Source organism: Pseudoclavibacter sp. AY1H1 (assembly GCF_002931055.1).
In the GTDB taxonomy this organism is placed as follows: Bacteria; Actinomycetota; Actinomycetes; order Actinomycetales; family Microbacteriaceae; genus Pseudoclavibacter.
In genome coordinates this window covers 56,761-153,057 of sequence record NZ_PSXX01000012.1, presented here as the reverse complement: position 1 = coordinate 153,057, position 96,297 = coordinate 56,761, and the positions used below count along the sequence as shown (strand labels likewise).

General features: G+C 68.6%; 82 protein-coding genes (1 of these 82 only partly in view). 22 read left to right on the top strand and 60 right to left on the bottom strand.

The window, feature by feature from the left end:
• Positions 1–170 precede the first annotated feature (170 nt).
• The 8 genes from tyrS to argC form a co-directional block, all read right to left on the bottom strand.
• Entirely contained in the window at positions 171–1,475 is a 1,305-nt protein-coding gene (tyrS, locus tag C5E05_RS16505; protein WP_104306376.1) for a tyrosine--tRNA ligase, read from the bottom strand.
• A 28-nt stretch (positions 1,476–1,503) separates the two neighbouring features.
• Positions 1,504–2,145: a DNA-3-methyladenine glycosylase gene (locus tag C5E05_RS16500; protein WP_104342528.1), complete on the bottom strand. Its 642-nt coding sequence runs from the start codon at positions 2,143–2,145 to the stop codon at positions 1,504–1,506.
• An 8-nt stretch (positions 2,146–2,153) separates the two neighbouring features.
• Positions 2,154–3,587 carry an argininosuccinate lyase gene (gene argH / locus C5E05_RS16495; RefSeq protein WP_104240907.1) on the bottom strand — a complete coding sequence of 478 codons (1,434 nt, stop codon included), beginning with the start codon at positions 3,585–3,587 and terminating at the stop codon, positions 2,154–2,156.
• Between the two features lie 2 nt (positions 3,588–3,589).
• On the bottom strand, positions 3,590–4,789 hold the full coding sequence (locus C5E05_RS16490) for an argininosuccinate synthase (RefSeq protein ID WP_104240906.1): 1,200 nt from the start codon (positions 4,787–4,789) through the stop codon (positions 3,590–3,592).
• Between the two features lie 55 nt (positions 4,790–4,844).
• The gene (argF, locus tag C5E05_RS16485; protein ID WP_104240905.1) at positions 4,845–5,774 is read right to left on the bottom strand and encodes an ornithine carbamoyltransferase; all 930 of its coding nucleotides are present in this window, start codon (positions 5,772–5,774) and stop codon (positions 4,845–4,847) included.
• 70 nt (positions 5,775–5,844) lie between these two features.
• Entirely contained in the window at positions 5,845–6,735 is an 891-nt protein-coding gene (gene argB / locus C5E05_RS16480; protein WP_104240904.1) for an acetylglutamate kinase, read from the bottom strand.
• Positions 6,736–6,822: 87 nt separating this feature from the next.
• Positions 6,823–7,986: a bifunctional glutamate N-acetyltransferase/amino-acid acetyltransferase ArgJ gene (argJ, locus tag C5E05_RS16475; protein WP_104342527.1), complete on the bottom strand. Its 1,164-nt coding sequence runs from the start codon at positions 7,984–7,986 to the stop codon at positions 6,823–6,825.
• Complete coding sequence (gene argC, locus C5E05_RS16470) at positions 7,983–9,032, bottom strand: N-acetyl-gamma-glutamyl-phosphate reductase (RefSeq protein ID WP_104240902.1); 1,050 nt, start codon at positions 9,030–9,032, stop codon at positions 7,983–7,985. The genes argJ and argC overlap by 4 nt, the downstream gene beginning before the upstream one ends.
• Positions 9,033–9,277: 245 nt before the next feature.
• Here argC and C5E05_RS16465 point away from each other — a divergent pair, with 245 nt between their 5' ends.
• Both C5E05_RS16465 and sufU read left to right on the top strand, forming a co-directional pair.
• Complete coding sequence (locus C5E05_RS16465; RefSeq protein WP_104342534.1) at positions 9,278–10,549, top strand: SufS family cysteine desulfurase; 1,272 nt, start codon at positions 9,278–9,280, stop codon at positions 10,547–10,549.
• Positions 10,546–11,001: a Fe-S cluster assembly sulfur transfer protein SufU gene (gene sufU, locus C5E05_RS16460; protein WP_104342526.1), complete on the top strand. Its 456-nt coding sequence runs from the start codon at positions 10,546–10,548 to the stop codon at positions 10,999–11,001. The genes C5E05_RS16465 and sufU overlap by 4 nt, the downstream gene beginning before the upstream one ends.
• Positions 11,002–11,100: 99 nt before the next feature.
• Here sufU and pheT read toward each other — a convergent pair whose 3' ends face one another.
• The gene (pheT, locus tag C5E05_RS16455; protein WP_104342525.1) at positions 11,101–13,668 is read right to left on the bottom strand and encodes a phenylalanine--tRNA ligase subunit beta; all 2,568 of its coding nucleotides are present in this window, start codon (positions 13,666–13,668) and stop codon (positions 11,101–11,103) included.
• A gap of 43 nt (positions 13,669–13,711) precedes the next feature.
• Entirely contained in the window at positions 13,712–14,758 is a 1,047-nt protein-coding gene (gene pheS / locus C5E05_RS16450) for a phenylalanine--tRNA ligase subunit alpha (protein WP_104240899.1), read from the bottom strand.
• A 274-nt stretch (positions 14,759–15,032) separates the two neighbouring features.
• On the opposite strand from pheS, the gene C5E05_RS16445 reads away from it, so the two are divergent.
• From C5E05_RS16445 to C5E05_RS16420, 6 genes are all read left to right on the top strand, one after another.
• Complete coding sequence (locus tag C5E05_RS16445; protein WP_104240898.1) at positions 15,033–15,782, top strand: amino acid ABC transporter ATP-binding protein; 750 nt, start codon at positions 15,033–15,035, stop codon at positions 15,780–15,782.
• 67 nt (positions 15,783–15,849) lie between these two features.
• Entirely contained in the window at positions 15,850–16,758 is a 909-nt protein-coding gene (locus tag C5E05_RS16440; RefSeq protein WP_104240897.1) for a glutamate ABC transporter substrate-binding protein, read from the top strand.
• 91 nt (positions 16,759–16,849) lie between these two features.
• Positions 16,850–17,503 (top strand): amino acid ABC transporter permease, encoded by a 654-nt coding sequence (locus C5E05_RS16435; protein ID WP_104240896.1) that lies wholly within the window; start codon positions 16,850–16,852, stop codon positions 17,501–17,503.
• A complete protein-coding gene (locus C5E05_RS16430) occupies positions 17,500–18,501 on the top strand; it encodes an amino acid ABC transporter permease (RefSeq protein WP_104342524.1) in 1,002 nt (333 codons plus the stop codon). The genes C5E05_RS16435 and C5E05_RS16430 overlap by 4 nt, the downstream gene beginning before the upstream one ends.
• Positions 18,502–18,664: 163 nt before the next feature.
• Positions 18,665–20,425 (top strand): ABC transporter ATP-binding protein, encoded by a 1,761-nt coding sequence (locus tag C5E05_RS16425; RefSeq protein ID WP_104342523.1) that lies wholly within the window; start codon positions 18,665–18,667, stop codon positions 20,423–20,425.
• On the top strand, positions 20,422–22,284 hold the full coding sequence (locus C5E05_RS16420; RefSeq protein ID WP_258064901.1) for an ABC transporter ATP-binding protein: 1,863 nt from the start codon (positions 20,422–20,424) through the stop codon (positions 22,282–22,284). The genes C5E05_RS16425 and C5E05_RS16420 overlap by 4 nt, the downstream gene beginning before the upstream one ends.
• A 198-nt stretch (positions 22,285–22,482) precedes the next feature.
• On the opposite strand, the gene C5E05_RS16415 is transcribed toward C5E05_RS16420, so the two are convergent.
• From C5E05_RS16415 to infC, 4 genes are all read right to left on the bottom strand, one after another.
• Positions 22,483–23,283 (bottom strand): RNA methyltransferase, encoded by an 801-nt coding sequence (locus tag C5E05_RS16415; RefSeq protein WP_104240893.1) that lies wholly within the window; start codon positions 23,281–23,283, stop codon positions 22,483–22,485.
• 176 nt (positions 23,284–23,459) lie between these two features.
• Entirely contained in the window at positions 23,460–23,846 is a 387-nt protein-coding gene (gene rplT, locus C5E05_RS16410; RefSeq protein ID WP_068481110.1) for a 50S ribosomal protein L20, read from the bottom strand.
• Between the two features lie 39 nt (positions 23,847–23,885).
• Positions 23,886–24,080 (bottom strand): 50S ribosomal protein L35, encoded by a 195-nt coding sequence (gene rpmI / locus C5E05_RS16405; RefSeq protein WP_104240892.1) that lies wholly within the window; start codon positions 24,078–24,080, stop codon positions 23,886–23,888.
• The gene (infC, locus tag C5E05_RS16400; protein WP_104342522.1) at positions 24,080–24,751 is read right to left on the bottom strand and encodes a translation initiation factor IF-3; all 672 of its coding nucleotides are present in this window, start codon (positions 24,749–24,751) and stop codon (positions 24,080–24,082) included. Before infC ends, rpmI begins: the two co-directional genes overlap by 1 nt.
• Positions 24,752–25,042: 291 nt before the next feature.
• On the opposite strand from infC, the gene C5E05_RS16395 reads away from it, so the two are divergent.
• The gene (locus tag C5E05_RS16395) at positions 25,043–25,417 is read left to right on the top strand and encodes a DUF1844 domain-containing protein (protein WP_104240890.1); all 375 of its coding nucleotides are present in this window, start codon (positions 25,043–25,045) and stop codon (positions 25,415–25,417) included.
• Positions 25,418–25,503: 86 nt separating this feature from the next.
• Here the strand turns inward: C5E05_RS16395 and C5E05_RS16390 are convergent, their stop codons facing one another.
• From C5E05_RS16390 to C5E05_RS16335, 12 genes are all read right to left on the bottom strand, one after another.
• Positions 25,504–27,030 (bottom strand): NAD(P)/FAD-dependent oxidoreductase, encoded by a 1,527-nt coding sequence (locus tag C5E05_RS16390; RefSeq protein ID WP_104342521.1) that lies wholly within the window; start codon positions 27,028–27,030, stop codon positions 25,504–25,506.
• The gene (locus C5E05_RS16385; protein WP_104240888.1) at positions 27,027–27,866 is read right to left on the bottom strand and encodes a carotenoid biosynthesis protein; all 840 of its coding nucleotides are present in this window, start codon (positions 27,864–27,866) and stop codon (positions 27,027–27,029) included. The genes C5E05_RS16390 and C5E05_RS16385 overlap by 4 nt, the downstream gene beginning before the upstream one ends.
• A gap of 85 nt (positions 27,867–27,951) precedes the next feature.
• Entirely contained in the window at positions 27,952–28,644 is a 693-nt protein-coding gene (locus C5E05_RS16380; protein ID WP_104342520.1) for a monooxygenase, read from the bottom strand.
• Positions 28,641–30,209 carry a phytoene desaturase family protein gene (gene crtI / locus C5E05_RS16375; RefSeq protein ID WP_104342519.1) on the bottom strand — a complete coding sequence of 523 codons (1,569 nt, stop codon included), beginning with the start codon at positions 30,207–30,209 and terminating at the stop codon, positions 28,641–28,643. Before crtI ends, C5E05_RS16380 begins: the two co-directional genes overlap by 4 nt.
• Complete coding sequence (locus tag C5E05_RS16370; RefSeq protein ID WP_104240885.1) at positions 30,206–31,075, bottom strand: squalene/phytoene synthase family protein; 870 nt, start codon at positions 31,073–31,075, stop codon at positions 30,206–30,208. The genes crtI and C5E05_RS16370 overlap by 4 nt, the downstream gene beginning before the upstream one ends.
• A complete protein-coding gene (locus C5E05_RS16365; RefSeq protein ID WP_104342518.1) occupies positions 31,072–32,193 on the bottom strand; it encodes a polyprenyl synthetase family protein in 1,122 nt (373 codons plus the stop codon). Before C5E05_RS16365 ends, C5E05_RS16370 begins: the two co-directional genes overlap by 4 nt.
• Before the next feature lie 108 nt (positions 32,194–32,301).
• Positions 32,302–33,147: an SseB family protein gene (locus C5E05_RS16360; protein ID WP_104342517.1), complete on the bottom strand. Its 846-nt coding sequence runs from the start codon at positions 33,145–33,147 to the stop codon at positions 32,302–32,304.
• 17 nt (positions 33,148–33,164) lie between these two features.
• Entirely contained in the window at positions 33,165–33,908 is a 744-nt protein-coding gene (priA, locus tag C5E05_RS16355) for a bifunctional 1-(5-phosphoribosyl)-5-((5-phosphoribosylamino)methylideneamino)imidazole-4-carboxamide isomerase/phosphoribosylanthranilate isomerase PriA (RefSeq protein WP_104298968.1), read from the bottom strand.
• A 121-nt stretch (positions 33,909–34,029) separates the two neighbouring features.
• The gene (hisH, locus tag C5E05_RS16350) at positions 34,030–34,683 is read right to left on the bottom strand and encodes an imidazole glycerol phosphate synthase subunit HisH (RefSeq protein WP_104298967.1); all 654 of its coding nucleotides are present in this window, start codon (positions 34,681–34,683) and stop codon (positions 34,030–34,032) included.
• Entirely contained in the window at positions 34,680–35,288 is a 609-nt protein-coding gene (gene hisB, locus C5E05_RS16345; protein WP_104342516.1) for an imidazoleglycerol-phosphate dehydratase HisB, read from the bottom strand. The genes hisH and hisB overlap by 4 nt, the downstream gene beginning before the upstream one ends.
• A 9-nt stretch (positions 35,289–35,297) precedes the next feature.
• A complete protein-coding gene (locus tag C5E05_RS16340; RefSeq protein WP_104342515.1) occupies positions 35,298–36,386 on the bottom strand; it encodes a histidinol-phosphate transaminase in 1,089 nt (362 codons plus the stop codon).
• 45 nt (positions 36,387–36,431) lie between these two features.
• Positions 36,432–36,749, bottom strand: a complete 318-nt coding sequence (locus tag C5E05_RS16335; protein WP_104240878.1) for a LysM peptidoglycan-binding domain-containing protein — start codon at positions 36,747–36,749, stop codon at positions 36,432–36,434.
• A gap of 225 nt (positions 36,750–36,974) precedes the next feature.
• Between C5E05_RS16335 and lexA the strand changes: the two genes are divergently transcribed.
• Entirely contained in the window at positions 36,975–37,628 is a 654-nt protein-coding gene (gene lexA, locus C5E05_RS16330) for a transcriptional repressor LexA (RefSeq protein ID WP_104240877.1), read from the top strand.
• Positions 37,629–37,741: 113 nt separating this feature from the next.
• On the opposite strand, the gene hflX is transcribed toward lexA, so the two are convergent.
• The gene (gene hflX / locus C5E05_RS16325) at positions 37,742–39,268 is read right to left on the bottom strand and encodes a GTPase HflX (protein WP_104240876.1); all 1,527 of its coding nucleotides are present in this window, start codon (positions 39,266–39,268) and stop codon (positions 37,742–37,744) included.
• A gap of 36 nt (positions 39,269–39,304) precedes the next feature.
• On the opposite strand from hflX, the gene C5E05_RS16320 reads away from it, so the two are divergent.
• Complete coding sequence (locus C5E05_RS16320; protein WP_104240875.1) at positions 39,305–39,916, top strand: class I SAM-dependent methyltransferase; 612 nt, start codon at positions 39,305–39,307, stop codon at positions 39,914–39,916.
• Here the strand turns inward: C5E05_RS16320 and dapF are convergent.
• Genes dapF through miaB form a run of 3 tightly spaced genes read right to left on the bottom strand, consistent with a single transcriptional unit; the run spans position 39,885 to position 43,289 of the window.
• Positions 39,885–40,796, bottom strand: a complete 912-nt coding sequence (gene dapF / locus C5E05_RS16315; protein WP_104298962.1) for a diaminopimelate epimerase — start codon at positions 40,794–40,796, stop codon at positions 39,885–39,887. The two genes, C5E05_RS16320 and dapF, sit on opposite strands and share 32 nt — an antisense overlap.
• Before the next feature lie 55 nt (positions 40,797–40,851).
• On the bottom strand, positions 40,852–41,763 hold the full coding sequence (gene miaA, locus C5E05_RS16310) for a tRNA (adenosine(37)-N6)-dimethylallyltransferase MiaA (protein WP_258063801.1): 912 nt from the start codon (positions 41,761–41,763) through the stop codon (positions 40,852–40,854).
• 2 nt (positions 41,764–41,765) lie between these two features.
• Positions 41,766–43,289, bottom strand: a complete 1,524-nt coding sequence (miaB, locus tag C5E05_RS16305) for a tRNA (N6-isopentenyl adenosine(37)-C2)-methylthiotransferase MiaB (RefSeq protein WP_104342514.1) — start codon at positions 43,287–43,289, stop codon at positions 41,766–41,768.
• A gap of 67 nt (positions 43,290–43,356) precedes the next feature.
• Between miaB and C5E05_RS16300 the strand changes: the two genes are divergently transcribed.
• Positions 43,357–44,298 (top strand): hypothetical protein, encoded by a 942-nt coding sequence (locus C5E05_RS16300; RefSeq protein ID WP_146081154.1) that lies wholly within the window; start codon positions 43,357–43,359, stop codon positions 44,296–44,298.
• On the opposite strand, the gene C5E05_RS16295 is transcribed toward C5E05_RS16300, so the two are convergent.
• The 10 genes from C5E05_RS16295 to lepA all read right to left on the bottom strand — a co-directional run bounded on the left by C5E05_RS16295 (position 44,260) and on the right by lepA (position 55,941).
• Positions 44,260–44,880 (bottom strand): regulatory protein RecX, encoded by a 621-nt coding sequence (locus C5E05_RS16295; RefSeq protein ID WP_181059691.1) that lies wholly within the window; start codon positions 44,878–44,880, stop codon positions 44,260–44,262. The genes C5E05_RS16300 and C5E05_RS16295 overlap by 39 nt on opposite strands.
• A gap of 218 nt (positions 44,881–45,098) precedes the next feature.
• Entirely contained in the window at positions 45,099–46,178 is a 1,080-nt protein-coding gene (gene recA / locus C5E05_RS16290) for a recombinase RecA (protein ID WP_104240869.1), read from the bottom strand.
• A gap of 258 nt (positions 46,179–46,436) precedes the next feature.
• Complete coding sequence (locus C5E05_RS16285) at positions 46,437–46,667, bottom strand: DUF3046 domain-containing protein (RefSeq protein ID WP_104240868.1); 231 nt, start codon at positions 46,665–46,667, stop codon at positions 46,437–46,439.
• Between the two features lie 72 nt (positions 46,668–46,739).
• Positions 46,740–47,051 carry a helix-turn-helix domain-containing protein gene (locus tag C5E05_RS16280; RefSeq protein WP_104240867.1) on the bottom strand — a complete coding sequence of 104 codons (312 nt, stop codon included), beginning with the start codon at positions 47,049–47,051 and terminating at the stop codon, positions 46,740–46,742.
• Positions 47,052–47,220: 169 nt separating this feature from the next.
• Entirely contained in the window at positions 47,221–47,760 is a 540-nt protein-coding gene (locus tag C5E05_RS16275) for a CinA family protein (protein WP_104240866.1), read from the bottom strand.
• Positions 47,757–48,389, bottom strand: coding sequence for a CDP-diacylglycerol--glycerol-3-phosphate 3-phosphatidyltransferase (pgsA, locus tag C5E05_RS16270; protein ID WP_104240865.1), 633 nt, complete (start codon positions 48,387–48,389; stop codon positions 47,757–47,759). Before pgsA ends, C5E05_RS16275 begins: the two co-directional genes overlap by 4 nt.
• Before the next feature lie 14 nt (positions 48,390–48,403).
• On the bottom strand, positions 48,404–51,259 hold the full coding sequence (locus C5E05_RS16265; RefSeq protein WP_104306362.1) for a DNA translocase FtsK: 2,856 nt from the start codon (positions 51,257–51,259) through the stop codon (positions 48,404–48,406).
• An 85-nt stretch (positions 51,260–51,344) separates the two neighbouring features.
• Complete coding sequence (locus C5E05_RS16260) at positions 51,345–53,018, bottom strand: ribonuclease J (protein WP_104240863.1); 1,674 nt, start codon at positions 53,016–53,018, stop codon at positions 51,345–51,347.
• A gap of 48 nt (positions 53,019–53,066) precedes the next feature.
• Positions 53,067–54,041 carry a 4-hydroxy-tetrahydrodipicolinate synthase gene (gene dapA / locus C5E05_RS16255; protein WP_104240862.1) on the bottom strand — a complete coding sequence of 325 codons (975 nt, stop codon included), beginning with the start codon at positions 54,039–54,041 and terminating at the stop codon, positions 53,067–53,069.
• A gap of 55 nt (positions 54,042–54,096) precedes the next feature.
• Positions 54,097–55,941: a translation elongation factor 4 gene (lepA, locus tag C5E05_RS16250; protein ID WP_104240861.1), complete on the bottom strand. Its 1,845-nt coding sequence runs from the start codon at positions 55,939–55,941 to the stop codon at positions 54,097–54,099.
• 109 nt (positions 55,942–56,050) lie between these two features.
• Between lepA and C5E05_RS16245 the strand changes: the two genes are divergently transcribed.
• The 3 genes from C5E05_RS16245 (at position 56,051) to C5E05_RS16235 (ending at position 58,640) form a co-directional block, all read left to right on the top strand.
• Entirely contained in the window at positions 56,051–57,664 is a 1,614-nt protein-coding gene (locus C5E05_RS16245) for an ABC-F family ATP-binding cassette domain-containing protein (protein ID WP_104306361.1), read from the top strand.
• Between the two features lie 114 nt (positions 57,665–57,778).
• Positions 57,779–58,039 (top strand): 30S ribosomal protein S20, encoded by a 261-nt coding sequence (gene rpsT / locus C5E05_RS16240; RefSeq protein WP_068493103.1) that lies wholly within the window; start codon positions 57,779–57,781, stop codon positions 58,037–58,039.
• Between the two features lie 10 nt (positions 58,040–58,049).
• A complete protein-coding gene (locus tag C5E05_RS16235; protein WP_104306360.1) occupies positions 58,050–58,640 on the top strand; it encodes a DUF1697 domain-containing protein in 591 nt (196 codons plus the stop codon).
• 287 nt (positions 58,641–58,927) lie between these two features.
• Here C5E05_RS16235 and holA read toward each other — a convergent pair whose 3' ends face one another.
• From holA to C5E05_RS16195, 8 genes are all read right to left on the bottom strand, one after another.
• Positions 58,928–59,941 (bottom strand): DNA polymerase III subunit delta, encoded by a 1,014-nt coding sequence (holA, locus tag C5E05_RS16230; protein ID WP_104298950.1) that lies wholly within the window; start codon positions 59,939–59,941, stop codon positions 58,928–58,930.
• A 3-nt stretch (positions 59,942–59,944) separates the two neighbouring features.
• Positions 59,945–62,509 carry a ComEC/Rec2 family competence protein gene (locus tag C5E05_RS16225; RefSeq protein WP_104342512.1) on the bottom strand — a complete coding sequence of 855 codons (2,565 nt, stop codon included), beginning with the start codon at positions 62,507–62,509 and terminating at the stop codon, positions 59,945–59,947.
• Between the two features lie 26 nt (positions 62,510–62,535).
• Complete coding sequence (locus C5E05_RS16220) at positions 62,536–63,207, bottom strand: ComEA family DNA-binding protein (protein ID WP_258064900.1); 672 nt, start codon at positions 63,205–63,207, stop codon at positions 62,536–62,538.
• A gap of 429 nt (positions 63,208–63,636) precedes the next feature.
• Complete coding sequence (leuS, locus tag C5E05_RS16215; protein WP_104298948.1) at positions 63,637–66,186, bottom strand: leucine--tRNA ligase; 2,550 nt, start codon at positions 66,184–66,186, stop codon at positions 63,637–63,639.
• A gap of 111 nt (positions 66,187–66,297) precedes the next feature.
• Positions 66,298–67,977 (bottom strand): thiol reductant ABC exporter subunit CydC, encoded by a 1,680-nt coding sequence (gene cydC / locus C5E05_RS16210; protein WP_104342511.1) that lies wholly within the window; start codon positions 67,975–67,977, stop codon positions 66,298–66,300.
• Positions 67,974–69,644: a thiol reductant ABC exporter subunit CydD gene (gene cydD, locus C5E05_RS16205; RefSeq protein ID WP_104240854.1), complete on the bottom strand. Its 1,671-nt coding sequence runs from the start codon at positions 69,642–69,644 to the stop codon at positions 67,974–67,976. The genes cydC and cydD overlap by 4 nt, the downstream gene beginning before the upstream one ends.
• 3 nt (positions 69,645–69,647) lie before the next feature.
• On the bottom strand, positions 69,648–70,676 hold the full coding sequence (gene cydB, locus C5E05_RS16200; protein ID WP_104240853.1) for a cytochrome d ubiquinol oxidase subunit II: 1,029 nt from the start codon (positions 70,674–70,676) through the stop codon (positions 69,648–69,650).
• Complete coding sequence (locus tag C5E05_RS16195) at positions 70,676–72,103, bottom strand: cytochrome ubiquinol oxidase subunit I (RefSeq protein ID WP_104240852.1); 1,428 nt, start codon at positions 72,101–72,103, stop codon at positions 70,676–70,678. Before C5E05_RS16195 ends, cydB begins: the two co-directional genes overlap by 1 nt.
• 249 nt (positions 72,104–72,352) lie before the next feature.
• Here C5E05_RS16195 and C5E05_RS16190 point away from each other — a divergent pair, with 249 nt between their 5' ends.
• The gene (locus tag C5E05_RS16190; RefSeq protein ID WP_104342510.1) at positions 72,353–73,090 is read left to right on the top strand and encodes a DedA family protein; all 738 of its coding nucleotides are present in this window, start codon (positions 72,353–72,355) and stop codon (positions 73,088–73,090) included.
• Positions 73,091–73,094: 4 nt separating this feature from the next.
• Positions 73,095–74,243, top strand: coding sequence for a phosphatase domain-containing protein (locus C5E05_RS16185; protein ID WP_308471580.1), 1,149 nt, complete (start codon positions 73,095–73,097; stop codon positions 74,241–74,243).
• On the opposite strand, the gene C5E05_RS16180 is transcribed toward C5E05_RS16185, so the two are convergent.
• Positions 74,240–74,746 carry an HtaA domain-containing protein gene (locus C5E05_RS16180; RefSeq protein ID WP_104240850.1) on the bottom strand — a complete coding sequence of 169 codons (507 nt, stop codon included), beginning with the start codon at positions 74,744–74,746 and terminating at the stop codon, positions 74,240–74,242. The two genes, C5E05_RS16185 and C5E05_RS16180, sit on opposite strands and share 4 nt — an antisense overlap.
• Before the next feature lie 53 nt (positions 74,747–74,799).
• A complete protein-coding gene (locus C5E05_RS16175) occupies positions 74,800–75,729 on the bottom strand; it encodes an AEC family transporter (RefSeq protein WP_104240849.1) in 930 nt (309 codons plus the stop codon).
• Between the two features lie 262 nt (positions 75,730–75,991).
• Between C5E05_RS16175 and C5E05_RS16170 the strand changes: the two genes are divergently transcribed.
• Positions 75,992–76,336: an Lsr2 family protein gene (locus C5E05_RS16170; RefSeq protein WP_104240848.1), complete on the top strand. Its 345-nt coding sequence runs from the start codon at positions 75,992–75,994 to the stop codon at positions 76,334–76,336.
• Between the two features lie 160 nt (positions 76,337–76,496).
• Here the strand turns inward: C5E05_RS16170 and C5E05_RS16165 are convergent, their stop codons facing one another.
• The 8 genes from C5E05_RS16165 to C5E05_RS16130 all read right to left on the bottom strand — a co-directional run bounded on the left by C5E05_RS16165 (position 76,497) and on the right by C5E05_RS16130 (position 84,263).
• Positions 76,497–77,339, bottom strand: a complete 843-nt coding sequence (locus C5E05_RS16165) for a universal stress protein (RefSeq protein ID WP_104342509.1) — start codon at positions 77,337–77,339, stop codon at positions 76,497–76,499.
• A gap of 31 nt (positions 77,340–77,370) precedes the next feature.
• Positions 77,371–78,543 carry a hydroxymethylglutaryl-CoA synthase gene (locus C5E05_RS16160; protein ID WP_104240846.1) on the bottom strand — a complete coding sequence of 391 codons (1,173 nt, stop codon included), beginning with the start codon at positions 78,541–78,543 and terminating at the stop codon, positions 77,371–77,373.
• Between the two features lie 26 nt (positions 78,544–78,569).
• Entirely contained in the window at positions 78,570–79,616 is a 1,047-nt protein-coding gene (locus tag C5E05_RS16155; protein WP_104240845.1) for a hydroxymethylglutaryl-CoA reductase, read from the bottom strand.
• On the bottom strand, positions 79,613–80,698 hold the full coding sequence (gene fni / locus C5E05_RS16150; RefSeq protein WP_104240844.1) for a type 2 isopentenyl-diphosphate Delta-isomerase: 1,086 nt from the start codon (positions 80,696–80,698) through the stop codon (positions 79,613–79,615). The genes C5E05_RS16155 and fni overlap by 4 nt, the downstream gene beginning before the upstream one ends.
• Positions 80,691–81,779 (bottom strand): phosphomevalonate kinase, encoded by a 1,089-nt coding sequence (locus C5E05_RS16145; RefSeq protein WP_181059690.1) that lies wholly within the window; start codon positions 81,777–81,779, stop codon positions 80,691–80,693. Before C5E05_RS16145 ends, fni begins: the two co-directional genes overlap by 8 nt.
• Positions 81,776–82,783, bottom strand: coding sequence for a diphosphomevalonate decarboxylase (mvaD, locus tag C5E05_RS16140; protein ID WP_219819561.1), 1,008 nt, complete (start codon positions 82,781–82,783; stop codon positions 81,776–81,778). Before mvaD ends, C5E05_RS16145 begins: the two co-directional genes overlap by 4 nt.
• Positions 82,780–83,727, bottom strand: coding sequence for a mevalonate kinase (gene mvk / locus C5E05_RS16135; RefSeq protein ID WP_104306381.1), 948 nt, complete (start codon positions 83,725–83,727; stop codon positions 82,780–82,782). The genes mvaD and mvk overlap by 4 nt, the downstream gene beginning before the upstream one ends.
• A 125-nt stretch (positions 83,728–83,852) precedes the next feature.
• Positions 83,853–84,263 carry a VOC family protein gene (locus tag C5E05_RS16130; RefSeq protein WP_104240842.1) on the bottom strand — a complete coding sequence of 137 codons (411 nt, stop codon included), beginning with the start codon at positions 84,261–84,263 and terminating at the stop codon, positions 83,853–83,855.
• A 113-nt stretch (positions 84,264–84,376) separates the two neighbouring features.
• Between C5E05_RS16130 and C5E05_RS16125 the strand changes: the two genes are divergently transcribed.
• Complete coding sequence (locus tag C5E05_RS16125) at positions 84,377–84,805, top strand: YdeI/OmpD-associated family protein (RefSeq protein ID WP_104342507.1); 429 nt, start codon at positions 84,377–84,379, stop codon at positions 84,803–84,805.
• 33 nt (positions 84,806–84,838) lie between these two features.
• Here C5E05_RS16125 and C5E05_RS16120 read toward each other — a convergent pair whose 3' ends face one another.
• Positions 84,839–85,411: a TetR/AcrR family transcriptional regulator gene (locus tag C5E05_RS16120; protein ID WP_104342506.1), complete on the bottom strand. Its 573-nt coding sequence runs from the start codon at positions 85,409–85,411 to the stop codon at positions 84,839–84,841.
• A gap of 70 nt (positions 85,412–85,481) precedes the next feature.
• Between C5E05_RS16120 and C5E05_RS16115 the strand changes: the two genes are divergently transcribed.
• Positions 85,482–86,075 (top strand): NAD(P)H-dependent oxidoreductase, encoded by a 594-nt coding sequence (locus C5E05_RS16115; RefSeq protein ID WP_104298937.1) that lies wholly within the window; start codon positions 85,482–85,484, stop codon positions 86,073–86,075.
• Here C5E05_RS16115 and C5E05_RS16110 read toward each other — a convergent pair.
• On the bottom strand, positions 86,039–88,807 hold the full coding sequence (locus tag C5E05_RS16110) for a rhomboid family intramembrane serine protease (protein ID WP_104342505.1): 2,769 nt from the start codon (positions 88,805–88,807) through the stop codon (positions 86,039–86,041). The genes C5E05_RS16115 and C5E05_RS16110 overlap by 37 nt on opposite strands.
• Positions 88,808–88,925: 118 nt before the next feature.
• Between C5E05_RS16110 and C5E05_RS16105 the strand changes: the two genes are divergently transcribed.
• Together C5E05_RS16105 and C5E05_RS16100 are read left to right on the top strand one after the other, a co-directional pair.
• Positions 88,926–89,162, top strand: coding sequence for a hypothetical protein (locus C5E05_RS16105; protein ID WP_104240838.1), 237 nt, complete (start codon positions 88,926–88,928; stop codon positions 89,160–89,162).
• Positions 89,163–89,267: 105 nt separating this feature from the next.
• Positions 89,268–96,297, top strand: partial view of a non-ribosomal peptide synthetase gene (locus C5E05_RS16100; RefSeq protein WP_104342504.1) — the 5' portion only. The gene runs 3,404 nt beyond the window's last position; the window shows 7,030 of its 10,434 coding nt (coding positions 1–7,030); it begins with the start codon at positions 89,268–89,270; the stop codon falls past the right edge of the window.

Sequence of the window (96,297 nt, the reverse complement as noted above, 5' to 3'; positions counted from 1 at the left end):
CTTGCAAGAACAAGTGGCAGATGCTGATCTTTCTTTCGGACTGTCCGGCCCGTGCGACCCGCTCTCGCGTTTCGCTCCGTTGGCCTGACGAGTGATTACTTTACGCAGGGCAGGGTCGGCGCACAACTCAGGGCGCATCCCGGGCGTGTCGATGCACGCCCGTTCCCCCGTCAGGCCCGGAAAACCAGGCCAGCGAGAGTCTTCTTGCCCCGGCGCAGGACTGCGACGCCGCCGGCCAGCGCTGCTGATGCGCTCACGATCGAAGCCTCGTCGGCAACCCGCTCGTTGTTGAGCGAGACGCCGCCCTGGGAGATCCCGCGACGCGCGTCGCCGAGACTCTTCGCGAGCCCGGTGTCGACAAGAGCCTGAGCGACCAGCGTTCCATCGGCAACCTCCGCGTTCGGGAGCTCGAGAATCGCAGAGCGAAGCGTGTCTCCATCGAGCGCGGTGAGCTCCCCCTGCCCGAAGAGGGCGGCCGAGGCCGCGATGACTGCGTCGGTCGCCTCCTGTCCATGCACCAGCGACGTCACCTTCGAGGCAAGCGTCTTCTGGGCGACGCGCTTGAACGGCTCGTCTGCGACGAGCTTCTCGAGCTCCGCGATCTCGGCGCGCGTCAGGAACGTGAAGATCTTGATCCGCGCGATGACATCGGCGTCGTCCGTGTTGAGCCAGAACTGGTAGAAGGCGTACGGGCTCGTGAGGTCGGCATCGATCCAGATCGCGTTGCCCTCGCTCTTGCCGAACTTCGTCCCATCCGAGTTCGTGATGAGCGGTGTTCCGAGCGCGTGGACGCTCGCACCCTCGGTACGCCGAATGAGATCGACGCCGGAGGTCAGGTTCCCCCACTGATCGCTGCCACCCGTCTGCAGCACGCAGCCGTAGTTCCGGTGCAGCTCCAGGAAGTCGATCGCCTGCAGGATCTGGTAGCTGAACTCCGTGTACGAGATGCCGGCCTCGGAGTTCAGTCGCGCAGAGACGGCATCCTTCTTGAGCATGGAGCCGACGCGGAAGTGCTTGCCGATCTCCCGCAGGAAGTCGATCGCCGAGAGCGGCGCCGTCCAGTCGAGGTTGTTCACCATGCGCGCCGCGTTGTCGCCCTCGAACGACAGGTAGCCGTCGATCTGTCCGCGCAGCCCCTCGACCCATTCCGCGACGGTCTCTCGCGAGTTGAGCGTGCGCTCGGCCGTGGGACGGGGGTCGCCGATGAGTCCCGTCGACCCGCCGACGAGGCCGAGCGGCTTGTGGCCCGCGAGCTGCAGTCGACGGAGGAGGATCAGCTGCACGAGGTGCCCGAGGTGGAGACTCGGGGCGGTCGGATCGAAACCGCAGTAGTACGTGATCGGCCCCTCGTCCATCCGCGCCTTCAGCTCGGCCAGATCCGTCGAGACGTGGATGAACCCGCGCCACTCGAGTTCGTCGATGACATGCTCGAAGGTGGTGTCGTTCTGCTGGGTCGTCAGATCACGCGTAGTCACCGGGCAACCGTATCAAGCACCTGCCGCCTCAGCGCCGCCCCGCGCGGAGCGACTTGTGCGCGATATAGCGCGAAACGGACGGGTCTCCGTCGATCCAGAAGCGCCAGTCGAACGGCAGAGCACCACCGGGAGCGCCCACGCCGACGCGGAGCCCGCGCACCACCGCCCCTCTGCTGGAGCGTTCGCCCGGAACAAGCGCGAACGGCGCCTCATCGAGCCGGGCACCGTCATCGCCGAAGGTCGCGCCGAGGGCCCTGACCAGGTTCCCGGGCCCACGAGCCAGCTCGTGGTCGCGCACGGGTGTCCCGGAACGGCGCCCCGCACCGCGGCGGGCTCTCGCGAGTTCGACGCCGTCGACCACTTCGCCTGCCCTCAGGAGCACTGCGGATGAGGTGCCGGACTCCCCCGCCACGACATTGATGCACGTGTGGAGCCCGTAGATGCGATACGCGTAGACGTGACCTGCCGGCCCGAACATCGTGGCGTTCCTCGCCGTCCGACCCCGGAAGCCATGCGACCCGGGATCCCCGGAGCCGGCATACGCCTCCACCTCGGTGAGGCGCACCGAGACCGTGCCGTCCGGGGCCGAACGCGAAAGGACCGCCCCCAGCAGCGCGTCTGCTGCCGAGAGCGGTCCCTCGAGAAGGGCCGCGCGGAAATCGTCATCCACGCGGACACCTAGGATGTGAGCTTTGCCAGCCGCTCGCGGAGCTCGACGATCTGCTCAGCGACGCGGACAGGTGCCGTACCGCCCCTGCCATCGCGAGTTGCCACGGACCCGTCGACCGAGAGCACCTCGCGCACCTCCGGCGACAGGTGCTCGGACACGGCCGAGATCTCCTCGTCGGTCAAGCCATCGAGGTCGACGCCCTTGGACTCCGCTGCCTGCACCATGGAGCCGGACACCTCGTGCGCGATGCGGAAGGGGACCTGCCGCTTCACCAGCCACTCGGCGACATCCGTCGCGAGCGAGAAGCCCTGCGGTGCGAGTTCGCGCATGCGCTCACCGTGGAAGGTGAGCGTCGCGACCATGCCGGTGAAGGCGGGGAGCACCAGCTCGAGCGTCTCGACGGAGTCGAAGATCGGCTCCTTGTCCTCCTGCAGGTCCCGGTTGTACGCAAGCGGGAGTGCCTTGAGCGTCGCGAGGAGGCCAGCCAGGTTGCCGATGAGGCGACCTGCCTTGCCGCGCGCGAGCTCCGCGATGTCGGGGTTCTTCTTCTGCGGCATGATGCTGGACCCGGTCGAGTACGCGTCGTGCAACGTGACGAAGCCGAACTCCTTCGTGTTCCAGAGGATGATCTCCTCCGAGAAGCGCGACAGGTCGATGCCGATCTGCGCCGCGATGAACGCGAACTCCGCGACCAGGTCACGACTCGCCGTCGCGTCGATCGAGTTCGGGGATGAGGATGCGAAGCCCAGCTCGCGTGCGACGCGGACCGCATCGAGACCGAGGGTGGAGCCCGCGAGGGCCCCTCCGCCGTAGGGCGACTCGTCCAGCCGGCGATCGAAGTCGCGCAGGCGGTCCAGGTCTCGAAGGAGCGGCCAGGCGTGAGCGAGCAGGTGGTGCGAGAGCAGCACCGGCTGCGCGTGCTGCAGGTGCGTGCGCCCCGGCATGATGACCTGGATGTTCTGCTCCGCCTGCTGGGCGAGGACCTCGACGAGCGTCTCGACCTGCTCCGCGATGATCGCGCTGTGATCGCGAAGGTACATGCGCACGAACGTCGCGATCTGGTCGTTGCGGCTGCGACCAGCTCGCAGCTTGCCGCCCAGCTCCGGACCCGCGATCTCGATCAGACCGCGCTCCAGGGCGCCGTGCACGTCCTCGTCGTCGTCGGCCGCCACGAACTCGGCGGACACGACGCGACGTTCGAGCTCGGTCAGCGCGTCCAGCATGCCCGAGAGCTCGGCGTCATCGAGGTATCCCGCCGCCGCGAGCGCACCAGCGTGCGCTCGCGAGCCGGCGATGTCGTACTTCGCGAGCTGCCAGTCGAAGTGCGTCGACTTGGACAGCCGCGCGAGCTCCGGGGACGGCCCGTCGCTGAAGCGACCGCCCCAGAGAGCTCCCGGCGTGGTCACTCCCCCGGACTTCGAGGCGCCCTCGGATGCAGCCATGCTCAGAGTTCCGGCTTGTCGCGGCGAGCCGAGATCTTCGACGGAAGGCTCCACAGCTCGATGAATCCCTTGGCGTGCGACTGGTCGAACGTGTCGCCGGTGTCGTAGGTCGCGAGGCTGTAGTCGTAGAGCGACTCATCCGAACGGCGGCCGGTGACGACCGCGCGACCGCCGTGCAGCGTCATGCGTACCTCGCCGGAGACGTGCTCCTGCGTGTGGTTGATGAACGCGTCCAGCGACCGCTTGAGACCGGAGAACCAGAGACCGTCGTAGACCAGGTTCGACCACTCGGCCTCGATCCCGCGCTTGAAACGGGCGACGTCGCGCTCGATCGTCAGGTCCTCGAGGTGCTCGTGCGCCTCGATGAGGGCCAGCCCGGCCGGGGACTCGTAGATCTCACGGCTCTTGATGCCGACGAGGCGGTCCTCGACGACGTCGATGCGGCCGACGCCCTGGTCGCCAGCGAGCTTGTTCATGAGCTCGACGACCTGGATGGGCGTCAGCGATTCCCCGTTGATCTTCACCGGGACGCCCTGCTCGAACGTCACCGTGACCTCGGTGGGCTCACGCGTCAGGTCAGGATCCTGCGTATACGTGTAGAGGTCCTCGATCGGCGGGTTCCACGGGTCCTCGAGGAACCCGGTCTCGACGGCGCGACCCCAGACGTTCTGGTCGATCGAGTACGGGCTCTTCTTCGACTGCTCGATGGGCAGGTTGTGCTCCTGCGCGTACACGATGGCCTTGTCGCGAGTGAGCGCGAGGTCACGCACGGGTGCGATCGAGGTGAGCTCCGGTGCGACAGCCGCGACCGCCGCTTCGAAGCGGACCTGGTCGTTGCCCTTGCCGGTGCAGCCGTGCGCGATCGAGTCTGCGCCGAGCTCGCGAGCGGTCTTCGCGAGGTGCTTCGCGATGAGCGGGCGGGACAGCGCGGAGACGAGCGGGTAGCGCTTCTGGTAGAGGGCGTTCGCCTTGAGCGCCGGGACGATGTAGTCGCTCGCGAACTCCTCGCGCGCGTCGACGACAACCGATTCTACAGCGCCGCAGTCGAGCGCTCGCTGTCGCACCTGCTCCATGTCCTCACCGGCCTGGCCGACGTCGATCGCGAGAGCGACCACGTCCTTGCCGGTGGCATCCTTCAGCCATCCGATGCCGACGGAGGTATCGAGACCTCCGGAGTATGCGAGAACGACGCGTTCCGTCATCAATGCTCCTAGCGTTTGAGTCGTGTGTTCAGTCTATGTGGAGTGGATGCGCGGGTCAGGCCGCGGCCTTGGCGAGCAGCCAGACGAGCAGCGCCTTCTGGGCGTGGAGGCGGTTCTCCGCCTCATCCCAGATGACCGACTGCGGGCCGTCGATGACGGCTCCGTCGACCTCGTACCCGCGGTCTGCCGGCAGGCAGTGCAGGAAGATCGCGCCGGTGGCGGCGTTCGCCATCGTGGCCTCGGTGACTCGGTAGGCGCTGAGCGCGTCGATGCGGGACTGCTTCTCGTCCTCGCGGCCCATCGAGACCCAGGTGTCGGTCACGACGACGTCTGCCCCCGCGACCAGCGTGTCGATGTCGTCGCCGACCACCACGGAGCCACCCGTCTCGGCGGCGATGCGCTCGGCATCGGCGACGACGTCGGGGCGCGGCTGGAAGCCGACGGGGGCGGCGATGCGAACGTGCATGCCCGCCGTGGCGCAGGCGAGCAGGTAGGAATGCCCCATGTTGCTCTCGCCGTCGCCGAGGAACACCAGCGTGCGGCCGGCTGGGTCGCCGAGGTGCTCGTTGACGGTGAGCAGGTCGGCGAGCAGCTGGCACGGGTGGAAGTCGTCGCTCAGCGCGTTCACGACCGGCACGAGCGCTCCGTTGGCCATCTCCTCCAGGCCGCTCTGCGCATAGGTCCGCCAGACGATGGCTGCGACCTGGCGCTCGAGGACTCTGGCGGTGTCGGACGCCGTCTCCTTGCCGCCGAGCTGACTGGAGGCGGTCGAGATGATGAGCGGCGAGCCACCGAGCTCGGAGATGCCGACGTGGAACGAGACACGCGTGCGCGTCGAGGTCTTGTCGAAGATCACTGCCACGCTGCGCGGGCCCTCGAGCGGACGTGCTGAGAAGCGGTCGCGCTTGAGCACTGCAGCGAGCTCGAGCACCTCGCGCTGCTCGGCGGGGGTCAGGTCGTCGTCGCGGAGGAAGTGGCGAATCACGGTTTGGCCTTTCGGTGGGTGGAGCGGCGAAGTCGAATCATCGGGCGCTGAGCGGGCAGGTGCACGTGCCTCACGCGGAGACCTTGGTGCCGAAGCCCTCGGTGGTGAAGATCTCCAGCAGCATCGAATGCGGGACACGGCCATCGATGATGGCGGCCTGGTCGACGCCACCCTCGACCGCCTCGATGCAGGCCTGCACCTTCGGGATCATGCCAGCAGAGAGCGTCGGCAGCAGGGCGCGCAGCTCGTCGAGCTTGATCTCCGAGATGAGCGAGTCGAGGTCGGGCCAGTCGCCGTAGAGTCCCGCGACGTCGGTCAGCATGATGAGCTTCGCCGCGCCGAGCGCCTGCGCGAGGGCGGAGGCGGCCCGGTCTGCGTTGATGTTGAGCGCCTTGCGGGGCGAGTCGATGTCGCTCGCGATCGAGGAGATGACGGGGATGCGACCGGCCGCGATATCCGCCTTCACGACCGTGGGGTCGACCGTCTCGATCTCGCCTACGAAGCCGAGGTCGACGGTCTCGCCGTCGATGAGGAGCTTCTTTCGCCGCGCCTGGAAGAGGCCGGCGTCTTCGCCGCTCGTCGCGACGGCGATCGGGGCCCGCTCGTTGATCGCGGCTACGAGCTCCCTGGCGACCTGCCCGCCGAGCACCATGCGGACGATATCCATGGCCTCCTCGCTCGTGACGCGGTAGCCGCCCCTGAACTCGCTCTCGATGCGCAGCTTGCCGAGCATCCGCGAGATGTGAGGTCCGCCGCCGTGCACGATGACCGGCTTGATGCCGGCGTAGCGGAGGAAGGCGATATCCGACGCGAACGCCTCGAAGAGCTCGGCGTCGACCATGGCGTTGCCGCCGAACTTGATGACGAGAACCCGCCCGGCGAACTCCTGCATCCAGGGAAGGGCCTCGATGAGGGTCTCGACCTTGGAGGTCGCCTTCTCGTACAGGTCAGAAGTGGTCATGCTGCCCCTTTCGGGCCGGTCAGAAACCGTCGGGCTGGTCGGGCAGACGCTCGGCGGCTGCCCCGCCTCGCGGGAGTCGCTCGCTCGTCAGGACGAGTAGGCGCTGTTCTCATGCACGTAGTCGTGCGTCAGATCGTTGGTCAGGATGGTCGCTTCGCTTACGCCGGCGTGCAGATCGATGAGCACGCTCGTGTCCCGAGGCGTCAGGTCGACCAGGTCCGCGGACTCGTGGGGCGTCCCCGCCCGGCAGACCATGACCCCGTTGATCGTGACATCGAGCGCCTGGGGGTCGAACTCGGCGTCGGTCGTGCCGACGGCGGCCAGGACGCGTCCCCAGTTCGGGTCGTTGCCGAAGATGGCGGCCTTGAAGAGATTCGAGCGGGCGACCGCCCGGGACGCGTCGAGCGCATCCTGCTCCGTCGCGGCCCCGATCGTCGTGATCGTCACGTCGTGGCTGGCGCCTTCCGCGTCCTGCTGCAGCTGACGGGCGAGGTCAGCGCAGACCTCGGTGAGCACTGTCGTGAAGGCCGCCTCGTCCGGGGTGACGCCGCTCGCCCCAGAAGCCATGAGCGTCACCTGGTCGTTGGTGGACATGCAGCCGTCGGAGTCGACGCGGTCGAAGGTGACCCGGGTCGCGGCGCGGAGTGCCCGGTCCAGCGCCCCGGACTCGAGGTCGGCGTCGGTCGTGATGACGACGAGCATCGTCGCGAGTCCTGGAGCGAGCATGCCAGCCCCCTTGGCCATCGCGCCGATGACGTAGCCGTTACCGTCGCGGACCGAGCGCTTCGGCTTCGAGTCGGTCGTCATGATGGCCAGCGAGGCCTCATCCCCCGCCTCGACCGTCGCTGCCAGCGAATCGGCCGTGAGCTCGACCCCGCGCAGCACGCCGTCGCGGAAGCTCTGGTCGCCCACCCCGATGAGGCCGGTCGAGCAGACGAGCACGTCTCCCGCGCCGATGCCGAGCTTCGCGGCGACGGCCTCGGCCGTCTGGTGCGTGGTCTGGAACCCGAAGGACCCCGTGTAGCAGTTCGCGCCGCCCGAGTTCAGGACGATGGCCGAGATCGAGCCGCCCCTGATGGCCTCCTGGGACCAGAGAATCGGGTTCGCCTTGCAGCGGTTGCTCGTGAAGACCGCGGCGCAGGCCGCGCTCGGCCCGTCGTTGACGACAAGCGCGACGTCTCGACGCCCTTCTGACTTGATGCCTGCCGCGGCTCCTGCCGCGCGGAAACCTGCTGCTGCGGTCACACTCACGGTGCCACTCCGTCCAAGGGAAGACCGAGGGCCTCTTCGAGACCCAGGGCGATGTTCGCTGACTGCACCGCGGCGCCCGCGGTGCCCTTGCCGAGGTTGTCGATCGCCGCGACCGCCACGAAGCGGCCTGCGCGCTCGTCGATGCCGATGCCGATCGAGGCCCGGTTGGAGCCGGTCACGTCGCCCGTGCGCGGCCATTCGCCGTCGGGCAGGAGCTGCACGAACCGCTCAGCCCCGTAGGACTCCTCGTAGGCGGCGCGGAGCTGCGCCGCGTCGACGCCCGCTTCGAGGCGCGCCGTCGTGGTCGCCAGGATGCCGCGCGCCATCGGCACCAGCACGGGCGTGAACGCGAGGCTGACCTCGGCGCCGGCTGCGCGGCGGAGGTTCTGACGCACCTCGGGGTTGTGCCGGTGCTCCCCGGTCACTGCGTAGGGGTTCGCCGAGCCGATGAGCTCGGAGCCGAGCAGCGAGACGGCCGCCTTCTTGCCGGCACCGGACGGGCCGACGGCGAGAACCGCCGTGAGGTCGAGGGGATGCACGAGCCCGCGGTGCATGGCGGGTGCGAGTGCGAGCGTGATCGCCGTGACATTGCAGCCGGGAACAGCGACCCGCGAAGCGCCTCGGAGGTTCGAGCGCTGCTTGTCGGGCGCTCCAGCGAGCTCGAGCTCCGGGAGCCCGTACGCCCAGGTGCCGAAGAAGTCGCCACCGTAGTACTCGGCCCAGTCTTCCTCGCGCTCCAGACGGTGGTCGGCGCCGCAGTCGATGACCAGCGTGTCGTCGCCGAGTTCGGCGGAGATCGCGCCGGACGCGCCGTGCGGCAGCGCCAGGAACACGACGTCGTGGCCGGACAGCACGTCGGCGGTCGTTGGCTCGAGGACCAGGTCCGCGTAGCTCGCAAGGTGAGGGTGCACGCGCAGCAGCCGCTCACCCGCATTCGCGTGCGCGGTGACGGTGCGGACCTCGAGTTCGGGGTGCGAGGCGAGAATGCGCAGGAGTTCCCCACCCGCGTACCCGCTCGCCCCAGCTACTGCAACGGAGAAAGCCATGCCGTTCATCCTAGGCCGTGCCACCCTCGCGCGAGTCCGGCCGGCGCGGGCAGACCAGCCCTCGAGCGACGCAGACGGGAATGCGGCGGGCAGCGAGCTCGTTGCACTCGTAGGCTTGACAGGCTGAGACCGTCGACACTCGAGCGTCTGCGGTGCGAGGCCAACGAGAGGACGATGTGACACTGAACACCGAAGACGCAGCTTCATCACTCCAGAGCAGCGCAGCACCCGAGGGCGTCCACGCCCTGAGCGACGCCAGGGTGCTCGAGCTCCGACAGGATTTCCCGATCCTGGATCAAGAGGTGAACGGCACCCCCCTCGTCTACCTCGACTCCGGTGCGACCTCGCAGCGGCCGACTCAGGTCCTCGACGCTGAGCGCCGCTTCCTCGAGACCGAGAACGCCGCCGTGCACCGTGGAGCGCACACGCTCGCCGCGCTCTCGACCGTCGCGTTCGAGGACGCCCGTGAGACCGTCGCGGGCTTCGTCGGCGCGGCACCCGAGCAGATCTCCTGGACCCTCAACGCCACCGACGCGATCAACCTCGTGACGGGTGGCATCCGCATCGCCAGCGCGGGCAGAGGCGGCCCCCGAGCAGAGCGGCTCGCGATCGGCGAGGGCGACGAGATCCTCATCACGGCGGCAGAGCACCACGCCAACCTCGTGCCGTGGCAGCAGCTCGCCCTGGACACGGGAGCGACGCTCGTCTACGTCCCGGTGAACGACCGGGGCACGTGGAGCGTCGACGATGCCGCAGCTCTCATCTCGAAGCGAACCAAGGTCTTCGCCTTCGCGCACGTCTCCAATGTGACCGGGCTCATCGCCGACGCGAAGCGCCTCACCGAGCTCGCGCACGAGGCCGGCGCCATCGTGGTCCTCGACGCCTGCCAGTCGGTGCCGCACCTGCCGGTCAGCTTCCCGGCGCTCGGCGTCGACTTCGCGGCGTTCTCTGGCCACAAGATGCTCGGCCCCAACGGCGTCGGAGTGCTGTACGGCCGCGCCGAGATGCTGGATGCCCTGCCGCCTGCGCGCACGGGCGGATCGATGATCACCACCGTCACGATGGAGGCCAGCGACTTCATGGCTCCTCCGACGCGCTTCGAAGCCGGCACGCAACCCGTCTCGCAGGTCGTCGCCCTCGCCGAAGCCGTCCGCTACCTCGAAGGGGTCGGCATGGAGGCGGTGGCCGCCCATGAGGCCGAGATGGGCCAGCTCCTCCTCGCGGGCCTCGCAGGCATCCCCGGGATCCGCACGATCGGGGACGAGGTGGGCACCCCGCGCGCCGGGCTCGTGAGCTTCGAGGTGGAGGGGGTCCATTCGCACGACGTGACCCAGTTCCTCGACTCTAAGGGCATCGCGGTCCGCGGCGGGCACCACTGCGCGCAGCCGCTGCACCGCCGACTCGGGCTCACCGCGTCGACCCGCGCGAGCAGCTACCTGTACACGACGCGAGAGGACGTCGACCGACTGCTCTTCGCGGTCGGCCAGGTCCGCGCCTGGTTCGGGGTCGACGCATGAGCGCCCTCGACGGCCTCTACCAGCAGCTCATCCTCGAGCATTCCAAGAAGCGAACGGGCGATGGTCCGCTGCTAGACGCCGACGCCGAGCACTTCGAGCGCAACCCGAGCTGCGGCGACGAGATCACGGTCCGGGTCAAGCTGGATGCTGATGGAACAGGGCTCTCCGAGCTCGCGTGGCAGGGCGATGGCTGCAGCATCTCGATGGCCTCCGCGTCCGTGCTCAGCGAGCTCGCCGTCGGCAAGTCGACGGCGCAGATCGACGAGCTCATCGCCGCATTCCGTCTGATGCTCCGAACTCGCGACGGCTCCGAGCCGGACGAGGATCTGCTCGAGGACGCCGTCGCCTTCCAGGGCGTCTCCAAGTTCGTGATGCGGGTCAAGTGCGCCATGCTCGCGTGGGTCGCCCTCGAGGCGAGCCTCAAGGAGGCTTCGGTCTCCCGCGAGGACTGACCCCGGTCGGGGATCGGGCCGCAGCCGCGGTGCAGCCGAGCCGCAGGACACAGAATCGCCCGGCCCCATTGGGGCCGGGCGATTCGCGTCAGGGTGAGCTCAGGCGCGCATGGTGGCGCCGAAGCGCTCGGACGCCAACGCCGCGCCGGCTTCCTTGGCCTCGCTCGCCTCGGAGGCCGTCAGCGTGCGGTCCGTCGCCCGGAACCGGAGCGCGAACGTCAGGCTCTTCTGCCCGTCCTCGAGCCCGGTCCCCCGGTAGTCGTCGACGATCGTCAGCTGCTCGAGCAGCGCACCAGCACCCTCGGTGACGGCGGCAGAGACCTCAGCGGCCGGGACCGCCTCGGCCACGACGAGGCTCAGATCCTGCGTAGCTGCGGGGAAGGTCGAGATGGGCGCTGGAAGCACCTCTCTGCGAGCGAGCTCGATGACCGCGTCGAGGTCGACCTCGAACGCAGCGACCACGCGAGGCAGGTCGGCGGCCTCGGCGATGTCCGGGTGCACCTCGCCGGCGTAGCCGACAACCACCTCGGCAGCCCCGTGGCTCAGGTACAGTTCAGCGCATCGGCCAGGGTGGAAGGCCCTGTGCGCACCCTGTCGCACCTGGATCTCCGCACCGGTCGCCAAGCCGAGCTGGGCGACGAGCTCGAGCGCGTCCTCCCACGACGCCGCAGTCGGCGCGTGCCCCGGGCGCTTCGGCTCGCGGTGACCGAGCACGATGCCGGCGGCGTGCCGCGGCTGCGGCGGGAGCCCAGCCTCCAGCTCCGCGATGCGCTCAGCCGTCGGCCGCACTGCGACCGCGGGAACCTCGTCCACGCCGTAGACCACGCCGGACTCTGGCTTGAAGACCGTTCCCGTCTCGAAGATCGCGAGGTCGGTGAGACCACGCGAGACGTTGCGGTGCGCGATCGTGAGCAGACCGGGCAGCAGACTCGTGCGGAGCCACGCGGCGCGCGGGTCCAGTGGGTTGGCGAGCTTCACAGCAGCCACCTCGCCCGCATCCGCCCGACCGAACGTGACCGTGTCCGTCTCCGCGACGAACGGGTAGCTCTGCACCTCGACAGCCCCGGACGCGGCCAGCACGTCGGCAGCCGCGCGGCGAAGGCGCTGCTCGCGGGTGAGCCCCCGACCCGGAGGCGCGACGGGAAGCCGCGACGGGATGCGCTCGAAGTCGCACAGGCGCCCGATCTCCTCGACGAGGGTGACCGGCTCGGTGAGATCCCCGCGCCAGCTCGGCACCGTCACGCCGAGGAGCCCGTCGGCCTCCTCCCAGACCTCGCAGCCGACGGCACGCAGCGCGCCGATCGTCTCGTCGAGCGTGTAGTCGACGCCCATGATCTTCGAGGCGGCATCGACGGGCAGCGTCAGCGACTCCGGGGCCGGGATCTGCTCGTGCACGCTGCCGGCACGCACCACGCGACCGCCTGCATGCTCGATGAGCAGCTCCGCGACACGAGCGGCTGCCGGCTGAGCGACGCGAGGGTCGACACGGCGCTCGAAGCGACGCGAGGCCTCGCTCGGCAGCTTGTGGCGGCGCGCGGTGCGCGCGATCGAGATGGGCGAGAACGACGCCGCCTCGATGTAGACGTTCTTCGTCTCGCTGCTGAGCTCGGTCTCCGCTCCCCCCATGACACCAGCGAGCCCGATCGGGCCGCGGTCGTCGGTGATGAGGATGTCCTCGGCGCTGAGCGTGCGCTCCTTGCCGTCGAGGGTCGTGAGCTGCTCGCCCTCGCGCGCACGGCGCACGTGGATGGCGCCGCGCAGCTTGTCGAGGTCGTAGCCGTGGATCGGCTGACCGAGCTCGAGCATGACGTAGTTCGTGATGTCGATCGCGATGCCGAGCGGGCGGATGCCCGCGAGCCGGAGCCGCTGGGACATCCACGTCGGGGTCGCCGCCGTCGCGTCGATGCCCTCGACCACGAGGCCGATGAAGACCGGTGCCATGGGCTGGTCCCGCACGGACGCGTCGTCGTCGATCGTGACCTTGACGCGGACGTGCTGAGCATCCGCGGCGATGCCCTCGCCGAGGAGAGCCTCGAGCTGGGGCCGGAGCGCGGGGTCGGTGAAGGCCACGCCCGTCGCGTTCGAGTACTCGCGGACGAGCCCGCGGATGGACATCGCGTATCCGCGATCGGGGGTGACATTGACCTCGACCGCCTGCTCGGTGAGGCCGAGCAGCTCGATGGCGTCGGTGCCGGGGGCCGCGCTCACGCCGAGCCGCGAGAGCACGATGATGCCGTCATGGTCATCGCCCATCCCGAGTTCAGACTGGGAGGCAATCATGCCGTCGGAGACGTGACCGTAGGTCTTCCGCGCCGCGATCGCGAAGTCTCCGGGAAGGACCGCTCCCGGGAGCGTGACGACGACCGAGTCGCCGACACCGAAGTTGTGTGCGCCGCAGACGATGCCACGCACGTCCGCGCCGCCGTCTGCGGCGAGCTGTCCTTCTGGCGCGACGCGCACCTGGCACCAGTTGATGGTCTTGCCGTTCGACTGCGGCTCCGGCTCGGCCGAGAGCACCTCGCCGACCACGATCGGACCCTGCAGCTGGGTGCCGTGCACGGCTTCGTCTTCGAGCCCGACGCGCACGAAGGCGTCGAGCACCGACGCGGGAGAGGCCGAGGCCGGGATCTCCGCGTACTCACGGAGCCAAGAGAGTGGAGCGCGCATCAGATGTGACTTTCGTTGAGAGGAGCAGAGGGAGCACGCACGGCTAGATCACCATTCCGAACTGGGTGCTGAAGCGGACGTCGCCCTCGACCATGTCGCGCATGTCGGTCAGCGCGTTGCGGAACATGAGGGTGCGCTCGACGCCCATGCCGAAGGCGAAGCCCTGATACTCCTCAGGGTCGACGCCGGCGGCGAGCAGCACGTTGGGGTGCACCATGCCGCAGCCGCCCCACTCGATCCACCGCGGGCCGCCCTTAGCGCCGGGATGCCAGATGTCCATCTCGGCACTCGGCTCCGTGAAGGGGAAGTAGTTGTTGCGCAGGCGGATGCGAGCCTCGTCGCCGAACATCGAGGTCGCGAAGTGCTCCAGCGTGCCGCGGAGGTGCGCCATCGTGAGCCCCTTGTCGATCGCGATGCCCTCGAACTGCGTGAAGACGGGCGTGTGCGTCGCGTCCAGCTCGTCGGTGCGGTACGTGCGGCCAGGGGCCAGCACGTAGAGGGGGACGCCGCGCTCGACGAGCGAGCGCATCTGCACGGGAGACGTGTGCGTGCGCAGGACGAGGTGGCGGTCTGCCGGCTCGACGAAGAACGTGTCCTGCATGGCGCGGGCGGGATGGTCCGCGTCGAAGTTGAGCGAGTCGAAGTTGAACCATTCGCTCTCGAGCTCCGGGCCTTCCGCGATCTCCCACCCCATGCCGACGAAGATGTCGCTCACGCGGTCCTGCAGCACGGTGAGCGGATGCCTCGCTCCGGTCGCGCGTGCCGGCCGTGCGACGGTGACGTCGACGGCTTCTGCAGCGAGACGCTCGGAGGCCTCCGCCGCTGCCAGCTCGCTCTCGCGCTCGGCGAAGGCGGCGTTGACGCGGGTGCGGGCCTGCCCGATGAGCTGGCCCGCTTCCTTCTTGCTCTCCTTCGGCACGGCCCGCATGGCGGCGTTCAGCGATGCGATCGCAGAGCCCTCCGCCAGATGCTCGGCGCGCACGCGCTTGAGTGCTGTCAGGTCGGGCGCCGCGTCGATGGCGGCGAGCGCCGCTTCGACCGCGGAGCCGACGGCTTCCTGCGTGATGGGGTTCGATGAGGCGTCAGACACAAGTGTCGAGTTTAGCGAACCGCGTGCGCAACGGCTCCAGCATGTGGAAACACGCTTTCTCACCCCGTGAGAGAGGCCGCCTCGACGACTCGGCGGGAATCTGCGTTCCTCTCGCGCGACGCCAGAGATCCGCGAGAATCCGGCGATCTTCCAGGCTCGCGGTGTATCCATGAGCACCGAAATCCTGGCAGGGAAGCACCGATCAGGTAACCATCTCGTTTCGAAAGCGAGAAATAGGCGACGACGGAGTCTGACGCTGTGGTGGAATCGCACCATGCAAAATCAGAGCGAGCACCTCGTCGTCGTAGACCACGTCGAGAAGCACTACGGTGAATTCCACGCCCTGAAGGACATCAACCTCAGCGTCGAGCGCGGTCAGGTCGTCGTCGTCATCGGACCGTCCGGTTCCGGCAAGTCGACCCTCTGCCGCACCATCAATCGACTCGAGACGATCACCTCGGGAGAGATCCGCATCGACGGGAAGGTGCTTCCCAAGGAAGGGAAGGCACTCGCCGCGCTGCGGGCCGACGTCGGGATGGTCTTCCAGTCCTTCAACCTCTTCGCCCACAAGACCATCCTCGAGAACGTCGCTCTCGGTCCCATCAAGGTCCGCAAGCTCTCGAGGGCTGACGCAGAGAAAGAGGCAAAGGCGCTTCTCGATCGAGTCGGCATCGGTCACCAGGCCGCGAAGTTCCCCGCGCAGCTGTCCGGTGGGCAGCAGCAGCGTGTCGCCATCGCGCGCGCCCTCGCGATGAAGCCGAAGGTCATGCTCTTCGACGAGCCCACGAGCGCGCTCGACCCCGAGATGATCAACGAGGTCCTGGACGTCATGGTCGATCTCGCCAAGGAGGGCATGACGATGATCGTCGTGACCCACGAGATGGGCTTCGCCCGCAAGGCGGCCGACCGGGTCGTCTTCATGGCCGACGGCCAGATCCTGGAAGACCAGTCGCCGGAGGACTTCTTCACGCATCCGAAGACCGACCGCGCCAAGGACTTCCTCTCCAAGCTCATCACCCACTGATCGTCGGCGCAGACCCCGCATCGACGCTCACGCAAGACGCAACAGACTTCCAACAGAAGGAGAAGAAATGCGAAAGACCAAGCTCAGCGCCATTCTCGGCGCAGGCATCCTGGCCTCGCTCGTACTGACCGGCTGCGCCGAGGGCGCTCCGCCCGCTGCAGGCGGCGGCGAAGGCACCACGACCGGTGAAGCACCCGTCTTCGAGGTCGCGACGGACGTCACGATCGAGGGATCGCCCACGTTCGACGCCATCAAGGCACGCGGCGACAAGGTCGTCGTCGGTGTCAAGGAAGACCAGCCGAACCTCGGCTACCTCGACGCCGTCACCGGTGAGCGCACCGGCTTCGACGTCGACGTCGCACGCTGGATCGCCGCATCGCTCGGTGTCACCGAAGAGAACATCGAGTTCAAGCCGATCGCCTCCGCCAACCGCGAGCAGGCGATCTCCAACGGCGACATCGACTACTACGTCGGCACGTACTCGATCACCGACAAGCGCAAGGACCAGATCGACTTCGCCGGTCCGTACTTCGAGACCGGCCAGGGCCTGCTCGTCGGCGCGGACTCCGACATCACCGGAGTCGACTCGCTCGTCGCCGGCGTCACGGTCTGCTCTGCGACGGGTTCGACCCCGATCCAGAACATCAAGGACAACTACCCGGAGGTCACGACCACCGAGTTCGACACGTACTCGCAGTGCGTCGACCAGCTGATCAACGGCCAGGTCGATGCGGTCACGACTGACGAGGCCATCCTGATCGGCTACGCCGCCCAGGACCCCGACAACCTCAAGGTCGTCGGCGAGCCCTTCAGCGAGGAGCTCTACGGCATCGGACTCGCCAAGGGCGATGACGCCCTCCGCGACCACATCAACACCACCCTCGAAGAGGGCGGCGACGTGTGGCAGGCGATCTTCGACTACAACCTCGGATCGTCCGGAACGACGGTCACGCAGCCAGCGGTCGACCGCTACTAATCCCACAGGCGAGCGGCGGCGAGACACACTCTCGCCGCCGCTCGTTCGCACCTAGGGCGCCTTGCGCCCTGTCTCAGAAAGGAAGGCGAGCGTGTTCGATATCTTCACGAACCACCTCGACCTGTGGAGTGAGGCCCTTCTGGGGACGCTCATCCTCTTCTTCGGGGGCGCGCTCCTCGCGCTCGTCCTCGGCTTCATCGTGGGTGCCATGCGAGTCTCGCCGGTCCCGATCGCGCGGGCGGTCGGCGCCGCCTACGTCAACCTCGTGCGCAACACCCCGCTCACCCTCGTGTTCTTCATCTTCGTCTTCGCGGTGCCCGTCCTCTTCCCCATGGGCCGCACCGACTATCTGCTGCTCGGCGTTCTCGCGCTGGGCGTCTACACCGCCACGTATGTCGCCGAGGTGCTCCGAAGCGGCATCAACACCGTCCCTGTCGGCCAGGCAGAGGCCGCGCGAGCCATCGGCCTCCCCTTCGGGCAGGTCATGACCCTCATCGTGCTCCCCCAGGCAGCACGCGCCGTCGTCCCGCCCATGATGAGCGTCCTCATCGCACTGCTGAAGAACACCACCGTCGCTGCTGGGTTCTCCGCCGTCAACCTGGGCATCATCCGCGCCAACATGAGCGAGCGAGGTGAGAACGCGATGGAGGTGCTCATCTGGGTCGCCATCGTCTTCATCGTCCTCGTGCTGCTGCTCTCGTGGGTGCAGAACGCGCTCGAACGCCACTGGAAGGTTGCCCGATGAGCCAGACCTCTGTTCTCTACGATGTCCCAGGCCCCCGCGCGCTCGCTCGCAACAAGCTGCTCGGGATCGCGACGGTCGTCGTCATCGTCGCCCTCGTCGCCTTCCTCGTCTACCGCCTCAGCGCAACGGGCAACCTGAGCGCCGACAAGTGGCAGATCTTCGGCTACGCGGCTATCTGGACGCAGATCGCGGAGGCGCTCTGGGCCACGCTCAGCGCCTTCCTGGTCGCAGCCGTTGGTGCGTTGGCGCTCGGATTCGTCCTCGCCATCGGCCGCCTGTCGGACCACGCGTGGGTCCGCATCCCGTTCACGGTCGTGGTCGAGGGTCTCCGTGCGATCCCCGTCCTCATCCTCATGATGCTCATGTACTACGGCCTGCCGGCCATCGGCATCAAGATGGAGCCGTTCTGGGCCGTCGTCATCGCGCTCATCGCCTACAACGGCTCGGTGCTCTCCGAGGTCATCCGAAGCGGCGTGCAGTCGCTCCCGAGCGGTCAGGCTGAAGCCGGATACGCCATCGGCCTCCGCAAGAGCGGCGTCATGCAGATCATCCTGCTCCCGCAGGCGATCCGCGCGATGCTGCCCGTCATCATCGCGCAGCTGGTCGTGACCCTGAAGGACACCGCTCTCGGCTCGATCATCACGTACAACGAGCTGCTCTACATGGCGAAGCTCATCGGCGGCCAGGCGGATTACGGTCGCCCGTACATTCCGGTCACGATCGTCATCGGCGCCGTCTACATCGCCACCTGCGTGCTGCTGTCCTGGCTCGCGACCGTGGTGCAGAAGCGCATCTCGCAGAACCCGAAGGTCATCGCGGGCGCCGCCCCAGAGCCCGTCACCAATGCGGGCAATGTGACCGACACGGAGCTGATCCTCGTGCAGCAGTCCGACGTGCTCGAGCTCGAAGAGGAAGCTCGCCAGAAGACGAAGCACGATCAGGCGGAAGCGCAGCGCCAGATCGATCTGCGCAAGCAGGGCGACGGAGACCGCATCTAGGCGCGCGCTCCGCAGGGAAGCTCCCCGCGGGCCGGCACCGAGAGTCTCTCGGCACCAGCCCGCGGGGAGTTCTCCGTTTCTCGAGAGGTTCCCCGTCTCCTGGGAAGTCAGCGCCCTCCCCCGACGCGCCGCTGCACCGACAGAGGCGACTAGCCTGTATCGGATGCGCGCTGAGCCCGGACTTCGAGAACTGCTGCGACTCTGGGAGTTCGTGCGGCCGGTCAGATGGAGCCTCTTGGCCGGCTTCGCCTCGGCCCTGACCGCAGCCGGGCTGAGCCTCGTCGGACCGCAGATCATCCGCCTCATCGTCGATGGCCCCGTCTCCTCCGGCGAGCGGGCGGCCGTCATCTGGGGCTCGCTCGCGCTCCTCGCCGTCGGCTGCTTCGAGGCGCTCCTCTGGTACCTGCGCCGAATCTTCGTGCTCACGCCCATGGTCGGCGTCGAACGACGCGTGCGGGATCAGCTCTTCGCCCGGCTGCAGGATCTGCCGGCGGCCTTCCACGACGAGTGGGAGGCAGGCCAGCTCCTGTCGAGATCATCCGTCGACCTCAACCGGATACGCCGGTGGCTCGCGTTCGGCCTCATCATGCTGAGCGTCAACCTGCTCACGGTCATCGCCGGCATCGGCGTGCTCCTCTGGCTCGATCCGGTGCTCGGCTGCCTCTACGCGGTGTTCAGCATCCGAACTGCCCTCATCACCCTTCGCTTCCAGCGCGTCTACGGACACCTCTCCCGGCGCAGCCAGGACCAGGCCGGGGCGCTCGCGACGACGGTCGGCGAGGCGGCGAAGGGGATCCGGGTCATCAAGGCCTTCGGCCGTGGCGGAGAGTTCCTCGAGTCGTTCCGCGAGGAGGCGCAGGCGCTGCGTGAGACCGAGCTCGAGAAGGCCCGCCGCCAGGCCGACATGCGCTCGTGGCTCATCCTGCTCCCCCAGCTCGCCGTCGCCACCTCGCTCGCCCTCGGTGTGATCGCCGTCGCCGACGGCAGGCTCACGATCGGCGCGCTCTCCGCGTTCCTCTTCACGGCGCTCATGCTCGCCTGGCCGGTCCGCTCCCTCGGCTTCCTCTTCGCCGACACCCTCGACGCGGCGGCGTCGACGACCCGTGTCTTCGAGGTCCTCGACACTGCGACTGCAGTCTCCGACCCGGAGCACCCGCTCCCCGTTCCGGACGGGCCTGGGGTCCTCGAGTTCCGGGATGTGCGCTTCGCCTTCCCGGATGCGCCGGACGGAGACGAGGTGCTGCGAGGCATCGACCTCACCCTCGTGCCCGGCGAGACCCTTGCGCTCGTGGGCGCGACCGGGAGCGGCAAGAGCCTGCTGAGCGAGCTCGCCGTGCGCCTCCACGATCCGACAGCTGGCGAGGTGCGGCTCGACGGCACCGACATCCGCCGTCTCCGCCGAGACGACCTCAGGGGCCACGTGGCCATCGCCTTCGAGCAGCCTCTGCTCTTCTCGGCCAGCGTCAGAGACAACGTCGCGCTCGGCCGACCGGACGCGAGCGATGACGAGGTGCGGGACGCCCTGACCGTCGCGCAGGCTGGCTTCGCGCTCGAGCTCCCGGAAGGCCTCGAGACCCTCATCGGAGAAGAGGGGCACAGCCTCTCGGGAGGCCAACGGCAGCGCCTTGCGCTCGCCCGCGCCATCCTCGCGCGCCCCCGCGTCCTCGTCCTGGACGACCCACTCTCGGCCGTTGACGTGCGCACCGAGACCCTCGCGACCGAGGCCCTCCGGTCGGCCCTCTCCGGTGTGACGACCCTCGTGGTCGCGCACCGGTCATCCACCGTCGCCCTCGCCGACCGGGTCGCCGTCCTCGTCGACGGTCGCATCACGGCCCTGGGCGAGCACCGCGAGCTGCTCGCAGCCGACCCCGTGTACCGGGGTCTGCTCTGGCAGGGCGACCACGTCGATGAGGTGGTCGCGTGACCGAGCCCAGCGCTGCTGCACCCCTCGGGGTGCGGGTCGAGCACCTCACGAGCGTCGACCGCGACACTGCCAGACTGCTCCGACGGCGCTCGCTTCGGCTCATGGGCCAGCTCCTCGCCCCGCACAAGGCACGCCTCGTGTGGTTGGGGGTGCTCGTCCTCATCAGCCAGGCGGCGTCGGCTGCCGGGCCTCTGCTGCTCTCGCAGGCCATCGACACTGGGCTTCCCACGCTGCTCGACGGCGACGCGGCCCCGTTCCTGGTCATCGTCGTCGCTCTGGTCCTCGCGACGACCACCGATGCCGTGCTCTCCAACCTCTTCACCCGGAATGCCGCAGCGCTCAGCCAGCGTGTGCTCCTGCGAGTCCGGACCCTGCTCTTCGAGCACACGGGGCGTCTCGGCCTCGACTTCCACCAGCGCTACACGTCCGGGCGAGTCATCAGCCGGCAGACGAACGACGTCGATGCGGTCGCCGAACTCCTCGAGTCCGGCTTCGGCGACCTGGTCAACGCCGTCGCGCGGATGGCATTCATCGCGGCGGCCCTGCTCATCCTCGACCCGTTGTCGGCCCTCGTGGCGTTCGCGGTCTTCGTGCCGGTCGTGCTGGTCACCCGACGGTTCCAGGTCGTCTCCTCACGCCTCTACCGCGAGTCGAGCGAACGCTCCGCGCGCCTCATCGTGCGCTTCGTCGAGACCATCACGGGCATCCGCGCCATGCAGGCCTTCCGCGCCGAATCGCGAAACGCGGACGTGTACGGCGGACTCAACGGCGCCTACACCGACACCGGTCGGCGAACCGCGATGGCGTTCGGCAATCTCTTCACCGGCATCGAGCTCATCAGCAGCATCGGCCTCGCGGTACTGGTGCTCGTCAATGGCCTCCGCACGCTCGAGGGCAGCATCGGCGTCGGCGTCCTCGTCGCAGCCGCGCTGTACCTCGTGCAGCTCTTCCAGCCGATGGAGGCCGTCGGCATGTTCGCGAACACCTTCCAGTCCGCAGTCGCGGCCCTGGAGAAGATCTCGGGCGTGCTCGAGGAAGAGCCAAGCGTCGCGGCACCCGCCCGAGATGCCAAGCAGGATCCGGCCCGACGGACGGCGGACCACCGCGGTGTCACCGAGCCCGGTGACATCGCCCTCCGTGGCACCGCGTTCTCCTACGGAGACGGACCACTTGTGCTGCAGCGTGTCGACCTGCACATCCCCGCCGGGCAGACCGTTGCGATCGTCGGCCCGACCGGGGCGGGGAAGACCACGCTGGCGAGCATCATCGCCCGATTCGCGGACCCGACGCAGGGGCAAGCGCTCCTCGATGGCGTCGACCTCCGCGACATCCCGGACAGCCAGCTTCGACGACGCGTCATCACGGTCACGCAGGACCCGTTCCTGTTCCAGGGCACCGTCGCCTCCAACATCGGACTCGGGCGGCCGGGCGCGAGCCGCCAGGAGATCGAGGACGCCGCGAAGCTCATCGGCGCCGACCCGTTCATCCGACGCATGCCGAACGGCTACGACACCGACCTGAGCCACCGCGGAGTGAAGCTCTCGGCCGGGCAGCGCCAGCTCATCTCCTTCGCCCGCGCCTTCGTGGCCGATCCGGAGGTGCTCATCCTCGACGAGGCCACGAGCTCCCTCGATATCCCGAGCGAGCGAGCCGTCCAGAAGGCGCTCGGCACCCTCCTGCACGACCGCACGGCCGTCATCATCGCCCACCGCCTGTCGACCGTCAACGACGCCGACCGCGTGCTGGTCCTCGATGGCGGAGCGATCGTGGAGGACGGCTCCCCCGCAGAGCTCGTGGCGCGTGGGGGTCGCTACGCCGAGCTGCACAGCGCCTGGCTGTCATCGCTCGACAGCGACTGACGCGAACGCCCCGCCGCTCCCGCGACGCGAGCAGGATGCCCCGAACCCGACTGACGACCGCGGAAGACGAGGCGAGATTCACCGCCAGCCAGCCAGCCGGCCAGACATCCGGATCACCAGACGCGCGGAGAGACAGAGACGCCCGGGCCGCTCGACGCGAGTATCGCGAAGAGGCCCGGGCGTCCAGGTGCGCTGCGGTCAGGCGCGCTGCGCGAACGCGCTCTCGTACAGGCAGACGGAAGCCGCGGTCGCGAGGTTCATCGATTCCGCTCGCCCGTAGATCGGCACGCTCATGGTCGCGTCTGCATACGCGAGCTGCTCGGCGTCGAGGCCGCGAGCCTCGTTCCCGAAGAGCCAGGCCGTCGGCTGCGCCAGCTCGCCGGCGTCACGAGCCGACAGCAGGTCCGAGCCGTCGATGTCGGCGGCGACGATACGGAGACCAGCGTCTCGAGCGCGCGAGGTGGCCACGTCCAGGGTCACCTCGACGGCGATCGGCAGGTGGAAGATGGAGCCGGTGCTCGAACGCACGACCTTCGAGTTGTAGAGGTCCACGGTCCGGCCCGTGAGGATGACCGCGTCGGCGCCCGCAGCGTCGGCAGCACGGATGATCGTGCCCAGGTTGCCCGGGTCGCGCACCTCCTCGAGGATCGCGACGAGCTTCGGCGAACCGCTCAGCGCATCGCGAATGGAAGCGGGGAACTGACGGCACACGGCGATGACGCCCTGCGGGGTGCGCGTGTCCGCCATCGCGTCGATGGCCTCCTCGCTCGCGAAGTCGACCTCGAGCTGCGCCTCCTCGGCAAGGCCACGCAGCTCGGAGTGACGCTCGAGCGCCGTGGGCGTGACGAACAGCTCCTCGATGAGCTCTGGGCGCGAGACCAGTGCCTCGCGGACCGCCTGGGGGCCCTCGATGACGAAGAGGCCAGTCTCCTGACGCTCCGACTTCTGCGCGAGCTTCCTGACGTCCTTGACGCGCGCGTTGCGCGGGCTCTCGATCATGGTGTCGACTTCTTCCTGCGCGCGAGGCGCTGCGTTGCTTGAGTGGATGCTCATCGAGCCAGGTGCGGATGCAGAGTGCAGGCCCTAAGAAAAGAACATGCGGCCGAGAGCTGGACTCTCGACCGCATGTTCATACGGCCGGCACACTCAGAGAGCGAATCGGGCCGCGGTGGTGACTAGGCCGCTGCGCGCGGAGCCGACGTGTCGGCCGGGAGCGCCTGCTTGGCTGCCTCGACGAGACCGGCGAACGTCGCGGGCTCGTTCACGGCGAGCTCAGCGAGGATACGGCGGTCGACCTCGATGCCAGCAAGGCCGAGGCCCTGGATGAAGCGGTTGTACGTGAGGCCGTTCGCGCGGGATCCGGCGTTGATGCGCTGGATCCAGAGGCGACGGAACTCGCCCTTCTTGGCGCGACGGTCACGGTAGGAGTAGACCATCGAGTGGATGACCTGCTCCTTGGCCTTGCGGTACAGGCGCGAGCGCTGTCCACGGTAGCCGGATGCGCGCTCAAGGATGACGCGACGCTTCTTATGGGCGTTTACTGCCCGCTTTACACGTGCCATGTGTGTTGATTCTCCTCAGTAAGTGTGGGTGCGGGCGGCTTAGTGGCCGAGCAGCTTCTTGGCGACCTTGGCGTCTGCCTTGGAGAGCAGCTGGTCCTGGTTCAGTCGAGCCTTGCGACCCGGCGACTTGACCTCGAGGTTGTGGCGAAGGCCGGCCTGCTGCTTCATGAGCTTGCCGCTTCCCGTGACCTTGAAGCGCTTCTTGGCGCCCGAGTGGGTCTTCTGCTTCGGCATTAGTTCTCCTCTGTGGTTGCAGACTCTGGTACAGACTCTGTTGCAGCTTCATCTGCAGATTCATTCGCAGCTTCGCCAGTTGACGGCTGCCCGTGCTTGGCCGCTCGAGACGCCTCGCGGGCCGCATTCCGCTTCGCGGAAGCGTCAGCCTTGACGTCGGACTTGTTTCGGAACGGGCCGATGATCATGACCATGTTGCGGCCATCGATCATGGGGTTTGACTCGACAGTGCCGTACTCCGAGACTTCATCGGCGAAACGCTGGAGGAGGCGCACACCCATCTCCGGGCGCGACTGCTCGCGGCCGCGGAACTGGATCATGGCCTTCACCTTGTCACCGTCTTCGAGGAAGCCGATGGCGCGCTTGCGCTTGGTCTCGTAGTCGTGGGCGTCGATCTTCAGACGGAAACGGACCTCTTTGAGGACGGTGTTCGCCTGGTTGCGACGCGCTTCCTTCGCCTTCTGGGCGGCCTCGTACTTGAACTTCCCGTAATCCATGATCTTGGCGACGGGGGGCTTCGAGTTGGGGGCGACCTCGACGAGGTCGAGCTCAGACTCCTGCGCGAGGCGCAGCGCCATCTCGAGCTTGACTACTCCGACCTGCTCACCGCCCGGGCCGACAAGGCGGACTTCACTGGCACGGATGCGGTCATTGGTACGTGGTTCGCTGATGGAAGGCTCCTGACTTCACTGAATGTGGAAAGGAGGCGTCACACCAACCACGCTGCGCTCGCAGCGTGTTTCCACCCATCGCCACCGAGCCTGCGCATCCTGCAGCGAGTGCAGTTCGTGCGAACTCTGTGACCTCTTCCTGCACAGCCGCGAGGCCGGGCAAGGAAGGGAGTGGAGCAACCCGGTAACCTACGTAGAGCGGTTTGCGCGGGTGGGACGAATCCTCTTTCGTGGCCTCTGCACAGCAGAAACCGCTCGCCACATTACCAGAACTCCGGACAAAGGACCAGCGTGACCGACGCCTCACTCGAAAACCCCTCCGCAGCCGAGCCAGAGTACGGTGATCTGCGTCGCGACATCGGCGAAGTCCCGGCCGTCGAGCTCATCACGACAACCGCCGTCCACCTCATGAGCGCCGCCGCAGTCGCGTGCGGCCTGGACGAGGACAGCGGCGACGACGAGCTCGACCTCGACGAGGCCCGCAAGCTCATCTCGGCGCTCGCAGGCCTGCTCACCGCGAGCCTCCCCTACCTGGGCGACCACCACGCGCGCCCCCTGCGCGACGGCCTGCGCTCGCTGCAGCTCGCGTTCCGTGAGGCATCCGAGCACCCGGACCCCGTCGGCAAGGGACCAGGCGAGGACCTCACCGGCCCTGTCTACGGCTGAGTTCGGACCACGCGACCACGGCCCGCTTGCCGAGCCTTCGGGCCGTCGAGCGGGCTTCGTCGATTCGTGGGTCGGCCTCCGGGCGTTCAGCGGTCTTCGGCGGGCCCGACCAGTTCCGCGACGATAGCCGCCGAGAGGGTCACGAGCGGAAGTCCCCCGCCCGGGTGCGAGGAACCGCCAACGAGGTACAGCCCATCGACGGGCTGACGGTTGGCCGGCCGCAGGAAGGACGCCTTCGCGCCGTTCGACGCCGTCCCGTAGATCGAGCCTCCGGGAGAGAGCGTGTCGCGCTCGATGTCAGCCGGGGTGCGGATGCGCATCCACCTCACGTGCGGCCGCACGTCGAGGCCTCGTTCGGCCATGAGCTCCAGCAGCGACTCCGCGTAGCGGTCGGCGAGCCCCGGCTCGTCCCAGTCGACACCGTGCTCCGGGTCATGCCTTGGGGCATTGACGAGGACGAACCAGGCGCCGCTGTGCGGCCCCGGAACGGTCGCCGGATCCTGCGGCGCCGAGACGTAGATCGTGGGGCGCTCGACCGGCCTCGGCCCGGACCCCGCGTGCGCCCCGACGCCGAAGACCGCATCGAACTCGGCGTCGTAGTCCTCGGCGAAGAGCACCCTGTGGTGCGTCGCCTCGTCGTGCGCGAAGCTCGCACGCTCGAGGTCGTCGAGGGCGAGGAGCATGACGAAGCCCGAGAGCGAGGGGTCGAGCTTCTCGTGGCTCCTGGCGGCGCGCCTGGCCCCCTCGCTGTGCAGCAGCTCCCCGTAGACGGACTGGGCGTCGGCGTTCGCGACGACGACATCCGCGGCGAGACGCTCCCCCTCGCTCGTCTCGACCCCGGAGACCCTGGCGCCTTCCTGGAGGATGCGGGCGACCCTGACCCCGGTGCGAATGCGCGCCCCGCACTCCACGGCACGTTCGGCGATGGCCTCCCCGAGCCGCCAGAGGCCACCTGGCACGTACCAGGAGCCGTAGGCCTGCTCGGCATACGGCACCGTCGCGAGCGCAGACGGCACCCGCCTCGGGTCCGACCCCGTGTACGTCGCGTAGCGATCCAGGAGTGCGCGCAGGCGAGGGTCCGAGAGGTCGCGCTCGCCGAACCCGCGCAGACTGCGCCACGGGGCCACCCGTGCGAGCGACAGCGGATTCACGGCGAGCGACGCGATCCCAGCCGCATCGATGGGCGATTCCAGGAAAGGACCCCTGGCGATGCCCCAGACGCGCTCCGAGCGCTCGAGGAAGCGCGCCCACTGCTGCCCGGTCCCCGCACCGAGCGCGGCGTCGAGCGCAGCGGGGATCTCCTCGATCCGTCCGGGCATGTCGAGCTCGCTGCCGTCGGCGAACCGGTACCGGCAGGCGACCTCGAGTCGGCGGAGCTCGACGACCGACTCGATCGGCGCCCCCGTCTCCGCGAACAGCTCTGCGAAGACGTACGGCATGGTCACGAGCGACGGACCGGTGTCGAAGAGGAAGCCGTCATGCTCGAGGGTGCCGAGCTTGCCCCCGACCTTCTCGGCCTGCTCGAGCACCGTGACGTCGTGGCCCAGCGCGGAGAGGCGGGCTGCCACGGCGAGCCCGCCGACCCCCGCCCCGATCACCGCGACCGTGCTCATCGCGGGGAGTCCCCCGTGTGCGCCCCGGAAGCCACGAGGGAGCGCTCGGCTCTCCTCGCCCGCCAGTCGCGCAGCAGCACGGCGACAAGCGGGATCGCGATAGCACCCATGATCAGGCCGCCGACGAGAGCCACGCTCGGTCGCTCGAAGAACGTGAGGTTGCCGACGACGCACGTCGCGTACGTCCACAGGTAGACCGTGAAGGGTGCCGCGTCGCTCGGTGCGCCGTCGACCTTCTGCGAGCGAGCGGCGACGGCGTCGATGAGCCCGCAGATGATGAGCGAGACCAGGTACCAGCCGAGGAAGTTCGTGAGCGGGATGCCGTCGACGCCGGGGATCCCCGGGTCAGGGTGCTTCCAGCCCCAGTGCCCCGAATCGACCATCTGGGGGTCGAGGAAGACATCCCAGGCGGTGAGCGCCCACGCGGCCACGGCGACGCGCACGATACGCCGCAGCGCGCCAGGCGCCGTGCCGATGAGTCTCCGCGCGATGATGACCGCGGGGTAGGCGATCGTCACCCAGGCGAGGGGCACGATGAGCGGCACCTCGAAGAGCGAGAAGCCGAGCGACGGCGTGTAGATGTACTGTCCGAACGGGAAGCTCGTGGCCACACCGACGACTTCCGCGAAGAAGCCGATCGCGGCGGCGGCGAGCAGCACGGAGGCGAACCGCGGCCCGCGGGTCGCCCAGGCGTGGAGCACCCCGGTGGCGGCGAGCAGGGCGACGCTCGCGATGGTCAGCGGCACGGTGCCGCCGCCGGTGAAGGCGAACAGGCTCTGGACGAACATGCCTGCTGCGAGTGTCACCCACATGAGTCGTCGTGTGATGGCGGTCATCTTGAGTCCGTTCCTCTCGGTCGTGGCTCTGGATCTGCGTCGTCTGACGTTCTGGCGGATGGTGGCCCGCTCTTCGCGGGAGAGGTCATGCAGTTGTGGCCGACCAGCCCTCGACAGCATCGACCGCGAAACGCGCGAACAGCTCCTCAGCGAACCATCCGCCCGCTCGGCTGTCGGCCATGGCGGCTCTGTGCGATGGTGCGCCGCTGATGAAGGCGCGAAGCGCCGGCTCGGACTCCCAGAGGGTGAAGGTGCCGAGGAGGCCTGCTGGCAGCTCGCCCATCCCGAACGCGAGACCGAGACCGCGCGACTTCGCGCGGAGGAGTTCGGCAGCGATAGGTGGCACGGTCCCCGTGAAGCGCGGCACCGACGAGGCCCGGATCCGCGCCCGCGTGATGACGGCCACCCGCTGCCCCTCCTCGGCCTCCGCGACGGCGGGCCCGAACGGCTCGCGACCTCCCCAGAGGCCGACCGAGCGAATGGCGCGCATCCGCACTCTGAGTCGCTCCCGCGAGCGTGCGTCCCACGCACCCACGAGGGCCCCTCGATCGAACGCGTCCGCAGCCTCGAGCGACTCCCAGGCGGCGACCAGCGCCCAATGCCCGAGGTCGGCGTCGCGCGAGGAGAAGCTCGTCGCCCGCGCCGTGCCCATGACACGCGCGAATCGCAGACCCTCCGGACGTCGACGGCCCAGGAGGTGCAGCGTGGTCTTCGCGGTCAGCGAGAGGCCGGCGCTCGCGCTGCCGGTTCCCCAGAGGTGGACGGTGGTGACCGTCACCGGCGGTCGACCTCGAGGGGGCCAGCGCTCCGGTCGCCCCGCACGTGCTTGAGCACCAGCTCGGCGCTGATCAGGCACATCGGGACGCCCACGCCGGGGTTGACGGTCGCGCCCGCGTAGTAGAGCCCCTTGACCTTCGGGGACGCGTTGCCGGCACGCAGCATGGCCGACTGGGCGAGCTCATGCGACGGGCCGAGGATGCCGCCACGCCAGGAGTTGTAGTCGTGCACGAAATCGGCGGGGCCGAGCGTCCGGCGAACCACGATGCGGCGCTCCAGGTCGGAGACTCCCGTCCATTCGGCGAGCTGGGAGATCGCGAGATCGGCGATCCGCTCGACCTCTGCATCTCCCGCCCCATCTGCTCCTCCCCCACCGATGCTCTCCTCGCCCTTGACCGGGATGAGCAGGAACAGGTTCTCGTGCCCGTCCGGCGCAACTGCCGAATCCGTGGCGCTCGGCTTGCAGACATAGACGGAGACCGGGTCAGGCAGGGCGACGCCCTCGCCGAAGATGGCGTCGAAGTTCTCCCCCCACTCCTTCGTGAGCAGCAGCGAGTGGTGCGGCAGGGCGGGCAGCTCGCCCTCGACGCCGAGCATCACCAGCACGGCGCCCGGACCCGACGAGGTGCGCTTCCACACGCGCTCCGGGTAGCTGCGGTACCGCTCTGGCAGCAGCCGCGTCTCCGTGTGATGCAGGTCAGCGGCGGAGACGACGACCTCCACGTCCTCGAAGTGCCGCTGCCCGTCAGCGTCGCGCCAGTGCACGCCACGGCTCCAGCCATGCGCCACGGCGATGTCCGTGACCTCGGCCTCGAGCCGGAACTCGACGCCGGCGTCCACGGCGAGCCGGTGCAGCGCATCCACCACGGCGGTGAAGCCGCCCATGGGGTACTGCACGCCCTCGACGAGATCCATGCGACTCATGAGGTGATAGATCGCCGGAGCGCGGCGCGGGTCGGTTCCGAGGAACACCGCCTGGTAGGCGAGGATCTGCCTGAGCAGCGGATGCGTGAACGACTCCTCCACGAACTTCTCGAGCGGGACCGTGAGCCACGTCAGCAGCTCGGGGAGCTCGCGGCGAACGGGGGCGCCGAGCAGCGTGGCCGGGTTCTTGAACGTGTTATAGAGGAACGATTCCTCCGCCATGTCCATGGCGCGTCTCGCGGTCTCGAGGTAGTCGTCGAAAGCGCCGAGCGCCTCGGGCTCGAGCTCAGCGACGAGTTCGCGCACGGCGTCCTGGCCGTAGGGGATGGAGAGGGGCTCGCTTGCGCCCCCCGCATGCTCCGGCTCGGGGAAGACGCGGTAGCCGGGGTCGAGCATGCGCAGATCCAGCTGCTCCTCGGTGCTCGTGCCGGCAAGCGCGAAGTAGTGGTCGAAGACGCTCGGCATCAGGTACCAGCTCGGGCCGGTATCGAAGCGGAAGCCGTCGACCTCGAGGAGGCCAGCACGGCCGCCGACCCTGTCGTTCTTCTCGAGGACCGTCACGGCGAAGCCGTCCCGCGCGAGCAGGATCGATGTGGCGAGGCCGGCCATTCCGGCGCCGATGACTACTGCTCGGGTGCTCATGATCGTGTCTCCAGAAGGACTCGTGCTGCGATGCGCGCCTTCTCGGCGCCGGGAACTCTCACGCGTGTGGTGCGCAGCTGGTCTGCCGGCGTCTCCGCGATGCGGTCGGCGAGCGCAGCGAAGAGCGCGCTCGCGAGGGCCACGCCCCGTCGGCAATCCCTCGGAAGCAGCGGGATGCCCGCTTCCGCTGTCGCAAGATCGGCGCGGATGCGGTCGAGCCAGATGAGCTTGCGCCGCTCGTCGAGCGGCGCCGATTCCAGACCCTCCACCGGCAGGTAGTCCCTGCCGAGCCGGTCGGCGTCATCGCCCACGTCGCGGAGGAAGTTCACGTTCTGGAACGCGGCGCCGAGCGCGCAGGCCGCCGCGTCGATGCGCTCCCGCTGCTCCGGGGTGCGAGAGACACCGGTGAGGAATACCCGCACGCACATCAGCCCCACCACCTCCGCGGAACCGTAGACGTAGCGCCGCTGCTCCTCCACGTCGAGCGAGCGAGGTTCGAGATCCATGCGCATCGAAGCGAAGAAGGGCACGACCAGCTCGGCCCCGAACCCGCAGCGTCGCGCCGTCACCGCGAACGCGTGGACGACCAGATTCGTGCTGAAGCCCGACTCGATGGCCTCGAGCGTCTGCGCCTCGAGCCCGTCGAGCGCCGCGTGCTGCTGCTCGAGGGAGAGGCCGGCGAGCGCGCCGACACCGTCCACGATCTCGTCCGCCACGCGGACCAGCGCGTAGATGCTGCGCACCGGCTTGACCGTCCGGCGCCCGAGGAAGCGCGAGGCCGCCCCGAAGGAACTCGAGTAGGCGAAGATGACCTCGGCCGCGGACTTCTCCGCGGTGCGCGTGTACTGCTCGAGTGGCGACATCATGACGTTCGCCTCTCCAGCAGCATCAGCAGACGCTCCAGCATCTCGGCCAGGTTCCGCTCCCCCTCGCGGCCCGACGCGCCCACGGCCCTCGCGGCGGCTCGTGCCCTCGAGAACTGGGCCGCGAGCTCCTGCTCGACAGCGGCGCGCGAGCCCGACGCGTCGATGAGGTCGCGCGCCTTCGCGCCATCCGCCTCGCTGAGCATCGGGTCGCCGAGCAGCGACTCGAGCTCACCCCAGACCGGGGTCCCGCAGGCCAGGGCGATGAGCGCCGTGAACTTGCCCTCCCGGATATCCGAGTACGGCGCCTTCCCGAGCTTGTGCTGGTCCCCGAAGACACCGAACAGATCGTCCTGGAGCTGGAAGGCGAGCCCGGCGGCGTCCGAGAACTGGGCGATGAGACGCGCATCCACCGAACTTTCGGCACCCGCCGCGATCAGACCGAGCTCGAGCGGCAGCAGCACGGTGTACGCGGAGGTCTTGTTCGAGCTCATCGACAGGACCTCGGCCAATGCCGGATGGTCACTTCGAACCGACAGGCTCACGTCGCTGAACTCACCGGCAACCGAGACCGCGAGGGCACGCTCGATGGCATCGAGCACGCGCAGACGAACGGCGTGGGGCTGATCGATGCGCGCAACCCTCAGGTGCGCTTCGGAGAGCAGGAGGTCGCCGACCAGGATCGCGGCGGCCTGCCCCAGGCGGTTGCCGCGCTCATCGTCGAACTCCGGTCCTCCCACGATCTCCTCGACGCTGCCGAGGAGATTCAGCTCCCCCCTGCGCATGGTGTCGTTGTCGATCACGTCGTCGTGGGTCAGGAACGCGAGGTGGAGCAGCTCGGTCGCGGTCGCCAGTTCCATGACCGACTCAGGCACCTCTGCTGCACCCGTGTAGGACAGGTAGGCCTGCATGACCAGCGCGGGGCGGAAGAGCTTCCCCCCTTCGGCGCTGCGCGCCGTGATGCGCCACAGCGTCGCGAGGCCCTCGTCGATCGCGGCCGCGGCAGCGACTCGTCCGGCCAGGAACTCCTCGATTCGCCTTCTCACCTCGAGCAGCTGCTGCGCTGCGAGGTCGAAGTCCGAACCCTGGCCACGGGGGCTCGCCAGAGGCTCACGGATCACTCGGCACCACTCCCTTTAGCTCGGTTGGCTAGCAATAAGAGTATCTAATTACTTCTGCTCGAGCGTACAGGCAAGCCTTCCCCGAGTTGCCGCGCCTGGTCAATCCCCTCAGCGCCTCCACCACAAGCGCTTAGAATCTCGCTGCCGCTTCTCCGCGTCGCTCGAAGCAGCAGTGCTGGCCCGCGCGAACGAGATGCCGAGCGAGTCGACCTCTGTGCGGAACGCCTCGCTCCCCTGCAGCAGCTCGCTGGCTCGGCGGGACAGATCCGCGAGCTCCTCGCGGCCAGCGTCACCACCGACGTGGAGCACCACACGCAGCTCGGGCCCAGCCAGGCGAGCCTCCGGATCGCCGGGCACGAGATCCATGCCAAGCACCTCGTCGAGCTCTGCCATCACCCTCGACAGCTCAGCCGTGACAACCGGGTTCACCCACGGGGCCGCCCAGCCCTGCTCCTGCGCGATCGCCCACACGGCCGGACGGCGGACGACGAACTCCGTCTCGCTCGTCGGATCAACCACGATGAGGTCGCTGCCCTCGGCAGCCGCCGAGATGGCCGCCCGCTGCATGAGCGCAGGCACCGGCCGAGCCTTGGGATTCCAGACCCTCATCGCCTCCGCCGAGGTGAACACGGGCAGGACGGTGCGACCGTCTGGGCCGGCGACCGTCACGATGGAGAGATCAGCGCTCTTGTCGACGGTCACACCCTGCGTGTTGACATCGGCTTCGCCCAGCTTCGCCACGAGCGGGATCAGCACGCGAGCCTGACGCAATGCGTCGACCACCGCGTCGGGACCCACCTCCCGAGCCCGGAAGCGCCGGATCGCCGCGACGAACTGCGCCGGCGCCGTGCCGTCGTCGTCGCGGAACGGGTTGTCGCCGAAGCTCCGCCCAGACCAGCTCTGGCCAGCAGAGTCGGCCTTGCTGGGCTGGAAATGCTCTGGCAGCGACGGCATGGGTCAAACCTCTCGAGTCAGGATGCGACGTCGAGCGCTTCGACGAGCGTGAAGGCCCCCGAGTAGAGCGCCTTGCCGATGATCGCGCCCTCGAGGCCCTGCGGCACGAGGCCACGCAGCGCCGCGATGTCGTCGAGACTCGAAACGCCGCCAGAGGCGACGACGGGACGGTCGGTCCGGTCGAGGATGTCGCTGAGGAGCTGGAGGTTCGGGCCCTGGAGGGTGCCGTCCTTCGTCACGTCGGTCACGACGTAACGTGCGCAACCGGCCTCCTCGAGCCGTTCGAGTACCGACCAGAGGTCACCAGCATCGCGCGTCCAGCCGCGAGCCGCGAGCGTGGTGCCACGCACGTCGAGGCCGACGGCGATGAGCTCGCCGTAGCGAGCGATGACGTTCGCCGCCCACTCCGGATTCTCGAGCGCGGCGGTGCCGAGGTTGATGCGGCGCGCACCGGCGTCCACCGCACGCTCGAGGGACTCGTCGTCACGGATCCCGCCGGACAGCTCCACATTGACGTGCTTGGCCGCCCGGATGACGCGCTTGATGACACTGCGGTTCTCCCCGCGCCCGAAGGCCGCGTCGAGGTCCACGAGGTGGATCCACTCCGCACCCTGCTCGATCCAGTCCTCCGCCGCATCCACAGGATCGCCGTAGTTCGTGGCGGAGTCGGCCTCGCCCTGAACCAGACGAACCGCCTTGCCGCCGGCGAGGTCGATTGCGGGGAAGAGCACGAGCTCCGGTGACGTGTTGAATTCGCTCACGCGCGTAGGTTCCTTGTTCTCGTTCTGAGGCGCCGGGGCATCGACGCCGAAAGGGGATGCCCTGGCAGTCCGGGCAATAGCGTATCGGCAGGCGGCGGTGCAGCGCGCCGATGCAGCAGCACTAGGCGCGCTTCGGCAGCGTCTCGATCCAGTTCCGAAGCAGGCGCACGCCAGCCTCGCCGGACTTCTCCGGGTGGAACTGCGTCGCCGACAACGGGCCGTTCTCGACTGCCGCGATGAAGCGCTCGCCGTGCTCGGCATGGGTCACGAGCACCGGGCGGGCCTTCGGATGCGGGTCGAGCGGGAGCTCATGCGCCGCGTACGAGTGTACGAAGTAGAAGCGCTCGCGAGCAATGCCGGCGAAGAGCTTCGAGTCGGCCGGGGGGTCGACGAGGTTCCATCCCATGTGCGGAAGGACCTCTGCCCGCAGTTCGGTCACCTCGCCCGGCCATTCGCCCAGACCTTCGGCTCGCCTGCCACCCTCGATGCCGCCGTCGAAGAAGATCTGCATGCCGACGCAGATGCCGAGCACGGGGCGCCCCCCTGCAAGGCGCCGGCCGACGATCTCCCCGATGCGCTGACGATTGATGGCCTCCATGACGTGAGCGAAGCTCCCGACACCTGGCACGACGTAGCCGTCGGCGTCGGCGGCGGCAGCGCGGTCGGCCGTCAGCTCGACCTCAGCACCAGCCGCTTCGAGCGCCTTCACGGCGGAGTGAACGTTGCCCGAGCCGTAGTCAGCGACGACCACCCGCGGACGTGCGACTGAAGTCACAGCGCGCCCTTGGTCGAAGGAATGCCCACGACCTCCGGGTCGAGTCGCTTGGCCGCGCGGAACGCACGGGCGAACGCCTTGAACTCCGCTTCGGCGATGTGGTGCGGGTCGCGCCCGCGGATGACCTCGACGTGCACCGTCAGACCGGCGTGGAACGTGATCGCCTCGAAGACGTGACGCACCATCGCGCCCGTGAAGTGCCCGCCGATGAGGTGGTAGATGAAGGCCTCCGGCTCCCCGGTGTGCACGAGGAACGGACGCCCCGAGATGTCGACGACGGCTTCGGCGAGCGACTCATCGAGCGGCACCCTCGCATCGCCGTAGCGCGCGATGCCCGACTTGTCGCCGAGGGCCTGGCGGATCGCCTGACCGAGCACGATCGCCGTGTCCTCGACCGTGTGGTGCACGTCGATCTCCGTGTCACCCGTCGCACGGATCGTGAGATCGGTCAGCGAGTGCTTCGCAAAGGCGTTCAGCATGTGGTCATAGAACGGAACCGACGTCTGGATGTCGGCGATGCCGGTCCCGTCGAGGTTCAGGCTCAGCTCGATCGAGGACTCGCTCGTCGCGCGTGAGACGGTCGCGGTGCGTGGCGTCGTGGTCATCGCTCCAGCCTAGGCCTTCCCTGCATCGGTGATCTCGGCGAGTGCGGCCAGGAACGCGCTCGTCTCCGCGCGCGTCCCGGCGGTCACCCGAAGCGCGTTCGGGATGCCGACATCCCGCACCAGGATGTCGCGGTCGAGGAGCTGCTGGAACGTATCCGCGGGATCCGCGACGTCGCCGAACAGCACGAAGTTCGCGCCAGACTCCCACGGCCTGTAGCCAAGACGGGGCAGCTCCACCAGCAGGCGGTCGCGCTGCTCGCGGATGGCGTCGACCTGCTGGAGCATGATCTCCGAGCACTCGAGCGCTGCGGTCGCGGCGGCCTGGGTGATCGCGGAGAGGTGGTACGGCAGCCGAACGAGTCGGACGGCGTCGACGACGGCCTCGTGAGCCGCGAAGTACCCGACGCGGGCGCCAGCGAAGGCGAACGCCTTGCTCATGGTCCTCGAGACCACGAGCCGCTCGCGACCCGGGAGAAGGGAGAGCGCGGTCTCCCGACCATCAGGGAGGAACTCGGCGTAGGCCTCATCGACGATCAGGATGCCGTCGGTCGCGTCGTACGCAGCCGCGATCACGTCGAGATCGGTGACGGTGCCCGTGGGGTTGTTCGGCGTGCAGATGATGGTGATGTCGGGGCGCTCTCGACGAAGTGCCTCCGCGACGAGGTCCGCGGTCAGCGCGAAGCCGTCAGCGCGTGACACCGGAATCCATTCGGACCCAACCCCTCTGGCGAGAAGGGGGTACATCGAGTAGCTGGGTGTGAAGCTGAGCACGCTGCGCCCGGGGCCACCGAAGACCTGCAGCAGCTGCTGCATGATCTCGTTCGAGCCGTTGGCGGCCCACACCTGCTCGGGACCGATGCCCCGGCCCAGGTAGACGCTCAGCTGCTCGCGCAACTTCGTGAACTCGCGGTCCGGGTAGCGATTGAGTCCGGGGAGCTCGCGGGCGATCGCCTCGATGATTCGCCTGGCCACGACCTCCGGCACGGGGTGCGGATTCTCGTTGACGTTGATGGCAACGCGCACCGGCTGCTGCGGCGCTCCGTAGGGGGTGAGTCCGCGGAGGTCGTCACGGATGGGCAGGTCTTCGAACGAGGTCACCGCACAAGCCTACGACGCGGTCTGCGCCTGGAATGGGCTGTGGACTCAGTCGAGTGGGAGGGCGAGGCGCTGCCCGGCCTGAACCGTGCCGTTCTCAAGAGCGTTGAGCTTGGAGATCTCGACGATGACGTCGCGGATATCGGAATCGCCCGCGACCTCCTCGGCGATGCCCCAGAGCGTGTCGCCAGCGCCGACGGTGACGTACTCGAACTCGACGCCTGCGGCGTCGCTCGAGGCCGCCGCGGAGTTCATGTGCGTGGCCCCGAGGGCGATGGCTGCGGCGACGGGCAGCGCAGCGATGGCGAGCAGGACACGACGGCCTCGGACGGTGAGGCGGAGTGGTGCAACGGCAGTGGTGTTCATGATTCCTCCTGATTCGTCCACATCTTCGAGTGGTCGAATGTATGTACTGAATATAGCTACGAACAAAGTGCCAAGTCAAGGCTTCCAGTTCGAATCTCTCGAACTTTCATCCACAACACTCGAAGAAATGTTTCGTACCTGCGTGCACCCTCGGTAGGGTTGGCGCTATCAGGCAGTGCATCACCTGCCACCGACATTCCGTGTCGGAGAGCGGACGGAGACGACATGGCCAAGAAGCCAGCGAGCGACATCTACAGAAAACTGACCGAGAAGCAGGAGCGCATCCTGACCTGCATCATGGAGTCGGTGCGCACGCGCGGGTACCCGCCGAGCATGCGCGAGATCGGCGACGAAGTCGGCCTCGTCTCCCTGTCGAGCGTCACCCACCAGCTCGGCCAGCTGGAGAAGTTCGGCTACATCAAGCGCAATCCGGGCATGCCCCGCGCCCTCGAGGTGCTGGTGCACTTCGACCACACCGACGATGGCGATTCCAACGAGACGGCTGAGGCCGCGTTCGTCCCGGTGGTCGGCAGGATCGCAGCCGGCATCCCGATCACGGCGGAGCAGCAGGTCGAAGACGTCTTCGCGCTCCCCCGTCAGATCGTCGGCAAGGGAGAGCTCTTCCTGCTCCGTGTCGTTGGCGAGTCGATGATCGATGCTGCCATCTGCGACGGCGACTGGGTCGTCGTGCGGTCACAGCGCAACGCGGAGAACGGCGACATCGTCGCCGCGATGCTCGACGGAGAAGCCACGGTCAAGACCTTCCGCAAGCGTGACGGCCACATCTGGCTGCTCCCCCGCAACAGCGACTTCGAGCCCATCCTCGGCGATGAGTCCGAGATCCTCGGCAAGGTCGTCGCTGTCCTCCGCTCCATCTGAGAGCAGCCGGAAGCACCGGCGCCTGCACACGTCAGCAGATGCAGAAGAGCGGCGAGCCCGATGGGCTCGCCGCTCTTCTGCATGCCTCCCTCAGGAGGACTGAGGCGTGTGCGTCAGCCTGCGACCGCGAACGCCTCGAACAGTCCGAGCTGGTCGGGGTGGACCCGGGCCTTGAGCCGCGTGCCGCTCTCCACGTGCTCGAGCTCGAGCACGGCACCTCGCTCGTGCAGGTAGGAGACGAGATCGCCGCGCTCGAAGGGCACAAGGACCTCGATGGTCACCTCGGGGGTTGGCAGGAGCTCGGCGATGCGCCCGAGCAGCAGGTCGATGCCCTCACCCGTGTGCGCGGAGACGAAGAGGCCGTCGGGGGCGAGCCCCTGGAGCTCGAGGCGTCGATCGCTATCGACCAGGTCGGCCTTCGTGAAGACCACGATCTCGGGAACATCGTGGGCTTCGACCTCTCCGATGACGTCTCGCACCGTGGCGAGCTGCGCGGCGGGATCCGGGTGGGAGGCATCGACGGCATGCACGATGACATCGGCAGCCTGCAGCTCCTCGAGCGTCGAGCGGAAGGCTTCGACCAGCTGGTGGGGCAGGTTGCGCACGAAGCCGACCGTGTCGGCAATCGTGTAGGGGCGACCGTCTTCCGTCGCCGCCTTGCGCACCGTCGCGTCGAGGGTCGCGAAGAGAACGTTCTCGACCAGGACGCCCGCATGCGTGATGCGGTTGAGGAGGCTCGACTTACCGGCGTTCGTGTACCCCACGATCGCGACGGCCGGAACCTGGTTGCGCTGTCGGGTCGCGCGCTTCACGTCACGCGAATCCTTCATGTCGGCGATCTGGTGGCGAAGCTTGGCCATCTTCGTGCGGATGCGCCGACGGTCGAGCTCGATCTTGGTCTCTCCAGGGCCTCGTGACCCCATGCCGGCACCGCCGGAGCCGACCTGGCCACCGGCCTGCCGGGACATCGACTCGCCCCATCCGCGAAGGCGCGGGAGCATGTACTCCATCTGCGCCAGCTCGACCTGCGCCTTGCCCTCGCGGCTCTTGGCGTGCTGGGAGAAGATGTCGAGGATCACCGCGGTGCGGTCGATGACCTTCACCTTGATCTCGTCTTCGAGCGCGCGACGCTGGCTGGGCGCGAGCTCGGTGTCGGCGACCACCGTGTCGGCTTCGAGCGCCGCGACGATCTCCTTGAGCTCAGCGACCTTGCCTCGGCCGAGGTACGTGGCGGGGTCGGGGTTCGGCCGACGCTGCAGCACGCCGTCGAGGACGACGGCTCCCGCAGTTTCGGCGAGCGCGGCCAGCTCCTGCATCGAGTTCTCGGCCTCCTCGAGGGAGTTCCTGCGGTAGACGCCGACGAGCACGACCCGCTCGAGGCGCACCTTGCGGTACTCGACCTCGGTGACGTCCTCGAGTTCCGTTCGCAGGCTCTCGACTCGTCGCAGCGACTGCCTGGCTTCTCGTTCGAGCTGGTCGCCGTCGGCCTCGCCGTCATAGCTCGTGCTGGCGCCGTCCTGCAGCGCCTGCGCTCTGCCGGAGGAGAACAGGGTCATCGTGGCGCCCGGTTCCTTCGCGGCTCGGAGGATTCGGTCGATCGCGTCGTTGCTCTCGCCTGGAGGAGTCTCAGAATCTCGCATATTCGTACTATTCTACGCCGGTGCTAGCGTCTAGGGGTGACCGCTCAGCATTACTTCTCAGCAACCCCGGACGGGCCTCTCGAGCGGCGACGCGTCGTCGCCAACCTCCGGGGCCGAACGGTGACCGTCATCACGGCAGGCGGTACCTTCAGCCCTGAGCACGTGGACCGCGGCACCCAGGCGCTCCTGCACGCAGCACCCCCGCCGCCCTCGACCGGAACCGCGCTGGACCTCGGGTGCGGCTGGGGACCGATCGCACTCGCACTCGCACTCGAGTCGCCCGAACTGGACGTGCGGGCCGTCGACGTCAACGAACGGGCGCTGCTGCTCACCGGTGAGAACGCGCAGGCCCTCGGACTCGACAACATCACGCCGACACGCCCCGAGGATGTCCCCGAGGACACGACCTTCGACCTCATCTGGTCGAACCCGCCCATCCGAATCGGCAAAGAGGCCCTGCACGAGCTGCTCTCCGCGTGGCTGCCGCGCCTCAGCGCCGAGGGAGAAGCCTGGCTCGTCGTCGCCAAGAAGCTCGGCGGCGACTCACTGCAGTCCTGGATCGCGGCGCAGTTCGGACCAGAGCTGTCCGTCGAGCGGCACTCGACGGACGCGGGCTTCAGAGTGCTGCGGGTGAGGCGAGTTCGCTAGCGAGCTCGTCCTCGATACTGCCAGTGAAGGCGATCTCGGCCGGCCCCGCCAGGAAGACATGCTCGACGCCGTCGACAGCTCCGACCGTCACCTGCAGCACGCCACCCGGCACACCGACCGACCAGGCATCCGGCGCGCCAGCGCCCGCCCAGTAGCGAACCGCCAGTGCTGACGCGACGGCCCCGGTGCCGCAGGAGAGGGTCTCGCCGACGCCCCGCTCGTGCACGCGCATCCGGATGTGCCCGACGCCGTCCTGCACGAGCTGGTCGTGCGGGACGACGAACTCGACGTTGGCTCCCAGCTCAGGGGCTGGATCGATGAGCGGTGCATGGAAGAGCTCGAGCCGCTCGAGCTCTTCCTCGCTCGAGAGCGCGACGACGACGTGAGGGTTTCCGACATCGATCCCGAGCCCCGGGCGTGAGACGCCGATGTGCGGGACGGTGACGAGCGGCTCGCCACCTTCGAGGCGCCACGGCCCCATGTCGACCTTGAAGCCCGTGCCGTCTCGCTCGACGACCCGCAGACCGGCACGCGTGCCGATCTCCAGCCGCTCACCCGCCTCAAGGGTCACCAGCCCTGTTTCCGTGAGGAAGCGCGCGAACGCGCGCACCCCGTTGCCGCACATCTCCGCGATCGATCCGTCGCCGTTGCGGTAGTCCATGAACCATTCAGCCAGGGGGTGGGCTGCCTGCAGCTCGCGCCCTTCAGCGAGGTTCTGCGAGCGAACCGCTCGGATGAGACCGTCTGCGCCGACACCGAAATTGCGATCGCACAGCCGCGCCACGCGCTGAGGCCCGAGGTCCAGCTCCCCGTCCGGGTCGGAGACGAGGACGAAGTCGTTGCCGGTGGCCTGCGCCTTGGTGAACGCGAGTTGTGTCATGGGGCCAATGCTACGGAACTCTCGATCCCCGTGTGCGCCGTGCGTGGTCTCCCGGTCAGAGTCCGGCGGCCTGGAGGATGCGCTGCGCCGCGAACCCCTCCCCGCTCTGGGCGCGGACCGCGCTCTCGTAGCGTCGGAACCAGGAGACCTGGCGTCTGGCGTACTTCCGGGTCAAGAGCTGCGCCTCCGCGATCGCCTCGGCACGGCTCATCTCGCCCCGAAGCTCCGCGAGTGCCTGCTGGTACCCGATCGCGCGCTTGGCGGTGCCGCCCTGCTCCAGCCCGGCCTCGGCAAGCGCCTGCGTCTCCTCCAGCAGCCCCGACTCCCACATGCGCTCGACGCGGGCGCCGAGCCTGGGGGTGAGCACCTCCCGGTGCTCTTCGACGACGGCGAACGTCACGTCCCGCCATCTGGCTTCCTGGTCAGGCAGCTGAGCGCTGAACGGCTCCCCCGTGACCTCGATCACCTCGAGCGCCCTCACGAGGCGCCGTCCGTTGCGCGCGTCGATTGTGGCCGCGGCCTGGGGGTCGAGTGCACGGAGCCGCGCGAAGAGCGGACCGGGACCCTCGAGCTGCAGCTCCGCCTCGAGTTCGGCTCGCACGGCGGGGTCGGTCCCTGGAAAGCGCAGATCGAAGCAGACGGCCGCGATGTAGAGCCCAGAGCCCCCAACGAGGATGGGCACATCTCCCTCGGCCTCGATCTCCTCGATCAGCCCTCGAGCCCGCTCTTGATACCAGGCGACACTCGCGTCTTCCGTGACATCGAGCACGTCGAGCAGGTGATGCGGCACCCCCTCACGGTCTTCGGGGGCGAGCTTGGCGGTTCCGACATCCATGCCCCGATAGAGCTGCATGGCGTCGGCGTTGATGACCTGAGCTCCGCGCCCGGAGGCGCGCAGGCGGGCGGCGATGTCCAGCGACAGCTGCGACTTCCCCGTGCCGGTTGCTCCCCCGATGGCGATGAACACGCTCAGCCGCGCCGGATCGTCGGGAGTCCGAGCGAGACGCGAGCAGGTGCCCCGGCCGGCGCGGGGACTGCGCAGCTCTCGGCAAGCGAGCGGTCCCAGGCGTCCCCCGCTCTCGTGCGACGGACGTCGAGGCGGCTCGATGTGGCATCTGCGACGAGGTGGAACGATGCCGCTCCCGTGATCTCAGCGGTGACGACATCACCGGGTCGTGGACGTTCTGCGCCGTCTGGGAGCGAGAAGTGCACAAGCCGGTTGTCCTCCGAGCGTCCCGACATGCGGTGTGTCTCGTCGTCCTTCTTGCCTTCTGCTGCGCTGACCAGGATGCGCTGGACGCTGTCGATCAGCTTCTCGTTCTCTTCCCGGCTGATGCGATCCTGCAGCTTCATGAGTCGCTCGTAGCGCTCCTGCACGACTGCCTTCGGCACCTGATCGGGCATCGTCGCGGCCGGTGTTCCTGGCCGGATGGAGTACTGGAAGGTGAATGCGCTCGCGAATCTGGACGCCTCGACGACACGCATCGTCTCTGCGAAGTCTTCCTCGGTCTCGCCGGGGAAGCCGACGATGATGTCCGTCGTTATCGCGGCGTGAGGCATCTGCTCGCGGACGCTGTCGAGGATGCCGAGGAACTTGGCGCTTCGATAGGAGCGCCTCATGGCCTTCAAGATGCGGTCGGAGCCCGATTGCAGCGGCATGTGCAGCTGGGGCATCACGTTGGGTGTCTCGGCCATGGCGTCGATGACGTCCTGCGTGAAGGCCGCCGGGTGCGGGCTGGTGAAGCGCACCCGCTCGAGCCCATCGATGCTGCCAGCGGCACGCAGGAGCTTGCTGAACGCCTGCCGGTCGCCGAACTCGACTCCGTACGAGTTGACGTTCTGCCCGAGGAGGGTGACTTCGATGGCGCCATCGTCGACGAGCGCCTGGATCTCGTTCAGGACATCGCCTGGCCTGCGGTCCTTCTCCTTGCCCCGCAGAGATGGGACGATGCAGAACGTGCAGGTGTTGTTGCAGCCGACGGAGATCGAGACCCACCCCGAGTAGGTCGAGTCACGCTTCGTCGGAAGTGTGGAGGGGAACACGTCGAGGGACTCGAGGATCTCGAGCTGTGCTTCCTCGTTGTGCCGGGCTCGCTCGAGGAGACTCGGGAGCGCACCCATGTTGTGCGTGCCGAACACGACGTCGACCCATGGGGCCTTCTCGAGGATCGTCCCGCGGTCCTTCTGCGCGAGGCATCCGCCGACGGCGATCTGCATGCCCTCGTGCTCGCGCTTGATCGCGGCGAGCTGGCCGAGGTTGCCGTAGAGCCGGTTGTCGGCGTTCTCTCGAACCGCACAGGTGTTGATGACGACGATGTCCGGGTCGGCTCCGTCGGCTTCGACGTAGCCTGCCGCACGAAGGGATCCGGACATGCGCTCGGAGTCGTGCACGTTCATCTGGCAGCCCAGAGTGCGCACCTCGTAGCTCCGCGGAGTACCGTCCGGCTTGAGTGCTGCCGGGGATGATGCGATGGGTGTGGCTGTCTCGCTCATGATCCGTCAATTCTACGTTCGCTTCACGCCTGGCCATTCCCACCGCTACGCTGACGGGATGCGAGCCATGACCTCAGATGACGGCGTCACGCCAGCAACTTCTCTTGCTCTTCAGCGAGGTCTGCTGCAGACCGATGCCGGCCCAGTGGAGGCTCATGGTGCGCGGGTCGCTGCGATCTCGGCCCCGAGCGGGGCTCTGTACGTAGGTCCCGCTGGCGGTGAGAACGGTGTCGATGGCCTGGTCCTCCGGACGAGCGGCGGCCCGCTGGCTGCGACGACGACGGTGGTGTCGGATGCGTCTGGGGCCTCGCGAGTGGAAGCGCTCACGGTCTCGACGAACGACGAGCCCGAGCGCTGGCGCGATGCGCCCCGCGAGGAGGCGTACTGGCATTCGCTGCCTGGCGAGCTGCAGGGCGAGATACCGGTGGTCGAGCCCCGTCACGGTCTGCTGATCGTGTGCGACGCGGGGCTGCGCGACCAGTACCGGCAGAGTGATTTCGCGTGGGATCGCTGGATCGACGAGGTCGTGGCCCCCGCCGCAGCCGCGAGCTCGGAAGCGGCGGTTGCTGTGGCGTTCGCTGGTCGAAGTGAGGTGCTCCTGGCCCTGTCGTCCGTCTCGTTTCCGTCGGGTGCCGCGGTTTTCGCCGGGTTCGATGCTGGCCTGCAGATCGCTGCAGTGCATCTTGCGCCGGTTGCCGAGCATGAGCAGGAGGCTGCGATCGTTCTGGTGCGGCGAGCGCGCGCCTCGTTGCGTGACGGAGACCCGGCAGGGGCGACGGCTCAGGCTATGGCGGCGATCTCTGCGCTCGAAGCGGAACGTGATCTGCGCGCCGCTGGCCGAGTCGGATTCGTGCTCGCAGAGGCGCATGACCGTGCCGGTGCCCCGGCTGCCGCCCGCCGAGCCCTCGAGGAGGCGCTTGTCCGCCTCGAGGTGACGCGCGACGCCGAGGGCCAGCGAGTGGCGCTGGCGCTACTCGACGGGCGTGGCGCCGAAGAACACGCCGGCTGAACCGCTCGAAGACCTGCCTGACCTCGGTCCGCCCTGCACGACTTCGCGTGCCGCGTTGAAGGCAACACCAGCGGAATAGCCGCGTCGTGACAGGAAACCGGCGATGCGCCGGATCGCGACGTCGGGCTCCAGGCCCTTGACACGTCGAAGCCGGTCGGCGGCGAGGTCGCGAGCCCGTTCGAGCTCGTCGTCACGGTCGACTTCGGCGAGGGCCTCCGTCATGGCCTCAGCCGAGATGAAGCGCTCTCGGAGCGCGCGCTCGACTCCCTGGATGCCGGAGTGCTTCTTGTCTCGCGCCTTGTGAACAAGCAGCTCGGCGAGCCGCAGGTCGTCGAGGTAGCCGAGTTCCGTGCACCGTTCGATGACCTGTTCGATCTCGTCGTCGTCGAGGCGAAGGGACTCTTCGAACTCGGCGGCTTCCTCGGTGCCGTCCTCCGGAGCATGCGCACCCTTGGGATCTTCACCACGCCAAGCCCGGAGGAGGCGTCGCGCCTCCTCCGTGGACCGGTCGCTGCGAGCAAGGGCCCGCACGAGCGTCTCCTGCGCCTCCGCGGTGAGCCGCTCTCGAGCTTCCGAGTCCATCCCAGCGGGCACGACGGCCGTGAAAGCCTGTGTATCGCCTTGCCCGCCAGGGATGGAAACGAGTCTTGGAGCGCTCTCCGCTGCGGTGTGAACGCCCGACGCCGGGGCCTCAGGCGCCGAGGGGCGTGTTTCAGCCGGAGCTTCAGCGGCAGCGGGGCCGCGTTTGCGCCCCTCCGGTGACGCCCCGAAGAGGGGCGTCACCGGAGCGAGGTCGTCGGTCATGCGCCGCGCCGCTGAGCGACCTTCGCGTCGGCGACGGGCGCCAGTGGTGCCTCGACTGCCTCGGCAGGAGCCTCGGCAGACTGCCCGACGCCGAGCTTCGCCAGGATCTTGCGTTCGATCTCCTCAGCGATCTCGGGGTGCTGGATGAGGAAGTTGCGGGCGTTCTCCTTGCCCTGGCCGAGCTGGTCACCCTCGTAGGTGTACCAAGCGCCGGACTTGCGCACCAGGCCGTGCTCGACACCGAAGTCGATGAGCGAGCCCTCGCGAGAGATTCCGACGCCGTAGAGGATGTCGAACTCCGCCTGCTTGAAGGGCGGCGCCATCTTGTTCTTGACGACCTTGACTCGCGTGCGGTTTCCGACGGCTTCCGTGCCGTCCTTGAGGGTCTCGATACGACGGATATCGAGGCGGACGGAGGCGTAGAACTTCAGCGCCTTGCCACCGGCGGTCGTCTCGGGGCTGCCGAAGAAGACACCGATCTTCTCGCGCAGCTGGTTGATGAAGATGGCTGTGGTCTTGGTCTGGCTGAGACCACCCGTCAGCTTGCGGAGCGCCTGGGACATGAGGCGTGCCTGCAGGCCGACGTGGCTGTCGCCCATCTCGCCCTCGATCTCGGCCTTCGGCACGAGTGCTGCGACGGAGTCGATGACGACCAGGTCGACCGAGCCCGAGCGGATCAGCATGTCGGTGATCTCGAGCGCCTGCTCTCCGGTGTCTGGCTGAGCGACGAGGAGGGCGTCGATGTCGACACCGAGCTTCTTCGCGTACTCGGGGTCGAGGGCGTGCTCGGCGTCGATGAACGCCGCGATGCCGCCCGCTCGCTGGGCGTTCGCGATGGCGTGCAGCGTGAGGGTCGTCTTACCCGAGGACTCGGGACCGTAGATCTCGACGATACGTCCGCGAGGGAGTCCGCCGATGCCGAGGGCGACGTCGAGCGCGACGGAGCCGGTCGGGATGGTCTCAACGGGTGCGCGCTCGTCGCTTCCGAGGCGCATGACCGACCCCTTGCCGAACTGGCGGTCGATCTGAGCGAGTGCGGCGTCAAGCGCCTTTTCGCGGTCTGCTGGGTTTGGCATGGTGGTGATCCTCTCGGGATGTGGCGGTCGCCTCTCGGCTGTCGCGCGCTGATGGAGAGCGCTGACGACAAGGCGGATCGGGTTCCTTGGCTACTCGAGTTTCACGGTAGAGGCGACCACCGACATTCGGTGATCGAGACCCTGCAACTGTGGACAAGTCTCCGAGGAGTCCGACAGGAACACCCTACGCGCTTAGAACACGACTTCGAACATTCCGCAGGCGTGTCGGATCCGACACGGAGTCGCGCGGGCCGGAGATCAGCCTCGACGGTCGGGATCTATCGTGCCGACTCCGTGGCGCCTACCCTCGGGAACACCGGTGTCGATGCAGAGCGCGAGCCAGATCGCACGCGGCTCGACGCCATCGTCGAGGGCCTGCTTCGCGGTGCGATCGCCGAGGGCCCCCAACACGAGGTCTCTCATCAGCGAGCGCCCGTAGGCCTCGCCGAACTCATCGACCACGGCCCTGTCGAACTCGCTCTTGCGCATCCCCCAAGCGTACGCCGACGGCGCCGCAGCAGATGCTGCGACGCCGTTGGACGTACCTTCGAAGCCGTCCCGCTAACGAGTGACGAGCGGCTTGCGCATGCCGAGCAGCAGGTCGTCCGGAACCGTGTCCGGGATGCTCGTCTCAAAGCGCTCATGAACGGCCAGACGGTCGCCCACTTCGCGGTAGATGGTTGAGAGGGGGGTCTCGAGGGCTTCGGCCACCGAAGCGAGGATCTCGCTCGAGGCTTCCTTCTGCCCGCGCTCGACCTCACTCAGGTACCCGAGTGCAACCGAGGCGCGACCCGCGACCTGCCGGAGCGTGTGCCCCTTGCGCAGGCGCACATCGCGCAGGACTTCACCGATCTCTTGACGCGCTAGGACCATAGCGGGGTCCTCCTTACTGCCGTGTGCCAAGAACTGTAACTTACGAGACTTCGTGGAGACTTCGTCACGCTGAGAACAACCAAGCAAACCCCGATGGTATTCCTGAAAGAAAGCCGAATGTTGAGGCGATCCGACTCAACCTTCGTGTGGCTCCGACCACGATACCTCGTCAGTGTTCCACGAGCATTTCGAGCACGTTGTGAACAGCCGCCTCGACCGTCGCCCCACGCACGCGCTGCCGACTGCCCTCGGGGTCGTCGAGTCGAACGAGCGAGGAGAAGTCCAGGTCGATCACCCGATCGCCGAAGAGCGAGGAGATGCCCACGAAGACGATGCCGGGCGCTCGCCCGGCCTGCGCCTGCGGACCGGCGACCCCCGTCGTCGACAGCCCGATGTCGAGGCGATCGGCGCGACCCGCTGCGAGCGCTGTCCGAGCGCCGAGCGCCATCGCCGCAGCGACGTCAGGATCGACCGGGCCCCGCTCCGCGAGCAGGTCCTCGTCGACTCCGAGCAGCGAGTGCTTGAGCTCTGTGCGATAGGCGACGATTCCGCCCGCCAGCGACGCCGAGATCCCAGGGATCTTCACGAGTTCGGCGACGAGCGCCCCGCCGGTCAGGGACTCCGCGACGCCGATGCTGAGGCCGGCCTCGAGGAGGACACGCCCCAACTCGACCGTCTGTGGGAGTGCTGGTGTGATTCCGCCGGTCATCGCAGGGTGCTCCCATCATCGGCCCGCAGTTCGGGCGCCTTCTTCTTCTGTGGCCGGTAGGCCTCCCACAGGTAGTCGAGACCAGACCACACCGTGAGGATGAACGCCGCGGACATTAGGATCCCGTTGACCCAGTGCACCCAATCCCCGAACACGACCCAGAGCGGGAGCAGGGCGAGCGAGATGGCGATGGCCTGGACCAGGGTCTTGAGCTTCCCGCCGCGTCCGGCCGGGAGCACGCGCTTCTTGGCGACGGCGAGACGCCAGAAGGTGATGCCGAGCTCGCGGACGAGGATGATGATCGTCACCCACCACGGCAGCTCTCCGAGCACCGACAGCATGACGAGTGCCGTGCCGGTGAGCGCCTTGTCTGCGATGGGGTCGAGCAGCTTGCCGAGGTCCGTGATGAGGTTCCTGCTGCGCGCGATGTGCCCGTCAAGGCTGTCGGTGGCGATCGCGACGATGAAGAGCACCGCGGCCGCCCAGCGCCAAGGGCCGTCGCTCGATTCGTCGAGGAGGAGGAACCAGACGAAGACCGGCACGAGCAGGATGCGCGCGATGGTGATGAGGTTCGGCACGCACCAGTTGCTCACCGGTCCATCGCCCCCGCGGAGTATTCGGCCGGTCATCGTTGTGCCTCTCGCTAGTCGCGCCCTGTCAGACTCCAGGCGTCGTCGTCGCCGCTTTCGGCTTCGACTTCTTCCAGCCCATCGTATTGGGCCGCGACGGCGTCGAACGACGCGGCCATGCCATCCTGCTCGGCCATCGACGCCGCATTGGATGCCGGAGCACCTGCCGCCGGGTCCTGGCCGCGGATGCGCGCGAGCACGCCGGGGAGCTCCTCGGCGGTGACGAGGACGTCTCGCGCCTTGGACCCCTCTGAGGGACCGACGATCTCTCGGGATTCCATGAGGTCCATGAGCCTGCCGGCCTTCGCGAATCCGACGCGCAGCTTGCGCTGCAGCATCGAGGTCGAGCCGAACTGCGAGTTCACGACCAGCTCGGCTGCCGCGAGCAGGAGCTCGAGATCGTCGCCGATGTCGGCATCGATCTCCTTCTTCTCCACGACCTGCGCGACGTCGGCTCGATACTCGGGCTGCGCCTGGCGCTTGACGTGCGCCACGATCTCCATGATCTCTTTGTCGTTGACCCAGGCACCCTGCACGCGGGCAGCCTTGTTGGCTCCCGATGGGAGGAAGAGGGCGTCGCCCTGGCCGATGAGCGACTCGGCGCCGACCTGGTCGAGGATGACGCGCGAGTCGGTGGAGCTGGTCACCGCGAACGCGAGGCGGCTCGGCACGTTGGCCTTGATGAGACCGGTGACGACATCGACGCTCGGGCGCTGCGTCGCGAGTACGAGGTGGATTCCGGCGGCACGCGCGAGCTGGGTGATGCGGACGATCGAGTCCTCGACGTCGCGCGGGGCAACCATCATGAGTTCGGCGAGCTCGTCGACCACGACAAGCAGGTAAGGGTACGGCTTGAGCTTCCGCTTCGAACCCTCAGGGAGGACGATGCCGCCCGAGCGGATGGCCGCGTTGAAGTCGTCGACGTGGCGGTAGCCGAAGCTCTCGAGGTCGTCGTAGCGCATCTCCATCTCCTTCACGACCCACTGCAGCGCTTCCGCCGCCTTCTTGGGGTTCGTGATGATGGGGGTGATGAGGTGCGGGACGCCGCTGTACGGCGTGAGCTCGACGCGCTTCGGGTCGACGAGGACCATTCGCACCTCGGCAGGGGTCGCGCGCATGAGCAGCGACACGATCATGGAGTTGACGAAGCTCGACTTTCCGGCCCCCGTGGCACCCGCCACGAGGAGGTGCGGCATCTTGGCGAGGTTCGCGAGCACGAAGCCGCCCTCGACGTCCTTGCCGACGCCGATCGTCATGGGGTGGCGCGCTGCGATCGATTCCGGGGACTGCAGGACGTCTCCGAGCGAGACCACCTCGCGGTCGGAGTTCGGGATCTCCACGCCGATGGCGCTCTTTCCGGGAATCGGCGAGAGGATGCGGACCTGATTGCTCTTGACCGCGTAGGCGATGTTGTTGGAGAGCTGAGTGACGCGCTCGACCTTGACGCCGGGGGCCACCTCGACCTCGTAGCGCGTGACGGTCGGGCCGCGCGAGAAGCCCGTGACCTTCGCGTCGACCTTGAACTGCGCGAACGTCGAGTTGAGCGCCTCGACGATGAGGTCATTGGCTTCGGTGCGCGCGAGTGCCGGCGCACCGCGCGAGAGCATCGACTGCACCGGGAGGCTGTATGCCTGGCCCGGGGCGCCCGCGTCGCGGGAATCCCACTGCTCGGCTCCGTCTTCCGCCGAGGCCGAAGGCTCTGCCGTCGCGGCTGTCGGCGCCGGTGTGGCCGGCGCCGCGGCTGCGGGTGGCCCGAAGAGATCGGCGAACTCGTCCGGATCGGTCGGCGTCGAGTCGTCCTGGATCCCTGTGGCCGAGAAGAGCGTGGGCTCGGCGACGTCGATGACATCGGTGGCGTCGTCCATCCGCACTCCGGAGAGGACCGCGGTCGGCTGCGGTCCGGTCACCGCGTTGTCCGGGTCCTCGGAGGTGAGACCGCGCAGAACGGTCGTCGTCGCCTCCGGATCGATGCGGTGGTGCTCGTGCTTCTTGGTGTCGGCGACGGCGGTGTCGTACGGCTGCTCCTCGTAGTCGACGTCCTCTTCGCGGCCGGAGTCGTTGCGTCGCCACCACGGGAGGCGGTCCGACTCCGACGAGCGTCCGCGGTCTTCTCCGCCGAGCAGGCTCTCGTCGTCGCCGGACGCCGCCTTGCCGGCCTTCGCCGAGCGGGCGTGGGCTGCGGACTCCTCGTCGATGCCGAACATCCAGGCCCACAGCTCGCGAAGCCTGACGACGACCTTGTGCGGCGGGGTCTTCGTGATGATGAAGACGGAGAGCAGGATGAGGAGACCCGCGACGATGGCCGCACCGATGGGGGTGATGACAACACCGAGAGTGCCGCCGAGGAGCCAGCCGAGGACTCCGCCGCCCAGGGCGAGCGCTGGCATGCCGTTGACGGGGTCGGGGCTGTCCGCGAGCACGTGGCAGATCGCGGAGCTCGAGACGATCCCGAGGAAGAGGCCGACGCCGATGCGCCCGTTGTCGCTCACGGAGGAGGGATGCCGGAAGAGCCAGAGCGCGAAGAACGCGAGCACGACGGGCAGCGCATAGGAGACGCGGCCGAAGAACCCGCCGAACGTGTAGTCGTTCAGAGCCGTGGCGACGCCGTTCCCGGGGAAGAACCAGACGACCACGCCGCCGATGACCGCGAGCAGGAGGAGCAGGAACGGGAATCCGTCGCGCCGCTGGTCCTTCTCGAGCGTCTCGGGCCCGAGCGCCCGAGCGGTCTGGCCGGCGACGTTCGCGGCGGCCATCCAGGCGCGGGTCGCGATGCCCGGCTTCTCGGTCTCCGCCGGCGCCTTCGCGGCTGCCGCGCTCGCCCGCTTCTTGGGCGCGGGGGTTCGCTTGGTGTTGGACGGAGTTGTGGCCATGGTGCCCAAGGTACCCGCGGCCACCGACAGGATCGAGGATGACGCCCCGAGAGCCGCCGAGATCGGCGACTCCCGGGGCCTGAGGTCAGGCCTCGATGACCACCGGGATGATCATCGGGTGACGGCGGTGCTTCGTGTTGACCCAGCGGCCGATCGTGCGTCGCACGACCTGCGAGAGCTGGTAGGAGTTCGAGTTGCCCGCCTCGACGGCTTCCTTGAGCGCCTTCTGGATGCCCGGGATGATGTCGTCGAAGACGGCCTCGTCCGGCGCGAACCCGCGCGCGTGGATCTCCGGGCCGACGAGGATGTTGCCGGTGGCCGCCTCGACGACGGTGAAGATGGAGATGAACCCCTCTTCAGCGAGGATGCGGCGGTCCTTGAGATCGGCGTCGGTGATGGTGCCGACCGTGGATCCGTCGACGTAGATGAAGCCGATGTCGAGCTGCGCGACCTGGCGCGCGATGCCGTCCCGCATATCGATGACGGCGCCGTTCTCGACGACCAGCACGTTCTCGTCCGCGATGCCGGACTTCTTCGCGATCTCGGCGTTGGCGACGAGGTGTCGGATCTCGCCGTGCACGGGCATGACCTGACGCGGCTGCAGGATGTTGTAGCAGTAGAGCAGCTCGCCTGCCGCCGCGTGACCGGACACGTGCACGTTCGCGTTCGCCTTGTGCACCACGTTCGCGCCGAGCTTGATGAGTGCGTTGATGACGCGGAACACCGAGTTCTCGTTGCCCGGGATGAGGCTCGAGGCGAGGATGACGGTGTCGTCCTCCCCCACCTCGATGGCGTGCGTCTTGGACGCGATGCGGCTGAGGACGGCCATGGGCTCGCCCTGCGACCCCGTCGACATGAAGACGATCTGGTCGTCGGGCAGATTGAGCGCCTTCTTGTGGTCGATGAGCACGCCCTGCGGCACGTTGAGGTAGCCGAGCTCGGACGCGATGCCCATGTTGCGCACCATGGAGCGGCCCATGAGCGCGACGCGACGACCGTTGGCCGCGGCGGCGTCGATGACCTGCTGCACGCGGTGCACGTGGCTCGAGAAGCTCGCGACGACGACCTTGCCCTTGGTCCGCGAGATGACGTCCTCGATGACCGGGCCGATGTTGCGCTCGGTCGGCGTGAAGCCCGGGACCTCGGCGTTGGTGGAGTCGGCCATGAAGAGGTCGATTCCCTCCTCGCCGAGGCGAGCGAAGGCGCGGAGGTCCGTGAGGCGACCGTCGAGCGGCAGCTGGTCCATCTTGAAGTCGCCCGTGTGGAGCACCGTGCCGGCGTCCGTCGTGATGTGCACGGCGAGCGCATCCGGGATGGAGTGGTTGACGGCCACGAACTCGAGCGTGAAGGGCCCCATCTCCTCGATCTGCCCTTCGGCGACCGTGAGCGTGTACGGCTTGATGCGGTGCTCCTTGAGCTTCGCCTCGACGAGGGCGAGCGTCAGCGTGGAGCCGATCAGCGGGATGTCCGGCTTGAGGCGGAGGATGTACGGCACCGCTCCGATGTGGTCCTCGTGTCCGTGCGTCAGCACGATGCCGACGACGTCGTCCAGACGAGCGCGGATCGAGTCGAAGTCGGGCAGGATCAGGTCCACGCCGGGCTGCGTCTCTTCTGGGAAGAGCACGCCGCAGTCGACGATGAGGATCTTGCCGTCGATCTCGAACGTCGCCATGTTGCGGCCGACCTCGCCCAGTCCGCCGAGCGGGATGATCCGCATCGAGCCTGGTGCGAGCTTGGGAAGGTGTTCGGTCTTTGTCATATGAGCCTTCAGGAAGTCAGCGTTGCCGCTGGTGAGGTGAGGGTCGAATCAGCGGGTTGTGCCTGGGATGCGCGGGAGCGCACCACCCGCGGCCGCGTTGCGGTCAGGCCGGAAGTTCGTGAAGCTCGCGCCTTCGACGTCGCGAACCAGGTCGAGCTCATCCTCGATGAGGGCGGCTTCCCACTCCTCCGGGCCGACGAGCGGCAACCGGACGCGGGGGGACTGGATGCGGCCGAGGCCGTGCAGGATGTACTTGGTCGCCACGGTTCCCGGAACGTGGGTCATGGTGGCTCGCACGAGCGGCTCGAGGCGCTGGTGCGCGTCCGTCGCGGTGCGCAGGTCGCCCGCGTTGACGGCGTCGACCATCATGCGGTACGGCTGCGACGCGATGTTCGCGGTCACGCCGATGAGGCCCGTCGCGCCGATCGAGAGCAGCGGGAGCGTGTTGGCGTCGTCTCCCGAGAAGTAGAGCAGCTCGGTCTGGTTGAGCACGCGGGACACCTGCGCGAGGTCGCCCTTCGCGTCCTTCACCGCGATGATGTTCGGGTGCTTGGCGAGGCGCAGGATCGTCTCGTAGGTGATCGGGATGCCCGTGCGGCCCGGGATGTCGTAGAGGATGAGCGGCAGGTCGGTCGCGTCCGCGATCATGCGGAAGTGCGTGAGCACCCCAGCCTGCGTCGGCTTGTTGTAGTACGGCGTGACGGCCATGACGCCGTCGGCGCCGGCATCCGCCGACTGCTTCGCGAGCTGGATGGCGTGTGCCGTCTCGTTCGACGGTCCACCCGTGATGATCTTCGCGCGCCCGGCCGAGACCTCTTTGCCCACGACGACGAGCTTGAGCTTCTCGGCGTCCGTGAGCGTCGACGTCTCACCGGTCGTGCCGGTGACGACGATGCCGTCAGCGCCGGCCGAGATGACGTCGTCGATGTGCTTCTCGACTCCCGCCCAATCGACTTCGCCGTCGTGCGTCATCGGAGTCACGAGTGCAACGAGCACCTGGCCGAAAGGGTTGTCCTGTTCCATCACGTCTCTCAGGCTACTTCCACTAGGTAAAGACTGGGTCTTGGTGTCGAGCTTGCTATTTCTTCTTCTCTACATCGCCGCTGAGCGCCGCGATGAAGGCTTCCTGCGGCACTTCCACGCGTCCGACCATCTTCATGCGCTTCTTGCCGGCCTTCTGCTTCTCCAGGAGCTTGCGCTTGCGGGAGATGTCGCCGCCGTAGCACTTCGCGAGCACGTCCTTGCGGATGGCGCGGATCGTCTCGCGGGCGATGATGCGGGCGCCGATGGCGGCCTGGATGGGCACCTCGAACTGCTGGCGCGGGATGAGCTTGCGGAGGCGCTCGGTCATCAGCAGCCCGTAGGCGTACGCCTTGTCCTTGTGGATGACGGCACTGAACGCGTCCACGCGCTCGCCCTGCAGCAGGATGTCGACCTTCACGAGGTCGGCGACCTGGTCGCCCATCGGCTCGTAGTCGAGGGACGCGTACCCCTGCGTCCGGCTCTTGAGCTGGTCGAAGAAGTCGAAAACGATCTCGCCGAGCGGCATCGAGTAGCGCAGCTCGACGCGCTCCTCGCTGAGGTAGTCCATGCTGATGAGCGCTCCGCGCTTGCCCTCGCACAGCTCCATGATCTTGCCCACGTAGTCCTTCGGAGCGAGGATCGCGGCGCGCATCATCGGCTCGCGAACCTCGAGGATCTTGCCCTCGGGGTACTCGCTGGGGTTCGTGACGGTGTGGAGCTGCTTGTCCTCCGTCTTGACCTCGTAGACGACCGAGGGTGCGGTCGTGATGAGGTCGAGATCGAACTCGCGCATGAGGCGCTCGGTGACGATCTCCAGGTGGAGGAGGCCGAGGAATCCGACGCGGAACCCGAAGCCGAGCGCCACCGATGTCTCGGGCTCGTAGTTGAGCGCCGCATCCGAGAGCTTGAGCTTGTCCAGCGCCTCGCGGAGCTCGGGGTAGTCGCCCGCGTCGATCGGGTACAGGCCGGAGAAGACCATCGGCTTCGGCTCCGTGTAGCCGGGAAGCGGGTCGTCGGATGGACGCGTGCTGCCCGTCACGGTGTCGCCCACCTTCGAGAGACGCACGTCCTTCACGCCCGTGATGAGGTAGCCGACCTCCCCGACGCCGAGGCCCTTGGCCACGGTGGGCTCTGGCGACGAGACGCCGATCTCGAGCATCTCGTGCGTGGAACCGGTCGACATCATCTTGATCTTGTCGCGCGCCTTGAGCTCGCCGTCGACGACGCGAACGTACGTGACGACGCCGCGGTAGGCGTCGTAGACCGAGTCGAAGATCATCGCGCGAGCGGGGGCATCCGCCACACCGACCGGCGCTGGGATGCGCTCGACGACACGGTCGAGCAGCTCCTCGACTCCCATGCCGGTCTTGCCGCTCACGCGCAGCACGTCGTCGGGGTCGCCGCCGATGAGGTTCGCGATCTCCGCCGCGAAGCGATCAGGGTCGGCGGCAGGCAGGTCGATCTTGTTCAGGACCGGGATGATCTCGAGGTCGTTCTCCATCGCCAGGTACAGGTTCGCGAGCGTCTGGGCCTCGATGCCCTGCGCCGCATCCACCAGCAGGATGGCTCCTTCGCAGGCCGCGAGCGAGCGCGAGACCTCGTAGGAGAAGTCGACGTGGCCGGGCGTGTCGATCATGTTGAGCGCGAACGTGTCGCCCTCGACGGCCCACGGCATGCGGACCGCCTGGCTCTTGATCGTGATGCCGCGCTCCCGCTCGATGTCCATGCGGTCGAGGTACTGTGCACGCATGGCGCGGTCGTCGACGGAGCCCGTGAGCTGAAGCATCCTGTCAGCCAGGGTGGACTTGCCGTGGTCGATGTGGGCGATGATGCAGAAATTGCGGATCCGGGCGGGGTCGGTCTGAGCCGGCTCGAGCGGAGTGGAGGCGCGTGGTGACATGGTGTCGCCTATTCTCCCATGAGCCGCGCACCCAGCGCTCATCGCCCGGCGCTTGAGCGCGCAGCCAGCGTGCGCACCGCCAGAGAACGGCCCAGGAAGGCACCACCGCATGAGTCTCATCCGCCTCAACGACGTCGAGGTCGGCTTCGGCCCCTCCCCCGTGCTCAAGGAGATCTTCCTCACCCTCGACCGGGGGGATCGAGTCGGGCTCATCGGGCAGAACGGCTCAGGGAAGTCGACGCTGCTGAAGCTCATCCTCGAGCAGGTCTCGCCCGACACGGGCACCGTCTCGATCGATGACGGCGTGCGCATCGGCTACTTCTCGCAGTTCTCCGAGCTGGACGGCTCGTCGACGATCCTCGAGACGCTGGAGACGCTCTTCTCGCACGTGCACGACATGGAGGCGGAGCTCGCCGAGATCGACGCCGCCATCGCCGCCGAGCCAGACGCCGATACGCTCGACCGCCTCATCCTGCGCCAATCCGAGCTCTTCGAGGAGATGGACCGCGCGGACGGCTGGGACTACAAGCGCCACATCGACACCGCCCTCACGAAGCTCGGCTTCAACGAGGCACACCGCACGAGCCCCATCGAGAAGCTCTCCGGCGGCTGGCGCAACCGCGCGGCGCTCGCCAAGCTCCTGCTCGAGCAGCCCGACGTGCTGCTCCTCGACGAGCCCACCAACTTCCTCGACGTCGCAGGCGTCGAGTGGCTCGAGACCTGGTTCCGCTCGTTCCGCGGCGCCGCGATCATCGTGTCGCACGACCGCACGTTCCTGGACGCGGTGGTCACGCGCATCCTCGAGGTCGAGAACCTGCACCTGCACGAATACCCGGGCGACTTCGGCGAGTACGTCATCCAGAAGCAGTTCCGGCTCAAGACCCTGCAGGCGCAGTTCGTCCACGAGGCCGAGCTGCTCGCCTTCGAGGCGGAGGGCATCTCCGACCGCCGCGAAGCAGCGAAGGCTGGCGGCAAGGGACTCGGCAAGCGCCTCTCGAGCATCAAGAAGAAGCGAGCGCCGCGGCCCGTCGACGAGATCGTGACCGAGATCTACGGCTCGCTGCACGTCAAGGATGTGCTCGCCCGCGTCTCGGGCCTCGGCAAGAGCTACGGCGACCGGACCCTCTTCGACGACGTGACCTTCGAGGTGCACCGCGGCGACCGCATCGCCGTCATCGGGCCCAACGGCAGCGGCAAGTCGACGCTCCTGCGCGTCCTCACGGGCGAGGAGTCCGGCGACGTCGGCCGGGTCGACTGGCCGAACGGCGTGAAGGTCGTCTCGTACAACCAGGTGCTCGCGGAGCTCGACGAGTCCGACACGGTGTCGCACTCGGTGAACGCCATGCCGGACAGCATCGCGCTGCGGGCGACGAAGAAGTCCGTCGCCCGGTTCCTCAGCATGTTCCGCTTCAGCGAGGCCGAGCTGAAGTCCCGCATCGGCACCCTCTCGGGTGGCCAGCGGGCGCGAGTCGCGATGGCGCAGTGCCTGCTGTCGGGCGCATCCGTGCTGGTGCTCGACGAGCCGACGAACCACCTCGACCTGCCGAGCACGCAGGTCATGGAGCGCGCGCTCGTGCACTTCCCCGGCGCCGTCATCGTCGTCAGCCACGACCGGTTCTTCATCGACAAGGTCGCCACGGGGACCGTCGTGTTCGGCACGAAAACGGATGCTCCAGCCGAGCTCGAGATCACCATCGCCGATTCAGGTACCGACGTCGCCTGAAGCCTGGTAGAGTTTCTGTTTGGCTTACGCGTCGCCCACTCGGCGCGGATTGGCGGCACGGCCCTCTTCCGTGCGGCACCGTTCCAGTACACCTTCCTGTAAGAAAGAAGCAACGTGGCAAATATCAAGTCGCAGATCAAGCGCATCGGCACCAACCGCAAGGCGACCGAGCGCAACCGCGCCTACAAGAGCGAACTCCGCACGGCTATCCGTCGCGTTCGCTCGGCTGTCTCCGAGGGCAACAAGGAGCAGGCTGAGCTCGCGCTCACCTTCGCTGCCAAGAAGCTCGACAAGGCCGTCTCCAAGGGCGTCATCCACAAGAACCAGGCAGCGAACCGCAAGTCGGCCATCGCCAAGACGGTCGCAGCGCTCTAAGCCTCCTGTCATGCCGACATCGACCCCCGCATCCTCTTCCGAGGTGCGGGGGTCGATTCGTCGTATCGCGCTCCTGCAGAGCATCAACCTCGGCCAGCATCGAAAGCTGCCGATGGCCGAGCTCAGGCATGCCCTCGAGGCCGCCGGGCACACCAGCATCGCGACGGTCCTGCAGACCGGCAACGTGCTGCTCGACGCTCCGGCAGCGGTCACGAACACCGAGCTCGAGACGCGGCTCCGGACCGAGATCGCGGCCGCCTTCGACCTCGACGTGCCCACGCTCGTCCGCGACGCCGACGAGTGGCGGGCGGTCGTCGAACACGATCCGTTCCGCCAGTTCGATCCCCACCCGAGCCGCCTCGTCGTCGTGTTCTGCGCCGAGCCGCCGCTGGAACGTGTCGAGGCGCTGCTCGAGGGCATCGACCTCAAGGATGATCGGTGGGTCGCGCGCGGACGCGAGCTGTACGTGTCCTGCCCGAACGGGCAGATCGAGAGCCCGGTGCTGCAGCGCCTCGGCCGCCCGAAGAGCTCGGACACGTCGAGCGGGCCGGCCACGGTGCGCACCTGGGGCACGGTGCTGCGGGTCGCGGCCAAGCTCTAGCGTCAGTGCATCCGCGGCCCACCTTCAGGCGACGGAGCATCCCGGCCACCACCTGACCAACTTGCGTGATCAGAAGCGCTCCCAGCGACGCTGGTGCCCCGCGAGCGCCGTTCCATCACGGAAGTTGGCCCGCGGACCCGCCGGAGGTGGCCGGAACCGCCGCACAGACCATCCCGGCCACCACCAGACCACCTGACCAACTTGCGTGATCAGAAGCGCTCCAAGCGACGCTGGTGCCCCGCGAGCGCCGTTCCATCACGGAAGTTGGCCCGGGTGCGCGGCTGCGGTCAGACGTCGCGCAGGGCGATGCAGCGCAGCATCCGCTCGACGGCGAACTGCGGGTCTCTCCCCGCCCCCTTGACGGCGTGGTCGGTCTCAGCGACCAGCGTGATCGCGCGTCCGAGGGATGCGTCGTCCCAGTCGCGGAGTTCGCGGCGAGCCTGGCCGACCTGCCACGGCGACGCGCCTGCGCGGCTGGCGATCTGCGCGTCCGAGCCGCTGAGTCCCTGCACCTTCGCCATGATGCGCAGCTTCGAGGCGACGGCCGAGACGATGGGCACCGGGTGCAGTCCGGTCGAGAAGCCGTGGCGCACCAGCGCCAGCGCGTCGCGGACTCGCCCAGCGAGTGCGGCGTCCGCGATCTTGAACCCGGTCGTCTCGACGCGGCCGCCGAAGTACTTGTCGACGTGCTCGTCGGTGATGGTGTCACTCGTGACGGTCAGCAGCTGGCGGGCAGCGCCGATGAGCTCAGCGAGGTCGGTGTTGAATGCGGCAACAAGCAGCGAGGCAGCCTGCGGCTCGATGCGTCGGCCAGCGTTGCGCACCTCGGCGACGACGACGTCCACGAGCTCGCTCGGCTTTGGCTTCTGGCAGTCGATCTCGACGGCGACATCCTTCGCGCCCCGCACGGCATCCAGGAGCTTCTTCCCGCGCACTCCCCCGCCGTGCCGGAGCACGAGCGTCGCGCCTTCGACGGGCATCTTCGTGTAGGCGACCACGTCGGCGATGAGTGCGTCCGTGCACTGCTGCACGCCTCGGATGATGACGAGGCGCGGTTCGAAGAACAGCGATGGGCTGACGAGGGTCGTGAGGTGCCCGCCTGCGTAGCCGGAGGCTTCGATCTCCGTGATCTCGAGGTCAGGTGACTCTGCGCGGAGCACATCGCGGAGCCGTGTGATCGCGGTCTCGGCGAAGTAGTCCTCCGGGCCGCTCACCAGCACGATGCCAGCAGGCCGCACCTCCCGGTGGGTGAGGACGGGAATCGCCCTCTTGGGGGTGCTCGCCCGCTTCGCCTGTGCCATAGCTCAATGGTAACGACGCGCATCTGGCCGTGCGACCGAGACCCCGATCTGTCGAACCGGGCTAGGAGGATTCGACGCGTCGGTTGTGGGCGGCGAGGATCCCCCTGACCGCGCCCTGAGTGCGCGCGACGACACAGGTCGCCTGCGGGCTCGCGGGGCCGTGGCGACTCCCGCTACCGCGGGAGGGTCCGAACCTCCGTGACCTCCCTCGCCGATGACGATGGTGCCGAGCTCGTCGGTGCGCAGCGGCCGCGTGCCTGCCGCGGTGAGCATCCCGAGGGCCGCGTCCGTCGGGTGGCCGTAGCCGTTGTCTGCGCCCACCGAGACGAGTCCGATCGACGAGGAGAGCTCTTCGTAGAGCTGCGCGCTCTGGTCGCGCGAGCCGTGGTGCGCCATCTTGACGATGTCGGCCCGCGGGTGCGGGTGCTCGCGCAGCAGGCCGCGCTGCGCCTCCTCTCCCAGGTCGGCGAGGGCGGCGAGCGACAGGCAGACCGTCACGCAGGACGTCGTCGGTTCGAGCAGCGTCACGAGACTCCCATCGTTGCCACCGACACTCGCCGGTTCCCCGCCGCTCCCGCGCTTCGGCCACAGGACGCTCCATGCGAGGTCGCCGAGCGTCCAGGAGTCGCCGCTCGCGGCGTAGTGCACCTGGGCACCGGTCACGCGCAGCTCGTCGACGAGCGGCTCCGCTCGCGCCTCGGCAGTATCGGGGACGACAAGCGACCCGACGCCGACGCCGGACTCGAGCAACGCCGTCGCCGCCCCGGTGTGGTCCAGATCAAAGTGCGTGAGCACGAGCAGACGCAGCTCGTCGACGCCGAGCGTCCTCAGACAGGCCAGCAGCGCTTCGGGCTCCGCACCGGTGTCGATGAGCGCCGAGCCGCTCCACGTGGTGACGAGCAGCGCATCCCCCTGTCCGATATCGCACGCCGCATAGCGCCATGCACTTGGGATGCTCCTGCTGAGGTGGACCGCCTGCCCGATGACCGTGCCGACATACGCCACCAGGGCGACGCAGAGCAGGAGCGCCAGCCACGCTCTCCAGCAGTGGAGCAGGACGATGAGCGCGACGACGACGGCGAGACAGAGCAGCGCCCCCGGGAGTCCGCCAGGCCACGGCAGCAGCGCCCCGGGCCAGTCACTGACCGCCATCGCCACGAGTCCGATCCACTGCGCGGGCAGCCAGGCGACCCACAGAAGCGCCTGGCCGAGCCAGGGAGCGGCCCACAAGAGCAGGCAGCCGACCAGCCCGGCGAGCGTCGCCACGGGCGCTGCTGGGGCGGCCAGCACGTTCGCGAGAATGCCGTAGAGCGGCAGTTCCGGGGTCAGGAGCAGCAGCACCGGTTGACACGCGAGCTGCGCCGAGGCGGGCACGGCGAGCATGAGCGCGACGGGCCGTGGCATGACGCGTGCGAGGCGATCGCCGATCGGGTTCGCGAGCGTCAGCAGCCCGACCGTCGCGAGCACCGAGAGCGCGAAGCCGTAGTCTCGGCTCCGCCAGGGGTCGGCGACGAGCACGACCACCGTGGCGAGGGCGACGAGCGCAAGACCTGTCGACCGACGCGGAGTGGCTTCGAGCACCAGGACGACCATGGCCATGATGCTCGCCCGGATGACGCTGCCCTCCGGGGTGACGAGCGCCACGAACACGGCGAGAACCGCGGCTGCGAGTGCGAGGCGCACTCCTCGCCGCAGCCCGCAGAGGCGAGCGAGGACCAGGGTCGCGGCGACCACGACCGCGCAGTTCGCCCCCGAGACGGCCGTGAGGTGCGTGAGCGCGGCCGTCTTCATCCGCTCGTCCAGCTCGGCCCCGACCAGGCGCGTGTCGCCGACGGACAGCCCCGGGAGCAGCTGCGCGCCGAGACCAGGGAGGGTTCGCGCCGCGTCGACGAACCGGTCTCGCGCCCCTGCGGTGACCTCGAGCAGACCGCCGGGCGCGGCGACGACGTGCGCCGGAGCATCGAGGAAGACCAGAGCGGCGACGCTGTCGCCCGCGTCCGCAGGACCGAGGACCCCCTCGAGCTCGACCCGTGAGCCGATGGCTGGGAGCCGCTCCCCCGCCGACGTCGGCATGCTCAGCTGGCCGAACGCGAGCAGCGAGGCGCCACTGCCTCCGCTTCTCCCATCGACCTCGAACGAATCGAGGCGCACCTCGAAGTGGGACGGCTCCTGCAACTGCGCGCCGGACCAGCGCCCACGGTCGTCGCCTGGAGCAGCGACGGCACCCTCCCCGACGAGGGTCGTGAGGGTGCCCGTCGCCTGCACCCGAAGCCCCTCCACGGCGCCCGCGCGAAGCGCCTCGGGAGACCTCACGGGATGCTGAGCGCCTGCGCTCACCGCGAGCAGCGCCATGACGGCCGCGACAACGGCGAACGTCGCGAGCGCTGGCCGCAGACGCGCCGCGGCCAGGAGCACGATCGCGAGCAGTGCCAGACCGATGCCGCACACCCAGGCGAGGGAGGGATGCGTGACGCAGATCCAGGCCATGACCCAGGCGCCGGCCGCCGCCGGCACGAGACGCGCGTCTCGACCATCGAGCCGCTCGGCCAGCGCTCCCAGATTCCCCACCTGAACGGCACGATCTTTCCGAGTCGTCACACGGTCACCAGGTCGACGAGCCCCTCGTAGGTGGCGTCCCCGATGCCGGCGACCTCCTTGAGCTCCTCCACAGCACCGAATCCGCCGTTCTGCTCACGGTGGTCGATGATGCGCGACGACATGGCCGGTCCGATCCTCGGCAGCTCTTCGAGCTCGACCGCAGACGCCGTGTTCAGGTTCACGAGGCCACCGCCGGCCGCACCCCCGGCACCGGCCGGCGCCGCTTCCCCTCCGACGGGCTCGGAGGGGGCCTCGCCGATCCGCGGAACCCGCAGCTGCTCGCCGTCGACGAGCGTTCGAGCCATGTTGAGGAGCGACGGGTCGGCGTCGTCGGCAAGACCACCCGCCGCGGCGATCCCGTCGACCACCCTGGCCGTCGACGGCACCTCGTAGACCCCGGGACTCGTGACGGCCCCGACGACGTGGACCAGCAGCGTCGACCCCTCGGAGCTCGGTACGCCGGCAGGCGGTTCCGTTGCGCTCAGCTGGAGGCTCTCGGTCGGCGACACCTCCCCGAGGGCACCGAGACTCGGTGTGGGACGCAGAGCCGCGAGCGTGATCGCCCCGGCGAGCACGACGAGGACAAGCACGACCGCAGCGCCGACCCCGATCCGCAGACGCGGTCGGGGCGGACGCTCGAAGAGGTCGGCCAGCTCGGATTCGGACACCCTCGGACGCTACGACGGCGCGCGCATCCGCTGGCCCGCGAAGTCCCCTCCTGTGGAGGGCGACTCTCGCACAGGGCAGGTGACTGCAGAGTGGGCCGCGAGCGCCCGACGCCATTCAACCGACCACGCTGCGGAAGCCGTCGATCGCAAGTTTCGGGATGGCTTTCGCACTTCGGGATGGGTTGCAACCCATCCCGAAGTGCGAAAGCCATCCCGAAACGGGAGAAGAAGCCGATCAGAGGAAAGAAGCCACCTCGAGCGAAGCCACCGCGAGCAAAGCCACCTCGAGCAAAGCCACCTCGAGGAAAGCGCCTGCGAGGAAAGCCACCGCGAGAAGGCGGTAGACCGGTAAACGCGCAGACGCAAACGCGCCCTCGCTCGGCTGAGCGGGGGCGCGTCTGGCGCCAGGCTTTGGGCGACTGGCTGCTGCTAGCCCTTGACCGCGATGTTCACGAGCTTCGGGGCCCGCACGATGATCTTGACGATCTCGCGGCCGTCGATGGCGGCCTGCACCTTCGGCGAAGAGATGGCGAGCTGCTCGAGCGACGCCTCGTCGATCGTCGGGGGCACATCGAGGCGGTGCCGCACCTTGCCGTTGATCTGGACGACCGCCGTCACCTGGTCCTGCGTGAGCAGCGAGCGAGCCGCGGTCGGCCACTTGACGTGCGAGATGCTGCCCTCGTGGCCGAGTCGCTCCCACATGTCCTCGGCCGCGTGCGGCGCGTACATGTCCAGCACAACCGCGATGGCCTCGGCGGCCTCGCGCACGGCGGGGTCAGCCGGGCCAGCACCCGAGTCGATGGCCTTGCGCGTCGCGTTGGTGAGCTCCATGAGGCGCGCGATCACGACGTTGAACTTGAAGCCGGAGGCCAGCTGCGGGATGTCGGCGAGGAAGCGGTGCGTCTCGCGGCGCAGACCACGGTCGCCCTCGCCGAAGTCGACGCCGACGGGGCTCGTGACCTCGCCGGAGATGCGCCAGGCGCGCGCCAGGAACTTGCCGGAGCCTGCGACGGAGACATCCGCCCAGTCGACGTCGTCTTCCGGCGGGCTCGCGAAGAGCATCGTCAGGCGCACGGCGTCGACGCCGTACTGGTCGAGCTCGGCCGAGAGGCTCACGACGTTGCCCTTGGACTTCGACATCTTCTTGCCGTCCATGACGACCATGCCCTGGTTGAGCAGTGCCGAGAAGGGTTCCGTGAAGTCGACGTGCCCGAGGTCGTAGAGCACCTTCGTGATGAAGCGCGCGTAGAGGAGGTGCAGGATGGCGTGCTCGACGCCGCCCACGTACTGGTCGACGGGCGCCCAGCTCGCGGCCGTCTTCTCGTCGAACGCGGCGAGCTCGTTGTTCGGCGAGAGGAAGCGGAGGAAGTACCAGGAGCTGTCGACGAACGTGTCCATCGTGTCGGTGTCGCGCAGCATCGGCTCGCCCGTCTCCGGGTCGACCGTGTTCACCCAGTCGGTCGCGCCGCCGAGGGGCGAGGCTCCCTTCGGGCGCAGGTCGAGCCCTTCGGCCTCGGGGAGGCGCACGGGCAGCTGGTCCAGCGGCACGGGAACCTCCTTGCCGTCCTCGCCGTGGAGGATCGGGATGGGCGTTCCCCAGTAGCGCTGGCGGGAGATGAGCCAGTCGCGGAGTCGGTAGTTCTTCGCGGCCCGGCCCGTGCCACGCTCGTCGAGGAGCTCGATGGCAGCCTGGATGCCCGAGCGCTTCGAGAGCCCGTCCAGCGGTCCCGAGTTGGTGAGGCGTCCGTCGCCGGACAGCGCCTCCCCGGTCTTGGCGGGGTGGAGGTCTTCGAACTCCGGCATCGACCCGTCTTCGGGGATGATCGGGATGACACCCGTGACGGCCTGCGTGACGTCGACGACCACCTTGACGGGCAGGTCGAACGCGCGTGCGAAGTCGAGGTCGCGCTGGTCGTGTGCGGGCACCGCCATGATCGCGCCCGTGCCGTAGTCGGCGAGCACGTAGTCGGCGGCCCAGATGGGCAGGCGCTCGCCGCTCAGGGGGTTGATGGCGAAGCGACCGAGGTCGACGCCGGTCTTGGGGCGGTCGCTCGACTGGCGGTCGATGGAGTCGAGCGCGCGGGTGTCGGCGAGGTACTTCGCGAAGCGCTCGCGAACCTCGTCGTCTGCGCCTTCGGCGAGCTCGGACGCGAGGTCAGAATCGGGGGCCACGACCATGAACGTGGCGCCGTACAGCGTGTCGGGGCGCGTCGTGAAGACCGTGACGGGCTCATCCCGCCCCTCGACGACGAAGTCGACGTCAGCGCCGAGCGAGCGCCCGATCCAGTTGCGCTGCATCGTGATGACCTTCTGCGGCCAGTGCCCCTCGAGCTGGTTGAGGTCGTCGATGAGCCGGTCTGCGTAGTCGGTGATCTTGAAGTACCACTGGTTGAGCTTCTTCTTCACGACGATCGCGTCGCAGCGCTCGCAGTGCCCGTCGATGACCTGCTCGTTGGCGAGCACCGTCTGGTCGTTGGGGCACCAGTTCACGTCGGAGTACTTGCGGTACGCGAGACCTCGCTCGTACATCTGCAGGAACAGCCACTGGTTCCAGCGGTAGTACTCGGGGTCGGAGGTGTGGATGACGCGGTCCCAGTCGAAGGACGCCGCGTAGCGCTTCATCGACGCGCGCTGCTGCGCGATGTTCTCGTACGTCCAGTCCTTGGGGTCGCCACCGTTCTTGATGGCGGCGTTCTCTGCCGGCAGCCCGAAGGAGTCCCAGCCGATGGGGTGCAGGACGTTGAAGCCCTGGTGGCGCCAGTAGCGAGCGACGGCGTCGCCGAGTGCGTACTGCTCGGCGTGCCCCATGTGCAGGTCGCCCGACGGGTACGGGAACATGTCGAGGACGTACTTGCGCGGGCGATCGTCACCCTGGAGGTTCGTCGCGAAGGGCTGCAGCTTGTCCCACTCAGCCGACCACTTCGCTTCGAGAGCCTTGAAGTCGTATTCCTGGGGCTCAGCGCCTGTCGCTTCGGTCACAGATTTCTTCTTTCGCGTTGCCGGTTGCTGCACGGAGGGTGGTTCTCGTCGCGGTCGTCTGGCGTCATCGCGAAGCGCGGGGCTCCTCGCGTCGGACACCAACGACCAAGACTACTCGCCGTCGAGCCGAAGCGCGCGTGTGACGAGGGAGGGGTCGAGCGGGGTGTGCGAGATGATCACGACGGAGCGCTGGTCACCGGATGCGGCGAGCAGCTCGGCGACGAGCCTGTCGGCGAGACCCGGGTCGACGTTGGCCGTCGGCTCATCGAGGATGAGCACCGGGAAGTCGGCCAGGAGGCCGCGAGCGAGCGCGATGCGCTGCGCCTGACCGCCGGAGACGAGCGCGCCGTGCTCGCCGACCCGCGCCTCCAGCCCACCCCGCTCGTCGAGCCATTCGCCGAGGCCGACTCGTTCGAGGACAGCGCTGAGCTCCTCGTCGTCGGCCCCCGGCTTGGCGAACAGCAGGTTCTGCCTGATGCTCTCGTCGAAGATGTGGGGCCGTTGCTCGATGAGGCCGACGACGGATCGCAGCTGTGCGGGCGCGTACGCCTTCGCTTCCACGCCGTTGACGCGGTACGAGCCCTCGTAGTCGAGGAACCGCACGAGCACGTTGGCGAGCGTCGTCTTGCCTGCGCCGGATTCGCCCTCGACCAGCAGCCGATCGCCGGGAGCCAGCTCGAGCGAGACGGAGCTGATCGCGGGCTCGCGCGCACCCGGCCACGCTGCCGAGACGTCTTCCAGGGTCAGCGTCACCGGCAGGCTCGGGTCGGCGCGAGGGGCGGGCAGCGGCTGAGCATCCGGGAGCTCCTTCGGCGCTGCAGCCGGGGCGACATCCGCGACTCTGGCGGCGCTGGCTCTGACCTGGCGCCAGGCGGCGACCGCCTGGGGCACCTGCGCGAAGATCTCGAAGAGGGCCATCGGCACAAGCGCGATGAGGGTGAGCATCGGCGCGAGCAGCGTGCCGTCGACGGTGGGGTCGATGCCGACGGCAAGCGCGCCCGCCGTCGCGAGGCCGGAGAAGAGCATGACGAGTCCGGCGACGGCGCCGCTCCCCCGTGCCCGCGAGACGAGCGCGTCGCGGAGTCTGGCGTCCGCGGCGTCCACCTCGGCGAGCTTCGCGTCGAGCGCCCCGTATGCCTCGAGCGTCTCGAAATTGGAGACGGTCTCGTAGATGCGGTCGTTGAGGGCCGCCCGGAGCGGCGCGGCCTCGCGGTCGGCGCGTCCCGAGATCGCGAGATTGGTGGTGGTCGCGACGATCCCCGCGAGCACGAGGCAGATCGCGAGCACGAGTGCGGCCGGGGCGCTCACGAGCCAGATGCCGATGACGGCGAGCGTCGACGTGAGGCCGGCGATGATGAGCGGCTGCGCGACGCGCAGGGGCAGGAACTGCAGCTCGTCGACGTCGCTCACGAGTCGTGTCAGCAGGTCTCCCCGGCGGTGCGTGGCGAGGCCAGCGGGAGCCAGCGGGATGAGACGTTCGAGCACGCCGACGCGCAGCTCGGCGAGCTGCCGGAACGAGGCGTCGTGGCCGAGCAGCCGCTCGACGTAGCGGAACGCCGCTCGTCCGATGGCGAAGGCGCGCACGCCGACGATCGCGATGCCCAGGAGCAGGATGTGGATGATCTCCGACGCCCGGGTCAGCAGGTAGGCGCTCGTCGCGAGCAGCGCCACGGCGCAGATCGCGCTGAGCAGGCCGATGGCGATCGAGGGCCACAGGCGCCGAGCGGAGGGCATCGCAAGACGGAGGATCCGCCGCTCGTCGTCGGAGACGCGTTGCTGATTCCCGGTCATGCGTTCGCCACCGTCTCGAGTCGTTCGATGGTGTGCACCGAGTCGGCGGAGGCGACGAGCGCGCGCCGGTGGCTGACGACGAGCACGGCCCGCCCTTCCTGTGCCAGGCTCCGGAAGGCGGCAGCGATGCGCTGTTCCGTGTCGGCGTCGAGCGCCGAGCTCGGCTCGTCGAAGAGCACGACGGGGCAGTCGAGTCGGCGGGCGCGCAGGAGCGTGCGCGCGAGCGCGACGCGCTGCGACTGCCCACCGGACAGGCCCGCGCCCGCGACCCCGAGCATCCGTTCGCCGTCGAGGAACTCGAGGCCGGCATCGGCGAGGGCCGCACGGACCTCGTCTGGTGCTGCTTCCGGCTGGCCGAGTGCCACGTTCTCGGCGACGGTCCCCTCGATCAGCGAGGCCGACTGGCCCATCCAGGCGATCGCGGCCCTGCGGCGGTCGCCCGTGAGCTGCTCGCCGTCGATGGTCACGGCACCGGAGGCGCCCACGGTGCCGCGCGCGACGCCGAGCAGCGTCGACTTGCCGGCGCCTGAGGGGCCGACGATGGCCGTCACCTCGCCCGGAGGCACGACGAGGCTGTAGTCGCGGAGGACCGTGCGTCCCTCGTAGCCGACGGTGATGCCGGTGAAGGCGAGGCCTCGGTGCTGGAGGCCTGCACTGATCGGGCCACCTGCAGCAGCAGCAGCAGCGCGCGCATCGCTCGGCGTAGGCGCCCTCTCCGCTTCCTCGATGATCGAGAACACGTCGTCGGAGGCGGCGACGCCGTCCGCGGCCGCATGGAACTGAGCTCCGACCTGGCGCAGCGGCAGGTACACCTCGGGAGCGAGCAGCAGCACGAAGAGCCCGACCTCGAGCGTCATGTCGCGGTTGATGAGCTGGATGCCGATCGTGACGGCGATGAGGGCGACGGACAGGCTCGCCAGCAGCTCGAGCGCGAAGCCGGACATGAAGGAGAGCCGGAGGACCTTCATGGTCGCGACCCGATACCCGTCGGTGACCTCGCGGATGCGCGCCGGCTGGCGTTCCGCACGGCCGAAGATCTTGAGCGTCGACAGCCCTTCCACGACCTCGAGGAACCCGGTCGCGAGCGTCGACAGCGCAGTCCACTGCCGCTTCTGGACCTTCTCGGTCGCCCAGCCGATGAGGATCATGAAGACGGGGATGAGCGGCAGCGTGATGATGACCGTGATGGCGGATGGGAGGTCCCAGAGCGCCATCACGACGATCAGCACGGGAGCGGCGATCGCCGTCAGGATGAGCTGCGGGAGGTACTTGGCGAAGTACGTGTCGAGGGCGCCGAGGCCTGGGCCGGCAAGCGTCGTGAGCCGGGAGCTGGAGGTGCCCGTGAGCCAGGCAGGGCCGAGCTTCGCGATGGACGCGAGCAGCTTGGAGCGCAGCTCGCTCTTCACCTTCGCGGCCGCGCGTGCGGAGATGGCCTCCATGCCCCAGGTCGCCGCGCTTCTGACAGCGATCACGACGAGCAGGGCGCCGAACCACGGCAGCAGCTCCACGACGCGCTCGCCAGCGATCGCGGACACGATGAGGTGCGTGACGAGCCAGGCGAAGCCGATGATGGATGCGGTCTGGACAGCGCCGAGCGCCGCGCCGAGCACGAAGAAGCTTCGTGCCGACGCGGCGTGGCTCAGGAGGCGGGGGTCGAGGGGTTTCACGGGTCAGGCGGCGACGACCGCTGGCTCCTCGTGCGCGTCTCCCGTGATCGTCTTCCTGCTGATGCGCTTGCGGAAGACCCAGAAGGTCCAAGCCTGGTAGCCGAGGACGAACGGGACGATGATGAGCGCCGCCCAGCTCATGATGCCGAGCGTGTAGTCGCTGGACGAGCCGTTGGTGATCGTCAGCGGGTTGGAGGGGTCGAGCGTGTTGGGCAGCAGGTTCGGGAAGAGCGAGGCGAAGAGCGTCAGCACCGCTGCCGCCACGGTCAGCGCGCCGAGCGCGAAGGCGATGCCGTCACGCCCCAGCAGCGTGCTGATGTAGGAGCCGACGAACGCGAGGACGGCGACGAGCGCGAGGGCAAGACCTGCGACCGAGAAGTGCGCGACGACGGTCCAGCCGAGGAAGGCGATCGCGAGCACCGCGACGACGACGCCGACCTTCAGCGCGAGGGATCGTGCACGGTCGCGGATGTCACCTTCCGTCTTCCGAGTGATGAACACCAGCCCATGGTAGAAGAACAGCGTGAGCGTCGTGAGCCCGCCAAGCAGGGCGTACGGGTTCAGCAGGTCGAAGAACGAGCCGATGTAGTTGAAGTTCTCGTCGAGCGCGAGGCCCTGCGTGATGTTCGCGAACGCGACACCCCAGAGGAGGGCCGGGACGGCCGAGCCGACGAAGATCATCCAGTCGAACCACCTCGTCCACTCCACGCCCTTGCCCTGGTGGCGGTACTCGAACGAGACGCCGCGCACGATGAGCGCGAGCAGGATGAGCAGCAGCGGCAGGTAGAAGCCGGAGAAGATCGTCGCGTACCACTCCGGGAAGGACGCGAAGAGTGCGGCCCCGGCCACGATGACCCAGGTCTCGTTGAGGTCCCAGATGGGGCCGATCGTGTTGATGAGCACGCGTCGGTCGGTGTCGTCCTTGCCGATGAACGGGAGGGCGATGCCGACGCCGAAGTCGAAGCCGTCGAGCACGAAGTAGCCGACGAAGAAGAAGGCGACGATCCAGAACCAGAGGACTTGCAGATCCATCAGTAGACGCTCGCTTTCACCTTGACGGCGGCAACGTCATCGACGGTGCCATCTGCGTTGGAATCGAAACTCGGCGGGTCTTCTTGCGCGGCCTTCAGCAGCAGCTTGACCTCGACGACGGCGAGGATCGCGTAGACGAGCGTGAAGGCGACGAGCGAGATGAGCACGCTGAGTCCGCTCACGTTGGGCGAGACGCCCGCCTCCGTCTTGAGGAGGCCGAAGACCAGCCAAGGCTGGCGGCCCATCTCGGTGAAGATCCAGCCGACCGTGATGCCGAGCGTCGGGAACAGCACCGTGAGGATCGCGAGGTTCCACATCCACTTCTTCGGCGGGTTCTTCGCCTTCTTGCGCGTGACCCAGAGACCGGCGACGGCGACCGCGATGGAGGCCATGCCGAAGCCCATCATCCAGCGGAACGCCCAGTAGGTGACCCAGATGACCGGGGCGTAGTCGCCAGGGCCGTAGAGCGCCGTGTACTGGGCCTGCAGGTCGTTGATGCCCTCGACGGTGCCGTCGAAGGTGTGCGTCGACAGGAAGGAGAGGAGGTAGGGGATGCGGATGGAGAACAGCTCGGACGAGCCGTCCGGGGTGCCCCACGTGAAGATCGAGAAGGAGGCGTCTGCGCCGGTCGCGGTCGTGTAGAGCGCCTCGGCCGCGGCCATCTTCATGGGCTGGGCCTCGACCATGGCGAGGCCCAGCTGGTCGCCGCTGAGCATCGTGCCGACGCCGCCGACGAGCATGAACCAGAGGCCGAACTTCAGCGCTGGCTGCATGACGTCGTGGTTCTGGTCGCGCTTCAGGTGCCAGGCGGCGGTCGCGATGATGATCGCCGCGCCCACCATGAGGGAGGCGAAGATCGTGTGCGGCAGCGCCGCCATCGCGACGGGGTTGGTGAGCACCGCGCCGAAGTCGACGAGCTCAGCTCGCCCGTTGGCCTCGTTCATCTCGTAGCCGACCGGGTTCTGCATGAACGCGTTGGCGGCGAGGATGAAGTAGGCGGAGGTCCACGTACCGATCATCGTGAGCCAGATGGTCGCGAGGTGCAGCTTCGGCGGCAGCTTGTCCCAGCCGAAGATCCACAGGCCGATGAACGTGGCCTCGAGGAAGAAGGCGACGAGCCCCTCGAACGCGAGCGGCGCACCGAAGACGTCGCCGACGAAGCGCGAGTAGTCGGACCAGTTCATGCCGAACTGGAACTCCTGCACGATGCCGGTCACGACGCCCATGGCGAAGTTGATCAGGAACATCTTGCCGAAGAGCTTCGTGAGGCGAAGGTAGGTGACCTTGCCCGTGCGGACCCAGGCCGTCTGCCAGATGGCGATGGCGAGGACCAGCCCGAGAGTGACGGGCACGAAGAGGAAGTGGTAGATGGTCGTGACACCGAACTGCCACCGCGCGAGTATGAGTGGATCCAGCAGGGCGTCCACAGTGCCTCCTGATGCGTCTGAGGTTGGGCGTGATGCCCCGGGATCGCAGCGCGACTCCTGGCCCAATGCTACGCCGCCCCGACTACTACATCGTGTCGAATAGGACACCCTAAGTTCTGCTGTTTTCACCTTCGGATCAGGTACTTCTACATATTGTAGTGGATGTAACGAAATGATAACGGAGGGGAATCTCCAGGGATGCCAAAGTTCGGGCCCTAGAGTCTGCGACATGGATGCGGGGAGCAGAGCATGAACGAGCTGATCGAGACCGCCCTCCAGTACATCGAGTCCGTGCCTCCGGTGTGGCGGATCGTGCTGGTCGGCGTCGCGATCCTGCTCGAGACGAGCGTGCTCATCGGCCTCATCGTGCCCGGCGAGACGGTCCTGCTCGCCCTGAGCACCGGCATCGACGCACCACTCCCCTGGGTCCTGACGATCGCGGCCTCCATCGTGGGCGCACTGCTTGGCGAATCCTTCGGGTTCTGGCTCGGTCGCACGTTCGGACCGAGGATCCGCGCGTCACGAGTCGGCCGCTGGCTCGGAGACGAGCGATGGCAGCGCGCGGAGCTCCTCATCCAGCGTCGAGGCGGCCCCGCGGTCCTCATCTCCCGCTTCCTGCCCGTGCTCCACTCCCTCGTGCCGCTGACGGCAGGGATGGGCGGCATGCGCTACCGGCGCTTCCTCGCCTGGACCATCCCCGCCTGCGTCATCTGGTCGACGGCCTACGTGAGCGCCGCAGCCGGAGCGTCCGCTAGCTTCCGCGAGCTCTCGTCGTCACTGCATTGGGCTGGCTACCTCTTCGTCGGCGTCATCGTCGTGTTCCTCCTGATCATGTGGCTGGTCAAGCGCGCCGTCGGCAAGGTCATGAACCGCGATCTCGACGAAGCGAACGCGCAGGCTGCCGCTGCATCAGCCACTCCAGCCGCCTCCGACGCCCCGACGGGCCACGACGACTCAGACGCCGAGACCGCGGGCGTGCGAGGATGAGCGGGTGACGCCGACCTCCGACGCCCAGTCCCCGCTCGAGCGCTGGCTTCTGAGCCTCAAGCCCGTCAGGGCCGTGATCGACAACGCCTTCCGCATCGAGGACCGAGTGCGCCTCGTGCGCGTGAAGCTCGTCCGCAAGCGCGGCTACCTCACGGTCCTCGAGCCCTATACCGGGTACGGGACAACGTCCTGGGTTCGCGCCCTCGCGCGGGTCCACATGGCGCCTCCAGGCAACCGGCGCCGATTCAGCCTCTCCAGGCTGCTCAGGCGCAAGCGCCGCGAATCGGTCGTCCGCGGATGGCGGAGCTTCGCGCGCGTCTCCGCAGGCAACGTCCCCGCGACCGTCATCATCGACGGCGTTCGACACTCGGTCAAAGCCGACCGCGGCGGCATCGTGGACATCAACCTGCCCGCGAACCTCAAGCCCGGGTGGAACACCATCACGTTCGAGAGCTTCGACCGCCAGACGAGCACCGCGCCTGTCTTCATCGTCGCCGACGAGCAGCGCGTCGGGCTGCTCTCCGACATCGACGACACCGTCATGGTGACGGCGCTGCCTCGTCCGATGCTCGCAGCCTGGAACACCTTCGTCCTCGACGTGCACGCGCGCACACCGACCCCGGGCATGAGCGTGCTCTCCGAGCGCATCCTGACCTCATTCGGGCGCAGCGAGACCCCCGTCGTCTACCTGTCGACGGGCCCCTGGAACGTCGCCCCGACGCTCGCGCGCTTCCTCGGGCGAAACCTCTACCCCGCCGGTCCGCTCCTGCTCACCGACTGGGGGCCAACCCCGGATCGCATCTTCCGCTCCGGGCTCGAGCACAAGGTCTCCAACCTCGACCGCCTCGCGCGGGAGTTCCCGGACATCAAGTGGATCCTCGTCGGCGACGACGGACAGCATGACGAGCAGATCTACGGCGAGTTCACGAGCCGCCACCCAGATCGCGTGCTCGCGATCGCCATCCGTCAGCTGTCCACCAGCGAGGCAGTGCTGGCGGGTGGACGCGCGGCCAGTGCGCACTGGCGCAAGAACGCGCCCATTCCGTGGGTCTACGCTCCGGACGGCGCGGGACTCGCCAAGCAGCTGACCGAAGCTGGCATCCTGCCCGACCTCACGCAGGCACCGGCACAGGCACCCGACGCGACCCGCTAGGCGGGCTCCTCCCGCGGGGATTGCGCCCTACCCAGGGCGAGCGTGAAGTTCAGGGAGTCCATCTCCGAGTACGGGCGGTACATGCCGTTGAAGACCCTCGAGCCCTCCGGAGTGAGGATCACCCGCACCCCGAGCCACTCGGCGACGTCGTCGCGCACGAGCGGAGTCCCGATCTCGCAGCTGGCGAAGTCGATGAGCTCGCCGCCCTCACCCTGCACGACGAGCCTCGCGTCCTCACCCTCGAAGACGAGCTGCGGGTTCCGGAAGCTGACGTCGAGCATGCCGCCGTGCCCGGTGAGGCGAACGGCTCCGGTGAAGGAGGCGCTGCCCATGGGGGCGTCGCCGGCCAGCCACGCCGAGTCGGTGGCTCCGCGCGGGTAGGCGAACTCCTCGTCGTCGACGAACGCGCCACCCTCGAGCAGCACCTTGCCGCCGGAGCGACGCACGTACTCGACGAAGGACGACTTGATCGGCCATCGCAGTTCCCCGCGCCAGAGCTCCATGCCCCCACGCTAGCCCGCCTCGAATTCGAAGCGCCAGCGTCAATCTGCTCTCGTTACTTCGAGAGCAGCAGCGAGACGACGAAGATGACCGGAACAGACAGGAACGTCGACGCCAGGATCGCTTCGCGCGCGACCCTCATCCCCACCCCGTAGTTGCTGGCGTAGGTGAAGACGTTCTGCGCGGAGGGCAGGGCCGCGGTGACGACCACGATGAGCAGAGCCGCCCCATCGAGGCCGAAGAGCCACGCCCCGATGAGCCAGGCGAGCGCCGGATGCACGAATACCTTGAGCACGGTGGCCACGATCGCAGGAGCCCGCTCTGGCTCCCGGAAGGGGATCGCGTTGCCCCACAGGGACATGCCGAACGCGAGCAGCATGGCAGGAACGCTCATGCCCCCCAGCAGCTCGAGCGGATCGAGCAGGAAGGGCGGGATGGTGATGCCGGATGCGCTCACGACGATGCCGGCGAGCGCACCGATGACGATGGGGTTCCGGAACGGACGCAGCACGATCTGCCACCAGCGGAGCCTCGGCGCGTCCTCGGCCCGCGAGGCGATATCGAGCAGGGTCATGAAGATGGGACCCATGATGAGCTGCTGTCCGAGCATCACCGGAGCGACCAGCGTCGCATCACCGAGGACATACACGGCGATGGGGATGCCGAGGTTGCCGGCATTGACGTAGCTTGCCGCCATCGCACCTGAGGTCGTCGTGCCGAGCCCCCACTTGCGCAGCGCGCCGATGGCGCCGTACACGAGTGCCACGGCAGTCATCGCGATCGCGGTCACGACGAACTGGCTCGAGTAGAGGACCTCGAGGTGCGCGTCTGCCATGAGCGTGAAGAGCAGCGCCGGCGTCGCCACGTTGAACGCGAGCTTCGAGAGGCCGGTCTGCCCGGTCTGCCCGAGCACGCCACTGCGTGCCAGGAACACGCCCACCGTGACGATGACGGCGATGACCGCGAATCCCTGAAGAACATTCATAGCTGTCGAAATCGTATCCTGCCCGCACCAGCCACCAGTCCGCTCTGAGGTGCCGTCATTCGCTCCCGAGCGTCCGAGTGGCATTCCGGCGGGCCGCGGGATCGGCAACCGAAATCCCTTCGGCTGTGCGTGACCTCGTCGTGTCGTCACCTAGTGTTCGGGGAATTCGGCACCGACTTCGGCCTTCTGGACGAACCTGGATTCAAATCACCGGATAATCATCTAGCATGTATTCGCTCTGCATTAAACGAAGGGGATCCACATGGCTCGGAAAGTCATCTATCAGCTCGTCGACGACATCGACTCGAGTTCACTCGCCGAAGGCGAAGGCGAGACCGTCCAATTCGCCCTCGACGGAACCGACTACGAAATCGATCTCTCGGACGCGAACGCCAAGAAGCTGCGCGACGCGCTCGCTGACTACGTGTCGGCGGCCCGCACGGTAGCGAAGACCCGCAAGAACAAGTCGACGGGTTCCAGCTCCAGCCGTCCGAAGCGCGACCTCGCGGCAATTCGTGCCTGGGCTCGCGCTGAAGGACACAAGATCTCCGACCGAGGCCGCATTCCCGGCTCGATCATCGAGGACTTCGAAGCGGCGAACTCCTAAGCTGCGGGACTGAGCGGCCGCAGGGGCAACCCGGAACGGACCGCACGCAGAGAAGAGGGCCAGACGGCGAATGCCGTCCGGCCCTCCTTTCGTCACTCACCCGCCGCATTCACGACTTCTTCCCCATGAAAACGCTCGGGAAACGCGGCAGCGAGACGCCCTACTTGGCGACGATGGTCGGCGTCTCGAGGTGCGCGAGGACCCCGTGGCTCACGGAACCCAGCAGGAGACGAGCGAAGGTGCCGCGTCCACGACTGCCGACGACCACGAGCGACGCCGAATGGGCGGCATCGACGATCGCCATGTCCGGGATGCCCTCCACGACCACCGGCGTGATCTCGAGATCCGGGTAGCGCCCCCGCAGCCCGGCGAGGGCCAGTGAGAGCGTCTCCTCCGCCGAGAGGCGGAGCTCATCGAAGAAGTCGCCGGTCACGATGACGCCGCCGCCGTAGACGTTCGGGGCGTGCCAGGCGTGCACCGGGATGAGCGGCTCTCCGCTCAGGCTCGCCTCCTCAGCCGCCACGGCAAGAGCGTGCTCCGAGAGGTCGGAGCCGTCGACCCCGACCACCACCCCGCGCCGGCCCGAGAGATCGACATCGGGGATCACGGCGACCGGAGATTCGCTGGCTGCGGCCACGCGCACGCTGTGCGTGCCACTCGCCCGCCCTGAGGACTCCCCCCGGTTGCTGCCGACCACAAGGAGGCTGGACGTCTTGGACAGCTCCGTGAGGGTCTCGATGATGGCGCCGGTCATGACGGCCGTCTCGACCTCGAGCGCCGCGTCCACGGCAAGCGCCGCCTCCTCGGCCTCCTGGAGGATGCGAGCCGCAGCGCTCTCCGCTTCGATGAGGAGGTCTGGGTTTCCGGCCCCCGCGATCCTCGGATCGACGATGTGCACGAGCTTCAGACGTTTCCGACCGCGAGATGCTCGCGCGGCCGCCCATCGCGTGGCGACGATTCCAGGCTGGTTTCCGGCGACTCCGACGGTGATGTTCTCGCTCATACCCGAATGCTAACGCCGTCGGCCAGTGGAATCACTGCGTAGAGGTGTACTCCCGCTTGAGATCCGTGAATCCCGCCAGTCGGAATGGACCGGGCGTCTCGTTGGGGAGCGCGAACTCGCCAAGTCCACTCGGGTCGCGTCGCTCATGCCACACGAGGTATTCCGCGGCGTCGATGGGGACTCGCGCCTCGAGAACCGCCCGATTCTCCTCGGCACGCAAATGCTGTCGATATCCGGGCTGCACCGTCCCCGCGAAGAACTCCGCGACACTTCCGGAGCCATAGCTGAGGAACCCGATCTTCGCTGCCTCGAGGTCCTCATCGCTGTCCAAGAGGCTGAGGAGCGCCAGATAGATCGATGCGGTGTAGGTATTTCCTATGATTCTGTTGTATTTCAGCGTCGATGCGATCTGCGCGTCGAGCACCCCGGCGTCGAGATCGCCACCCGCGGTCTTGATGAGGTGACGGTGCGCTTTCGACGCCATCTTGGTGAACGGCTGGTGATAGCAGAAGCGGCTAAATTCGCTGATCGGGAATCCACCCTGGGCCGCGTAATCGCTCCAGGCGTTCTCGACGGCCTGCAGGTAGGCGCGAATGGAGTATTTACCATCGACGAGCGCGGTGACTCGCCCGTTCGGCCGCCAGAAGTCCATGATGTCGCTCGTGAAGACTCCGGAGCCTGGCTCGATGACCACCAGGTCCGGGTCCGCAGCGACGAGCATCGCGACAGCCCCCGCGCCCTGCGTGGGCTCCCCGCTCGAGCCGAGCTCGTAGCGCGCGACGTCGCTGGCGATGACGAGCACCCGCTGACGGGGATCACGGGCGACCAGGGCGGTGGCGAACTGCAGCGCGGCGGTCGCCGAATAGCAGGCCTGCTTGAGCTCGACGACGCGGCAGGTCGCCGGAAGGTCCAGCAGCTGGTGCACGTACACACCGGCGGCCTTCGACTGGTCGATGCCGGTCTCCGTCGCGAAGAGCACCGTCCTGATGCCCTCGACGCCGTGCCGGTCGATGATCTGCTTGGCCGCGGCCGCACCCATCGTGACGACGTCCTCGTCGGCCGCGGTGATGCTCATCCGCTCCTGGCCGATGCCGATCGTGTACTTCTCGAGTTCGGTCCCGAGCCGCTCGGCGATGACCGAGAGGTCGAGCACGCGTGACCCCGTCGCGAACGCGAGGTCGTGGATGCCGATTGGTGTAGTCATAGTCTTCGATCGTCTCCGAGCGTCGCTCAGTTCGCGGCGCGTTCCAGCTTGATGTGCGAGGCCATGAGCTCGCCTTGGTTCGTCTGGGCGGCCATGAGGGAGAGCTCGCCGCAGAGAACGGTTGCCGCACACAGTACGGCCAGTCTCCGAGCGTTCGCTCCGGGCTCTCGCTCTTCCTTGCAGCCGAGTCGGGCGAGGTTCGCCTCGATGAAGTCGAGACCCTTGCCGTTTCCGACGCTGCCGACGATCAGATTGGGCAGCGTGCAGGAGAAGTACAGGTCGCCGTCGCGCACCTCCGCATGGGTGATGCCCTGCGAGCCCTCGACGATGTTCGCCGCATCCTGGCCGGTCGCGAGGAAGAACCCGAGGAGCATGTTCGCGTAGTGCGCGTTGCCCGTCCGGAGACCGCCGGCGAGCATCGTGCCGATGAGGTTCTTGCGGACGTTGAGCTGGGCGATCTTCTCAGGGGTCGATCGCAGCCACCGCTCGACGGTGCGGCGCGGGAGCACCAGCTCGGTGACGACGTTCTTGCCCCGGCCCAGGATGCCGTTGACGGCAGTCGCCTTCTTGTCTGAGCAGAAGTTGCCAGAGATGGACTCGTAGCGAAGCTCGGGCCAGCGACGCAGGATGAAGTCCATGAGTCGCTCAGAGGCGAGCGTCACCATGTTGTGGCCGGAAGCATCCCCGGTCGTGAGCTCGAAGCGCAGGAAGAGCAGGTTGCCGGCGATCTGCGCGTGCAGGTCGATGAGGCGCGCGAATCGGCTGCTGGTCGCGACCACCTCCTGCAGCAGGTGCATGTGCGCCTCGATCTCGCGGAGCGCCTTGAGCGCGACGCCGGCGTCGTCTGCCTCGAAGAGCACCGAGCGGCTCATGCGCTCATCGATGAGCGTCGCCTTGATGCCGTCGGGCACCAGCATCGACATCTTGGCACCACGGCCGACCGACGGCCACAGGGGCTGCTCGTAGGTCGCGAGCGGCACGAGCTGCTCACCCTCCATGACGTTGCCGGTCACGCGAACCGGACCGACCCACTTGAGCGGAACTGGTGCGTGGTCGAGGAGCTCGGTGCTCATCGCTGTCCTTTCGATGGGAGAATGCCCCGCCCGCGTGCACGCGAGACGGTGGCCGGGTCGATGCCGCGGGAGGTGCAGAAGTCGAGGAGGGCGCCGTGGAGGACCAGCTCCTGCTGGCTGAGCGCGCCAGGGGTGACGGCGCCGAGCATCGTCTGGAGCGATGTGAGCTGTTCCTGCCAGGAGCGGATGTGCTCGATGAGCGTCTCGACCCCGTGCTCGACGAGCACCTCGAGGAAGTGCCCGGAGACCCCAACCGCCCGCGCGCCCAGCGCGAGAGCGCGGAGCACGTCGAGGGGCGTGCGCACTCCCCCCGACGCCAGGAGGACCGGCAGAGCGGCAGTGCTCGAGTCAGCCTCGATGAGCGCCTCCGGCGTCGACTGGCCCCAGCCCACGAGGGACGCGTAGTCGCCGAGGCGGCGCCGGGAGTTCTCGATCCTGGCGAAGTCAGTGCCGCCGCGCCCGCTCACATCGGCGTACTGCACGCCGAGCTGGGCCAGCCGCTCCAGGGTGCTCGCGCTGAGTCCGAAGCCGACCTCCTTCACGATGACCGGCACGCTCACGCGCTGCACGATCGACTCGATCGCGGCGGGCCACGCGGCGAAGTCCCGGTCGCCTTCCGGCATGACCGTCTCCTGCACCGAGTTGATGTGGATCTGCAGCGCGTTCGCCTCGAGCAGGTCGACGGCGCGCTGAGCGTCATCCGGCGACACGGTCGCGTTGACGTTCGCCATGACGAAGCCGGTGGGGTTCTCGTCACGGATGACGCGGAAGCTGGCGGCCGTCGATGCGTCCTTGAGGTAGGCGGAGAGCGAGCCAGCGGCCATCGCGATCCCGGTCTCGCGAGCTGCGCGCGCCAGGTCGCCGTTGATGATGCCCGTGCGCTCGCTGCCGCCCGTCATCCCGTTGAGGTAGAACGGCACCGGCCAGCTCGCGCCAGCCACCTGCACGGCCGTCGAGACGGTCGCCCGGTCGACCCCGCCGAGCGCGTGATGGATGAAGCGGACATCGTCGAAGTCGTTCCGGACGATGCCGGAACGCTGCGCGAGTGCCAGGTCGACGTGCTCGTCCTTGCGGTTAGCCATGTTCTCGAACTCCAACTCGACGGTGCCGTACGACGTGCAGATCCAGGACCTCGATGCCGGCGGCGCGCCACGCGGCATCGAGCTCCTCGTTGTGGGCGGGTGCCAGGGCGATGCCGCAGTCTCCGCCACCGGCCCCGGAGGTCTTCGCGGGGATCCCGACCGAGCGTGCTGCCGAGATGAGCGCCGAGAGCGCCTCGGTGCGGATGCCGATGCCGCTCAGCTCGTCCAGCGCCTCGAGGTTGGCCTCGGCGTCGCGGATGGCCGCGAGGGCCAGCTCGCTGCGCTCGGCACGCACGGCGGCGACGAGCGCGGCCGTTATGCGGTCGCTTTCCGTCAGGAAGGCCGCGTACTGCTCGGTCGATCGCCAATCTCCGGCGTGCAGGGTGCTGACGAGCTCGGCGGTCGAAGCCGGCGCCGAGGTCCACCCCACGTGCAGGACGACGGAGCTCGGGGACGGAAGCGCCTCGAGGACGAGTCCGGGCCAGGCCTCGACCAGGCTCGCCTCGACCCCGCTGCGGCGTCGGAGCTCGCGAGCGGCGAGGCGATCCGGTGAGGCATAGTGCACCCACCCGCCGAGTGTGCTCGTCGCGATGTCGGCGCACGATGCGGCGGGGCGCAGCTCGATCGTGGCGAGGCTCGCGAGGCGGTACACCGCGTCGTCGCCGACGTTGATGCCGAAGTGCTCCGCCACGGCGCGGACGGTGACGACGGCGACCGCGCCGCTCGAGCCGAGGCCGAACTTGCGACCGCTGACGTCGTCGAGCTCGCTCTCGATGTCGAGCGCGAAGGGCTGCGGCTCGATGCCACGCTCGTGCGCCAGCTGGACGAGCACTCGGATGCACTCCCGGACGAGGTCCGCCCCGGGGGCATCGATCGAGACGAGGTCGCCGTCGATGTTCACGGGGACCGGCTGCGCGCCGAACTGGTGCGAGCTGACGGTGCTGCCCTCGTCGGCCGAGGCAGCCCGCAGGCTCGCTCGGATGAGTCTCGACACACCGACGATCACGGCGTGCCTGCCCGGTTCGACGACCGCGTATTCGCCGTTGACGAAGAGCTTGCCCGGTGCCTCGGCGACGATCACCGCACCACTCCGGGGGCGGCGTCTGCCTGTGCGTCGGCGTTCGTGACCGCCACACCCGGACCGGCCGGGGCGATCACGAACTCGGTGCCTGGGGCCGCGGATGCGAGCGCGTCACGCACAGCCGGGGCCTCGGAGGCCCTGCACAGCGTCTTCACGTTCGGCCCGGCGTCCATGGTCGCGTAGGCCTCGAGCCCACCGCGTCGGAGGGCGGCGACGGCATCGAGCAGCGCCATGCTGCCCGCCGTGAGGTAGCGGACCGGGGGCACGGCCCCGAGCATGGCCGCGTGCATGCGGAGGGCGTTTCGCTCGGAGATCTCGCCGACCTCCGTGAAGTCGCCACGGCGGAGCGCATCGCGCATGAGCGCCAGCTCGCCTGGGTTCGTCTCGACCCATGGCGCGTTGTATGGGGAGGTCTCGACGGTCCGGCGCATGGCCTCCCTGCTCGAGATCGACTTCGCCCCCGCGTTGACGATGCCGAGCACCATGGCGGCGTCGATGTGCGCATCGTCGACCGGCTCGGCGTACGAGCTGAGGTCGTCGGTGCCCGCGTTCCAGACGGCGAAGCCGCCGAAGATCGAGCGTGAGGCCGAGCCAGAGCCGCGCCGTGCGAGCCGCGACAGCTCCCTCGGCGACAGGTCGAGGCCGTACGCCGACGATGCTGCCGCTGCGAGCGCGGCGAAGCCGGAGGCGGAGGATGCGAGACCAGCGCCCGTCGGTCCCGCGTTGCTCGTCTCGACCCGCGCTGACCGCACGCTGCCGGCGAGTTCGCCGACGTGGTCCAGGAAGCGCGCGACCTTGGCGGCCGCGGCCTCCGGCATAGCCGTGCCGTCCTGGAGGATCTCGTGGGACTGGCCCTCCCCCAGGAGCGAGACGGTCGTCGTCGTCGGGTAGACCGCGAGCGTCAGCGACAGGCTCGAGGTCTGCGGGATGATGAGCGCCTCATCGCGCTTCCCCCAGTACTTGATGAGCGCGATGTTCGGGTAGGCGACGGCGGTCGCGGTCACAGCGGCGTGCCAGTGCTGGTGACGCTCCAGGTCTGGATCGCACCAGCGCTCTGCAGCGCAGCCGCGACGACCGCTGCGTTTCCCCGATCGACGACGGCGACGATGCACCCGCCGAGCCCGCCTCCCGTGAGCTTCGCGCCGAACGCGCCAGCGCCGGTCGCAGCCTCGACCAGCTCGTCGAGGGCTGGGTGGCTCACGCCGAGACTGGAGAGCAGCACGTGCGCCTCCGACATCCGGGAGCCGAGCGAGCGTGCCTCGTTGGTCTCGAGGTCGGTGATGGCCAGGTCGGAGAGGTCCCCGAGGGCGTCGATGATCGACATCGTGGCGTCGTGGTCGCGTTCGAGCGAGGTGCGCACGTCGTCGACAGCCTGGCGCGTGGATCCGTGCACACCGGTGTCGGCGATCACGAAGCAGGCATCGAGGGCGACCGGCACGGGCACGGCGCTCGCGTTCTGGAAGCGGATGGGCGACGGGATGGTCGTTGCGAGCGCATCGAGCCCGCTCGGCTTGCCGTGCGCCACCTGCTCGGCCAGCTGGACAAGCGCGAAGTGCTCACCACCGGAGAGCGTCACGTTGTGCAGGCGGGAGACGGCGTCGACGATCGCGCCGGCCGCCGCGGCACTCGACCCGAGTCCTCGTCCGAGCGGGATGTTGCCGCGGACCGCGACCGTGAGTCCCGCGAGCTCGCCCCCGATCGCGCGCAGCGTCTCCTCGATGGCCTTCCTCGGAGCCTCCACGATCTCCGGAGCTGCCGCGAGCGGCCCCGTGTAGTGGTCGGACTCGAAGCGCGGCTCAGTGCCCTCGCGCCAGGCGGTCGCTCGCATGCGCATGGCACGCAACGGCAGCGCGACGGCCGGCTTCCCGTAGACGACGACGTGCTCGCCGAACAGGATGAGCTTGGCGTGCGCGCTTCCGCGCCCAACGGCTCGTCCGATTCGCGGCAACGCAGAAGTGTCGAGAGAAGCAAGCGACGTCACGTCGAAACTCGATGGCACCAGGGTCACTCACCTCGCAGTAGGTCGGCGTCAAGTGTACGGCGCAGCCAGGCCGAACGCATTTCGGGCACTCGTCAGCTTCCCAGGATGTTGACCATCCATGCGACCCCGAAACGGTCGACCAGCATTCCGAAGGTGTCTCCCCACGGCGCCTGCACGAGCGGCTGCTCGATCTCGCCGCCGTCGGCCAGCTTGTCCCAGTATCCGCGAAGCTCCTCGGCGGCGTCGCCGCTGAGCGAGATCTCGACCGTTCGTCCGGGGTTGGGCTCGATGAAGGATGGCGTGTCGGAGGCCATGATCGTGAACCCGCTGGCAGTCGTCAGCTGGCCGTGCATAATCTTCTCCGACTCGGAGGGGTCCATCGGCATGCCGGAGCCGCCGAACGTGCTGAGCACGAGCTCGCCCCCGAACACCTCCCTGTAGTACTCGAGCGCCTCGCGCGCGTTGTCGAGGAGGTGGATGTACGGGTTGAGGATGACGGCCATGGTCGTCCCTTTCTCTCCTATGGACGACGGGCCTCGTCACACCATCCGATCGTGGCACAGGCCGCCGACATTTCGAGGCATCCCGGCAGGGAATACCGTGAAACAATCTCGGCATGGAATTCACGACGACCATGAGCCTCGTGGGGAGGAACACGGGCATCGAGGTGCCAGTGGAGGTCATCGAGCGGCTCGGCGCAGGAAAGAAGCCGGCCGTCGTCGTGACCGTCAACGGCTACACGTACCGGAGCACTGTCGCGGTCATGGGCGGGCGCTTCCTCATCTCGTTCAGCGCAGAGAAGCGCAAGGAGACGGGCATAGAGGGTGGTGACCCGATCACCGTCGTCATCGAGCTCGACACCGAGCCGCGCACCACGGAGGTGCCGGCGGACCTCGCCGAGGCGCTCGACGACGCGGGCGCGCTGGCGCGTTTCGATGCCCTCTCACCGAGCGCCAGGAAGGCCCACGTCACCAAAGTCGAGTCCGCGAAGGCCGACGCGACTCGCGAACGCAGGATCGCCGCCGTCGTCGCGTCGCTGGCATAACTCCTGAGTCACATCCGGGTTCTGCATGACCGCCTAGCGTCGAAGCGACTCGGCGAGCGCTGGCTGGACCTGGGCGAGCGTGAGGTGGCCCGCGATCACGAGGTGGGACAAACCCTGCACGGTTGCCCAGAGCGCCGTGGCACGTGCCTCGATCCTGGCGGGGCTCGCCTCCGCGTCGAGGCCGGCGGCCGCATTCCCGAGCAGCCCCTCGAGCTCCTGGATGAGTGGCGCCATCGTGGCACTTGGCGCCCCCGGGATGCAGACCTCCGGGTCGTAGATGAGCGTGAAGGCGTGTGGATGCTCGACGGCGAACTCGACGTAGGCGACGGTGAGCGCGAGGGCACGCTCCTGTGGGGCGGCCCCGGGAGCATCCGCCGAGCTGACCGCGTGCACGAGGTGCTGCATGCTCACCTCGCCGAGGCGCTTGAAGAGCCCGGCCTTGTCTCCGAAGTGGTGGTACGGCGCGTTGTGGCTGACACCCGCCTCGCGGGCCAGCTCCCGGAGGCTCATCGTGGCGTGCGACTTCTGCGCGAGCAGCTCCATGCCTGCGGCCTCGAGGACCGGGCCGAGGTTGCCGTGGTGGTATGGCGCATCCGATCTTGACATGAGCAACATCATAGCTAAGCTGGCTGTCGTCCCATCTTGACACTGTCCACTTCAAGGCTCTGGAGCCCGAATGCACACCCTCGTCATCGACGGCCACCCCAACCCCGACTCGCTCTGCGCGGCCCTCGCCGCGCGCTATGCCGACGCCCACGGCGACGCTCAGGTCCTCGCAGTCCGCGACCTCGTCTTCGATCAGAATCTCCGACGCGGCTACACCAGGCGCCAGGAGCTCGAACCAGATCTGCAGCAAGCCTGGAGCGCGATCCAGGACGCCGCACGCATCGTGATCGTCACCCCGGTCTGGTGGGGCTCGGTCCCGTCACTCCTGCAGGGGTTCTTCGACCGGCTGCTCCTGCCGCGCATGGCCTACGACGCCTCCGGCCCGCTGCCGAAGGGCCTGCTCAAGGGACGCAGCGCGCGCATCATCCTCACCGCAGACAGCCCAGGCATCTACCTGCGCCTGACCGGCAACACGCCGATCAGGCAGCTCAAGACCCACGTGCTCGGATTCGTCGGCCTCGGGCCCATCGCGGTCACCCGCTACTCCCCCGTCAAGACCTCGACCGAGCGGCGTCGCGAGCAGTGGCTCGCCGACGCGGCCCGGCTCGGCGCGAAGGACGCGAGACGCTACTTGCCCGCGCCGAGACCCGCCCTGATGAGCTGACCCGTCGTCGCCGTCGGGAGGTAGGCGCGCGTCAGACCGATGCCGATGCGCGGGAGGTCGGCCTCGTCGCGGTAGAGCAGGTACATGGGTTCGTATCGCGGATTGAACTTCGTCTTGAAGCTGTGCAGCGAGGAGAAGCCGTAGAGCGGCTCCAGGATCTCGGAGACCTGGCTCAGCACCTGGTCGAGCGCCGTCGCCTCCGCCTGCCCCGAGCCCGCGAGCGGCGCTCCGGAGAGCGAGGCGAAGGCGGCGCCCTCGTCCCGGAAGGCGAGGGCCGACGAGATGATAAGGAACTCCATGACGGGCTTGAAGCCACCGTCACGTCGACGCATGAGGTCGAGCGTCCAGCCGCGGACCGCGCCATCCTGTCCGTACACCGGCAGCCACGACGTGACGCCGTGCACGCTGCCGTCGTCGTCGATCGCGATGCCGAGGCGCACGGCCGGGTCGAGGGCCTCATCGACGCCGCCGAGCGTGAAGCCCATCTCCGGCAGTCCCTTGTCGCCGACCCAGTCCTCCGAGATCGCGCGCACCTGCGCGAGCACCGCCCATGGCTCCTCGGCGAGGGTCGTCATCTTGAAGCGGATGCCCTCGCGCTCTGCACGGTTCACGGCGGAGCGCACCGGCTGCCATGGCTTGCCCTTGAGCTCGAGCCCGGGGAGGTCGATGATCGTGTCCTCCGCGACCTGCACGCGCTGCCAGCTCGCGGGGGCCGCATCCACCGTCGCGCGGGTCGCCGAGAAGAAGGCGGGCGTGTGCCCGGCCAGCTCGGCCCGAGAGGCGAAGTCGTGGATGAGGTCGCTGAGCTCTTCCTTCGGCGCGACCGGGTCGCCGAGCGCGAGGGCGACGCCCGAGTACTCCTGGTAGGCGATGTAGCCGTCCTTCTTCGCACTCAGCAGGTAGTGGTTGCGCGGCCAGAGCGTCATCCACGAGATCGTGCTGCCGCCGACCCTCGGGAGGATCTCGCGAGCTTCCTCGACCGTTCCTCGGCGCTCGCCTGAGAGGGAGTTCTTCGACGGCCGCACGCGGACCGCGAACGAGCGGCGGGCGACGATGAGGAAGACCACGACGAGCACCCAGAGCAGGGAGCCGGCGAAGTTCATGGTGAGGCCCTCGTCGAGGCTGCCGGAGGTCGCGACCACGACGACGATGAGGGCGAGCTCCAGGAGGTTGAAGACGCCGAGCGCCACCGCGACGACCCAGGCGAAGCGCTGGCCCCGCCTGATCCCGTTGGCGACGAGGAGGATGACGACGACGTCGATGGCGACGCCCACCCACGTCTCCGTCTCCGCGTCCGTCTTGCCGAGCGGGCCGTCGAGCGAGAAGAACGCGGCGACGACCTGGGCCGCCCCGAGCGCGATCAGGGCCGTGAACGCGATCAGCCGGTCTTCGCGCGTGCTCGTCGCGAGGCCCGTCTTGCGATGGCGCTGCACGGCGTAGATCGTGAAGATGACGGTGACCGGCAGGAAGTGCTCGATGTCGGCGAGGTCGCCGACGTAGAGGAGGCGCAGGGAGACGAGCGCCCCGAGCGCGAGCCCGAGCCGAAGGCGCCACGGCGGACGCAGCACCCAGACCAGCGCCGCGGTGAGGGCGGCGATGCCGCCGGATGCGCCGACGTCGAGGTCGTCGGCGAGGCGCGTCGCCCACTCCCAGCCGGTCGGGGCGAGCGCCGCGACGATGGCGAGGGTGCCGAGCACCGCGAGGGTCTGGCCGCCGAGGAACACGAGTGCGGTGCGCTTCCAGCCGAAACGGAACTCGAAGACGCCGCCGACGATGAGCAGCTGCACGATGAGGAGCGCGTAGTGCCAGGCGCCGCCGCCGAGCAGCGATCCGGTGATGGGGGTCCACCACATGCCGGCCTCCAGCGGCGGGATGCCGAAGGCGACATCGCCGTACCAGGGCTGCGCCCGTGAGAGGTGCCACATGGCCCCCGTCGCGATGCCGATGGCGATGATGACGAGCGAGAGCGCGGTCGTGAATGGGGCCCGGCGAGCGAAGGTGACGATCGGGCGCACGGCTGCGGCGAGGGCGTCGCGAGCGGCGGCGTCTCCCGGGGTGGAGTCCTGCGCGTCCTTCGCCGCGGGGATGAGGAGGTCGAGCTCCTGCTCGGTCTCGCTCGTCGCCTCCGCACCCTCTGGTCGTCTCCGGGCTCGATAGACGACGATCGCGACGATGACGATGACGAGGACCGCGGCGACCGCGAGCGCGGCCCAGCCGAAGGCGTGGATGAGTGCGAGGGCGCTCTTCCCGAGCGCGACGGTGATGGCGGTGACGCCCGTGGCCCAGGCGATACCGCCGAGCGCGTTCGCGAGCAGGAAGCGCCCGTACGGCATGGCCATGGCACCGGCGAGCGGGCCGGCGAAGACTCGGAGGAGCGCGATGAAGCGTCCGAAGAAGACCGCGTACGCACCCCACTTCTGCATGAGACCGACCGCCGCGTTGATGCGCGCGACGCCGAAGTACTTCGGGTACCGCTGCGAGAGGTAGCGCAGCAGTCGTGCGCCCCAGCGCTTGCCGATGTAGTAGCCGATCGAGTCGCCGACGATGGCGCCGACGGCCGCGGCGGCGGCGAGCAGCCAGGGGTCGATACCCGTGCCCGCGACGCTCATGAGCACGGCTGCGATGAGCACGCTCTCGCCCGGGAGGGGCAGGCCGAGGCTCTCGAGCGTGACGATGACCGCCACGAGGAGGACGACAAGAAGTGGGGGGAGCGCTATGAGCCAGTCGAACACGGGTTCAGGCTAGCTGTGAAATGCCCGAGAGACGCGGGATTGTTGCCAAACCGCCGCCAGATGCGCTCCGAACGACCCCCGTGACCAACCCCGGACACAGCGAATTGAGGAGCAACACATGAAGAAGACGACGACTCGGACCATCGCCAGCCTCTCCACGGCCGCAGCCCTCTCCCTCGGCGCCGTCGCCCTGACGGCCGCTCCCGCGAGCGCCGCCGAGCTCGCACCCGCGTCGGCTTCGAGCTCCGTGTCGACGCTGGCCGGCGGTGCCCTCATCAACGGCCCCCTGATCGACGGCCCGCTCATCGACCTCGGCGGTCTCCTCAACTCTCTCCAGATCGGCCAGTTCCAGTAGCGGGTCCGCCTCCGTCCGAAGGAGGCAACCCAGCGGCCAGCGCCGCACGCCGAGCAGGACATCAGGTGCCGAGGGAGACCTCGGCACCTCTATGAGGAGCGCACAGTGACCGAGACCAGCCGCCGCATCGAGACGAACCAGCAGACCACCGCGGGTTCCCCAGATCGCCTTCCCCTCACGGCAGCGCAGCTGGGCATCTGGTATGCCCAGCAGCTCGACCCCGAGAACCCCAGCTACCAGATCGGGCAGTACCTCGATCTCCGTGGCCAGGTCGATGAGGGGCTGCTGCGGATCGCGTTCACGAAGACGGTTGCCGACCTCGACGCGATGAGCCTCGTCCTGGCCGAGGACGGCGACGGGCCGTACGCCGTGCTCGAGCGCCCCTCCCCGACGGCCGACCTCCTCACGGCGTCCGATCTCCGTCGCCTCGGCGAGGAGGAGGCGGTCCGGGTCGCCCGCGAGCGCATGGACCTCGAGCTGGAGACGCCCCGGTCGATGACCGGCGGCGACCTGCTCGGCACGACGCTGTACCGAGTCGCCGAGGAGCGCTGGCTCCTGTTCCAGCGCGTCCACCACGTGCTCCTCGACGGCTACTCGGCCGTCGTCGGCCTGCGCTACCTCGCCGGCGCGTACACCCGGCTCGAGAAGAGCGCCCCTCGCGGCGTGCTCGGCACGCTCCTGTCCGGGCCCATCGCGCACCTCGCCGCGAGGAGCGCGTCTCCCTTGCCCGGCCTGCACGAGCTCCACGAGCATCTCGACGAGTACGCGTCGTCGGAGAAGCACGAGGCGGATGCCGACTACTGGCGCGCCCAGCTCGCCGACGACAGCGTCGTCACGGGCCTCGAGGGCACGACCGGACGCGCCGCCAAGCGCGTCGTGCGCGTCTCGACGAGCATCCCGGAGGCCGACGCGGCTCGTCTGCGAGCGCTGGGCCGCGACCTGCCGAAGACGGCCGTGGGCCTCGTGGCCCTGTACCTGTCGAAGATGACCGGACAGGCGCGGGTCTCCCTCGGCCTCCCGGTCACAGCGCGGCGCGGCAAGGTCGCGAAGACGACCCCCTCGATGCTCTCGAGCATCCTCCCCCTGCGCGTCGACGTCTCCGCGGGGCTCAGCCTCTCCGAGGTCATCGCCAATGCCGGTGACGCGGTCCGCGGCGCCGTCGCCCACCAGCAGTTCCGAGTCGAGGAGGTGGCCCAGACGCACGCGCTCGCGGGCCCTTCCGTCAATCTCCTCCCGGTCATCGACGAGCTGGTCTTCGGCCGCGCTCGCGGCACCGTGAACATCCTGTCGACGGGACCGGTGCATGACCTGTCCGTCGTCATCTCGGGGCTCACGAGCGAGGCCGCCGCGCCGACGCTCCAGCTCGAGGGCGACGCGGAGCTGTACACGAGCGACGTCCTGCGCGAGCACGCCTGGCGGATGCTCGAGCTGCTCTCGCAGGTCCTCGACGAGCCGGCGACCACCACCGTCACCGACGCCAACGTCGTGCGCGCCGACGAGATCGCGGGGCTCCTCGAGCAGGGCTCAGGCGACGATGTCCCGATCGGCCAGGAGTCCGTGCTGCGTGCCTTCTCGAAGGTCGCAGCGGTCCGAGACGCGGAGACGGCGGTCGTCGCCGCAGACGGCACGCTCACCTTCGCTGAACTGGACGCACTCTCGACGAGGCTCGCCCACCACCTCGTTGGCGAGGGCGTCGGTGCGGGGCGCACGGTCGCCGTGCGCATCGAGCGCAGCCGACACCTCCCCGTACTGGTGCTCGCGGTGCTCAAGGCCGGCGGCGTGTACGTCCCCCTCGACCCCGAGTACCCCATCGACCGAGTCGGCAACATGATCGAAGACGCACAGCCAGCGCTCCTGCTCACGAGCAAGGCGCAGGAGCAGCGCGACCTGGCGGCGGGAGCGCAGTGGCGGGTCGCGACCCTCCCGATCGACGCCGACACGTCGGTCGCCTGGCGTCGGAAGACGGCGGACCCCAGCGGCCTTCCGACGGTGGCTCCCTCCGAGCTGGCCTACGTCGTGTTCACCTCGGGCAGCACCGGCCGCCCCAAGGGCGTCGGCGTCGACCGCCTCGCCCTCCGGAACCTCTTCGAGCACCACCGGGCAGAGATCTTCGACCCGGCAGCCGAGCGCCTCGGTAGGCCGGCGCGGGTCGCGCACACGGCTGGCCTCTCGTTCGACGCCGCCTGGGACCCGCTGCTCTGGCTCTTCGCCGGCCACGAGCTGCACATGATCGACGACGACGTCCGCCGTGACCCCCAGCGGCTCGCCGCGTACTTCGCCGAGCACGGGATCGACGCGATCGAGACGACCCCGTCGTTCGCCGAGGCGCTGATCGCCGGCGGGCTGTTCGACCAGGACCGCTACCCGACCGAGATCGCGCTCGGCGGGGAAGCCGTCGGACCCGCGCTCTGGGATGTCCTGGCGGCCCAGCCGGACGTCCGCGCCCTCAACCTCTACGGGCCGACGGAGACGACCGTCGACAGCCTCATCGCGCCGATCGAGAGCGGCTCCGAGCCGCACATCGGCACCTCCGTGCGCAACACGCGCCACTACCTCCTGGATGCATCGCTCACGCCCGTTCCCGACGGCGCGATCGGCGAGCTGTACCTTGCCGGCGCGAACGTCGCCTCCGGCTACGTCGGGCAGCCAGGCCTCAGCGCCGAGCGCTTCCTCGCCGACCCCTTCGCCGGCGACGGGACGCGCATGTACCGCACCGGAGACGTCGTGCGTCGCCGCCGCAGCGGCTCGCTCCGCTTCCTGGGCCGCATCGACGAGCAGATCAAGATCCGCGGCTACCGAGTCGAGCTCGCCGAGGTGGAGGCCGCGCTGCGTCGGCAGCCCGGCGTCTCGGCCGCCGCCGCGATCGTGGTCGGCGAAGGCGCATCCGCCCGCCTCGTCGGCTACGTGACCGGTGACAGCGAGATCACGGACCTGGCCGCCCGCACCAGGGCCTCCCTCGCGACCGAGCTGCCGGGCTACATGGTGCCGAGCAGCGTGCTCGCGCTCAGCGAGCTGCCGATGACGCCGAACGGGAAGCTCGACCGGCGCGCACTTCCCGCGCCGGACCAGGCGCCGAGCGACCCCGTGCAGCAGCCCCGCACCCGCGCGGAGCGCGTCACGGCCGAGGCGTTCGCCGACGTGCTCGGCATCACCTCGATCGGCGTCGACGAGGACTTCTTCGCCGCGGGAGGGCACTCGCTGCTCGCCACGAAGCTCGCCTCGAAGCTCTCCGAGCGCCTCGAACGCCAGGTCACGGTGCGCGACGTGTTCGAGCGGCCCACGGTCGCAGGCCTCGCCTCGCTCGATGCCGAGGATGCCGACGCCGCTCGGACGCTCCCGCTCGTTCCGACACCCCACTCGGACGAGCTCCCCGTCTCACTCGCCCAGCGTCGCCTGTGGTTCCTGAACAGCCTCGAGCCAGGCTCGAGCGCCTACAACATCCCCGTCGTGCTGCACCTGGACGGCGAGCTCGACGTTGCCGCCCTCCGCTGGGCGTTCCGGGACGTCGCGGAGCGCCACGAGCCGCTGCGCACCGTCTTCCCGTACATCGATGGGGAGCCGCGCCAGCACATCCTCCCGATCGACGAGGGCGCCCCCTCCTTCACGGCCGTCGAGGTCCCCGCGGACCGGGTCGACGAGATCGTCAGGCAGGAATCGCTGCGTCCCTTCGACGTGACCGTCGAGGTTCCCCTGCGCGCTGTGCTCCTGCGCCGCTCCGCGACCTCGCACGTGCTCGTCGCGACCATGCACCACATCGCCTCGGATGGCTGGTCGCTCGCGCCCTTCGCCGCCGACCTCTCCGCCGCCTACACGGCGCGCACGGCTCCCGAGTCCGCCGGCTCGAGCGCCGCCCCGTCCCCCGCGCTGCCCGTCTCCTACGCCGACTACACCCTGTGGCAGCGGGAGTCGCTCGGCTCGGAGGAGGACTCCACGAGCGCCATGAGCACTCAGCTCGACTTCTGGCGCCGGGCCCTCGCGGGCGCACCGGACGAGATCGACCTACCGCGAGACCGCGAGCGCGGGAGCCGGCCGAGCGACATCGGTCACCTCGCCTTCGAGCTCGACGCCGAACGCCACCTCGCGCTGCGCCGCGTCGCCTCTGAGCACCGCACGAGCCTCTTCATCGTCCTCCACGCTGCCGTCGCCGCCGCGCTCGGCCAGCACGGCGCAGGCACCGACATCGTCCTCGGCACGCCGGTCGCGGGCCGCGTCGACCCCAAGCTCGAGCGCCTCGTGGGCTTCTTCGTCAACACGGTCGCGCTGCGCACCTCGCTCGTCGGCAACCCGACCCTCGCCGAGCTCATCGAGCGCGTCCGGGCGGGGAACACCGAGGCCTACGCGCACCAGGACGTGCCGTTCGATGCTGTCGTCGACGCCGTCCGCCCCCCTCGCGTCGCCGATCGCCACCCCGTCTTCCAGGTGCTCCTGACGCTGCAGAACACCGAGCCAGCCCGGCTCGACCTCGGTGATGTCGAGGTGACCGTCCCCGGCCAGGTGACGACGGCGGGCGTGAAGACCGACCTCATGCTCGACTTCTCGACGCCCGCTGGCGACGCGGGGCCGCTCGAGGCCGCGCTCGCCTACGACCTCGCCCTCTTCGACGAATCGACGATCGAGCGCATGCGCGACACGGTCGATCGGATGCTCGCCGCCATGGTCGAGACGATCGAGCGCCCCCTCTCGGAGATCCCCGCCGTCGACGCGGCGACGCGGCACCGCATCGACACGCAGGCCCGTGGCCGCTCGCTGACCGTCGAAGGGACCGTCCTCGACGTGCTCGCGGCCAGCATCCGCCGCGCACCCCGGGCCTCTGCGCTCGAGGACGCGCACGAAAACCTCTCGTTCGCCGAGCTCGGAGCCCGCGTCGACGCCGCGGCCCTGGGGCTCGTCGCCTCCGGTGTGCGTCCCGGCGATCGCGTCGCCATCGCGCTTCCGCGCTCGGGCGACGCGGTGACCCTCGTGCTCGCCGCGCTCCGCAGCGGAGCGATCGCCGTTCCCATCGACATCGACTACCCGGACGCGCGCATCGCGCAGATCCTCGAGGCGAGCATGCCCGCGCTGCTCGTCGCAAGCGATGCTGACCGGCTCGCCACCCTCGCCGCTGACTCCGGCACTCCGGCAGTCGCCCCCGCCGCGCTCGTCGCGCTCGGGGAGAGCGCCGAGAACACGAGCCTGCCAGAGCTCCCCCATGCCGAGCAGCCCGCCTACCTCGTGTTCACCTCGGGCACGACCGGCACCCCCAAGGGCGTGCAGGTGCCGCACTCCGCGCTCGCCAACGTCCAGGCGCAGCACGAGGACGCCATGATCGCCCCGCTGCGCTCGCGCCTCGACGGGCGAGCCCCGCGTGTCCTCCACGTCGCCGGCCTCGGCTTCGACGCCGCCTGGGACCCGATCCTCTGGCTCGCCGCCGGGTCAACGCTCGTGATGGCCACGGACAGCACGCGACGAAGCGCCGACGAGCTCGTGCAGCGCGTCGTTGACGCCGCGATCGACGTGCTCGAGACCACGCCCTCCTACGTCCGACAGCTCATCAGCACGGGACTCCTCGACCGCGCCGCGCACCGGGAGACGCCCCTGCTCATCGCGCTCGGCGGCGAGGCCGTCTCGCGAGAGCTCTGGGACTCCCTCCTCGCCGCGGACGGCGTCGACGCGTGGAACCTCTACGGCCCGAGCGAGTTCGCCGTCGATTCCGTCGTCACCCGCATCAGCGAACCAGGACACGTGCGCATCGGCCGCCCTGTCGCGAACGTGACCGCGCGAGTGCTCGACGCGTTCCTCAGGGATGTGCCGGACGGAGTGCCGGGAGAGCTGCACCTCGCCGGCGCCTCGGAGGCGCACGGGTACCGCGGGCGAGCCGCCGAGACCGCGACCGCCTTCATCGCCGACCCTTCCGGCGACGGCTCCCGCCTCTACCGCACCGGCGACATCGTCCGCCGCCATGGATCGGGCGAGCTCGAGTTCCTCCGCCGCGACGACGACCAGATCAAGCTGCGCGGCTACCGCATCGAGCTCGGGGATGTCGAACGGAGCCTCGAGCGCACGGCTGGCGTGGATGCCGCAGTCGCGACCATCCACGCGCCTGCCGGCCGGGACAGCGCGCGGCTCGTCGCCTGGGTCGCCGGGACCGCCGACGCCCAGACCGTCACCGCCCACGCCCGCGCCGCGCTGCCCGACTACATGGTGCCCTCGAGCGTCACCGTGCTCGAGCGTCTGCCCCTGACCCCGAACGGGAAGGTCGACCTCGCAGCGCTGCCCGCGCCCGAGTCCGCCGCGGGTTCGCGGCGCCCGCAGACCGAGGACGAGCGCGCCATCTGCGCGGCGTTCGCCGCCGTCATCGGCCTCGACGAGGTCGGACTGGACGACGACTTCTTCCGCCTCGGCGGGCACTCCCTGCTCGCCGTCGCGCTTGCCGGGGAGCTGCGGACGCGCTTCGGCACCGCACCGGCGCTCCGCGCGATCTTCGACGCCCCCACGCCTGCTGGCCTGCTGGCGCTGCTCGGCCGCACCGGCGAGCGCACCGAGGACGCCCACATGGTGGTCTCCAGCACGCGCCCGCCGCTTCGAGAGTGGACGGCAGCGAACCCCCGCGTGGCCGGACAGCCGCTCCCGCTCTCCCCCGGTCAGGCCCGCCTCTGGTTCCTCAACCGACTCGCGCCGAGCTCCGGCGACTACAACGTCGTCCTCAGCGCTCGGCTCGACGGCGAACTGGACCGGGAGGCGCTCGTCGGCGCGCTCGACGACCTCGTCGCCCGCCACGAGGTGCTGCGCACGAGCTACCCGGAGGCCGACGGGGCACCTGTGCAGCGCATCCACGCCCCGGTCTCCGGCCTGCTCCAGAGCGAGCCGGTCGACGCCTCCGCCGGCTTCGACCTCACTCGCGACCTGCCCTTCCGCGCGGGACTCTCCGAGCTGGGCGACGGATCCTGGCTGCTCCAGCTCGTCATCCACCACATCGCGACCGACGGAGCCTCGCTGGCCCCCCTCGCCCACGATCTCGCAACCGCGTACACGGCGCGAAGGAGCGGCTCCGCAGCACTCCGGCGCCCGCTGCCTGCCCAGTTCGCCGACTTCGCGCGCCTGCTCACGGCGCATGAGGACGACGCACGCGAAGCACGCGAGCTCACCGCCTGGACCG

Bases quoted from the DNA above. Each gene is read 5' to 3' on its own strand.
- argC (WP_104240902.1), bottom strand. From the start codon at position 9,032: ATGGCTTTCTCCGTTGCAGTAGCTGGGGCGAGCGGGTACGCGGGTGGG.
- rplT (WP_068481110.1), bottom strand. From the start codon at position 23,846: ATGGCACGTGTAAAGCGGGCAGTAAACGCCCATAAGAAGCGTCGCGTC.
- C5E05_RS16125 (WP_104342507.1), top strand. From the start codon at position 84,377: ATGGAATTCACGACGACCATGAGCCTCGTGGGGAGGAACACGGGCATC.
- C5E05_RS16130 (WP_104240842.1), bottom strand. From the start codon at position 84,263: ATGGCCGTCATCCTCAACCCGTACATCCACCTCCTCGACAACGCGCGC.
- cydB (WP_104240853.1), bottom strand. From the start codon at position 70,676: ATGGATCTGCAAGTCCTCTGGTTCTGGATCGTCGCCTTCTTCTTCGTC.
- C5E05_RS16190 (WP_104342510.1), top strand. From the start codon at position 72,353: ATGAACGAGCTGATCGAGACCGCCCTCCAGTACATCGAGTCCGTGCCT.
- C5E05_RS16360 (WP_104342517.1), bottom strand. From the start codon at position 33,147: ATGCCGTCGCTGCCAGAGCATTTCCAGCCCAGCAAGGCCGACTCTGCT.
- rpmI (WP_104240892.1), bottom strand. From the start codon at position 24,080: ATGCCGAAGCAGAAGACCCACTCGGGCGCCAAGAAGCGCTTCAAGGTC.
- fni (WP_104240844.1), bottom strand. From the start codon at position 80,698: ATGGCTAACCGCAAGGACGAGCACGTCGACCTGGCACTCGCGCAGCGT.
- crtI (WP_104342519.1), bottom strand. From the start codon at position 30,209: ATGAGCACCCGAGCAGTAGTCATCGGCGCCGGAATGGCCGGCCTCGCC.
- C5E05_RS16370 (WP_104240885.1), bottom strand. From the start codon at position 31,075: ATGATGTCGCCACTCGAGCAGTACACGCGCACCGCGGAGAAGTCCGCG.
- C5E05_RS16425 (WP_104342523.1), top strand. From the start codon at position 18,665: ATGCGCGCTGAGCCCGGACTTCGAGAACTGCTGCGACTCTGGGAGTTC.
- C5E05_RS16390 (WP_104342521.1), bottom strand. From the start codon at position 27,030: ATGAGCACGGTCGCGGTGATCGGGGCGGGGGTCGGCGGGCTCGCCGTG.
- C5E05_RS16440 (WP_104240897.1), top strand. From the start codon at position 15,850: ATGCGAAAGACCAAGCTCAGCGCCATTCTCGGCGCAGGCATCCTGGCC.
- holA (WP_104298950.1), bottom strand. From the start codon at position 59,941: ATGGCACAGGCGAAGCGGGCGAGCACCCCCAAGAGGGCGATTCCCGTC.
- recA (WP_104240869.1), bottom strand. From the start codon at position 46,178: ATGCCAAACCCAGCAGACCGCGAAAAGGCGCTTGACGCCGCACTCGCT.
- C5E05_RS16285 (WP_104240868.1), bottom strand. From the start codon at position 46,667: ATGCGCAAGAGCGAGTTCGACAGGGCCGTGGTCGATGAGTTCGGCGAG.
- C5E05_RS16335 (WP_104240878.1), bottom strand. From the start codon at position 36,749: ATGAACACCACTGCCGTTGCACCACTCCGCCTCACCGTCCGAGGCCGT.
- C5E05_RS16445 (WP_104240898.1), top strand. From the start codon at position 15,033: ATGCAAAATCAGAGCGAGCACCTCGTCGTCGTAGACCACGTCGAGAAG.
- hflX (WP_104240876.1), bottom strand. From the start codon at position 39,268: ATGCGAGATTCTGAGACTCCTCCAGGCGAGAGCAACGACGCGATCGAC.
- C5E05_RS16105 (WP_104240838.1), top strand. From the start codon at position 88,926: ATGAAGAAGACGACGACTCGGACCATCGCCAGCCTCTCCACGGCCGCA.
- argH (WP_104240907.1), bottom strand. From the start codon at position 3,587: ATGGCTGCATCCGAGGGCGCCTCGAAGTCCGGGGGAGTGACCACGCCG.
- C5E05_RS16280 (WP_104240867.1), bottom strand. From the start codon at position 47,051: ATGGTCCTAGCGCGTCAAGAGATCGGTGAAGTCCTGCGCGATGTGCGC.
- C5E05_RS16300 (WP_146081154.1), top strand. From the start codon at position 43,357: ATGACCTCAGATGACGGCGTCACGCCAGCAACTTCTCTTGCTCTTCAG.
- C5E05_RS16415 (WP_104240893.1), bottom strand. From the start codon at position 23,283: ATGATCGAGAGCCCGCGCAACGCGCGCGTCAAGGACGTCAGGAAGCTC.
- C5E05_RS16180 (WP_104240850.1), bottom strand. From the start codon at position 74,746: ATGGAGCTCTGGCGCGGGGAACTGCGATGGCCGATCAAGTCGTCCTTC.
- C5E05_RS16175 (WP_104240849.1), bottom strand. From the start codon at position 75,729: ATGAATGTTCTTCAGGGATTCGCGGTCATCGCCGTCATCGTCACGGTG.
- dapF (WP_104298962.1), bottom strand. From the start codon at position 40,796: ATGACACAACTCGCGTTCACCAAGGCGCAGGCCACCGGCAACGACTTC.
- dapA (WP_104240862.1), bottom strand. From the start codon at position 54,041: ATGGAACAGGACAACCCTTTCGGCCAGGTGCTCGTTGCACTCGTGACT.
- miaB (WP_104342514.1), bottom strand. From the start codon at position 43,289: ATGAGCGAGACAGCCACACCCATCGCATCATCCCCGGCAGCACTCAAG.
- sufU (WP_104342526.1), top strand. From the start codon at position 10,546: ATGAGCGCCCTCGACGGCCTCTACCAGCAGCTCATCCTCGAGCATTCC.
- C5E05_RS16120 (WP_104342506.1), bottom strand. From the start codon at position 85,411: ATGTCAAGATCGGATGCGCCATACCACCACGGCAACCTCGGCCCGGTC.
- C5E05_RS16265 (WP_104306362.1), bottom strand. From the start codon at position 51,259: ATGGCCACAACTCCGTCCAACACCAAGCGAACCCCCGCGCCCAAGAAG.
- C5E05_RS16385 (WP_104240888.1), bottom strand. From the start codon at position 27,866: ATGACCGCCATCACACGACGACTCATGTGGGTGACACTCGCAGCAGGC.
- C5E05_RS16235 (WP_104306360.1), top strand. From the start codon at position 58,050: ATGCCGACATCGACCCCCGCATCCTCTTCCGAGGTGCGGGGGTCGATT.
- cydC (WP_104342511.1), bottom strand. From the start codon at position 67,977: ATGACCGGGAATCAGCAACGCGTCTCCGACGACGAGCGGCGGATCCTC.
- C5E05_RS16275 (WP_104240866.1), bottom strand. From the start codon at position 47,760: ATGACCGGCGGAATCACACCAGCACTCCCACAGACGGTCGAGTTGGGG.
- C5E05_RS16165 (WP_104342509.1), bottom strand. From the start codon at position 77,339: ATGAGCGAGAACATCACCGTCGGAGTCGCCGGAAACCAGCCTGGAATC.
- C5E05_RS16155 (WP_104240845.1), bottom strand. From the start codon at position 79,616: ATGAGCACCGAGCTCCTCGACCACGCACCAGTTCCGCTCAAGTGGGTC.
- C5E05_RS16295 (WP_181059691.1), bottom strand. From the start codon at position 44,880: ATGGACTCGGAAGCTCGAGAGCGGCTCACCGCGGAGGCGCAGGAGACG.
- C5E05_RS16245 (WP_104306361.1), top strand. From the start codon at position 56,051: ATGAGTCTCATCCGCCTCAACGACGTCGAGGTCGGCTTCGGCCCCTCC.
- C5E05_RS16170 (WP_104240848.1), top strand. From the start codon at position 75,992: ATGGCTCGGAAAGTCATCTATCAGCTCGTCGACGACATCGACTCGAGT.
- lexA (WP_104240877.1), top strand. From the start codon at position 36,975: ATGGCCAAGAAGCCAGCGAGCGACATCTACAGAAAACTGACCGAGAAG.
- C5E05_RS16115 (WP_104298937.1), top strand. From the start codon at position 85,482: ATGCACACCCTCGTCATCGACGGCCACCCCAACCCCGACTCGCTCTGC.
- pheT (WP_104342525.1), bottom strand. From the start codon at position 13,668: ATGCGCGCTCCACTCTCTTGGCTCCGTGAGTACGCGGAGATCCCGGCC.
- pgsA (WP_104240865.1), bottom strand. From the start codon at position 48,389: ATGACCGGCCGAATACTCCGCGGGGGCGATGGACCGGTGAGCAACTGG.
- hisB (WP_104342516.1), bottom strand. From the start codon at position 35,288: ATGACCACGACGCCACGCACCGCGACCGTCTCACGCGCGACGAGCGAG.
- lepA (WP_104240861.1), bottom strand. From the start codon at position 55,941: ATGTCACCACGCGCCTCCACTCCGCTCGAGCCGGCTCAGACCGACCCC.
- C5E05_RS16260 (WP_104240863.1), bottom strand. From the start codon at position 53,018: ATGACAAAGACCGAACACCTTCCCAAGCTCGCACCAGGCTCGATGCGG.
- C5E05_RS16160 (WP_104240846.1), bottom strand. From the start codon at position 78,543: ATGACTACACCAATCGGCATCCACGACCTCGCGTTCGCGACGGGGTCA.
- C5E05_RS16490 (WP_104240906.1), bottom strand. From the start codon at position 4,789: ATGACGGAACGCGTCGTTCTCGCATACTCCGGAGGTCTCGATACCTCC.
- argB (WP_104240904.1), bottom strand. From the start codon at position 6,735: ATGACCACTTCTGACCTGTACGAGAAGGCGACCTCCAAGGTCGAGACC.
- C5E05_RS16430 (WP_104342524.1), top strand. From the start codon at position 17,500: ATGAGCCAGACCTCTGTTCTCTACGATGTCCCAGGCCCCCGCGCGCTC.